Annotated in this window: 120 protein-coding genes and 2 pseudogenes (1 of these 122 running past the window's edge); 93 read left to right on the top strand and 29 right to left on the bottom strand. The window is 50.1% G+C overall.

What is annotated here, in order from left to right:
• Window positions 1-26 precede the first annotated feature (26 nt).
• The 26 genes from glyA to QRD89_RS16880 all read left to right on the top strand — a co-directional run bounded on the left by glyA (window position 27) and on the right by QRD89_RS16880 (window position 24568).
• Window positions 27-1283, top strand: a complete 1257-nt coding sequence (glyA, locus tag QRD89_RS17005) for a serine hydroxymethyltransferase (RefSeq protein WP_008632329.1) — start codon at window positions 27-29, stop codon at window positions 1281-1283.
• 266 nt (window positions 1284-1549) lie between these two features.
• Window positions 1550-2182 carry a uracil phosphoribosyltransferase gene (gene upp / locus QRD89_RS17000; RefSeq protein ID WP_008632331.1) on the top strand — a complete coding sequence of 211 codons (633 nt, stop codon included), beginning with the start codon at window positions 1550-1552 and terminating at the stop codon, window positions 2180-2182.
• A 32-nt stretch (window positions 2183-2214) separates the two neighbouring features.
• On the top strand, window positions 2215-3363 hold the full coding sequence (gene wecB / locus QRD89_RS16995; RefSeq protein ID WP_026577871.1) for a non-hydrolyzing UDP-N-acetylglucosamine 2-epimerase: 1149 nt from the start codon (window positions 2215-2217) through the stop codon (window positions 3361-3363).
• Between the two features lie 108 nt (window positions 3364-3471).
• Window positions 3472-5622, top strand: coding sequence for a S8 family serine peptidase (locus tag QRD89_RS16990; protein WP_286095870.1), 2151 nt, complete (start codon window positions 3472-3474; stop codon window positions 5620-5622).
• A 320-nt stretch (window positions 5623-5942) separates the two neighbouring features.
• Window positions 5943-6161, top strand: a complete 219-nt coding sequence (locus QRD89_RS16985) for an AtpZ/AtpI family protein (RefSeq protein ID WP_286095869.1) — start codon at window positions 5943-5945, stop codon at window positions 6159-6161.
• A gap of 1 nt (window position 6162) precedes the next feature.
• Window positions 6163-6531 carry an ATP synthase subunit I gene (locus QRD89_RS16980; protein WP_286095868.1) on the top strand — a complete coding sequence of 123 codons (369 nt, stop codon included), beginning with the start codon at window positions 6163-6165 and terminating at the stop codon, window positions 6529-6531.
• 24 nt (window positions 6532-6555) lie between these two features.
• Window positions 6556-7278, top strand: coding sequence for a F0F1 ATP synthase subunit A (atpB, locus tag QRD89_RS16975; RefSeq protein WP_008632352.1), 723 nt, complete (start codon window positions 6556-6558; stop codon window positions 7276-7278).
• 50 nt (window positions 7279-7328) lie between these two features.
• Window positions 7329-7541, top strand: a complete 213-nt coding sequence (gene atpE, locus QRD89_RS16970; RefSeq protein WP_008632354.1) for a F0F1 ATP synthase subunit C — start codon at window positions 7329-7331, stop codon at window positions 7539-7541.
• A gap of 229 nt (window positions 7542-7770) precedes the next feature.
• A complete protein-coding gene (gene atpF, locus QRD89_RS16965) occupies window positions 7771-8295 on the top strand; it encodes a F0F1 ATP synthase subunit B (protein ID WP_026577873.1) in 525 nt (174 codons plus the stop codon).
• A complete protein-coding gene (locus tag QRD89_RS16960) occupies window positions 8292-8837 on the top strand; it encodes a F0F1 ATP synthase subunit delta (RefSeq protein WP_026577874.1) in 546 nt (181 codons plus the stop codon). Before atpF ends, QRD89_RS16960 begins: the two co-directional genes overlap by 4 nt.
• A gap of 18 nt (window positions 8838-8855) precedes the next feature.
• Window positions 8856-10364: a F0F1 ATP synthase subunit alpha gene (gene atpA, locus QRD89_RS16955; RefSeq protein WP_008632357.1), complete on the top strand. Its 1509-nt coding sequence runs from the start codon at window positions 8856-8858 to the stop codon at window positions 10362-10364.
• A 33-nt stretch (window positions 10365-10397) separates the two neighbouring features.
• A complete protein-coding gene (locus QRD89_RS16950; RefSeq protein ID WP_008632358.1) occupies window positions 10398-11261 on the top strand; it encodes a F0F1 ATP synthase subunit gamma in 864 nt (287 codons plus the stop codon).
• 42 nt (window positions 11262-11303) lie between these two features.
• Window positions 11304-12716, top strand: coding sequence for a F0F1 ATP synthase subunit beta (gene atpD / locus QRD89_RS16945; protein ID WP_008632359.1), 1413 nt, complete (start codon window positions 11304-11306; stop codon window positions 12714-12716).
• A gap of 75 nt (window positions 12717-12791) precedes the next feature.
• Window positions 12792-13196 (top strand): F0F1 ATP synthase subunit epsilon, encoded by a 405-nt coding sequence (locus QRD89_RS16940; protein ID WP_008632360.1) that lies wholly within the window; start codon window positions 12792-12794, stop codon window positions 13194-13196.
• Window positions 13197-13417: 221 nt separating this feature from the next.
• Entirely contained in the window at window positions 13418-13651 is a 234-nt protein-coding gene (locus QRD89_RS16935; protein WP_008632363.1) for a DUF1146 family protein, read from the top strand.
• A gap of 98 nt (window positions 13652-13749) precedes the next feature.
• On the top strand, window positions 13750-14460 hold the full coding sequence (locus tag QRD89_RS16930) for a YwmB family TATA-box binding protein (RefSeq protein WP_286095866.1): 711 nt from the start codon (window positions 13750-13752) through the stop codon (window positions 14458-14460).
• A gap of 34 nt (window positions 14461-14494) precedes the next feature.
• The gene (gene murA, locus QRD89_RS16925) at window positions 14495-15805 is read left to right on the top strand and encodes a UDP-N-acetylglucosamine 1-carboxyvinyltransferase (RefSeq protein WP_008632366.1); all 1311 of its coding nucleotides are present in this window, start codon (window positions 14495-14497) and stop codon (window positions 15803-15805) included.
• 125 nt (window positions 15806-15930) lie between these two features.
• The gene (gene spoIID / locus QRD89_RS16920; RefSeq protein WP_008632367.1) at window positions 15931-16977 is read left to right on the top strand and encodes a stage II sporulation protein D; all 1047 of its coding nucleotides are present in this window, start codon (window positions 15931-15933) and stop codon (window positions 16975-16977) included.
• A gap of 125 nt (window positions 16978-17102) precedes the next feature.
• Window positions 17103-18095, top strand: a complete 993-nt coding sequence (gene spoIIQ / locus QRD89_RS16915) for a stage II sporulation protein SpoIIQ (protein WP_502875607.1) — start codon at window positions 17103-17105, stop codon at window positions 18093-18095.
• A 373-nt stretch (window positions 18096-18468) separates the two neighbouring features.
• On the top strand, window positions 18469-18750 hold the full coding sequence (spoIIID, locus tag QRD89_RS16910) for a sporulation transcriptional regulator SpoIIID (RefSeq protein ID WP_008632369.1): 282 nt from the start codon (window positions 18469-18471) through the stop codon (window positions 18748-18750).
• A 261-nt stretch (window positions 18751-19011) separates the two neighbouring features.
• A complete protein-coding gene (locus QRD89_RS16905) occupies window positions 19012-20010 on the top strand; it encodes a rod shape-determining protein (RefSeq protein WP_008632370.1) in 999 nt (332 codons plus the stop codon).
• 31 nt (window positions 20011-20041) lie between these two features.
• Entirely contained in the window at window positions 20042-20857 is an 816-nt protein-coding gene (locus QRD89_RS16900; protein WP_039870306.1) for a flagellar hook-basal body protein, read from the top strand.
• Between the two features lie 14 nt (window positions 20858-20871).
• A complete protein-coding gene (locus QRD89_RS16895; RefSeq protein ID WP_008632374.1) occupies window positions 20872-21696 on the top strand; it encodes a flagellar hook-basal body protein in 825 nt (274 codons plus the stop codon).
• Between the two features lie 20 nt (window positions 21697-21716).
• Window positions 21717-22007, top strand: a complete 291-nt coding sequence (locus tag QRD89_RS16890) for a DNA-directed RNA polymerase subunit beta (RefSeq protein ID WP_286095865.1) — start codon at window positions 21717-21719, stop codon at window positions 22005-22007.
• Window positions 22008-22157: 150 nt separating this feature from the next.
• Window positions 22158-23489 (top strand): FAD-dependent oxidoreductase, encoded by a 1332-nt coding sequence (locus QRD89_RS16885; RefSeq protein ID WP_286095864.1) that lies wholly within the window; start codon window positions 22158-22160, stop codon window positions 23487-23489.
• A complete protein-coding gene (locus QRD89_RS16880; RefSeq protein ID WP_286095863.1) occupies window positions 23486-24568 on the top strand; it encodes a class I SAM-dependent methyltransferase in 1083 nt (360 codons plus the stop codon). Before QRD89_RS16885 ends, QRD89_RS16880 begins: the two co-directional genes overlap by 4 nt.
• A gap of 42 nt (window positions 24569-24610) precedes the next feature.
• On the opposite strand, the gene QRD89_RS16875 is transcribed toward QRD89_RS16880, so the two are convergent.
• Window positions 24611-24754 carry a lmo0937 family membrane protein gene (locus tag QRD89_RS16875; RefSeq protein ID WP_008632381.1) on the bottom strand — a complete coding sequence of 48 codons (144 nt, stop codon included), beginning with the start codon at window positions 24752-24754 and terminating at the stop codon, window positions 24611-24613.
• A gap of 148 nt (window positions 24755-24902) precedes the next feature.
• On the opposite strand from QRD89_RS16875, the gene fabZ reads away from it, so the two are divergent.
• A complete protein-coding gene (gene fabZ, locus QRD89_RS16870; RefSeq protein ID WP_008632383.1) occupies window positions 24903-25325 on the top strand; it encodes a 3-hydroxyacyl-ACP dehydratase FabZ in 423 nt (140 codons plus the stop codon).
• Between the two features lie 114 nt (window positions 25326-25439).
• Complete coding sequence (locus QRD89_RS16865) at window positions 25440-25733, top strand: hypothetical protein (protein ID WP_152413287.1); 294 nt, start codon at window positions 25440-25442, stop codon at window positions 25731-25733.
• Between the two features lie 21 nt (window positions 25734-25754).
• On the opposite strand, the gene QRD89_RS16860 is transcribed toward QRD89_RS16865, so the two are convergent.
• Both QRD89_RS16860 and QRD89_RS16855 read right to left on the bottom strand, forming a co-directional pair.
• The gene (locus QRD89_RS16860) at window positions 25755-25922 is read right to left on the bottom strand and encodes a hypothetical protein (RefSeq protein ID WP_286095861.1); all 168 of its coding nucleotides are present in this window, start codon (window positions 25920-25922) and stop codon (window positions 25755-25757) included.
• 46 nt (window positions 25923-25968) lie between these two features.
• Entirely contained in the window at window positions 25969-26148 is a 180-nt protein-coding gene (locus tag QRD89_RS16855; RefSeq protein ID WP_008632402.1) for a YjfB family protein, read from the bottom strand.
• A 195-nt stretch (window positions 26149-26343) separates the two neighbouring features.
• Here QRD89_RS16855 and QRD89_RS16850 point away from each other — a divergent pair, with 195 nt between their 5' ends.
• The 4 genes from QRD89_RS16850 (at window position 26344) to QRD89_RS16835 (ending at window position 32757) form a co-directional block, all read left to right on the top strand.
• Complete coding sequence (locus QRD89_RS16850) at window positions 26344-26964, top strand: hypothetical protein (RefSeq protein ID WP_026577878.1); 621 nt, start codon at window positions 26344-26346, stop codon at window positions 26962-26964.
• Window positions 26965-27254: 290 nt separating this feature from the next.
• Entirely contained in the window at window positions 27255-28604 is a 1350-nt protein-coding gene (locus tag QRD89_RS16845) for an efflux RND transporter periplasmic adaptor subunit (RefSeq protein WP_286096893.1), read from the top strand.
• On the top strand, window positions 28591-31665 hold the full coding sequence (locus QRD89_RS16840; protein ID WP_286095860.1) for an efflux RND transporter permease subunit: 3075 nt from the start codon (window positions 28591-28593) through the stop codon (window positions 31663-31665). Before QRD89_RS16845 ends, QRD89_RS16840 begins: the two co-directional genes overlap by 14 nt.
• 138 nt (window positions 31666-31803) lie before the next feature.
• On the top strand, window positions 31804-32757 hold the full coding sequence (locus QRD89_RS16835; RefSeq protein WP_286095859.1) for a class F sortase: 954 nt from the start codon (window positions 31804-31806) through the stop codon (window positions 32755-32757).
• 64 nt (window positions 32758-32821) lie between these two features.
• On the opposite strand, the gene QRD89_RS16830 is transcribed toward QRD89_RS16835, so the two are convergent.
• Together QRD89_RS16830 and QRD89_RS16825 are read right to left on the bottom strand one after the other, a co-directional pair.
• Window positions 32822-33181 carry a PilZ domain-containing protein gene (locus QRD89_RS16830; protein ID WP_152413288.1) on the bottom strand — a complete coding sequence of 120 codons (360 nt, stop codon included), beginning with the start codon at window positions 33179-33181 and terminating at the stop codon, window positions 32822-32824.
• 81 nt (window positions 33182-33262) lie between these two features.
• Window positions 33263-33979, bottom strand: coding sequence for a CBS domain-containing protein (locus QRD89_RS16825; RefSeq protein WP_008632413.1), 717 nt, complete (start codon window positions 33977-33979; stop codon window positions 33263-33265).
• 251 nt (window positions 33980-34230) lie between these two features.
• Here QRD89_RS16825 and QRD89_RS16820 point away from each other — a divergent pair, with 251 nt between their 5' ends.
• The 3 genes from QRD89_RS16820 (at window position 34231) to QRD89_RS16810 (ending at window position 35372) form a co-directional block, all read left to right on the top strand.
• Window positions 34231-34560: a helix-turn-helix domain-containing protein gene (locus QRD89_RS16820; RefSeq protein ID WP_008632415.1), complete on the top strand. Its 330-nt coding sequence runs from the start codon at window positions 34231-34233 to the stop codon at window positions 34558-34560.
• A 339-nt stretch (window positions 34561-34899) separates the two neighbouring features.
• Window positions 34900-35070 (top strand): hypothetical protein, encoded by a 171-nt coding sequence (locus QRD89_RS16815; RefSeq protein ID WP_161484927.1) that lies wholly within the window; start codon window positions 34900-34902, stop codon window positions 35068-35070.
• Between the two features lie 56 nt (window positions 35071-35126).
• A complete protein-coding gene (locus tag QRD89_RS16810; protein ID WP_008632417.1) occupies window positions 35127-35372 on the top strand; it encodes a hypothetical protein in 246 nt (81 codons plus the stop codon).
• A gap of 257 nt (window positions 35373-35629) precedes the next feature.
• Here QRD89_RS16810 and QRD89_RS16805 read toward each other — a convergent pair whose 3' ends face one another.
• Genes QRD89_RS16805 through QRD89_RS16795 form a run of 3 tightly spaced genes read right to left on the bottom strand, consistent with a single transcriptional unit; the run spans window position 35630 to window position 36444 of the window.
• Complete coding sequence (locus QRD89_RS16805; RefSeq protein ID WP_008632418.1) at window positions 35630-35923, bottom strand: hypothetical protein; 294 nt, start codon at window positions 35921-35923, stop codon at window positions 35630-35632.
• 1 nt (window position 35924) lies between these two features.
• Window positions 35925-36245, bottom strand: coding sequence for a hypothetical protein (locus QRD89_RS16800; protein ID WP_008632419.1), 321 nt, complete (start codon window positions 36243-36245; stop codon window positions 35925-35927).
• Between the two features lie 4 nt (window positions 36246-36249).
• Window positions 36250-36444 (bottom strand): hypothetical protein, encoded by a 195-nt coding sequence (locus QRD89_RS16795; RefSeq protein ID WP_008632420.1) that lies wholly within the window; start codon window positions 36442-36444, stop codon window positions 36250-36252.
• Window positions 36445-36487: 43 nt separating this feature from the next.
• On the opposite strand from QRD89_RS16795, the gene QRD89_RS16790 reads away from it, so the two are divergent.
• Window positions 36488-36946, top strand: coding sequence for an Hsp20/alpha crystallin family protein (locus tag QRD89_RS16790; protein ID WP_008632421.1), 459 nt, complete (start codon window positions 36488-36490; stop codon window positions 36944-36946).
• Here QRD89_RS16790 and QRD89_RS16785 read toward each other — a convergent pair.
• Entirely contained in the window at window positions 36940-37374 is a 435-nt protein-coding gene (locus QRD89_RS16785; protein WP_286095858.1) for an Hsp20/alpha crystallin family protein, read from the bottom strand. The two genes, QRD89_RS16790 and QRD89_RS16785, sit on opposite strands and share 7 nt — an antisense overlap.
• 359 nt (window positions 37375-37733) lie before the next feature.
• On the opposite strand from QRD89_RS16785, the gene QRD89_RS16780 reads away from it, so the two are divergent.
• The 16 genes from QRD89_RS16780 to QRD89_RS16705 all read left to right on the top strand — a co-directional run bounded on the left by QRD89_RS16780 (window position 37734) and on the right by QRD89_RS16705 (window position 53600).
• Window positions 37734-39041: an ABC transporter substrate-binding protein gene (locus QRD89_RS16780; RefSeq protein ID WP_008632423.1), complete on the top strand. Its 1308-nt coding sequence runs from the start codon at window positions 37734-37736 to the stop codon at window positions 39039-39041.
• Between the two features lie 163 nt (window positions 39042-39204).
• A complete protein-coding gene (locus QRD89_RS16775) occupies window positions 39205-40065 on the top strand; it encodes a carbohydrate ABC transporter permease (protein ID WP_008632424.1) in 861 nt (286 codons plus the stop codon).
• Entirely contained in the window at window positions 40065-40889 is an 825-nt protein-coding gene (locus QRD89_RS16770) for a carbohydrate ABC transporter permease (RefSeq protein ID WP_026577881.1), read from the top strand. The genes QRD89_RS16775 and QRD89_RS16770 overlap by 1 nt, the downstream gene beginning before the upstream one ends.
• A gap of 21 nt (window positions 40890-40910) precedes the next feature.
• Complete coding sequence (locus QRD89_RS16765; RefSeq protein WP_286095857.1) at window positions 40911-41948, top strand: LacI family DNA-binding transcriptional regulator; 1038 nt, start codon at window positions 40911-40913, stop codon at window positions 41946-41948.
• A gap of 25 nt (window positions 41949-41973) precedes the next feature.
• Window positions 41974-42693, top strand: coding sequence for a ThuA domain-containing protein (locus QRD89_RS16760; RefSeq protein ID WP_008632434.1), 720 nt, complete (start codon window positions 41974-41976; stop codon window positions 42691-42693).
• 21 nt (window positions 42694-42714) lie between these two features.
• Window positions 42715-43755, top strand: a complete 1041-nt coding sequence (locus QRD89_RS16755; RefSeq protein WP_008632441.1) for a Gfo/Idh/MocA family protein — start codon at window positions 42715-42717, stop codon at window positions 43753-43755.
• Complete coding sequence (locus QRD89_RS16750; RefSeq protein WP_286095856.1) at window positions 43752-44795, top strand: Gfo/Idh/MocA family protein; 1044 nt, start codon at window positions 43752-43754, stop codon at window positions 44793-44795. The genes QRD89_RS16755 and QRD89_RS16750 overlap by 4 nt, the downstream gene beginning before the upstream one ends.
• A 14-nt stretch (window positions 44796-44809) precedes the next feature.
• The gene (locus QRD89_RS16745) at window positions 44810-45778 is read left to right on the top strand and encodes a sugar phosphate isomerase/epimerase family protein (RefSeq protein WP_062514844.1); all 969 of its coding nucleotides are present in this window, start codon (window positions 44810-44812) and stop codon (window positions 45776-45778) included.
• Window positions 45779-45819: 41 nt separating this feature from the next.
• Window positions 45820-46515, top strand: coding sequence for a YesL family protein (locus QRD89_RS16740; RefSeq protein WP_286095855.1), 696 nt, complete (start codon window positions 45820-45822; stop codon window positions 46513-46515).
• A gap of 383 nt (window positions 46516-46898) precedes the next feature.
• Window positions 46899-48461, top strand: coding sequence for a histidine ammonia-lyase (gene hutH / locus QRD89_RS16735; RefSeq protein WP_286095854.1), 1563 nt, complete (start codon window positions 46899-46901; stop codon window positions 48459-48461).
• On the top strand, window positions 48415-50079 hold the full coding sequence (gene hutU / locus QRD89_RS16730) for a urocanate hydratase (RefSeq protein ID WP_026577884.1): 1665 nt from the start codon (window positions 48415-48417) through the stop codon (window positions 50077-50079). The genes hutH and hutU overlap by 47 nt, the downstream gene beginning before the upstream one ends.
• On the top strand, window positions 50079-51329 hold the full coding sequence (hutI, locus tag QRD89_RS16725) for an imidazolonepropionase (protein WP_286095853.1): 1251 nt from the start codon (window positions 50079-50081) through the stop codon (window positions 51327-51329). The genes hutU and hutI overlap by 1 nt, the downstream gene beginning before the upstream one ends.
• Window positions 51310-52245, top strand: coding sequence for a formimidoylglutamase (gene hutG, locus QRD89_RS16720; RefSeq protein WP_286095852.1), 936 nt, complete (start codon window positions 51310-51312; stop codon window positions 52243-52245). The genes hutI and hutG overlap by 20 nt, the downstream gene beginning before the upstream one ends.
• A 67-nt stretch (window positions 52246-52312) precedes the next feature.
• Complete coding sequence (locus QRD89_RS16715) at window positions 52313-52723, top strand: hypothetical protein (protein WP_008632457.1); 411 nt, start codon at window positions 52313-52315, stop codon at window positions 52721-52723.
• Window positions 52724-52816: 93 nt separating this feature from the next.
• On the top strand, window positions 52817-53281 hold the full coding sequence (locus QRD89_RS16710; RefSeq protein ID WP_502875602.1) for a GNAT family N-acetyltransferase: 465 nt from the start codon (window positions 52817-52819) through the stop codon (window positions 53279-53281).
• Window positions 53282-53324: 43 nt separating this feature from the next.
• Window positions 53325-53600, top strand: a complete 276-nt coding sequence (locus QRD89_RS16705; protein WP_286095851.1) for a hypothetical protein — start codon at window positions 53325-53327, stop codon at window positions 53598-53600.
• A 49-nt stretch (window positions 53601-53649) separates the two neighbouring features.
• Here the strand turns inward: QRD89_RS16705 and QRD89_RS16700 are convergent, their stop codons facing one another.
• The 3 genes and pseudogenes from QRD89_RS16700 to QRD89_RS16690 form a co-directional block, all read right to left on the bottom strand.
• Window positions 53650-53799 (bottom strand): hypothetical protein, encoded by a 150-nt coding sequence (locus QRD89_RS16700; RefSeq protein WP_286095850.1) that lies wholly within the window; start codon window positions 53797-53799, stop codon window positions 53650-53652.
• A 16-nt stretch (window positions 53800-53815) separates the two neighbouring features.
• Window positions 53816-54181: pseudogene (locus QRD89_RS16695) on the bottom strand (ArsI/CadI family heavy metal resistance metalloenzyme); the annotation flags it as partial.
• A 48-nt stretch (window positions 54182-54229) separates the two neighbouring features.
• A complete protein-coding gene (locus tag QRD89_RS16690; protein ID WP_008632465.1) occupies window positions 54230-54550 on the bottom strand; it encodes an ArsR/SmtB family transcription factor in 321 nt (106 codons plus the stop codon).
• Window positions 54551-54697: 147 nt separating this feature from the next.
• Between QRD89_RS16690 and QRD89_RS16685 the strand changes: the two genes are divergently transcribed.
• The 5 genes from QRD89_RS16685 (at window position 54698) to QRD89_RS16665 (ending at window position 57754) form a co-directional block, all read left to right on the top strand.
• The gene (locus tag QRD89_RS16685; protein WP_286095848.1) at window positions 54698-55045 is read left to right on the top strand and encodes an ArsR/SmtB family transcription factor; all 348 of its coding nucleotides are present in this window, start codon (window positions 54698-54700) and stop codon (window positions 55043-55045) included.
• Window positions 55046-55049: 4 nt separating this feature from the next.
• A complete protein-coding gene (locus QRD89_RS16680; RefSeq protein WP_201029315.1) occupies window positions 55050-56351 on the top strand; it encodes an arsenic transporter in 1302 nt (433 codons plus the stop codon).
• A gap of 24 nt (window positions 56352-56375) precedes the next feature.
• Complete coding sequence (gene arsC / locus QRD89_RS16675; protein ID WP_026577893.1) at window positions 56376-56798, top strand: arsenate reductase (thioredoxin); 423 nt, start codon at window positions 56376-56378, stop codon at window positions 56796-56798.
• Between the two features lie 71 nt (window positions 56799-56869).
• Window positions 56870-57373: a GNAT family N-acetyltransferase gene (locus QRD89_RS16670; protein WP_039870339.1), complete on the top strand. Its 504-nt coding sequence runs from the start codon at window positions 56870-56872 to the stop codon at window positions 57371-57373.
• Window positions 57374-57556: 183 nt separating this feature from the next.
• The gene (locus tag QRD89_RS16665) at window positions 57557-57754 is read left to right on the top strand and encodes a hypothetical protein (protein WP_008632474.1); all 198 of its coding nucleotides are present in this window, start codon (window positions 57557-57559) and stop codon (window positions 57752-57754) included.
• A 52-nt stretch (window positions 57755-57806) separates the two neighbouring features.
• Here QRD89_RS16665 and QRD89_RS16660 read toward each other — a convergent pair.
• Together QRD89_RS16660 and QRD89_RS16655 are read right to left on the bottom strand one after the other, a co-directional pair.
• Window positions 57807-58235 (bottom strand): annotated as a pseudogene (locus QRD89_RS16660) (ferritin-like domain-containing protein); the annotation flags it as partial.
• Between the two features lie 197 nt (window positions 58236-58432).
• The gene (locus QRD89_RS16655; RefSeq protein ID WP_008632478.1) at window positions 58433-59365 is read right to left on the bottom strand and encodes an LCP family glycopolymer transferase; all 933 of its coding nucleotides are present in this window, start codon (window positions 59363-59365) and stop codon (window positions 58433-58435) included.
• A gap of 126 nt (window positions 59366-59491) precedes the next feature.
• Between QRD89_RS16655 and QRD89_RS16650 the strand changes: the two genes are divergently transcribed.
• Window positions 59492-60391 carry an ROK family protein gene (locus QRD89_RS16650; protein ID WP_286095847.1) on the top strand — a complete coding sequence of 300 codons (900 nt, stop codon included), beginning with the start codon at window positions 59492-59494 and terminating at the stop codon, window positions 60389-60391.
• 74 nt (window positions 60392-60465) lie between these two features.
• Window positions 60466-60837 carry a hypothetical protein gene (locus QRD89_RS16645; RefSeq protein WP_286095846.1) on the top strand — a complete coding sequence of 124 codons (372 nt, stop codon included), beginning with the start codon at window positions 60466-60468 and terminating at the stop codon, window positions 60835-60837.
• A 145-nt stretch (window positions 60838-60982) separates the two neighbouring features.
• On the opposite strand, the gene QRD89_RS16640 is transcribed toward QRD89_RS16645, so the two are convergent.
• Entirely contained in the window at window positions 60983-62194 is a 1212-nt protein-coding gene (locus tag QRD89_RS16640) for an ROK family transcriptional regulator (protein WP_286095845.1), read from the bottom strand.
• Between the two features lie 309 nt (window positions 62195-62503).
• Between QRD89_RS16640 and QRD89_RS16635 the strand changes: the two genes are divergently transcribed.
• The 6 genes from QRD89_RS16635 to QRD89_RS16610 are packed head-to-tail and all read left to right on the top strand — an operon-like array spanning window position 62504 to window position 71349.
• Window positions 62504-64729 carry an alpha-galactosidase gene (locus QRD89_RS16635; RefSeq protein WP_286095844.1) on the top strand — a complete coding sequence of 742 codons (2226 nt, stop codon included), beginning with the start codon at window positions 62504-62506 and terminating at the stop codon, window positions 64727-64729.
• An 18-nt stretch (window positions 64730-64747) separates the two neighbouring features.
• Window positions 64748-65920, top strand: coding sequence for a galactokinase (locus QRD89_RS16630; protein ID WP_286095843.1), 1173 nt, complete (start codon window positions 64748-64750; stop codon window positions 65918-65920).
• Entirely contained in the window at window positions 65917-66912 is a 996-nt protein-coding gene (gene galE, locus QRD89_RS16625) for a UDP-glucose 4-epimerase GalE (protein WP_286095842.1), read from the top strand. Before QRD89_RS16630 ends, galE begins: the two co-directional genes overlap by 4 nt.
• A 5-nt stretch (window positions 66913-66917) precedes the next feature.
• The gene (galT, locus tag QRD89_RS16620; protein ID WP_062514822.1) at window positions 66918-68429 is read left to right on the top strand and encodes a UDP-glucose--hexose-1-phosphate uridylyltransferase; all 1512 of its coding nucleotides are present in this window, start codon (window positions 66918-66920) and stop codon (window positions 68427-68429) included.
• A gap of 13 nt (window positions 68430-68442) precedes the next feature.
• Entirely contained in the window at window positions 68443-69393 is a 951-nt protein-coding gene (locus QRD89_RS16615; protein WP_286095841.1) for an aldose epimerase family protein, read from the top strand.
• The gene (locus QRD89_RS16610; protein WP_286095840.1) at window positions 69394-71349 is read left to right on the top strand and encodes a beta-galactosidase; all 1956 of its coding nucleotides are present in this window, start codon (window positions 69394-69396) and stop codon (window positions 71347-71349) included.
• A gap of 127 nt (window positions 71350-71476) precedes the next feature.
• Here the strand turns inward: QRD89_RS16610 and QRD89_RS16605 are convergent, their stop codons facing one another.
• Entirely contained in the window at window positions 71477-72892 is a 1416-nt protein-coding gene (locus QRD89_RS16605) for a hypothetical protein (protein WP_502875723.1), read from the bottom strand.
• A 250-nt stretch (window positions 72893-73142) separates the two neighbouring features.
• Between QRD89_RS16605 and QRD89_RS16600 the strand changes: the two genes are divergently transcribed.
• On the top strand, window positions 73143-73952 hold the full coding sequence (locus QRD89_RS16600; RefSeq protein WP_008632501.1) for a DUF3100 domain-containing protein: 810 nt from the start codon (window positions 73143-73145) through the stop codon (window positions 73950-73952).
• A gap of 2 nt (window positions 73953-73954) precedes the next feature.
• Entirely contained in the window at window positions 73955-74407 is a 453-nt protein-coding gene (locus QRD89_RS16595) for a hypothetical protein (RefSeq protein ID WP_026577901.1), read from the top strand.
• A 283-nt stretch (window positions 74408-74690) separates the two neighbouring features.
• Here QRD89_RS16595 and QRD89_RS16590 read toward each other — a convergent pair whose 3' ends face one another.
• Window positions 74691-75404: a DsbA family oxidoreductase gene (locus tag QRD89_RS16590; protein ID WP_062514816.1), complete on the bottom strand. Its 714-nt coding sequence runs from the start codon at window positions 75402-75404 to the stop codon at window positions 74691-74693.
• Window positions 75405-75528: 124 nt separating this feature from the next.
• Between QRD89_RS16590 and QRD89_RS16585 the strand changes: the two genes are divergently transcribed.
• From QRD89_RS16585 to QRD89_RS16565, 5 genes are all read left to right on the top strand, one after another.
• Window positions 75529-76377, top strand: coding sequence for a peptidoglycan-binding protein (locus QRD89_RS16585; RefSeq protein ID WP_286095838.1), 849 nt, complete (start codon window positions 75529-75531; stop codon window positions 76375-76377).
• Window positions 76378-76577: 200 nt separating this feature from the next.
• The gene (locus tag QRD89_RS16580; protein WP_008632508.1) at window positions 76578-76763 is read left to right on the top strand and encodes a hypothetical protein; all 186 of its coding nucleotides are present in this window, start codon (window positions 76578-76580) and stop codon (window positions 76761-76763) included.
• Between the two features lie 29 nt (window positions 76764-76792).
• Window positions 76793-77080, top strand: a complete 288-nt coding sequence (locus tag QRD89_RS16575) for a DUF4212 domain-containing protein (protein WP_502875722.1) — start codon at window positions 76793-76795, stop codon at window positions 77078-77080.
• Window positions 77081-77095: 15 nt separating this feature from the next.
• Window positions 77096-78754 carry a sodium:solute symporter family protein gene (locus QRD89_RS16570; protein ID WP_026577904.1) on the top strand — a complete coding sequence of 553 codons (1659 nt, stop codon included), beginning with the start codon at window positions 77096-77098 and terminating at the stop codon, window positions 78752-78754.
• A gap of 459 nt (window positions 78755-79213) precedes the next feature.
• Window positions 79214-80110: a DNA/RNA non-specific endonuclease gene (locus QRD89_RS16565; protein WP_286095836.1), complete on the top strand. Its 897-nt coding sequence runs from the start codon at window positions 79214-79216 to the stop codon at window positions 80108-80110.
• A gap of 94 nt (window positions 80111-80204) precedes the next feature.
• Here the strand turns inward: QRD89_RS16565 and QRD89_RS16560 are convergent, their stop codons facing one another.
• From QRD89_RS16560 to QRD89_RS16550, 3 genes are all read right to left on the bottom strand, one after another.
• Window positions 80205-80423 carry a hypothetical protein gene (locus QRD89_RS16560; RefSeq protein ID WP_008632935.1) on the bottom strand — a complete coding sequence of 73 codons (219 nt, stop codon included), beginning with the start codon at window positions 80421-80423 and terminating at the stop codon, window positions 80205-80207.
• Between the two features lie 13 nt (window positions 80424-80436).
• Window positions 80437-81054, bottom strand: coding sequence for a hypothetical protein (locus tag QRD89_RS16555; RefSeq protein ID WP_286095835.1), 618 nt, complete (start codon window positions 81052-81054; stop codon window positions 80437-80439).
• A gap of 307 nt (window positions 81055-81361) precedes the next feature.
• Window positions 81362-82849, bottom strand: coding sequence for a gluconokinase (locus QRD89_RS16550; protein ID WP_008632932.1), 1488 nt, complete (start codon window positions 82847-82849; stop codon window positions 81362-81364).
• Window positions 82850-83023: 174 nt separating this feature from the next.
• On the opposite strand from QRD89_RS16550, the gene QRD89_RS16545 reads away from it, so the two are divergent.
• The gene (locus tag QRD89_RS16545; protein WP_286095834.1) at window positions 83024-83920 is read left to right on the top strand and encodes an AEC family transporter; all 897 of its coding nucleotides are present in this window, start codon (window positions 83024-83026) and stop codon (window positions 83918-83920) included.
• A 286-nt stretch (window positions 83921-84206) separates the two neighbouring features.
• On the opposite strand, the gene QRD89_RS16540 is transcribed toward QRD89_RS16545, so the two are convergent.
• From QRD89_RS16540 to QRD89_RS16530, 3 genes are read right to left on the bottom strand one after another with little or no spacing between them, the layout of a single operon-like run.
• Window positions 84207-84413 (bottom strand): hypothetical protein, encoded by a 207-nt coding sequence (locus QRD89_RS16540; protein ID WP_008632930.1) that lies wholly within the window; start codon window positions 84411-84413, stop codon window positions 84207-84209.
• A 17-nt stretch (window positions 84414-84430) separates the two neighbouring features.
• Complete coding sequence (locus tag QRD89_RS16535) at window positions 84431-84715, bottom strand: hypothetical protein (protein WP_008632929.1); 285 nt, start codon at window positions 84713-84715, stop codon at window positions 84431-84433.
• Between the two features lie 36 nt (window positions 84716-84751).
• The gene (locus QRD89_RS16530) at window positions 84752-85246 is read right to left on the bottom strand and encodes a sigma factor (RefSeq protein WP_193743853.1); all 495 of its coding nucleotides are present in this window, start codon (window positions 85244-85246) and stop codon (window positions 84752-84754) included.
• Between the two features lie 174 nt (window positions 85247-85420).
• On the opposite strand from QRD89_RS16530, the gene QRD89_RS16525 reads away from it, so the two are divergent.
• Window positions 85421-85912 (top strand): sigma-70 family RNA polymerase sigma factor, encoded by a 492-nt coding sequence (locus QRD89_RS16525; RefSeq protein ID WP_008632927.1) that lies wholly within the window; start codon window positions 85421-85423, stop codon window positions 85910-85912.
• 39 nt (window positions 85913-85951) lie between these two features.
• On the opposite strand, the gene QRD89_RS16520 is transcribed toward QRD89_RS16525, so the two are convergent.
• Entirely contained in the window at window positions 85952-86329 is a 378-nt protein-coding gene (locus tag QRD89_RS16520) for a hypothetical protein (RefSeq protein WP_008632926.1), read from the bottom strand.
• 169 nt (window positions 86330-86498) lie between these two features.
• Between QRD89_RS16520 and QRD89_RS16515 the strand changes: the two genes are divergently transcribed.
• Window positions 86499-86990, top strand: coding sequence for a VanZ family protein (locus tag QRD89_RS16515; protein ID WP_286095833.1), 492 nt, complete (start codon window positions 86499-86501; stop codon window positions 86988-86990).
• 303 nt (window positions 86991-87293) lie between these two features.
• On the opposite strand, the gene thrB is transcribed toward QRD89_RS16515, so the two are convergent.
• The 3 genes from thrB to QRD89_RS16500 are packed head-to-tail and all read right to left on the bottom strand — an operon-like array spanning window position 87294 to window position 90557.
• Complete coding sequence (gene thrB, locus QRD89_RS16510) at window positions 87294-88211, bottom strand: homoserine kinase (RefSeq protein ID WP_286095832.1); 918 nt, start codon at window positions 88209-88211, stop codon at window positions 87294-87296.
• On the bottom strand, window positions 88208-89263 hold the full coding sequence (gene thrC / locus QRD89_RS16505) for a threonine synthase (protein ID WP_062514802.1): 1056 nt from the start codon (window positions 89261-89263) through the stop codon (window positions 88208-88210). The genes thrB and thrC overlap by 4 nt, the downstream gene beginning before the upstream one ends.
• 1 nt (window position 89264) lies before the next feature.
• Window positions 89265-90557: a homoserine dehydrogenase gene (locus QRD89_RS16500; protein ID WP_008632919.1), complete on the bottom strand. Its 1293-nt coding sequence runs from the start codon at window positions 90555-90557 to the stop codon at window positions 89265-89267.
• 398 nt (window positions 90558-90955) lie between these two features.
• Here QRD89_RS16500 and QRD89_RS16495 point away from each other — a divergent pair, with 398 nt between their 5' ends.
• From QRD89_RS16495 to QRD89_RS16445, 11 genes are all read left to right on the top strand, one after another.
• Window positions 90956-91195 carry a hypothetical protein gene (locus tag QRD89_RS16495; RefSeq protein WP_286095831.1) on the top strand — a complete coding sequence of 80 codons (240 nt, stop codon included), beginning with the start codon at window positions 90956-90958 and terminating at the stop codon, window positions 91193-91195.
• Window positions 91196-91349: 154 nt separating this feature from the next.
• Window positions 91350-92339 (top strand): LacI family DNA-binding transcriptional regulator, encoded by a 990-nt coding sequence (locus tag QRD89_RS16490; RefSeq protein WP_026577914.1) that lies wholly within the window; start codon window positions 91350-91352, stop codon window positions 92337-92339.
• Window positions 92340-92492: 153 nt separating this feature from the next.
• Complete coding sequence (locus QRD89_RS16485; RefSeq protein WP_026577915.1) at window positions 92493-93890, top strand: sucrose-specific PTS transporter subunit IIBC; 1398 nt, start codon at window positions 92493-92495, stop codon at window positions 93888-93890.
• A 155-nt stretch (window positions 93891-94045) separates the two neighbouring features.
• On the top strand, window positions 94046-95002 hold the full coding sequence (gene manA, locus QRD89_RS16480) for a mannose-6-phosphate isomerase, class I (protein ID WP_286095830.1): 957 nt from the start codon (window positions 94046-94048) through the stop codon (window positions 95000-95002).
• A 21-nt stretch (window positions 95003-95023) separates the two neighbouring features.
• Window positions 95024-96730: a phospho-sugar mutase gene (locus QRD89_RS16475; RefSeq protein WP_286095829.1), complete on the top strand. Its 1707-nt coding sequence runs from the start codon at window positions 95024-95026 to the stop codon at window positions 96728-96730.
• A gap of 471 nt (window positions 96731-97201) precedes the next feature.
• Window positions 97202-97657 carry an IDEAL domain-containing protein gene (locus tag QRD89_RS16470; RefSeq protein WP_008639974.1) on the top strand — a complete coding sequence of 152 codons (456 nt, stop codon included), beginning with the start codon at window positions 97202-97204 and terminating at the stop codon, window positions 97655-97657.
• 299 nt (window positions 97658-97956) lie between these two features.
• A complete protein-coding gene (locus QRD89_RS16465) occupies window positions 97957-98097 on the top strand; it encodes an anti-repressor SinI family protein (RefSeq protein ID WP_008639976.1) in 141 nt (46 codons plus the stop codon).
• Window positions 98098-98189: 92 nt separating this feature from the next.
• On the top strand, window positions 98190-99386 hold the full coding sequence (locus QRD89_RS16460) for a helix-turn-helix domain-containing protein (RefSeq protein ID WP_286095828.1): 1197 nt from the start codon (window positions 98190-98192) through the stop codon (window positions 99384-99386).
• A gap of 232 nt (window positions 99387-99618) precedes the next feature.
• Complete coding sequence (locus QRD89_RS16455; protein WP_008639979.1) at window positions 99619-99855, top strand: helix-turn-helix domain-containing protein; 237 nt, start codon at window positions 99619-99621, stop codon at window positions 99853-99855.
• 39 nt (window positions 99856-99894) lie between these two features.
• Window positions 99895-100461 (top strand): hypothetical protein, encoded by a 567-nt coding sequence (locus tag QRD89_RS16450; protein WP_062514795.1) that lies wholly within the window; start codon window positions 99895-99897, stop codon window positions 100459-100461.
• A 991-nt stretch (window positions 100462-101452) separates the two neighbouring features.
• Window positions 101453-102538 carry a glycosyltransferase family 4 protein gene (locus tag QRD89_RS16445; protein WP_008640240.1) on the top strand — a complete coding sequence of 362 codons (1086 nt, stop codon included), beginning with the start codon at window positions 101453-101455 and terminating at the stop codon, window positions 102536-102538.
• 77 nt (window positions 102539-102615) lie between these two features.
• Here QRD89_RS16445 and QRD89_RS16440 read toward each other — a convergent pair whose 3' ends face one another.
• Window positions 102616-102759 (bottom strand): hypothetical protein, encoded by a 144-nt coding sequence (locus QRD89_RS16440; RefSeq protein WP_286095827.1) that lies wholly within the window; start codon window positions 102757-102759, stop codon window positions 102616-102618.
• A gap of 411 nt (window positions 102760-103170) precedes the next feature.
• A complete protein-coding gene (locus QRD89_RS16435) occupies window positions 103171-104187 on the bottom strand; it encodes a GNAT family N-acetyltransferase (RefSeq protein WP_286095826.1) in 1017 nt (338 codons plus the stop codon).
• A gap of 464 nt (window positions 104188-104651) precedes the next feature.
• Here QRD89_RS16435 and QRD89_RS16430 point away from each other — a divergent pair, with 464 nt between their 5' ends.
• The 7 genes from QRD89_RS16430 to QRD89_RS16395 all read left to right on the top strand — a co-directional run.
• Window positions 104652-105929, top strand: a complete 1278-nt coding sequence (locus QRD89_RS16430; protein WP_062514790.1) for a nucleotide sugar dehydrogenase — start codon at window positions 104652-104654, stop codon at window positions 105927-105929.
• Between the two features lie 14 nt (window positions 105930-105943).
• Window positions 105944-106657, top strand: a complete 714-nt coding sequence (locus QRD89_RS16425) for a WecB/TagA/CpsF family glycosyltransferase (protein ID WP_062514789.1) — start codon at window positions 105944-105946, stop codon at window positions 106655-106657.
• Between the two features lie 537 nt (window positions 106658-107194).
• Window positions 107195-109414, top strand: a complete 2220-nt coding sequence (locus tag QRD89_RS16420; RefSeq protein WP_286095825.1) for a cell wall-binding repeat-containing protein — start codon at window positions 107195-107197, stop codon at window positions 109412-109414.
• Between the two features lie 16 nt (window positions 109415-109430).
• Window positions 109431-110312, top strand: coding sequence for a hypothetical protein (locus tag QRD89_RS16415; protein ID WP_286095824.1), 882 nt, complete (start codon window positions 109431-109433; stop codon window positions 110310-110312).
• 27 nt (window positions 110313-110339) lie between these two features.
• Complete coding sequence (locus tag QRD89_RS16410; RefSeq protein ID WP_286095823.1) at window positions 110340-112706, top strand: cell wall-binding repeat-containing protein; 2367 nt, start codon at window positions 110340-110342, stop codon at window positions 112704-112706.
• A gap of 712 nt (window positions 112707-113418) precedes the next feature.
• Window positions 113419-114948, top strand: coding sequence for a murein biosynthesis integral membrane protein MurJ (murJ, locus tag QRD89_RS16400; RefSeq protein ID WP_286095822.1), 1530 nt, complete (start codon window positions 113419-113421; stop codon window positions 114946-114948).
• A protein-coding gene (locus tag QRD89_RS16395; RefSeq protein ID WP_286095821.1) for a PIG-L deacetylase family protein crosses the window boundary here: on the top strand, window positions 114941-114975 show its start. 853 nt of this gene lie beyond the right edge of the window; only the first 35 of its 888 coding nucleotides appear in the window; it begins with the start codon at window positions 114941-114943; its stop codon lies beyond the right edge, outside the window. Before murJ ends, QRD89_RS16395 begins: the two co-directional genes overlap by 8 nt.

The following is a 114975-nucleotide window of genomic DNA, read 5'->3' as shown; positions in this document are numbered from 1 at the left end:
GGAATGGAAAGGGGAAAGTTTTGACAATGAATCATGTTAAATCAGTAGACGCAGAGGTTTTTTCAGCTATTCAGGATGAAAAAGGGCGCCAACAGGACAATATTGAATTGATTGCATCAGAAAACTTTGTTTCCGAAGCCGTTATGGAGGCTATGGGATCTGTTCTTACCAACAAGTACGCGGAAGGGTATCCTGGACGTCGTTATTACGGCGGTTGTGAACACGTGGATGTTGTGGAGAACCTTGCCCGTGATCGTGTGAAAGAGTTGTTCGGTGCCGAGCACGTTAACGTACAGCCGCACTCCGGTGCACAGGCGAACATGGCTGTTTACTTCACTATATTGGAGCCTGGTGATACGGTTCTTGGTATGAACCTGAACCACGGCGGTCACCTGACACACGGCAGCCCTGTCAACTTCAGTGGGAAGTTGTACAACTTTGAAGAGTACGGGGTAGATGAAGAAGGTCAACGTATCGATTATGATGCTGTCCTTGCTAAAGCAAAAGAAGTGAAACCGAAGCTGATTGTAGCTGGTGCGAGTGCTTACCCTCGTGAGATCGACTTTGCCAAGTTCCGTGAAATTGCTGATGAAGTCGGTGCCTACTTGATGGTCGACATGGCTCACATCGCCGGTCTTGTAGCTTCCGGTCTTCACCCGAACCCGGTACCTCACGCTCATTTCGTAACGACGACAACACACAAAACTCTTCGTGGTCCGCGAGGCGGCATGGTTCTGTGTATCGAAGAGTTCGCCAAACAAATCGATAAGAACGTTTTCCCTGGTATGCAGGGCGGTCCTTTGATGCATGTCATCGCAGCCAAAGCTGTATCCTTTAAAGAAGCCCTGCAGCCGGAATTCAAAGAGTATTCCCGTCAAGTCATCGCCAATGCGAAACAGCTTGCTGCGTCCCTTACGGAAAAAGGAGTCGATCTCGTTTCCGGCGGTACGGATAACCATTTACTGCTTCTTGATCTTCGCAGTAAGAATCTGACCGGTAAAGTTGTCGAGAAGGCTCTTGATGAGATCGGAATCACAACGAACAAGAACGGCATTCCTTTCGATCCGGAAAGCCCGTTCGTTACCAGCGGTATCCGCGTAGGTACGGCAGCGGTAACAAGCAGAGGCTTCAGGGAAGAAGAGATGAAAGAGATCGCTGACTTGATCGCTTTCACTCTGGATCACCATGAAGATACGGAGAAGATGAAGGAAGCGGAAACGCGTGTCCGTGAACTTACTTCCCGTTTCCCTTTGTATCAAACCCTTAACTATTCCTCTTTATAATTTTAAAAGGAAGCCCTCCCGGCCTTGCCGGGAGGGCTTTTTAGTATGTCGCAGAGATATTCTTCACAGGGGGAGGGACTCTTGCTCTTGCGGTTGTTTATGTTCATGTAATTATTTCCTTATCTTTGAGACTTCGGAACCGTCAATCCTTTTATGGCGTCGGTCTTTGTCTGGATAAATGACAAGATGTCGATTCCCGGGTTGCAGGGACACTACTTTTTCAGTACAATTTAAAGGATGTAAACACTGAGAAGGAGTGATTGGCAATGGCGAACGTTTATGTACTGGATCATCCATTAATTCAGCATAAGTTGACGTACATACGCAAAAAAGAGACAGGAACGAAAGATTTCCGTGAATTAGTTGATGAAGTAGCGGCACTGATGGCATTCGAAATTACCCGTGACCTGCCCCTCGAGGAAGTAGAAATCGATACACCAGTGGTGGAGAACGCCAAAGCGAAAGTGCTGACTGGTAAGAAGATCGGTCTTGTGCCGATTCTACGTGCCGGTCTCGGCATGGTAGACGGTATCGTTCAATTGATTCCTGCTGCGAAGATCGGGCATGTCGGCCTTTATCGTGACCCAGAGACGTTAAAGCCAGTCGAATACTATGTCAAACTTCCAAGTGATATTGAAGAACGTGAACTGATCGTTATCGATCCGATGCTTGCGACAGGTGGATCCGCAAATGAAGCCATTCACTCACTGAAGAAACGCGGTGCACGTCAAATCCGTTTGATGTGTCTCGTTGCAGCACCGGAGGGTGTGGAAGCTGTACAAGAAGAGCACCCGGACGTAGATATATATCTTGCGGCGCTTGATGAGAAGCTTAATGAGAAAGGTTACATCGTACCAGGCCTCGGAGATGCTGGGGACCGTTTGTACGGCACAAAATAAGAGGTACATTTCTTCATTAAAGGAGAATGATGATGGCAGATCGTATTAAAGTGATGACAATCTTTGGGACAAGACCGGAAGCAATTAAGATGGCTCCGCTTGTTCTTGAATTGAAGAAGCGGGCGGATCAGTTCGAACCGATTGTTACCGTTACGGCTCAGCACAGGGAAATGTTGGATCAGGTACTGGCAATTTTCGATATTCAACCCGATTTTGATTTGGATATTATGAAATCCCGTCAGACGCTTGCTCAAATTACGACCCGCGCGTTGGAAGGTCTCGATGAAGTAATGAAAGAAACCAAACCGGACATGGTTCTTGTGCATGGCGATACCACGACGACATTCGCCGCATCCCTTGCCGCCTATTATAATCAAATTCCAGTCGGCCACGTCGAAGCCGGTTTACGGACATGGAACAAATATTCTCCATTCCCGGAAGAGATGAATCGCCAGTTGACGGGGGTTATGGCGGACCTGCATTTCTCTCCGACCAACAAATCGCGTGATAACCTCTTGGCGGAAGGGAAGCCGGAGGAGCATATCTTCGTAACGGGTAACACAGCGATTGATGCGTTGAAGACGACGGTAGATGAAGGGTATTCTTCAGAAATCCTTAAAGAAATAGGGGATAAACGACTTGTTCTCATGACTGCCCACCGTCGGGAAAACCTTGGGAACAACATGCGGCAGATGTTCCGTGCGATCAAGCGTCTCGTGGAAGAGCATGATGAAATCCAGGTCATTTATCCCGTGCATTTGAATCCTGTTGTTAAAGAGACGGCGGATGATATTCTTGGGAATGATGATCGAATCAAGCTGATCGATCCGCTGGACGTCATCGATTTCCATAACTTCGCTTCCAGGGCACACTTGATTTTAACCGATTCCGGTGGAGTCCAGGAAGAGGCACCGTCTCTTGGTGTGCCTGTCCTGGTGCTTCGTGATACGACGGAACGCCCGGAAGGGATCGAAGCAGGTACATTAAAGCTTGCAGGTACGGAAGAAGATCATATTTTCCACCTTGCTCATGAACTGCTTTCAGATGAAGAGAAGCATCAAGCGATGGCTCAGGCTTCCAATCCTTATGGGGATGGAAAGGCGTCTGCGCGTATTGCGGAAGCGATCCGCTATTTCTTCAAACAGCGTGAAGATAAACCTGCCCCGTTTGAAATTGAATAGTCACACAACGACCGAACCCACTCCGGGGTTCGGTTTTTCTTTTGCCGGATGTACGTATAAATGAAAGGTTGAGACAGAAGCTAAAGGTAAAAAAGGGGTCGCCGTCCTATGCGATTATGGTTGCTTGCCGTTATGGCTTTTGCTTTGTTGACTGGTTTTGACCCACCTGATCCTCCCGAACCATCAGAAGAAGTAACCATCATTGTGGAAGTAGAAGAGAAACCTTCTGATTTCCAGGAGATGTTGGAAGCCCGCCTTCCCCGGTTGGAAGTAGTCGCCGTCTATGATCGTTTGTTCAACGGCTTGGCGGTTCGGGGGAAAGCGGAGGAATTGGAGAAGCTTGCCCGGATGGATATGGTGACCAATCAATATCCGGTTCAAACGTATCGAGCACTTGGAGATGATGAAATGACGTTCTCGACGGAAAAACTGAGAGAAAATCTTTCCTCATCCTATACGGGCAAAGGTGTCAAAGTCGGCGTCATCGATACAGGCGTGGATTACACGCATCCGGACCTTAGGAAGAATTACATTGGAGGATTTGATACTGTTGATTTCGATAATGATCCGATGGAAACGAAAGGGGAAGGAGCGACCGCGCACGGATCTCACGTTGCTGGAGTAATCGCGGCAGACGGCAAGATGAAAGGGATTGCCCCTGACGCCAGGATTTATGCGTATCGAGCGCTCGGCCCTGGTGGTGTCGGTTCTTCCGTCCAGGTGATTGCAGCTTTGGAGGAAGCAGTGAAGGAAGGGATGGATGTCATTAATCTTTCTCTCGGGAATGATGTCAACGGCCCGGATTGGCCGACGACCCATGCCGTCAACAAAGCGGTCGAACTCGGGACCGTTGTCGTCGTTGCCGCCGGAAATTCGGGTCCTGATGCCTGGACGGTCGGTTCCCCAGCCACTTCCTCGGAGGCGATTACCGTGGGGGCATCGGCTTTATCGATGAAAATACCGGTTTTAAAAGTGCCGGGCGTACGTGCTAAAGTGCCGCTGCAATTGTTCGCCGGGTCGAAGCAGTGGCAGTTAAGCAGAAAGTATCCCGTTGTTTATGCTGGGAAGGGGGAGGGACATCTCGGAGACTTGCGCGGAAAGATAGCGTTAGTGGAACGTGGGACCATTCCTTTCGTGGAGAAAGCGATAAAAGCGTATCAAGCCGGTGCTGTTGCTGTTTTGATTTATAACAATGAAGAGGGGGCATTCCAAGGTTCCTTGGACGGTCAGAAGCTCCCGGTACCCGTCGCTTCTCTTTCCAAAGAGGCCGGTGAATTTTTGGTGGAGGAAGCGGTGGCACAGAATCAGTGGGTGGCGACGGAATGGGATACATTGAATGATCGTATCGCACCATTTAGTTCCCGGGGACTCGTTACAACCAACTGGGAAATCAAACCGGATATCGTCGCCCCTGGTGTGAACATTTGGAGCACGGTTCCGGGTGGATATCAGCCGATGCAGGGGACAAGCATGGCTGCCCCTCATGTCGCTGGTGCTGCTGCCTTATTGAAAGAAGCCCATCCGGAGTGGACCCCTGCCCAAGTAAAGACGGCCTTGGCTAGTACAGCAATTCCGATTAACGGAGAAGACTCTCTTCCTATGGAACAAGGGGCAGGAGCCATGGACATTGGGAAAGCGCTCCATCCGGATCTGATGATTGACCATGGAGCGCTTGCTTTTGGAAAAGTAGAAGGTGCTTTTTATAAGAAGAAGATCCGCTTCCGTGTAACCAACCCGACACATGAGGTGGTCCGGTTGGAAATGGATCAGCCCAGTATGAAGCATGGAGAATCCTGGTCCGTTCCGTTGTCGTTTGATTTATTGCCGGCAGAGGAGAAAGAGGTGGAAGTGGAGCTCAGGTTGACGACCTCCTTGCTTGACCCCGGTGTCCACCAAGGATATTTGACAATGAGAGGAAACGGTAAAGAGTACCTACTTCCTTATGCATACGTAAATGAGAAAGCATCCTATCAACAAATATCAGGATTTGAGCTCGTGGATGAAGGAAAAGGAAAGGAAGCCTCCTACCGCTTTCATCTGGCAGAAGAAGTAGAGCGGATCACTGTCGATTTGTACAGGGCCGGGAGCTTCTTCTATGCCGGAGAGCTGCTTGATATCGATAATCCTGACGCAGGTATGAAAGAAGGAACGGCGAAGCTTGCTGCGGACAGTCTGGCCGGCAGTTACATCGCTGTCGCATTAGTAGAGACGAAAGATGGTATCGAACACTATGCGTTTCCTGTTTATATGGAAGGGTGAAATATTAAAAAAGGACAATCTGCTGCCATGGCAGATTGTCCTTTTTATTTCTACTGCCATGCTTCGACAGCGTCTGTTATAATTGATAACAGAAGTACCTATTAAAGGAAGAATTTGGTGGTTAATAAGGAATATTTTGTATTGTCAGAAATGTGACGAAAATGTGAGCAAAGCATGTCGTGCATTTGTATTTTTAATCACAAACGCATTGACATGGACCTACCCCTATTGTATTCTTACATAGGGTAGAATGATAAGGTTTTCATCAGTGACACCATAGGTTTTCAACAGATCATTCCATTGTCGGGAAAGGTAGAACTATGAACCAATCAAAACCCCCTTTTCATGCGATGGCTTTGACAAGCAGCATCCTTTCCCAGCTCGCAGGCGGACCACTTGCCGGCGCATTTCTCGGGAACTGGCTTGACAGTCATCTTTCCACAGGACCCACATTTCTGATCATAGGACTTCTCTTAGGATTAGGAGCAGGTACATACGGAACCATTCATTTAGTACGAACGTACACGGGAGACGATTAATATGCAGACATATCAGCACATGATAGCCCGTCAAAGAAAATGGATGTTCTATCTTCTGGCTCTTTTCGTACTTGGATGGGGCGTAACCCCATGGCCGTCAATTTTCCTCGGACTTCTACTTGGAAGTGCATTGAGCTTCTACAACCTCTGGCTTATGCAGCGTAAGATTCGCATGCTCGGCGAAGCTTCTGCGGAAAACCGCAAAGTAGGAGGAATTGGCACCTTTACGCGATTGGCTTCCGGCGCACTGGCCGTAGTCATAGCCCTTCAGTTTGAAGAAAATTTCCATTTAATTTCAGTAGTATTGGGCTTAATGGCAGCCTATATTGTCATTTTAATAGATTATCTGTTCCATAAATCAACAGTTTAGCAAGATGGAAGGTAGGTGAACAGTTTGAATCACGAATCACCGATATTAGAGGATGCGTTTGGGATCTCTTGGCTGGATTTCAACTTATCTAACGTATTGATGATGTTTGTTGCTTCCTTGATTGTATTTATCCTCGGCGTAGCGGCGACAAGGAATATGAAGCGATATCCGAAAGGGTACCAGAATTTCATGGAATGGCTGATTGATTTCATTAAAGGAATCATTGGATCAAACATGGACTGGAAGACGGGAAGGCTATTCTTGCCACTCGGCCTTACTTTATTCGCCTACATTTTCGTTGCCAACATGCTCGGGGTCGTAACCAATGGTGTCGTAGGGCATACGCTTTGGTGGAAATCACCGACGGCGGATCCCGGAATCACGTTGACGCTTGCAACCTTGGTCGTTGTGCTGACTCATTATTACGGTGTCAAGTTACGGGGCGGCAGAGAATATGCTAAAGGATTTATTCGTCCTTTGCCACTATTGCTTCCTTTCAAGATCATCGAGGAATTTTCCAATACGCTGACACTCGGTCTGCGTCTTTACGGTAACATTTATGCAGGAGAGATCCTTTTAAGCCTGCTCGTTACAATGGCAGCGGGTGGTATAGGAGGATTTATCGGGGCAACCCTTCCGATGATTGCATGGATGGGCTTCAGTACATTCATCGGCTTTATCCAGGCGTTCATTTTCGTTATGTTAACGATGGTTTATATGTCTCACAAAGTGAGCGAAGACCATTAATATAAAGTAATATAATCAACTTTTTTAAAATATTAAGGAGGATTTTCATTATGGGTCTATTAGCAGCTGCAATCGCAGTAGGTTTAGCGGCACTTGGTGCTGGTATTGGTAACGGTCTAATCGTAAGTCGTACAGTAGAAGGGATTGCGCGTCAACCAGAATTGCGCAGTGCTCTTCAAACAACAATGTTCATCGGTGTCGCACTAGTAGAGGCGATTCCTATCATCGGCGTTGTTATTGCATTCATCGTAATGGGTAGATAAAGCGGACGAGTATATACGCTTATGGCGAAGTTCAACTCCATCGATCTTCGCCTTTCCTTTATACTTTACGAAAACTATATACCCGCAAGTCATGGTAAGAAAACTTCGACGGAAGCTGTTTAACAGCGGAAGCCGGGTTTTTCGCTTGTAAGGCACCGCCATCGAGGTGGGATGAGCAGTGCCTCAGGCAAAAACCTGTTACGAGATGGTGTGGAGAGGAGTGAAAACTGTGCAAGGATTCACAAATAGTCTGGTCCTCGGTGCTGAAGGAGGACTACATGTTGGTGACATGATCATTCAGCTCATTTTCTTCCTATTGCTGCTTGCTCTTTTGGGTAAGTTTGCTTGGGGACCATTGATGAATATGATGAAAGAACGTGAAGATTACGTAGCTAATGAAATCAATACGGCGGAGAAAAGCCGTGAAGAAGCGCAGCGCATGCAGAAGGAAGCTTCTGATGAGCTGAAGGCGACTCGCCAGGATGCACAGAATATCATTGAGGATGCCCGTAAGACGGCTGTCCAACAGGAAAAAGATATTCTGGAATCGGCCCGTGCCGAAGCAGAGCGCATGAAAGAATCGGCTCGACAGGAAATCGAACAGGAGAAGGAGAAAGCTGTCCAGGCTCTTAAAGATCAAGTTGCATCCATGTCTGTCATGATTGCATCGAAAGTGATCGAGAAGGAACTCTCCGAGAAGGATCAGGATACATTGATCAATCAATATATCGATGAGGCAGGTAAAGAGCGATGAGCGAAATGATCATTGCAAAACGCTATGCGGAAGCTCTTTTTCAACTTGGAAAAGAGAGATCTAAACTAGAGCAGTTCGAAACGGAATTATTGACATTGCGTGAAGTATATAAGGGCGATGCCCAATGGTTGGCCTTCCTTAAGCATCCACGTGTGACTATCGATCAGAAGAAAGAAGCGGTGCGCCAGTCGCTCCAGTCTTTCTCAGTTGAAATCGTAAATACGGTTCAGCTCCTCGTCGAGCGTCACCGGGAGGATATCATCGTGGAGATGATCGGGCAGTTCATCACTATGATGAATGATGCCAAAGGAACGGCGGATGCGGATGTTTACTCTGTGCGCGAGCTCTCTGAAGAAGAGAAGCAGCGTGTATCAGCGGCCTTCGCGCCAAAAGTCGGTAAACAGTCTTTGAACCTTAGAAATATTGTAGACCCTTCCATTCTCGGCGGTCTACGTGTAAGAATCGGCAATCGGATCTTCGATGGATCGGTCAGCGGGAAGCTGCGCCGCATCGAACGTAAGCTGATATCTACGAACAAATGATGATAGGGGTGAAATGGCATGAGCATCAAAGCTGAAGAAATCAGTGCGCTGATTAAGCAGCAGATTGAAAACTATGAATCAGATATAGAAGTCAATGATGTGGGGACCGTAATCGAGGTCGGTGACGGGATCGCACGTGCTCATGGTCTTGATAACGTCATGGCCGGTGAGCTGGTTGAGTTCTCCAATGGTGTTATGGGCTTGGCACAGAACTTGGAAGAAAGTAACGTTGGTCTTGTCATTCTTGGACCATATACAGATATTAAAGAAGGCGATGAAGTTCGTCGTACAGGACGTATCATGCAGGTGCCTGTAGGAGAGGAAATGCTTGGACGTGTCGTAAACCCTCTAGGCCAGCCGGTCGACGGACTCGGACCGATTGAAACGACGAAATCCCGTCCAATCGAATCTCCGGCACCAGGGGTTATGGATCGTAAATCCGTACACGAACCTCTTCAAACCGGCATTAAAGCGATCGATGCACTTGTTCCAATTGGACGTGGGCAGCGTGAATTGATCATTGGTGACCGTCAAACCGGTAAAACATCTGTCGCTATCGATGCGATTTTGAACCAGCACGATCAAGACATGATATGTATCTATGTAGCGATCGGGCAGAAAGAATCTACTGTCCGTGGTACGGTGGAAACATTGCGCCGTCACGGGGCTTTGGATTACACGATCGTCGTAACTGCAAGTGCTTCCCAACCTGCACCACTTCTTTACCTGGCACCATATGCCGGCGTTGCAATGGGAGAAGACTTCATGTACAACGGAAAGCACGTACTTGTCGTTTATGATGACTTGTCCAAGCAGGCAGCTGCTTATCGTGAACTTTCCTTGCTGCTTCGTCGTCCACCAGGCCGTGAAGCATTCCCGGGAGACGTATTCTATCTTCACTCCCGTTTGCTGGAGCGTGCCGCGAAGCTTAGTGATGCGAAAGGCGGAGGATCTTTGACTGCTCTTCCATTCGTAGAAACACAGGCGGGCGACATCTCTGCCTATATTCCAACGAACGTTATCTCCATTACAGACGGACAGATCTTCCTTCAGTCCGACTTGTTCTTCTCCGGTGTACGTCCGGCGATCAACGCAGGTCTTTCTGTATCACGTGTAGGGGGATCCGCACAAATTAAAGCGATGAAGAAGGTTGCAGGTACCCTTCGTTTGGATCTGGCTTCTTATCGTGAACTGGAAGCATTCGCTCAGTTCGGTTCCGACTTGGATAAATCGACACAGGCGAAACTGAATCGTGGTGCCCGTACAGTAGAAGTACTGAAACAAGGCCTGCATCAGCCGCTTGCTGTTGAAAAACAGGTCATGATCATTTATGCACTGACGAAAGGTTTCCTTGATGATATTCCAGTACAGGATATCACTCGTTTCGAATCCGAGTTCCACCTGTGGTTGGACAACAACCGCAAAGAGCTGCTTTCCCAAATCCGTGAGACAGGTAAACTTGGTGAAGACAGCGATATGAGCGAAGCTGTCAAAGCGTTCAAGAAAACGTTTGTCGTTTCGGAGTAAATGAATGATAGCTGGAAAGGGTGGTGAAACAGCGTGGCATCCCTTAGAGATATAAAAGGTCGGATTACGTCTACGAAGAAGACGAAACAAATTACGAAGGCAATGGAAATGGTGTCGGCTTCCAAGCTGAACCGTGCCGAGCAGAATGCCAAAAAATTCGTTCCTTATAGTGAAAAAATCCAGGATGTCGTTGCGAGTATCGCAAACGGCGGTGGTGATGCAAGTCACCCGATGCTGGAGGCACGGGATGTGAAGAAGACGGGATATCTCGTCATTACATCAGACCGTGGGCTTGCGGGAGCATTTAACAGCAGCATTCTGCGTAAGGTTTACAACCAGATCCGTGATCACCATACATCTGCAGAGGAATATACCCTGATTACGATGGGACGTATCGGGCGTGATTTCTTCCGTAAGCGGAACATGCCTGTAGATATGGATATCACCGGTATCTCGGATCAGCCTGAATTCGCTGATATCAAGGATATTGCTTCTGATACAATTCAATTATATACAGATGAAAGAATTGATCAGCTGTATATTTACTATAACCACTATGTCAGTGCGATCACTCAGGAAGTGACGGAGAAGAAAATTCTTCCACTGACAGATTTGAGTCAAAGCGGCAAAGCCAGCCGAAGTTCTTATGAGTATGAGCCGAACCAAGAAGAGATTCTCGAAGTACTGCTTCCTCAATACGCAGAGAGCTTAATATATGGTGCCCTGCTTGACAGTAAAGCAAGTGAACACGCGGCACGGATGACGGCAATGAAGAGTGCGACAGATAATGCTGATGATTTAATCGGAGATCTGACGCTATCTTACAACCGTGCACGTCAAGCTGCCATTACCCAGGAGATTACCGAAATCGTCGGCGGTGCAGCCGCTCTCGAATAGGGAAAACCGTTTTTTGTTCAAAGTAAGTTAGGAGGGAAATCGATGAGTAAAGGACGCGTGACTCAGATCATGGGACCGGTTGTGGACGTTACATTTGACGAAGGCAGCCTCCCGGATCTTAATAACGCATTGCATGTCAGCTATGATGCGCAATCTGAAAATGAAACAAACGTCGACCTTACATTGGAAGTCGCTCTTCACCTTGGTGACAATACCGTCCGTACGGTAGCGATGTCATCTACCGAAGGTGTTATGCGCGGCACACCCGTTACAGACACAGGGAAACCGATCTCTGTACCTGTCGGAGACGTGACGCTTGGACGTGTATTCAATGTACTTGGTCAAAATATCGACCTGGATGAGCCACTGGGGGAAGACGTCCGCCGCGACCCTATCCACCGCAGTGCTCCTACGTTTGAAAACCTGGCGACAGAGACAGAAATCCTTGAAACAGGAATTAAAGTCGTCGACCTGCTTGCCCCTTATGTTAAAGGTGGTAAAATCGGACTCTTTGGTGGAGCCGGAGTAGGGAAAACCGTATTGATCCAGGAGCTTATCAATAACATCGCCCAGGAACACGGTGGTATTTCCGTATTCGCGGGCGTCGGAGAACGTACTCGTGAAGGAAATGACCTTTACTGGGAAATGACGGATTCCGGAGTTATTAAGAAGACGGCGATGGTCTTCGGTCAGATGAACGAGCCGCCTGGAGCACGTATGCGTGTCGCTCTTTCCGGACTTACCATGGCGGAATACTTCCGTGATGAGCAAGGTCAGGACGTTCTGTTCTTCATCGATAACATCTTCCGTTTCACACAAGGTGGTCTGGAAGTATCCGCCCTACTCGGACGTATGCCGTCAGCTGTAGGTTACCAGCCGACATTGGCAACAGAGATGGGTCAACTTCAGGAACGAATCACGTCCACGGATAAAGGATCTGTTACGTCGATCCAGGCGATTTATGTCCCTGCCGATGACTACACGGACCCTGCTCCAGCGACAACGTTCGCTCACTTGGATGCGACGACAAACCTTGAGCGTAAGCTTTCTGAGCAAGGGATCTACCCTGCCGTAGACCCGCTTGCCTCTACATCCCGTGCCCTTGATCCGGATATCGTCGGAGAAGAGCACTACGAGGTGGCGCGTGAAGTTCAGCGGACGCTTCAACGTTACAAAGAACTGCAGGACATTATCGCGATTCTCGGTATGGACGAGCTTTCCGATGAAGATAAGATGACGGTTGCACGTGCGCGCCGTGTTCAGTTCTTCCTGTCCCAAAACTTCCACGTTGCCGAACAGTTCACTGGTCAGCCGGGTTCTTATGTTCCCGTTGCGGAAACAGTGCAAGGCTTCAAGGAAATTCTTGAAGGTAAATATGACGATCTTCCGGAAGATGCTTTCCGCCTTGTCGGTCGCATCGAAGAAGTGGTTGAGAAATCAAAACAAATGCAATAAACGATTCGTGAAAGCGGAGGGGCTCTCCGGTAGAGTTCCTTCCTTCTTCACGATCACTGCCGAGGAGGAATACGTATGAGTACACTGACGGTGAGTGTCGTCACTCCTGATGGCCCGGTGTTGGAAGATGCATTTGAAATGGTGAGTTGTAAGGCGGAGAGCGGGGAACTCGGAATTCTTCCGGGGCACATTCCTATGGTGGCTCCGTTGACGATCAGTGCTGTGCGCCTGAAGGGCGGAGAGCGGTCGGAACGGATTGCTGTAAGCGGAGGATTTCTTGAAGTCCGTCCGGATAAAGTGACCATCCTTGCACAATCTGCTGAAAGGCCGTCGGATATTGATGCCGATCGTGCACAAATGGCAAAAGAACGTGCGGAACGCCGACTCCAAGATAAACAAGCCGATATCGATTTCCAACGGGCTGAAATGGCGCTCAAACGAGCCATCAATCGTTTGGATGTTTACGATAACACTTTCTGACTGCTTTCACATGAGAGCAGTTTGTTTTTTTGTAGAAAGTCCGAGTTTTGTTTCTATTTATTTCTAATTGTGGCTTAAAAAGTAAAATTCGCCAGAACAAACGGTTATTCCCCGGGAAATGAATCGTTTTATTTCCTCTTTTGTCGCTCGTTTTCCTATTCACAGCAACCGTTTGATAGTATGATGGGAAAGTCGACATTATTTAAGAAGGAGTGTTTGTTTTGGAACAGTATTTTGCTGAAGAAGCCATTCTCAGTATGACGTCCCATTTAATCTTCATCATCATTACGTGGCGTGTGCTTCAATCAGTGAATTTCGATTCGTTGTTCAGAAGAAACAAAGTTTTCGAAGCACGGATTCTCGTCATCCTGATCACGATCGCCATCGGCACGACGGTCAGTAATTTCTTTCTTGATTTCATTAAATGGTCGAACAGCCTGGTCTATTTGTTTTAAGGATTCATTTGTCTAATGTTGTTAGCAAATGTCCTGTATGAATCCCGCCTGCCAAGGTCAAACTTATAGTAAGTTGATGCTTGGGGAGGCATATAAAAATGAAGAGTGTTTTAACTGGAATTATTGCATTGCTTATCATCGGTACAGGTGCTTATCCACAGGAAATGATAGAAGGCCATGAAGAGCTCATGGACATTGCGTCATTTGCTGAGGATAAGCAGCTAGAAGTGAATGAGTGGACAATTACAATAAAAGAAACGATCGATGCTTCATCATTCGAGAAGATGCAGAAGGAAATCCTCTCTCTTACGGACCACAGGGAAATGAAGCGGGAAGATTTGAAGAATGCTGTAAAATATTCGGTGAAAAACCGACATAAACATTCAGATATCGTCGAATCTTATATATTGATTGTTCCCAAAAAAATGAAGAGCAGTGTGGAAATGGTTTATGCCATCGGAGGACAGGGAACACCCTCTTTAGAACAAGCGCAATCATCATCTTTACTGAAGGAAGTAAAAAGTCGACTTTTCTCGAAAACTGCTACCATTTTCTCTTGTCTTAAGGCGAATTATAATGGTATTATTAACGATGTTTTAGTATATCAAGAATTCAAAGAAGCTTTCAACGTTACAACAATAGATGAAGTCGACGAAGAAGGCTGGACTAGCAGATCCGGCCATACAACCGAATGGGGTCAGTCAATACCTACGGGGGATCAACCGATGAATGTTCAATTCGCATCAAGAACTTTGGGCGGGGAGACAAACATCACTATTGGCACACCCATTATTACTGCTGAATATTAATAATAGTGAATATGGACGCGGAGGAGAATGAACCTTGGAAAAAATCATCGTCCGTGGTGGGAGGCAGCTGAATGGTACCGTCAAAGTAGAAGGTGCCAAGAATGCCGTACTGCCTGTCATCGCAGCAAGTATAATTGCAAGTGAAGGAAAAAGCGTACTCCACGAAGTACCTGCTTTAGCCGATGTACACACAATTAACGAAGTAATCAGACATATGAACGCAGACGTCAATATGGTTGGAAATACAGTTACAGTGGATGCTTCTGGCAGGTTGGAAACAGAAGCACCAATCGAATATGTGAGAAAGATGCGCGCTTCTGTTCTTGTACTGGGACCACTTTTGGCCCGCTATGGCCATGCTAAGGTTGCCCTCCCTGGTGGTTGCGCAATCGGTTCCCGTCCTATCGATCAACACCTGAAAGGGTTTGAAGCGATGGGAGCAGAAGTAACCGTTGGTAACGGTTATGTCGAGGCGGAAGTAAACGGACGCCTGCAGGGCGCCAAAATCTACTTCGATGTTCCGAGTGTAGGGGCAACGGAGAACGTGATGATGGCTGCAGCATTGGCGGAAGGGAAAACCGTACTTGAGAACTGTGCCAAAGAGCCGGAAATTGTTGACCTTGCCAACTATTTAAACAAGATGGGTGCCAAGATTGTCGGTGCCGGAACAGAAACAATCCGCATCGAAGGTGTGGAGAAGCTTACAGGAGCTGTACACACGATCATTCCTGACCGCATTGAAGCGGGTACCTTCATGGTGGCTGCGGCTATCACCGGCGGTAACGTCCTTGTAAAAGGAGCGCTGCATGAGCATCTACGTTCTCTTGTATCCAAGATGGAAGAGATGGGTGTCATCATCGAAGAAGAGGGCGATGGATTACGTGTTATTGGTCCTGATATCCTGAAAGCGACGGATATTAAGACGATGCCTCACCCGGGATTCCCGACAGATATGCAGTCACAAATGATGGCTTTGATGCTGAATGCCCCTGGGACCAGCGTCATTACAGAGACCGTTTTTGAGAATCGTTTCATGCACGTCGAAGAGTTCCGTCGCATGAACGCTAACCTTAAAATCGAAGGACGCAGTGTAATCGTCGAAGGTCCTTCCACCCTTCAAGGTGCAGAAGTACAGGCGACAGACCTGCGTGCAGGTGCGGCACTTATTCTGGCCGGCCTCGTCGCAGATGGCTACACGCGCGTAACAGAACTGAAACACTTGGATCGCGGTTATGTTGATTTTGCAGGTAAACTTGCCGGAATTGGTGCGGATATTGAACGCATCCATGAAGATGAGCATTATGCAGAAGAACATGAGCCGAGCGAATCTGTATCGACATTATAATATATACATCCTCATTGCTTGTCTGTTTCAATATTTTTGAAACGGGCAAGCTTTTTTGGTTCTATCATCTCCCATTTCTGGATACATTTTAGTAGAGATCTACTTTTGGAACCAGGAGGATGCGGATGAAGAAGAAAAGCAATGGAGTCGGACTACTCGCATTAGGGAGTTTGTTTATCGTGATACTAATCATTCCAACCTTGATCGTCGTACCTTTCACCAATTCCAACAAGACAGAAACCGTTCAGGAGCACCCTGAGGAACAAAAAGCTGCCAAATCGGCTTCAGCAGAAAGTTCTTCCCTCGCTGTCAAGGTTCTGCGCAGCAACAGTCAGGAAGTGGAGCAGGTACCGATCGAAACGTATGTTGCAAGGGTGGTAGCTTCGGAAATGCCTGTTAACTTCGAATTGGAAGCATTGAAGGCGCAGGCACTCGCAGCAAGGACGTATATCACTAGATATTTAGTCGAAGGCAGCAAAGTATCGGAACAGGCGGATGTCACAGATACCGTTAATCATCAAGTGTATAAAGATGAAGATGAGTTGAGAAATTTGTGGAAAGATGATTATGATGCAAATATGGCGAAAATCACCGAAGCTGTGGAAGCGACGGCTGGTGAGATCATCACGTACGACCATGAGCCCATCACGGCATCCTTTTTCTCTACGAGTAACGGCTATACGGAAAATGCCGGCGATTACTGGGAGAATGATATCCCCTATCTGCAAAGTGTAGAGAGCCCATGGGATGCTGATTCACCGAAGTTTACGGATCAAAAGGTTGTATCTGTATCTGAGCTTCAACAGACGCTCGGCGTTACCGTGGATGGTCTGAGTCAAACGTCCATTACGAAGACAGAAGGAAACCGGGTGGATGAAGTCCATTTCGGCAATCAAGTGTTTACAGGAAGAGAAGTGAGAGAAAAGCTCGGTCTTCCTTCCAGTGATTTCACGATCCAGCAGAAGGACGATCACATCATCTTCACGACGAAAGGCTATGGGCACGGTGTCGGCATGAGCCAATACGGAGCGAATGGAATGGCCAAATCGGGAAAAACATATAAAGATATCATCCAGCATTACTATCACAACACAGAAATTTCCCCATTAAGCACTCAGACGGCAGCCCTTGCTTCTGCTGAGGGTACATCGGAGGATCCATCGTCTGACTAAAGAGCGGCTCTTCGGAGCGGCTCTTTCTCTTATATTCGCATTCTTGAGCGTGTGTGCCTGGATTCCTTATTCGTTCATCATAAATTTTTCCTGTTCATGTATATATTGGCTCATAACTGTTCAGAATGGTTTTTGAGGTGATGAACATGAAAGAGGAAGGTAAAAAAAGCGTGACAAAATTAAAGTTTAAACGCTTGATGCGCAAGAAGTGGTTGTATCCAGCTTTGTACTTGTCTGTAGCAGCTCTGGTGCTCGTCGGTGTGTTCTGGTATCAAGGATCAAATGATGGACAAGATCAGGTTGCGGAAACACCGCAGTCCGACGTACAGGATGAATTCCTGACGAAAGACGGAGAAGAAGCAGTACCGGTCATGGACAGCAAAGAGAATCTGAAGATGCCCGTAGCGGACGAACAAGCAGCTTCCATCGTTACAAAATTCTATGATTACAACTCGTCTGAAGAAGAACAGGAAAGTGCACTGGTCCTATACAACAATAAATACTATCAAAGTGAAGGCGTCGACATCACTAGGGAAGATGGGGAAACGTTTGAAGTAACGGCTTCCTTATCAGGGACAGTCACGGAAGTGAAAGAAGATCCATTGTATGGTAACGTTGTAGAAATCAGTCATGAAGATGAAGTCGCAACGGTTTATGCAAGCCTTGAGGATGTAGAAGTGAAAGCGGGATCGGACGTTGCTCAAGGGGACGTTATCGGTTCTGCCGGACGCAACTCCTTCGGCCAGGCAAGCGGTGTACACGTCCACTTTGAAGTTCGTAACGAAGGACAGCCGATCAACCCGGAAAGCTTCTTCGGACAGCCGATGACTCAAATTAAAGAGAAGGCTCAAGAAGCTGAAGAAGCGAAAGAAGAAGCACCTGCAGAAGAGGATGCGCAAGGAACAGAAGAAGCTCCTGCCGATGATCCAGCAGAGGGTGCGGAAGAACAGACTTCCGACGATGCTTCTGAAGAGGCGCCATCTCAAGATCAGGCGGAAACTCCTGAAGATGGAAGCCAGGAAGATGCAGACGTGGAAGAAGATCCAACTCAAACCGAAGAAGGAGAGCAGGCACCGGATGAAGAAAGTGCTTCCTCCATCTCTTCTACACAAGCATAAAAAGAGGGCATCCGCCCTCTTTTTTTTATTGGTCGAATCGTTCCTTGTTTTGGAAGAAGGTCCCATATAATATAAAACGGCGCCTTCCCCGTATGTGGGAATATCCGCTGCCTCTAAGCAGCCCTCCTTTGGTGAAAAGGAGGGCTGCTTATTCCATGAAAAAATGGGCATAATCCGAAAGAACAGCAACACACTTGCATCCTGTGGCATATCCGGCAGGTTTCATTAATACAATGAGGATAACCGAGCACTCGGTAACATCCAGGGTGATACATCAGGATAAACACCTATGAACCTAAACGCCCACTTAATATCGCTGCGCTTTCCAATGAAGCCCACCCCCTTGGATAGTCAATCACAGGAGGCGAGTGGAGTGCATGATTACATCAAAGAGAGGACTATCAAGATCGGGGAGCACATTATCGAAACAAAGAAAACGGTGAGAGTGATTGCTAAAGAATTCGGTGTTTCCAAGAGTACGGTACACAAAGATTTGACGGAACGGCTTCCGGAAGTGAATCCGGAGCTTGCGAAGGAAGTCAAAAAGATCCTTGATTATCATAAAGAAATCCGTCATCTGCGCGGCGGAGAAGCTACGAGGCGCAAATATAAGACCCAAATCATAGAAGATCATCCGGTGCAGCCTCTCGCTTAAATAGATAAGTCCCCTCCCTTTGTCAAAAATCCTCGACATTGGTAACTTTTTTCTTTTCCCATGAGACGAATGTCGTAATTTTGTGATAGAATATAGAATTAGATGTGTAATGTACAAAGCCAAAATATACTCGAATCATTTGGGAAAAACTAAGTCAGCGAGATGACTGAAACGCCAATGTCCCAACGTATATCCGTTTCTCTTGAGCGGATTAGGTTTGGAGAGCGGTTATGCTTATACAATAGGGAGGATCTACAGAACATGTTTGCGAGAGATATAGGAATCGACCTCGGTACAGCGAATGTACTCATTCATGTAAAAGGTAAAGGAATCGTATTGAATGAACCATCCGTCGTAGCGATGGACCGGAATACAGGAAAAGTATTGGAAGTGGGCGAAGAAGCCCGTCGTATGGTAGGACGTACGCCTGGAAACATCGAAGCGATCCGACCACTTAAGGATGGCGTCATTGCGGACTTTGACGTGACGGAAGCGATGCTTAAGCACTTTATCCAAAAGACGAACGTGAAGGGATTCTTCTCTAAGCCGCGCATGCTGATCTGCTGCCCGACAAACATTACGAAAGTGGAGCAGAAGGCGATCAAAGAAGCGGCGGAGAAATCCGGCGGGAAGAAAGTGTACTTGGAAGAAGAACCGAAAGTGGCTGCGATTGGTGCTGGTATGGATATTTTCCAACCGAGCGGTAATATGGTTGTAGACATCGGTGGAGGAACAACGGATGTAGCTGTGCTGTCTATGGGAGATATCGTAACGGCGTCTTCCATTAAAATGGCCGGAGACAAGTTCGACCATGAAATACTTCAATACATCAAGAAACAATACAAACTTCTAATTGGGGAGCGTACGGCGGAAGATATTAAAATCAGTGTCGCTACGGTCTTCCCTGGTTCAAGAAATGAAGAGATCGAAATCCGCGGTCGTGACATGGTGTCAGGGCTTCCGAGGACGATTACGGTCAACTCAGAAGAAATTGAGAAATCACTGCGCGAATCTGTTCAGGCGATTGTTCAGGCAGCCAAGCAGGTACTGGAGCGTACGCCGCCGGAATTATCTGCGGATATCATCGATCGTGGTGTGATCATGACTGGTGGAGGAGCGCTTCTTCACGGAATCGATCAATTGCTTGCCGAGGAGCTGAAAGTTCCGGTTCTGGTTGCAGAAGCACCGATGGATTGTGTGGCGACAGGTACAGGAATTATGCTTGAAAATATCGATAAACGGATTTCGACGAAGTTTTAATTTTTCTTGAGATTCGGAAGGAGCGATCACCTTGTTGAGAGGATTCTACACAGCTGCCTCAGGTATGAAGGCGAATCAGCGGATGCAGGAAACATTATCGAATAACATGGCCAATGCTTATACTCCAGGGTACAAAGCGGATCAAGGGACGATGCGGTCTTTCCCTGAGCTTCTGATTGAACAAATGGGAAGCCGCACACTGCCTACATCACGTGGAACGAAAATACCTGTCAACAGAGAAGTAGGATCCCTTAACACAGGTGTATATGTGCAAGAATCTATCCCTTCCTTCGTCCAGGGAGACGTAAGGGAGACGGGTGTCGGGACGGATCTGGCTCTCGTTCAGCAAGGCGTACCGGATGACGGAGGGATGGTATTCTTCCGTGTCAGCAACGATGATGGGGAAGAACGCTATACGAGAAATGGAAACTTCACGGTGGATGGAGAAGGGTTCCTTACGACCAATCAGGGCGGGTATGTCCTTGATGAAGCCGGGAATCCAATCAATACGTCCGGAATCGATTTTGTTGTAAACACGGATGGTACGCTTCAATTGGACGGGCAGCAGGTGGCTTTAGGCTTTGCCTACAGTGCTGATCCGGCATCCATGGTCAAGGAAGGCAGCGACTTGTTCCGTTCGGAGGAAGACCTGGCGGATGCCGGGGGAAATGAAGCCGTCCGTTTTGATGTGGTGCAAGGACAATTGGAACAGTCCAACGTTGATCCTGCGACCACGATGACGGAAATGATGAATACATATCGTTCGTTTGAAATGAATCAGCGTGTGTTGAAAGCATATGATGAAAGCATGCAGAAAGCTGTAACAGAAATCGGCAGAGTCCGGTAAAGGGAGGAACAGCCATGATCAATCGTTCCATGATTCAATCAGCAGTAACAATGGGCCAGCTGCAGACGAAGCTGGACTTGATCGGTAACAACCTGGCCAATAGTCAAACGACAGGATATAAAAGCCGTAGTGCTGATTTTTCCTCTCTTTTGTATCAGCAGATTGATAATCAGTCAGATAATCTTGCGGAAACGGGACGGCTCACACCGGACGGAATCCGGATCGGTTCCGGTGCCGGGATCGGACATACGAATCTTGATTTGAGTCTTGGAAGCCTTCAGGAGACGGGGCGCACCCTTGATGCGGCTTTTCTTCAGGAAGGGCACATGTTCGAGGTTTTAGTTCCGACAGAAGCAGGTATAGAAACACAGTACACCCGTGCCGGGAACTTTTATCTAAGTCCGTTGAATGACGGTGAAGTCATGCTGACGGATACGAATGGCAATCCAGTTGCAGGGGAAGACGGGGAGCGGATTGTCCTGGAAGACGGCTTTCAATCCATTACACTGAATGCGGACGGATCCGTTGTTGTACGGCGTAATGGAGCAGAAGAAACAGCAGGTAGGCTTGCTGTCGTTGATGCGGTCCGACCACGTATGCTGGAAGCTGTCGGCGGCAATCGATTCCGTATTCCGGACGGTATTGCTGCGGATGGACTGGTTACCGCGGTCCAGCCGGGAGAAACGGTATTAAAAAGTGGGACGCTGGAAACGTCTAATGTAGACGTTTCGAAACAAATGACGGATATGCTGATGGCTCAGCGTGCTTATCAATTCAACGCGAAGTCGATTTCGACAGGAGACCAGATGATGGGGCTTGTCAATCAGCTGAGATCATAATAGTAAGGAGTTAGACGACCATGGCAACAGATCCTAAAGCAAAAGGGATAAAGCAAATGAAAGAGAAGGAAACTGCCGTCAAACCGAAGGCAGGGAAGAATAAACCGAAGAAAGAGAAGACCACAAAGAAACCCCGCAGGCGGATTCTTCCGATATGGCTTCGGATCCTCATCGTTCTCCTCCTCAGTGCTCTTGCCTTACTGATAGGATTGATGGTCGGATATGGTGTGATCGGTGATGGTGATCCTACAGATGCGCTGAAAGTGGAAACGTGGCAGCATATATGGGACATCGTGACGAAAACAGAATAAAAACCGGGCTTGTCTTCATTATATGTGGAAGCCTCCGGAATATGACGACACGGACTCATGAGAGTCCGTGTTTTTTGTGTTCTTCCAATGTTTTCAAATTCCCCTATGGGGTATGAGGTAGATACAGCGAAGTCAGTCGGGAGGGAAACTATGAAAACAGATGTATTCATTGCAGGCGGCGGTGTAGGGGGCCTGATGCTTGCTGCGAAGCTTGCCAGCAGAGGAGTTCATGTCGTCATTGCAGAGCAGATGAACAGGAAATCGCCTGCTTATAAGGGGGAACTCCTTCAGCCGAAGACCATTGCTATATTAGACCGAATCGGCGTTGGAGAACAGGTGGAAGCGTGCGGTCATCCGATCGATCAGCTCCGTTTTCAGGAAGTCCACCGCAGGAAAGGGCGTCCGCCTGAAGAAATCAGTTTGACCGAGCTTGACTACGGCAGAGTAGCGAGCGTATATGATCATGCATTGATGGTCCCTCATGAGAAGACAAAGGATATCCTCAGAAATAAAGGGAAATCGTTTGAGCAATACTTTCACTACCTCCCGGGTGCCCGGTTCCTGGGCTTTGAGAACGGTGTAGCTGTCGTTAAACAGAAGAGGGAGAGAATATCAATCCAGGCGGACGTGTATGTCGGAGCGGAAGGGAGAAGCTCACCGACGCGCGATGCGATGAACGTCCATATGGAACGGAAAGAGTATAATCATCATTTCCTCACGGTCACTATTCCCCGTCCGGAACGTTTCACGAAGGGGAAAATCATTACAACTTCGAATGGTTTCCTTGGTTTATTCCCTTTGCCGGACAAAGAGATCCGTACCGTTTACCTCATTGAAGCAGGGAGTTATAAACAAATCAAAAAACAGGGACTCGAGCGGTTCTATGAAGCATACAGCGAGCTTGCGCCTGAATTAAAGGACGGCGTCCGCGCCATCAGAGACTGGCGCGATATCCAGCTTATGATTCCCTATACCTATCATGTCGATCGGTACTATGCCGGTAACCTTGTATTGATCGGCGACGCTGCCCACACGGTACATCCCATGGCGGGAGAAGGTATGAACTTAGCGGTGCAGGATGCCGACGTGCTCGGGGAACTGCTGGCCTGGTGTAAAGAAGAGGGAAAAAGCTATCATGAATACCTTCACTATTATGAAGAAGTAAGAAAGCCTCGTGTCTCCTTTCTCCTTACCTTGAGTCATATGTCCGCCCTCGTTTATTCTTTCCGGTACGAGTGGTGGAGAAAGCTGAGATGCAGGGCTGTGGAGCGGATGTATGAAGATGATAAGCTGCACGTTAAGCAGATGCTGAACATATCCGGATTAGGAAAATGGGATTTCACATTAACCGACAGGGCGGTTCAGGGAAACATGCTTCCGGCAAGAAAGAGGCGGGTGAAGGATACGGAACAGTACCGGCGCTTATTCTCGAAAGCGGAAGATTACCCTTGGATAAAAAATGAGAAAGGAAGGATCAGATGAATGAATGGATCACCGTGATGCAGGCGAGGAAGTGGATGAAGAAGAATGAATCCTTTTTACCGATTTGGCATGCATATGTCGGATCGGAGCTCGACTTGTTTGATGAATTCGAAACGGCACGAACCATTGATGTAATTAGTGAGAAGACGGGGTATCCGATGGACCTGCTCTCTTCCTGGGTCAAAGTCGGTGTTGCTGTGAAGCATCTGAAGAAACGGCCTGGCGGGCGCTACCGCACTTCGAAGAAACATTGCGCAAGCCTCATGGGTGAACGATCGTCTCCAGGGGTGAAGGCGCTGCTTAAAGAAATGATGGAACTTCATATCCCTACTTTGTTGCAGTATCCGGATATAATGCGGTCGTTGGAGCGGGCGGAGTTCGATCATGACAGGCATGGAGAAGTCGTTGCCGAAACGTCTGCTCTGCTTGAGCATTTTGCCATGAAGAAAATAATGAAGACACTACGTGATAAAGACATCGACACGGTCATTGATCTTGGATGCGGAAACGGTTGTTATTTACGAAAACTGGCTGCAACTTATCCTTCCGTCCGGATGATCGGGGTCGATATCAACCAGAAGGTGATTGAGAGCGCCCGCGCGGCATCGGAGGGATACCCGAATATCGAATTTGTCGTCGGGGACGTCCATGACTGGAACCCGGAGGATAGGAAGGCGGATGTGGTGCTGCTGCACAATCTCTTTCATTATATTCACCCGGATGAGCGGTCGGGTCTGCTCGAGCAGATGCATGGATATGTGAAGCCGGACGGTCTTATTTCCGTCATTACTCCGATGAATGAAACGATGTACGGAGAAGCCTTTTCCTCTGCGTTCAATAGTTTCTTCGTTGCCCATTCCAATTTATTTGCTCTTCCAGACAAAGCAGAGCTCGAACGTGTAACGAATAAAAGCAACTATGACCTGTTTGATCTGGACCCTATCGTTAAAGAGGGATCCTGGTACACGTGCTGGCTGAGTCCGTCCTCTCTGGTTCAGGAAGCCAGACAGACTGGTACAGACAGCAGGGAGCAGGTGCCGGCTTCTGCCGGGGAAAGTGCCTGGACAAGGAGTTCATGAAAAAAAGGCTGCCGCAGTAGTTATGCAGGCAGCCTTTTAAAGCTATAATCGTTTTCCTTGGACGAGGCGGATGATGAGTACAACCAGTGCGACCACTAAGAGAATGTGGACGAGGTTCCCTGCAATACCACCGATGACGCCAAGCAGCCATAATACCAATATGATAATAAAGATAGTCCAAAGCATGATTGTTCATCCTCCTTCCTTTAGATGTGTCATCTAGAAATTAGCATTCCCTAATTTCGGTATGTCAAACGAAATTGCGGAAAACGATTTGTTCCACGTGGAATCTACGCTTATAATGGAGAACAGGACTGATGAAAGGAGCAAGATGATGCTGGATATTGAACAAATCAAAGAAATTATTCCCCACCGTTACCCGTTTCTATTAATCGACCAGGTAGAGGAGATTGTCGAAGGCGAGCGTGCGGTTGGATACAAGAATGTAACGATAAACGAACCCTTCTTTCAGGGCCATTTTCCGGATTATCCGGTGATGCCCGGCGTACTTATTACAGAAGCCTTAGCGCAGATGGGCGCGGTTGCGATGCTTAAGAAAGAAGAAAACCAAGGGAAATTGGCGTTCTTCACAGGTATCGATAAGTGCCGCTTTAAGCGTCAGGTTAAACCGGGCGATCGGTTGAAGCTGGAAGTGGAAATTGTCCGTTTGAAAGGACCGATCGGCAAAGGGAAAGCGAAAGCCACCGTCGACGGGCAGCTTGCCTGTGAAGCGGAAATCATGTTTGCATTGAAATAATGGAGAGACCCGGCAGCTGCTGCCGGGTTTTTTTATTTTCTTGGTGGAATATGGATGGATTCTCTTCTTCTGGACATACTAGAGCACGTAATCATCAAAAAGGAGGAAATGTCCATGAAAGCTTTGTTACTTAAATTGTTGGTCGCTTTGTTCGCTGTTTCTCTTTTAGGTGCGTGTGCTTCGGAAGAGGAGCCCGCGGAGGACGATAACAACACAGAAGAGAATATGCAGGAAGAAGAAGATAACATGGAAGAGGATATGCAGGAAGACGAGAACAAGATGGAAGAAGATATGCAGGACGATGAGAACAAGATGGAAGACGATATGAATGAAGAAGAGAAGCAGAACGAAGAAGACATGACGAACGAAGATACGATGGAAAACGATGAAAACAAAGACAACGAATAATAAGTCTTAAAAAGCCGCTGTTCAGCGGCTTTTTTTCATGGACAGAAATAAGGCGATAATCAGTAGACAGAGACCACCGATGGTAAAGATCGGTACGAAGACCGGCTGAGCTTTGGGCGGGGACAGGAGAAATAAAGCGATGCCTGCTAAGAAAAGGGAGTAACCAGTACATGCCATTCTTTTGTCCATTCGCTCAGCTCCTTTATCATCACGCCCGCCGGTGGCAATCTTTTGATTACGCCTTTATATCAAGGCTGTTTCCGAGATCCGGGTGGGGGATGGAGTTCTCCATCATCTCCACCATCCGGGCCCCTTTTGTATCGGCGTCCCCCATCACTTTATCCATCAATGCCAGGTTCGTCTGCTGTTTCAACTGTGTTGTGCTCAGCGCCATTGATAAGGCTGCAATATCCATTTGATCCCTCCTTCCTTTCTTGTATCGGAATACGAGAGAGGAGGATGAAGGGATATTTTGACCAGAGATTGTCTATATCCTTTGGAAAATAGGCGTCGGTTCGGTAGAATGAAGATAGAACAATTCATAAAAACTTTACAATTATAAGTTTCCAGTTTTTAGATGCGTGGAATAAGCGAATAGAGGTGATTATTGATGAAGTACAGAACGGCACAAGATTTAAAAGAATTATTGTTAGAAGAGCGAGAGAGAGTGGTCAACAACATTCCGCAGGAAAAACTGGATGTTTACCTTTACCTGCATACGGTGTTTGAAGATACGTATGTCCCGGATGACAAGCTCTATCAATTTATCTTCCGGCATTTCTTCCGATTGGATAATCCGAGTTTGACGAAGGAGTTTGAGAGCTGTTACTTCAAACTGATGGAAGAACAGCGGGACCATGAACGACCGAATATCGTCCAGATAACGAAACGTCTGTACGAAGTAAAGAACCACAAAGGGAATCCTACGATGCAGTTTCCACTTGCTGCCTCTATGCTGCATACCCTGAACCCCAGCTTCCCCTCGTATGACAGCGATATTGTTAAAGCGTTCGATTTCTCATCCACGTATCATCTGTCCGGTTTTGATAAGAAAATGAAACGCTACATCGCCCAGTACCAGCATACTTTCCATACGTTCGGTGAAATGATGGAGGATGAAGCACTGGAGCCGCTTTTTACTCATTTTGATCAGCGTTTCCCGGAATATGAGCTTCCCAAGATTAAGAAACTCGATCTGCTCGTGGCACAGCTCGGAAACAGCCTCCAATAGGCATCACGGCCGAACCGATCCGGTTTGGCTTTTTTTGTGCCCTCGTCGCATAACGTCTGTTATTTATTACCACAATAAGGGGCAGATGAAACGAAAGTACAGCATATTCCGACACGGGAAGCAGACACAATTTTGTCATTTTCCCCGGAATGCTGCAAGTTGCAATACATAGGGGAGTTTAGTAACATTAATCGTAATTATGACTACATGGTCAGCGGTTTGTATTCGGCGTACATAAAAGGTTCAGGGGAAACACATCGAAGAGAGTCTTTGAAGGAGAGGAAGTCTTGATGAAACAGCTGGTAATGGTGTTGTCGCTGGTAGTATTGGCGGCGTGTATGCAGGAAGAGACGGGTTCAGAAAAAGCGGAGGAGCGTGTGACCCCTGTTCAGGTGGATACAGTCCAAAAGGATGATTTCGTCATCGAACGGGAAATTTCGGGATCCGCAACGGCCGGAGAGCAGGCGCCTGTGACAGCCAAGACGCCTGGAGAACTGGTTACCTTGAATGTGGAGAAAGGCGACAGAGTGGAGAAGGGAGAGACGATCGGTGTCGTCGATCCTGGTAACGGAGAAAGTCAGGTGGAGCTGCAGGAATTGGCGGTCCGTCAAGCGGAGCAGCAGCTTGAGAATGCCCGGTTGTCCAAAGAACAAGCAGCAGCCGGCGTCGAGAATGCGGAAGATCAGGTGACGCTTGCCAAGCAGGCTTCTCAATCAGAAAAGAGTCAGACGGCCCAGGCGGCGGAAGCGGCTGAACAGCAGTACGAACAGGCAAAACAGCTGGCTGATGAGACACAGAAGCTGTTTAAAGAGGAGAAGATTCCTGAAGCGCTGTATGAGCAGGCGGCAAATCGTGCGGAGCAGGCACAGGCACAGATGAAGCAGTTGAGTGGGCAGGCGCCTGCATCTGCTTCCGCTGTCGCCCAGGCAGAAGCTCAAGTCGATCAGGCCGAGCAGCAGATCGAGCAGGCGGATATGGCCGTAGAACAGGCAGAGCTTCAAGTCGAGCAGGCGAATGTCCAATTGGAACAGGCGAAGGAGCAGGCGGCGAACGAAGCAGTGACTGCGCCGGTTTCCGGAGAAGTGGCTTCCCTGAATGCATCAGAGGGGGACCTCGTTACGAACCAACAGCCGTTTGCTACCGTTGTCAGTTTGAATCCGATGACGATTACTGCTTCCGTGACTGCTGAACAATTGGATTTGTTTAACAAAGAGGAAGAACTGAAGGTCAATATTGGGGCTCTTGAAGACGAAGTCACTGCGACCGTCACGTATGTTTCATCTGTCCCGGACGACACCGGATTGTATCCTGTTGAAGCACGCGTAGATAATGGAGAAGAGACGATCAAACCCGGCATGATGGCAACTTTCCTTTTACCGGAAAAGGTGGTCGAGGATACGTTAATCATTCCGACAGACAGTTTAGTAGAAGAAAATGAAGAGACATTTGTTTATCAGATCGTGGACGAAAAAGCGGTGCAGGTTGCTGTGGAAGTCGTGGAAAGACAAACGGATCAGGTTGCTGTTACCTCGGAAGATCTCCCTTCAGATGCAGATGTCATCACTTCCGGGCAGTTGACCCTTACGGACGGGGATCTTGTACGTGTCATGAAGGAGGATTCTCCGGATGAAGCTCGTTAATCTTTCCGTCAAGAGACCTGTCGGGGTCATTATGGTCGTTGCCGCCATTCTTGCCCTCGGCTTCGTTTCTCTGCGTAATTTAACGATCGATCTCTATCCGGAAATTGAGCTCCCTATCGCTGTTGTTTCGACGTCCTATGAAGGGGCGGCACCTCAGGAAGTGGAGAAGCTTGTAAGCAGGCCGGTGGAGTCGGCAGTAAGCAGTATTGAAGGGCTGGAAGTTCTTCAATCCAGGTCTCAGGCAGGCTCTTCCCTCGTGCTGCTTCAATTCAATACAGGAGTAAATCTTGACAGTACGCTGCTTGAGGTGAGGGAAAGCGTCGATCAGGTAACGGGCGTCCTTCCCGAAGAAGCTTCCGATCCAAGTGTGCTGCGCTTCGATCCGCAGCAGCTGCCGATCATGACGATCGGCTTATCCGGCGGATCTCCGGCAGAGTTACAGCAGGTTGCCGAAAGTCGGATCGTCCCTTTTCTTGAGCGACAGGATGGTGTCGCCTCTGTCAGCGTGGAAGGTGGACAAGTAAGTGAGGTGCAGGTCCTTATCGACCGTGCACAGATGGCTCAGTATGGACTGGATTCGCAGACAGTCATTCAAGCGTTGAATGCCGCTAATCAATCCGCATCGGCCGGGAATATCGAGTCCGGTCAGAAAGATTTGCAGCTTAGACTGGAAGGGGAGTTTTCCGCGGTGGATGATGTGCGTGAGACCATCATTCAGTCTCCATCGGGTGCGAAAGTGACGCTCGATCAAATCGCGGATGTCGAGGAAACGCTTGTCGATGCCAATTCGATCAGCAAGGTCGATGGAGAGTCTTCGGTCGTGCTGTCCATCTTGAAGAAAACCGATGCCAACAGTGTAGAAACGGCGGATAATGTAAGAGCGGCACTTGGAGATTTGGATGAGGATCTACCGGAAGGGGTCGGGACGAGCATCGTCCTGGACACGTCCGACTTTATCAAAACATCCATAAACAGTGTCGTCTTGAATATTATTATCGGGGGAATCATATCTGTTCTGGTGTTACTCTTGTTCTTAAAGAGCTTCCGGGCAACACTGGTCATCGGTCTTTCGATTCCGATCGCCATCATTTCGACGTTCACGTTGATGTATTTCACTGGAGAGACGTTGAATGTCCTGACGATGGGTGGACTGGCGCTTGGAATTGGAATGATGGTGGACAGTTCCATTGTCATCCTGGAGAATATCGTCCGCTACCGGCAGCAGGGGTATTCTATGGTGGAAGCGGCAAAAGTGGGGGCATCGGAACTCGCGCCTGCCGTCGTTGCTTCCGCTACCACAACCTTGGTTGTTTTCCTGCCGATCATCTTTGTAGAAGGAATTGCATCAGAATTATTCACACCGCTTGCCTTGACGATCATGTTCGCACTGATTGCATCGCTTGCTGTATCGGTCACACTCATTCCGATGCTGTCTTCGAAATTGTTAACGAAGTCGTTGAAGGAAAACGGCCGGCGTTATTGGTTTGACCGCTTCCTTGATAAGGTGAATGACGTGTACCGTTCTGTACTGCGCTGGGTGTTGAAGTTCAGAAAAACGACGCTGGCGATTACGACGGCCTTGATTGCTGCAGCGATAGCGGTCATTCCATTGATCGGAACCGAATTCATTCCTCCTTCCGATCAAGGGCAGGTGGAAATCCAAGTCGAAATGCCTGCAGGTACATCGCTTTCCGAAACGGAGTCCGTCACAAATCAAGTTGATGAACAAATTGCAAAGTTCAAAGATATCGTTGACGTCAGTTATTTATCCATTGGCAGCGGTGGTATGGGAAGCTTTGGTAACGGTTCTACCGATTCGGCATCCTATACGATTCAGCTCATTGATCCTGAATCCAGGGAGAAGACAACCCAGGAAGTGATGGGGGAGCTCGATGAAGCCGTTGCTGGAATCGCAGGAGCGGAAATCGAGGTGAGTGAACTCGATGCCGGCCTTGGAACCGGAGCACCTCTTCAGGTCCAGTTGAACGGGGAAGAATATGACGTCCTTGATGAGCTTGGAGAACAGGTTGCTTACGTAATGAACGAAGTCGACGGTGTAAATAACGCCACTTCTTCCACAGAGGAAGGACGACCGGAAATGCAAATCAACGTCGATTCCCAGAAAGCGGCCCAATATGGATTGACGGATCAACAGGTCATCAGTCAAGTCCAGCTTGCCTTCAATGGTCAAATTGCGACAAGGTACCGGAACGGCACGGACGAAGTCGACGTCCGATTCATCTTCCCTGAGGAGGACCGGCAGACGATTGCCGATCTCGAAAGTATGCCGGTTCAATCTCCGGGCGGGGGGATTGTTCCTCTTGCGACGATCGCAGAACTGGAACAGGTCCAGGGGCCTGTCTCTCTGTTACGGGAAAATCAGCAGCCCCAGGTGAATGTAGAAGCGGAAGTCAGCGGTATTGATCTAGGAACAGCGACCGAACAAGTAAGAGCGGAACTGGAACAGCTGAATTTCCCGGATGGATATTCCTACACCATCGGCGGTCAGGCGCAGGATATGCAGGATGCGTTCGGCGATTTAGCTATCGCCCTTGTATTCTCTATTTTCCTTGTTTACGCCGTCATGGCGATCCAGTTCGAGAACTTCCTGTTCCCGTTCATCATCATGTTCTCGCTGCCGGCAACGATTGTCGGTATATCGGGTGGTCTTCTGTTGACTGGTCTCCCGTTCAGTCTTCCGGCTTTTGTGGGTATCATTATGCTCGCAGGGATAGTCGTTAACAACGCAATTGTTCTCGTGGATTACATCAATATTCTGCGTAGGAAATTGTATGACCGGTTGGAAGCGATTCTCGAGGCAGGACCGAACCGCCTGCGTCCGATTCTCATGACGACGCTGACGACGATCCTCGGCATGGTGCCGCTTGCCCTCGGCATCGGTGAGGGGTCCGAAGCCCAGCAGCCGCTGGCGGTGACAATCATCTTCGGGTTATCCGTTTCCAGCTTGTTTACACTCGTGCTCATTCCGGTCGTGTACACGTATTTCGATGATATATCGAGAAAAGTGACTGGTTTCTTTCAGAGGCGGGTAGAGAAATAGTAGTGATTCCAAAACCCAAGCTTGTAAACACAGGCTTGGGTTTTTATTAAATCATTTTTTTATGAAAAAGGTGATCCAAATAGAACGTTGAAACGATAGCTGTTTAAGTACACGTCCAGGAAAAAGGAGGGGCAGACAGTGGAAAGAAAGTGGAAAATTTACTTTTCTATCGTGGGCACGATCGCCCTGTTGATGTTCTTATATCAGTCCAACGTGTTTGCCATGTGGGCATCTGATGAGCCGGTGAGCAAGGGGAGCCGTAACGTCGTGAATACCGATATCTACCCATCGGGAGAGCAGGCGGACGAGCAGACGGTAACAGAAGAATTCCGAGTCTTGAATGAAGAGAATAAAGAGCGGGCGGAAGAGGCGGAAGCAGGAATAGTCCCGGTAAATATTAAAATTCCTGCCATCGACGTCGATGCCGCTGTAGAAAATGTCGGTGTCCTTGAGAACGGGGAGATGGGAGTGCCGGAAGACCCGTCAAAAGCGGGCTGGTTCGAGCCTGGGACTCAGCCGGGAAAAACAGGGAACGCAGTCATTGCGGGCCATGTAGACAGTCATACCGGTCCTGCTGTCTTCTACGATCTGGAGAAGCTGGAGCCGGGGGATGAGATAACGGTTACGGATGACGAAGAAAAAGAGAGAACTTATGTAGTGGAACGGATGGAGAGCTATCCGTGGGATGAATCTCCGATTGAAGAAATTTTCGGTCCGACGAGTGAAAAGAGGCTGAATGTAATTACCTGTACCGGTGAATTCATCCGGGATAAAGGAGGTCATCAAGACCGGCTCGTAGTCTACACTACTCTGAAGGAAGAAGTGGAAGATGAAACAGAACTTCCTTCTCCGACAGCCGTGGAAGTGAGTGGTTCCTTTGTAAACTGGCATGCCGTCCGTAAAGACGATGTTGTCGGATACCGGGTGTACCGCAGCGCAGATGGCGAAGACTTCGAACAAGTGGCCAGCATCTCTGCGCATGAAAGAAAGACATATGTCGACCCTGAGGCGGGAAGCCATATCTATTACGTTACGGCGGTTGATGCGGAAGGGAATGAATCCGCGCCATCCGTGAAATCGAATGAGAATTGATTAAAAAAACTGGTGTTCCAACCGCATGCTGATCAGTAGGCGGTGGTCCTCCAGTTTTTTTGTTTTAAGGATGATGGATAATTGCTTCTGACATCGATTCCCCAAGTGTATGGATTATCTGTTTCAACGGTTCGGGATAGTCGAAGACGTGGACTCCGCAGGACATCTTCTTTTCTTCTTTCTGCAGCCAGATGACGCGCCCTTCGGCAATAAACGTGCGGTTTTGAATCATCATTGTCACAAGCAGTTCGTCTTTCATCATCAAATCAGGATGAAGGGCGCTCGTGAAGCGTAAACCGTTAAGACTTATGTCATTCACTTCTAAAGGACCTGAAACTTGGCGGTTCCACTTCTTGTTATAAAAGCCTGGCAGAGGTGATTGGAAGGTGTAACGAAAGGGCTCGCTCCTACGTTCATGCATCATACCCCATCCCCTTTATGCTCCTTATTTATATAATCATATAATGTGGAGGGAAGAGGTTCAACGTTTTTGCAACATAATTTTTTAACCTTCCCCGCGCCGGTCCACCTTTATCAAGTCCCACGTTGTAACGATGCCCATCGGTAATTCGTTGGAGGACCCGGTTTCTGTGACAAGCACCGCTTTCAGTTTCCTGTCTTGATCGAGACTGTTCTCAAACCTCTCTTCCAAATCGAAAACAGTCCGGTCGGCTGCCAGGAATTCGACGTTCGCTTCTTTTTCATGCTGGAGGATGTCTGCGGCAGTCACCCCTTTCAGTGACAGGTGCTCATCGGCAGTGGCAGAAGCCATCCAGTGGAGAATCCCTTCATTGGTCAGCAGGCCGAGAAAGGAACGGTCTTTTGTATAGATAGGAAATTGGGAGATTCGGTGTTCGTCGAACGCTTCGACCAAGTGAATGAGCGTCGTATCTTCCTTGAAGTAGAGGACGGGACGAGTGGCGAACTGCAGCGCTTCCGGTGGTTGATCAAGCGTTCGTTTAATTTCCTGCAGCTTCCGTACGACGTCTTCGTGGGGACTGGCTATATAATAATCCCCGCTGATCCGTTCATGGACGATGGCGTTCCTCAACTTGGCATACTGCTTCAGCTGATCAAAATGGATACGGATGACGCTGTGTTTCAGCTTGGATCGCTGCAGCAGTTCGACGAAGTTGTCGTTTTTCGGGTAGCCGTTCAGCTCTTTTAAATGCTGATGAATCTGATTGAATGTGATTTCGAACTGTTCCACGGTATCATTCATGTCGCTCACCTTTCTCATCATTTAATCCTAGTATTGCATTTCTCGCTTCACTCATACTCATTTAAAGAACGTTTATAAAAAATTGCTTTATCATTTTTGTCATTTTCCGATATAAATAAATGGGGAATTCTATGTATACATAGAAATGAAAACCCTTTTTGAATTAGGCCGGGATATTTATTTTTCGTGCTTTAAATAGAACGGCCTGTCGTGTTGTGTTATACTCAAATTACATAGAAAGAGGTGAGAGTATGATCGGTGAGCGGATTAAGAAAATACGTAAAGACCGTCATATGTCGCTGTCTGAATTAGCCGAAAGAGCAGGGGTGGCGAAGTCGTACCTAAGTTCCATCGAGCGGAATATCCAAACGAATCCTTCCGTTCAGTTTCTGACAAAAATATCTCAGGAGTTGGGCGTAACCATTAATTTTCTTCTCCATGGGGAAGCGGAACCTCAGGATGAGAATCTGGATGAAGAATGGATGAACCTCGTTCAAGAAGCAATGAATTCAGGGATATCGAAAGATCAATTCAGGGAATACTTGGAGTTCAATAAGTGGAGGATCCACCAAAGTAAATAAATGCAGACTGTGTAGTCATGCCTTTCTTGAAGGGTCTAAAAAGTGCGCCGGGGTTCCGGCGCAGAAGGGTTTTTCTAAAAAGCTGCCGATCCCTTCCACACGTGGAAGCCTCATCTGACATGTTCGAATGCCATCCGGTTACGGGTGGCATTTTTTCGTGTATTAGAAAAAGGGGGATAATTGTCCTTTTATGTCTTGGTATACCTCTCTTTTTCTGAATCCGGCTGATGAAAAGCGAGAATACAGCGATTCAGGATTGTTAAACAGGGAAATGGCGTACTCGTGTTCAGGAGGCGAGAAGGGTAAAGTAGAGACACACAGGAAAAAGGAGGAAGGGCCATGTTGATGGAAGACAGATTAAAAGCGCTCCAGGAAGCAAGTCGTATTTGCTGGAAGTGTAAGGCGGAACTGCGGGAAGAGGAGGTGATGACGGTCACGGACGGTCACTCGATCTCCATTGACTTCTGTTATCGCTGTTATGAACAACATAGGGGGAAGCGACATAGGTAAAGGCACATATCCCGGACGTGCGAATAGGATATCGGTATAAGGTGAGGTGAATTGAGATGCCAGTATCCGTTGTGTTCAATCAGATTGCCGTCAATGCGCTCAATGAGAACGGTACGATAACGACAGGTCAGAATAACCAGCCGGACTGGACGTGGCAGGGGAAGAATAACAATGCCGCGGGAATAACGGTCGGATTCTTTATTGCAGCAAACAATGTCAATACAATCTTTGATAACGATGTCACAGATAGTCCATTCTTCGTCCCTACAGCCAACAACCCTCAACCGAACGTTCAATATTAAGGGGGAGATTCCATCGATATTCGTTTCGATTCCATCTATGTTAATCAGATCGAAGGGAATTCCGGGATTTTCGTCGGTCCCAACACTCAGAACGGCTGGAGTACCTATCGCAAGGAGAATGTCGGGCTGGGATCTGTGATCGGGGAAGGCAATATGATTACGCATAACATCAATGTCGTGCACGATGATGACCTCGTTGATATGCCGGTCTACAGTCCGTCCACGTCTTCCTCTCATAAACAAAACAAGGCAGGAGATCAACCCGAAGGCTGATTCTCCTCCATTTTATGTTTGATGAGGTCTGTGAGCCATTCAGGCATCTCTTGTTCTTTATCAGCCATCATCATGTCGAGGAGAGCGGAATCACTTAGAATGGAACGCAGCCCTTCCAGCGTATTTTCATCACCATGAACGGTTCCGAACCCCTGATTAAGCTTCTGATGATTCTCAAATCCGTTCGGGACGTTGTTGCCCATGTTCAAGCACGAGGCATTCTCAATCGCTCCGATCCGGATGTTTTGGATGAAGAAGTTTGGGGACAAAAAGGCCATGTCAGTCCTCCTTCGGTTTAAACGTTATTTTCATGCCGTCTTTCGTCGGCTTCGCTTCCGGTTTAGGGTCCTTTTTGACGTGGACACCAAAATTATTGCCCATGTTCAAAGCTCCGCTCAACTCTTTAATATCCAAGTTGTCCAGTTGAAAGGTCAGTTGCTCAAGCTTTGGATCGTGAATATCGACATGATCAATATGAAGGTGGTACTCCACGTGTTTCTCCTGAAGATGCTCGACGGTCTGGCGCAGACGCTGAAGCTCTTGCAGCAATTCCTTCAAATCGTTGGTGGGAGGAGGCGTTCGTTTACGAAAGAAAAACATAGCCTCAATCTCCCTGCGGCTTTTTGATGACAAGGTGTTTGTTGGATTGGAGGATGTTCCTGTCACCGACCACCTTGCCGTTTCCTTCCCATTTCTTCTGAGTGGAGCGGAATCCGGAAGGGATGTTCGTACCGGAATATATACCAGAGGCGTTGGAGATTTGATGGACGGATAATTGATCGAAAATGATGCGGCACATGTCGTCACCTCCTATCACTAATGTATGAAAGGAATAGTCAAGCATGAAAGACTTTATGAATTGGTTCCCGTCTTTTGGAAAACAAGGAGAAGGAAATCCATCGAATTCCCCTTTTGGGAACGGATTTCCGAATCAAATGATGGATATGTTCAAAATGAATGAATTCGTTCAAAAGCAGATGGAAGAAGCATTATCCCCCAATCCATTTATGCAGCAGCCAGCCGCCAAAGAAAAAGAGAAGGTCCCATACAAAGTGATTGAATTAGTCAATGAAGTTGTCGTCACGATCACCGTTCCTCTGGAAGTAGCTGTCGAGGAACTTCGGCTGACTGTAGGGAACGGCAAATTGTTTGTAGATGGAGTCGGTCAGGAACGCCTTGCAATTGCACTTCCCGCTCAGACGAGTCGGCGTAATATCCATGCCCAGTACCACGAGGGAATTGTCGAAGTGAGGCTGCCAAAACGTCACTCCGATGAAAAGGAAATATTCCTGCGCTATTGAGGGTCGAAATGGATGCGTACTTCGTTACTGTCCGCATGTTTGCGCAAGGTTATCACCATCAGGCCGTCGCTGTAGGCCGTTGTAATATCGTCAATGGAAAAGGGGAACGGAATCGGAATGATGCGCTTGAAACTGCCTTTCATCCGCTCGTCATGAATCAATTCCTCGACCGGAACAGGATAGGGAGGCGTGACGGTTCCTTTTACAATCAGGCGGGTGCCTTCCTGTGTCATCTGCACATGATCGTTCTTGGTCATACCGGGAAGTTCGATGACGAGCACCCCTTGATCTTTTGTTTGAAAAAAGTCATAGGAAGGACCTTTCTTCGGAATGACATGATGCATGTCGTCCCAAAAATCCTCTCCAAGTACTTTCTCCACATTTTCAGAAAACGCATCCCAATTGAGCTGCCCTTTTTTCTTTGTCATGAAACTCACCTCTTTCCATCAATTTATGAAGGATAAGGGACATTCATGCGAAGGAAGGATAAGGTATGCGTGAAAGCGTTACCTATTTGGAGAATTATTTGAAAAATGTTGTTGTATTTGTTTTTTTTGCATGTTATGATTTACTCAACTTCATTAATCAATGAATTTATGCAAACGTATTCACATGCGCCATAGCAATATTTTTTACTCATTTTGTACAAGCTGATGAGTTTTTTACATGCCATTTGTGCAAACGTATGCACGGTTTGTTGCACGAAGGCATACCACGAAAGCTCTTTTTTTACATGTGATATGTAAGCGGATTCAAAGGTTAATAGGATGAATAAGGAGTGGATGAGATGAAAAGAAACAAATGGTCCGCGGGGATTGCTACAGCAGTACTCGCTTCGACGGTTGCCCTGGCTGGTTGTTCCTTCGGTTCCGGTGATGGAGATTCAGAATCAAGTGGAAACTCCGGAGATGCTGTTACAGTAGATGTTTTCCAATTCAAAGTGGAATTTAAAGATCAGTTTGAAGAATTGGTATCCATGTATGAGGAAGAGAATCCGGACGTCGATATCAATGTCAAGACAGTCGGTGGAGGAAACGATTATGGGGCCTCTCTGAAAACGTCCTTCTCCTCTGGTGAAGAACCGGACATCTTCAACGTCGGTGGTCCGACAGATGTCGATCAATATGAAAAATACTTAGCAGATCTATCTGATACGGAAGCTGCCAAAGCGGCGCTTGATGGAACGCTTTCCGGCGTATCCAGAAACGATCAGGTCCTCGGTCTTCCTTTCAACCAGGAAGGTTACGGCCTGCTTTACAACAAACAGGTGTTTGAAGATGCTGGGATCAAAGCAGAAGATATCAAGACACTGGATGACTTGGAAGAAGCAGTGAAGACGCTTGACTCCAAGAAAGGCGACCTTGGTATCGACGCACCATTCGCTTTCCCTGCGAAAGAGAAGTGGGTAATGGGTAACCACCTGGCGAACGCTTATCTTGCAGACGAATTCAATCATGATGTCATGGAAGCATATGAAGCTGATACGGTCGAATTCCAAATGGGCGATCAGATGAAGCGTTTCACAGACATTCAGAACGAGTATTCCATTCAGCCTACATTGAGCCTCGACTATTCTCAACAGGTAGAAGAGAACTTCTCACTGGGTAAAGTAGCGATGATCCAGCAAGGTAACTGGGTGTACAACACCATCGAGTCCATGGATCCGGAGTTCGCGGAAAACAATGTCGGTCTTCTTCCGATTCCTGTAGAAGGATATGAAGGAAGCATCCCTGTCGGCGTTCCTAACTACTGGGTTGTAAACAAAGAATCCGATGACGAAGTCGTGCAGGCGAGTAAAGACTTCCTTGATTGGATGTACACATCTGATGCAGGCAAGAAGTTCGTAACAGAAGAGTTCAAGTTCATCCCGGCATATGAAGGGTATGAAGATCAGAATATCGCTGATCCGATTTCTCAGGAAATCTACAACTATGCTAATGAAGGCAACACGCTTGGATGGGTCTTCCTTGGTGCTCCTACGAGCTGGACAGAAAACGCACTTGGTGTAGCGATGCAGGAATATATCGCAGGCGACATCGAGTGGGAAGAGGTAGAAGAGAAAGCTACGAAAGCTTGGGAAGACGCCCGCCAATAACGGTCGTACCTTATAGGGTCGGCAGGAGCAGCTCGCTCCTGCCGGCATTATAAAATATCCCCTCTATTAGGATATTTATAAGGTAAGTATGTTAATAGACGGGATGTTTTATTTAAAGGCAGATATGAAATCGTTATCATAATAAGCATTGGAGGAGTTCTACATGCAGAACCGCAGTTTGTCCTTCTGGCTGTTCCTCACCCCCGTCATCCTCGGGTTGGGAATCGTCGTCGTCATTCCTTTCATCTATGGTCTTTTCTACTCGTTCACCGATTGGGACGGAATATCAGCGACCCAGTTCCTCGGTCTTGAAAACTATATAAATCTATTCCAGGAGCAGGAATTCGTAGATTCCATCTGGTTTACAGTACAATTCGCAGTCGTCACCGTCATTTTATTAAACGTGATGGGTCTCGGGCTTGCGCTTCTTGTCACAAGAAAAATCCGGTCCGGAAACCTGCTTCGTACGGTTTTCTTCATGCCTAACTTGATCGGCGGATTGATTCTCGGGTTCATCTGGCAGTTCATATTCATCAGCGTGTTCGGAGATGTCGCCAATCTGACCGGTATCGAAGGCCTGAACGGCTGGCTTTCCACGAAGGGCACCGGTTTCTGGGGGCTTGTCATTTTAACAGCCTGGCAGATGGCCGGCTATATCATGATCATCTATATCGCATACTTAGAAAACATTCCGAAAGAACTGATCGAAGCAGCGAAGATCGACGGTGCGAGCAGCTTCCAGCGCTTCAAGAACATCACGTTCCCACTTGTCGCACCAGCTTTCACGGTCAGTATGTTCCTGACATTGTCGATGGCATTCAAAATTTATGACCAGAACTTGTCGTTGACGAACGGCGGACCGTTCAACTCGACACAGATGGTAGCAATGGAAATCGTCAACACAGCATTCCAGGATAACGATATGGCCTACGCACAGGCGAAAGCCGTCATCTTCTTCCTGATTGTCGCGGTTATTGCGTTGAGCCAAGTGTATTACAACAAGAAGCGGGAGGTGGAGATGTAATGAAGCGAAATAAAGAAAGAAGAAATTTAATTTCCATTGAAGTCCTCGGCCTTCTGCTCGGCTTGATTTGGATTGCACCGTTTTACTTGATGATCGTCAATGCGTTTAAAACAAAACGGGGCATCTTTGAAGGTGTCCTCGGTCTTCCTGACGAATTCGTTTTCTCAAACTTTGTGGAAGCGTTCATCGATCTGGAATTTCTAAAGTCGTTGTTCAACTCGCTGATGATCACGGGCTTAAGCATCGCGATCATCATCCTGTTCTCTTCCATGGCCGGCTACGCGCTGGCCCGGAATAAAAGCAAGCTCAGCGGCATCATCTTCTTCGTGTTCGTAGCGGCAATGCTGATTCCGTTCCAGTCTGTCATGATCCCGCTTGTTTCGATTTTCGGACAGGCAGACATGCTGAACGCCGGCGGTTTGATCTTTATGTATCTCGGATTCGGATGCAGCCTGTCGATCTTCTTGTATCACGGAGCGATGACGGGTGTATCTACATCCATGGATGAAGCAGCCATCATCGATGGAGCGAACCGCTTCCAGCTATTCTGGCACATCATCTTCCCGCTGCTTAAACCGATTTCCGTAACAGTCGCGATCTTGAACGTCATCTGGATTTGGAACGATTACCTCCTTCCATCTCTTGTCTTGAATGAGTCGAATGCGACGATCCCGTTGAAGATGTTCTATTTCTTCGGACAATATACGAAGCAGTGGCACCTGGCGCTTGCAGGATTGACAATTGCCATCCTGCCGGTCATCATCGGCTACTTCTTCGCTCAGAAGCAAATCATTGCCGGTGTTTCAGAAGGTGCCGTCAAATAATCAGCAGGGGAGTAGATGGGTATGTCCGTAACGATAAAAGATGTAGCGAAGAAGGCGAACGTGGCTCCCTCTACTGTTTCCCGCGTTATTTCAGACAGTCCGCGTATCAGTGAGAAGACGAAGCGGAAGGTAAGGAAAGTAATGGAGGAGCTTGGCTATCATTTGAATTACAACGGCCGGGTCCTTGTCAGTCAGTCCACCCAGACAATCGGCATCGTAACGAAGGTATCCTCGATCCACTCCTTCGACAACCCGTTTTTTTCGGAATTGTTGAGAGGGATCAGCGATGCCTGTCATGATAGTGACTACAGTATTTACTTAACGACGGGAAACACAGAAGAAGCTATTTATAAAGAAGTCGTCAAGATGGTCCAGGGAAAGCGTGTCGACGGCTGTATCGTCCTTTATTCCCGCGAGGATGACAAGGTTGTCCCGTATTTAAGGGAATGCGAATTTCCTTTCGTCATGATCGGCAAACCGGTCGATTCTCCGGGAGACACCCTCTATGTCGATAATGACAACGTACAGGCGAGTAAAGATGCGACGAACCATCTGATCAAGCTCGGCCATGAGAAGCTCGGTTTCATCGGCGGCGACGCACAGTACGAAGTAGCCCGGGATCGTCTGCAAGGATTTAAGCAGGCGCTTCAGGCGAACGGACTGGATGAAACGGCGCACATCTGGAAGAACATCCAGGCGGATCAGTCGGGAGCGGAAGAAGTGGCTGCTGCATTGACGGCTCTCTCCGACCCGCCGACGGGACTCGTGATCACGGACGACTACAATGCCATGATGGTCATGCGTGAATTGACGACCAAAGGCTGGAAGCTGCCGGAGCAGATGAGTGTGATCGGATTTAACAACACGATGATCGCCCGGCTCTCCAGCCCTCCGCTGACGACGGTTGATACCCAGTCGTTCCAGCTCGGCCATGAATCGGCACGCAACCTTATTGAATGGTTGAAATATCCGGACAGAATCAAGAAGAGCGTCATTATTCCGACGATCATTATCGAACGCGAATCCTGCAGCAGGAAATCGCCGATCCGTCCGTCTTAACTATAAAAAGAAAAGGGGAATGAACATGAACGTCCTAGTATGGAACGAATACCGTCATGAAAAAGAAAGCGAGATCGTCCGCGATATTTATCCGGAAGGAATCCACGGTGCGATCGCCGAATTTTTAGAAGAGGAAAACGTAACCGTTCGTACAGCAACTCTGGATGAGGAAGAACACGGGTTGACCGACGACGTGCTGGATGGAACCGATGTCCTCGTCTGGTGGGGACACAAGGCGCACGATGAAGTAGAGGATCATATCGCAGAGAAAGTGAAGCAGCGGGTATTGGACGGCATGGGTCTGGTCGTGCTTCATTCCGGTCACTTCTCCAAGCCGTTCAAGAAACTGATGGGAACGTCCTGTGATCTGAAGTGGCGCGAAGCCGATGATAAGGAACGGATCTGGGTCGTCGATCCATCCCACCCGATTACAGAAGGAATCGGAGAGTATATCGAGCTTGAGAGAGAAGAGATGTACGGGGAACACTTCGACATTCCGACCCCGGATGAACTGATTTTCGTCAGCTGGTTTGAAGGCGGAGAGGTATTCCGAAGTGGAGCGACCTTCCGACGCGGCAAAGGGAAAGTCTTCTACTTCCGCCCGGGACATGAAACGTACCCGACTTATCATAATAAAGAGATCCAGCACGTGATCAAGAATGGTGTGAAGTGGGCCCGTCAAACGGAAACGCCGACACCTGTATATGGAAACGCACAGCCACTCGAAAAGATTGCGCCGAAATAAACAATAAAGGAGCCTGATATCATGTCTACATTGAAAATTGCCGTCATCGGCTGTGGAAGCATCGCTCAGCACCGTCACCTTCCGGAATACAACAATAATCCAAATGCAGAAATCACGGCTGTCTGCGATATTGTCGAAGCCCGTGCCGAGGAAATTGCAGCTGAATACGGAGCGAAAGCGTATACGAGCTATGAAGAATTGTTGGAGAAAGAATCCGTAGATGCTGTCAGCGTCTGTCTGCCGAACTACCTCCACGCACCTGTTTCCATCGCAGCACTGAATGCAGGCTGCCACGTCCTATGCGAGAAACCGATGGCGACGTCGAAAGAAGAAGGTGAAGCGATGATTGCCGCTGCTGAAAAAGCAGGGAAGAAATTGATGATCGGCCACAACCAGCGCTTCGTACCTTCTCATGAAAAGGCGAAGGAACTGCTTGCAGCAGGTTCCATCGGCAAAGTGTACAGCTTCCGTACGGCATTCGGTCATGGCGGACCGGAAGGCTGGAGTGCAGAAGGGAAAGACAGCTGGTTCTTCAAGAAAGAAGAGGCGTTCATCGGAGCGATGGGAGACCTTGGTGTACATAAGGCAGACCTGATGCGCTACGTGTTGGGGGAAGAGTTCACGAACGTCGCCGGCTTCATCGAAAGCAGTGCGAAAGAAAACAGCACGGTGGATGATAATGCCGTCTGCATCCTCCGTTCTGAATCAGGTATTGTCGGTACAATGGCTGCGAGCTGGGCATACAACCCGAAGGAAGACAATTCGACGGTCATCTACGGATCAGAAGGAACGCTTCGCTTAGAAGATGATCCGACGTATTCTTTGATTGCCAACTACAACAACGGGGACACCGTCCGTTACGAGCTTGGAAAAATCCAGTCCAACGATGAGGGTGGACAAAGCAATTCTCACGTGATCGACCATTTCCTTGACAGCATTATTAATAAGAAAGATCCGTTGATCACCGGAGAAGAAGGACTGAAGTCACTGGAAGTCATTCTGGGAGCGCTTCGTTCCAGTGAAACAGGTCAAATTGCAAGCTTGGAGAAAGTCACGAAATGACCCGTCTCCGTATAGGTTTGATTGGAGTAGGGGGAATTGCCCAAGGGAGGCATATTCCCTCTTTCCTTGAATTACAGGAGGATGTCATCCTGCATGCTGTCCAGGATGTGAATGAACAAAGAGCGAAGGAAGTAGCAGAAACACACGGCATTCCGCACGTATATGAAGATTATCCTGCGATGTTTCAGGATATCGACGCCGTTATCATCTGTACACCGAATAAATTTCACGCCGAGATTGCGGTTGCGGCATTGGAAGCGGGCGTGCACGTCTTGTGCGAGAAGCCGATGGCGATTACGACAGAAGAATGTGAAAGAATGATCGAAGCAGCAGAGAAAAATGACCGCCTTTTGTCGATTGCGTATCATTATCGTTTCACTCCGGAGGCAAAACTCGCAAAAAACGCCATTCTTGAGAAGGAGATTGGTGATCCGCTTGTGACCCGTGTCCAGGCGATGCGGCGGAGAAAAGTCCCGGGATGGGGCGTCTTTACGAATAAAGAGCTGCAGGGGGGAGGCAGTTTGATTGATTTCGGCTGTCATCTTCTCGACCTTGCTCTCTGGCTGCTGGATGATCCCGAACCTGTAGAAGTGATGGGACGTGCCTATGACCGGCTGAGTAAGACGCCGGGGCAGGTGAATGACTGGGGAACATTTGATCATGAAACGTTCAACGTCGATGATCATGTGACCAGTTATATCACGTTTGCGGATGGTTCTTCCATGCAGTTCGAATGCTCCTGGGCTGCGAATATCAAAGAGGACCATACATCCCTTTCTATTTCAGGAGTCGATGGAGGACTCAGCGTTTATCCGCTGGAGCTTTATCAGGCGAAGTTTGGTGCTCTGGTCGATAGTACGATGAAAATAAACGAAGGATACCCGGAGCCGGGCGTGGCCCAGGCCAGGAACTTCGTGGACAGCTGTCTGGGGCGTACAGAGCTTGTCGTTCAGCCTGAACAGGCGCTTAAAGTGACGAAATTGATGGAAGCGATCTACGAAAGCAGTCGGACCGGTTCCAGTGTGAAAATAAATCGATAATGGAGGAATGAGCGATGAAACTAGGCGTATTTACGGTATTATTCTCTGATAAATCGTTTGAAGAAATGCTTGACCATGCAAAAGAATCCGGATTGAAAGCGGTGGAAATCGGAACAGGCGGTTATCCGGGTAACGCTCACTGTGACGTCGATGTTCTTCTTGAGAGTGAAGAGAAGCGGAAGGAATACTTGGCGAAGGTGGAGGATCGTGGTTTGACCATCAGTGCCTTCAGCTGTCACGGCAACCCGATTTCTCCGGATAAAGCTTTCGCTGATCAATGCCACGAAACGTTCGTCAAGACGGTGAAGCTCGCCGGATTAATGGGAGTTCCGGTCGTCAACACGTTCTCCGGAACCCCTGGTGGAAGTGAACAGGATACGGCGCCGAACTGGCCTGTCACACCTTGGCCGCCGGAATACTCCGATATTCTGGAGTGGCAGTGGACGGAAAAACTGATTCCGTACTGGAAGGAACAAGCGAAGCTTGCCGAGGAGAACGGGGTCAAGATCGGACTCGAGCTTCATGCCGGATTCCTCGTTCATACGCCTTACACGATGCTGAAGCTTCGCGAAGCGGCAGGGGAGGCGATAGGAGCCAATCTCGATCCGAGTCACTTATGGTGGCAGGGCATCGATCCGGTCGCGGCCATTAAGATACTTGGAAAAGAGAATGCCATCCATCACTTCCATGCGAAGGATACGTATATCGACCAGGAAAATGTAAACATGTACGGGTTGACCGACATGCAGAATTACGCAGCCGTCCAGACGCGGGCTTGGAGTTTCCGTTCCGTCGGCTACGGCCACAGTGTCAAGGAATGGTCGGATATTATCAGTGCACTAAGGACGTTCGGATACGATCATGCCGTCAGCATCGAGCATGAGGATCCGATCATGTCGATTGATGAAGGTTTCCGCCAGGCCGTGAAGAATTTGAAGTCCGTCTTGATAGAAGAACAGCCGGCCGATATGTGGTGGGCGTAAACAGCACGTACAGTCTGTAAGGGAAAGAAAGGGGAATGGATATGGATCGGATGAAGGGAATCAGGGGTGGCTTATATGCGGTCAGTGAGTGGATTTCCAAGTTTGCGCTGACGAATCTGCTGTGGACATTGTTCAATTTGCCGGTCGTGTTGATTTTGTTAAGCATCCTCGGCATTGGGGAGAGGGGACAACTCTGGTATCTGCTGCCGCCGCTCGTCTTACTTCTTCCGATCGTCTTCTTCCCGGCGACGACCGCTCTGTTCGCGAAAGCACGGGAATGGGTGCGGAAGGAGGAGAAACACGGCAGGGAAAACAGCTATTGGTACTATTACAAAGAAAACTACGCTGGAAGCGTGAAGGTTGGAGCACTATTGACTTTTCTCTGGGTGGTTGTCGCAGCAGATGTGTATTATTTCTCTGCAGCGAATCCGTTGATGATGAACGCCTTCCTCGTCTCGAGCATCATCCTTTTTGTTTATACCATCAACGTATTTTCGGCCATGGTGCATTACGACCTTAAGGTGGGTGGTGTGCTGAAACAGGCGTTCTTCCTGACGTTCTCGAGTCCGGTGTTGTTCCTCGCCGTTGCAGTGACGGCCGGTTTCATTCTGATGGTCAGTCTTTATATCTTCCCGTTGATTCTTCCAATTTTCACGGGATCGATTCTTTCTTTCCTCGCTTTTTCTGCCTTTTATCGTCTTGTGCTGAAATGGCAGGAGAAAACGGAAGCAGCATAACCGGAAGCCTTTGGTTTCCGGTTTTTTGTTGTTTTCATTTAAGTGGGAGGGACGGGCTGGGGGATATGGGACGCTTTCTGCGCGAAAATATCCTTCCACAATAGCAGCAGGTTAAGACAGAAAAGTTTTTGGGGGAGTGTTCTTCGGAAAGGAAGGTGTTTTTTACGTGGAGCCTCCACATCTTACATTCAAGCCATCTCACTGATTTATCTCTCAGTAGCAAATGATGTTAAGGAAAAGCTGCCTTGGTGGTATGAGCTGTAGAAAGGGCGCATATAGATGAGAGTGAGTGGTCTATGACTCCTATTATGGAGGTGACAGTGGTGTGAGTTCTGCCATTGTCACCTCTTTTTTCGCCGCAGGCACAGGCAGGAGGGGGATCGATGGTCGAATTGAACGGAAGGACGTTGACTATCAGTCAAATACGGTCGATATGTTACCAAAACGCGCCGGTTTCTTTGAATGAGATGAGTCTGGAGAAGGTCCGGGCGAGCCGGCGGGTGGTAGAGGAGATTGTGAAGAAGGGCAGCATCGTATATGGCATTAATACAGGGTTCGGGAAACTGAGTGATGTCCGGGTAGCAGCGGCGGATGTCGATCAACTGCAGCAGCATTTGATCCGATCGCATGCCTGCGGTGTCGGGGATCCTTTTCCGGAAATCGTGAGCAGGGCAATGATCGTGCTGCGTCTCAATGCGCTCTTGAAAGGCGTGTCCGGGGTACGGGAAGAAGTCGTATGCCGGCTGCGCGATTTGATCAATAAGGGCATCCATCCGGTGATTCCATCACAGGGATCGCTCGGGGCGTCCGGTGATTTGGCGCCGCTTGCTCATCTTGCACTTGTTTTGATGGGAGAAGGTTGGGTCAACTATCGGGGGGAAGTACTTCCGGCAGAAGATGTGTATGCGCGACTTGGCATGGAGCCGATCCAATTGAAAGCGAAAGAAGGACTTGCGTTGATCAACGGTACGCAGGCGATGACGGCGGTCGGGGTCATCCAGTTCATCGAATCGGAACGGCTCGCTCTGCAGTGTGACTGGATCAGCAGCATGACGATGCAGGCGTTGGAAGGGGTTCGTGATGCGTTCCATCCGAGCATCCACGCGGCGCGCGGGTATCCGGAACAAGAGGAGGTGGCGGAGCGGATCCGGCACTTGATCCACGGCAGTCAGCTTGTTACGTACCAGGGAGAGAAGCGGGTGCAGGATGCGTATTCAATCCGCTGTATTCCGCAAGTCCACGGAGCGTCCTGGCAGGCTTTACGTTACGTGGAAGACAAGCTGACGATCGAGATGAACGCTGCAACGGATAATCCATTGCTGTTGGAAGACGGAAGGGTTGTCGTCTCCGGGGGGAATTTTCATGGTCAGCCGATTGCGCTGGCGATGGACTTTATGAAAATCGCGATCGCTGAATTTGCAAGCATTTCCGAACGTCGGGTCGAGCGGCTCGTCAATCCGCAGTTGAACGATCTTCCCCCTTTTTTAAGCAGAGACCCCGGGCTTCAGTCAGGTGCCATGATCCTGCAATATGTGGCGGCGTCTCTTGTTTCGGAGAATAAAACGTTTGCCCATCCGGCGAGCGTCGATTCGATCCCGTCCTCTGCGAATCAGGAGGACCATGTCAGTATGGGAACGATCGCCGCCCGCCATGCCGCTGAGATTGTCAGAAATACGTACAAGGTGCTGGCGATCGAGCTGATCTGCAGCATGCAGGCGCTGGAGTACCGGGGAGTGGAGAAGGCCTCTCCGAAGACGGCGGCTTTGTATGAAGCAGGGCGAAAGGTCGTGCCGAGCATGACAGAGGACCGGGTTTTTGCGGAGGATATCGAACGGGCGGCGGCGTGGCTGCAGACGGATGTGTTTGGTTGGAAGAAATGGAGAGAAGGGGGAGATCCCAGTGGCGGAAGCGAGGAAGGTACGCGCCAAGACGGGGAGAGGTCTTGAGTGTAAAGGATGGGAGCAGGAAGCGGTGCTGCGGATGCTCTGCAATAATCTTGATCCGGACGTCGCCGAGCGGCCGGAGGATTTAGTCGTGTACGGCGGCATCGGCAAGGCGGCCAGGAATTGGGAGGCGTTTGATGCCATCGTTTCGACGTTGAAGCGTCTGGAAAAGGATGAAACGATGCTTGTTCAGTCCGGTAAACCGGTCGGAGTTTTCCGGACCCACGAACAGGCGCCGCGTGTGCTGCTTGCCAATTCGGTCCTTGTCCCGAAATGGGCGGATTGGGATACGTTTCATGAGCTTGACCGGAAAGGATTGATGATGTACGGCCAAATGACGGCCGGGAGCTGGATCTATATCGGCTCGCAGGGCATTCTGCAAGGGACATATGAAACGTTCGCGTCGCTTGCTGAACAGCACTTCGGAGGATCGCTTCAAGGAACAATTACGTGGACGGCCGGCCTTGGCGGCATGGGGGGCGCACAGCCGCTCGCAGTGACGATGAACGGCGGAGTCGTCGTCGCGGTCGAAGTGGACGAAACCCGGATCGATAAACGGATTGCGACAGGATACTGTGACCGGAAAACGGCGTCGCTTACAGAGGCGTTAAAATGGGCGGAGGAAGCAAAGCGTGCCGGGCGCCCGCTGTCGATTGCGCTCCTCGCAAATGCTGCAGATGTCTATCCATCTTTGATTAATAGAAAGGAAGAAATCGATATTTTGACAGACCAGACCTCGGCACATGACCCGTTGAACGGATACATACCGAAGGGGTGGAGTCTGGAAAAGGCGGCGGAACTGAGAAAGGAAGACCCGGAGCGCTATGTGGAGCTTTCCTCCCGGTCGATGGCCGATCACGTCACGTCGATGCTTCATTTTCAAAAAGAGGGGACGATCGTGTTCGACTACGGCAACAATATCCGGCAGGTCGCCTATGATCAAGGAGTTAAGGATGCTTTTGCCTTCCCGGGATTCGTCCCTGCCTATATCCGGCCGCTGTTCTGTGAGGGGAAAGGACCGTTCCGCTGGGCGGCGCTCTCCGGGGATCCGGCAGATATCAAACGGACGGATGATCTTTTGAAAGAATTGTTCCCGAACGATGAAAAACTGCTGCGTTGGATCCGGATGGCAGAAGAGAAGGTCCAGTTCCAGGGCCTCCCGTCGAGAATCTGCTGGCTGGGCTACGGAGAGCGGATGAAGATGGGGCTTGCGATCAACGAACTCGTGCGGAAAGGGGAACTGCGCGCACCGGTCGTAATCGGCAGGGATCATTTGGACTGCGGCTCGGTCGCCTCTCCCAACAGGGAAACAGAAGCGATGATCGACGGCAGCGATGCGGTGGGGGACTGGGCGGTACTCAATGCACTCCTTAATACGGCTGCCGGTGCTTCGTGGGTGTCCTTCCACCACGGTGGTGGTGTCGGCATGGGATATTCCCTGCACGCCGGAATGGTCGCCGTCGCTGATGGATCGCAGCTTGCAGAAGAGCGCCTCCGACGGGTGCTTACGACGGACCCCGGCATGGGCATCATCCGGCACGCTGACGCAGGATATGAGAAAGCGGTGGCAGAAGCGAAACGGCACGGCATCGATATTCCGATGAAGAAGGAGGAGACGTAATGTTGGATCTCGTGATCGACCGGATTGGTGAGCTGATCCTACCGGAAAAGGGACCGCTGAAGGGCGAAGCAATGGCTGAGCTGCCCGTTCGGCGGAACGCGGCCCTCGGCATTCAGAACGGCAAGGTCACGTGGATTGGGAATCAGGGCGAAGCGGCCCCGGCACGTACCTATGTCGATGCTCGTCATCAGGTGGTTTCCCCCGGACTTATCGACCCCCACACCCACCTTGTTTTCGGAGGTTCCCGGGAACAGGAACTCCCGTTGAAGCAGGCGGGCATGCCGTATTTGGAAATCTTGAAACGGGGCGGCGGTATCCTTGCGACCGTCGAGAAAACGAGGCTTGCGACTGAGACTGGACTCTATGAAAAAGGGAAAGCGACGCTTGCGAGAATGGCGGCTCACGGGGTGACGGCCGTGGAGGCAAAAAGCGGCTACGGCCTTGATCGGGAAACGGAACGGAAGCAGCTCCGCGTCATCAAACGTCTCGGGGAGGAAGGAATGCTGACAGTGGTTCCGACCTTCCTTGGTCCACATGCGATTCCTGACAGCATGGACCCGGACGTCTTTTTACAGGACATGATCGATCTGCTTTCTGATATCAAGAACGAGGGCCTTGCCCGCTTTACGGATATCTTCTGTGAGACGGGCGTGTTCACGGTCGATCAGTCGCGTCGGTTTATGGAAGCATCGAAGAAACTCGGCTTCCCTGTCAAAATTCACGCCGATGAAATCGACGCGCTTGGCGGTACAGAGCTTGCTGTTGAACTGGAAGCGGTATCTGCGGATCATCTCGTCGCTGCGACGGAGATTGGGATGAAAAAGCTGGCCGCCGGCCGGACGATTGCTGTGCTTCTTCCGGGCACGACCTTCTACTTAGGGAAAGATGCGTATGCCGATGCACGGAGGATGCTCGGGAAAGGGGCCGCCGTTGCCCTTGCGACCGACTTCAACCCTGGAAGCTGTGTGACCGAGAACCTGCAGCTCATCATGTCGCTTGCTGCATTGAAGCTGAAGATGACGGCGGAGGAAATCTGGAATGCGGTGACGACGAACGCGGCCTGCGCCATCGGATTGGAAAACACGGCCGGCCGCATTGAAATCGGAGCAGCCGCTGATCTCGTACTTTGGGACATTCCGAACTACACGTACCTTCCCTATCATTACGGCGTGAACCATGCCCGTTCGGTTTGGAAGGACGGCCGGAACATTTGGGAAAAGAGGGATGCCGATGTCTTTCCGTTACGTTAAACCGGCAGGGGAAGCAGTTTTCAAAGACAGCCTGACGACGAAGATGGAGGACCGCATCGTTCCGTACCGCCAAGGAAAGGGAGCGGAGGCGGGGATCATCGGTCTGCCTTTGTCGAAGTCCTCGATTTCCCCGTCGACGGCATCGGAAGCGCCGGCTGCGATCAGGAAGGCGTTCCGGTCTTTGACGACCTATGCTCCCGGAAAAGGGGATTATGCAGGGACGATTCTTGATTTCGGCGATGTCCTCATGCATCCGACGGATATCGGTGAGAATATTGCCAGGCTGAAAGAAAGCATCCGCGACATGTTGAAACAGGAGGCGTGTCATCGCTACATTATTCTCGGTGGGGACCACGGCATCAGCTACCCTTCGATCGCTGCCTTTCAGGAAAAATACGGCACGATCGGCGTGCTGCAGTGGGACGCCCATCACGATCTGCGTAACCTGGAGGACGGCGGACGAACAAATGGGACACCTTTTCGCAGTTTGCTGGAAGCAGGTATTCTGAAGGGTGAGCATCTAGTACAGATCGGTATCCGGGACTACTGTAACGCAGGAGCGTATGCGGAATATGGCGAAGAGAAAGGTGTACGCGTGTATACGATGGAGGAAGTGGAACGGCAGGGCATCACGACGATTCTTCAGAAGGAAATAGCCCGGTTGAAAACAGTGACGGACGCCGTCTATTTATCTGTCGATATGGATGTGGTCGACCAGGCCTTCGCACCGGGTTGCCCGGCAGCCGGACCGGGGGGAATAACATCGCGGGAGCTTATTTCAAGCATAGCGGCAGCCGCGGCAGATCCTTCGGTTAAAGCGATGGATCTTGTAGAAAACGATCCATCTAAGGATATCCGTGACATGACAAGTCGTTTGGCTGCCTATGCGATGATGACGTTTCTCCATGCGAAATAGATAGGCAGTTGACGGTCGATGTGGTAAAGTATGGATATAAATCAGTTGCAAGGAGACAGAGGTACGGATGAAAGAAGTCATTTTGCTGTTAGCGGAGATCGTCAACATCTGGCATGAGGTGATCGCAGATTTTTCGTCCTCGATGGGGTGGACTCTGACGGATAAGGAACTGCATTTTTGGGTGATCGGGATACTTGGCATTATTGGCCTCGTATTCGTCGATATTCTTTTTCACATTCTCGCCAAGTGGAGCATTACGGCCATCTCGTTTCTATTCACCTTCGCCATGGTGCTGGTGTTCGTTTTCGCCGTCGAAATCCAGCAGAAGATCACAGGCAGCGGGAACATGGAATTCGGAGACGCGGTCGCAAGTGTACTCGGCTTTTTCCTCTTCTGCGGTATCTATATGATCCTGCGTTTGATTTCAAAGGCAGTAAAGCGGTGGATTGACAAGCGGGACGAGAAGTCCGCGGCATAAAGGGACCCCGGCTATTCTATATGGAATAGCCGGGGTTTTTAGTTTTATGGTTCAAAGTGACATAGCTGACGGCAGAGAAAAGGAGAGAAGACGATGGAAATTAGAATAGATGATTTACAGGGACGGGAAGTGGCGGATTTACTGGAGGAACATCTTCAGATGATGAGGAGGCATTCGCCTCCGGAAAGTAAACATGCCCTTGATCTCGAGGCACTGCGCGCATCGGAGGTGACATTTTGGAGTGCCTGGGAAGATGGGGAGTTGGTTGGCTGTGCGGCATGGAAGGTGCTGGACAGAAAACATGTAGAGCTCAAGTCGATGAAAACGAAAGCTGGTCATGAACGGAAGGGCGTCGGCAGAAGTATCCTCGCACACGTGCTGAAAGCAGCGAAGGAAGCGGGATACGAACGGGTCAGTCTGGAAACCGGATCGATGGAATACTTCAAGCCGGCGCGGACGCTGTATGAGCGTTTCGGTTTCCATTACTGCGCCCCGTTTTCGGATTATACGGATGATCCAAACAGTGTCTTTCTGACAAAAGACCTGAAAGAATCATAGGATGTTATCATAAGAGAAGGAAGCTTTAGGGGGTGTAGGATAAGTGAAGCGGTTGTCTATTTTCTTAGGTGGTCTGTTGTTTGTTCTTTCTGCTCTGCCGATTCTTGGCGTATGGAACGGATTCGGCTCCGGTATTTCTGAATTTTTCTTAGGTATCAGCATCTTCCTGCCTGTTGTTTTCGCCATTGCCGGTCTGCTGTTCAGCATCTTCGGATCGAAGGGGACGTGGAAAGTGGTGCTGATCCTTCTCAATACGGCGAGCGTCATCTTCTGGGGGTTCGTCCTCTTCGTAGCCATCTTCGGATTTCAGAACCCTTGATACGTAAACAAAAAGGAACGAGGATTTCCATCCCGTTCCTTTTTTGTGTTTAGCAGCACGGCGCACAGCACGGCTGTTTCTTCTCCCGGAAGAAGCGGGGACTTGGGTTCTTTGGTTCCTTCTTAGCGATCGGAATGCGATACTCGTTATTGCGGCGACCGTACTCTAACTGCTTTTCTATGACATAAAAGGTCTCCATATCAGTTCTCTCCTCCGTTCGTGTCTGCTTTCGTATAGAAGAATTCCCACTCGTTTCCGTCCGGGTCCGTGATCCAGAACTTGTCCTGAAGCGCATAGCAGCAGTTCGTGTCCTTCTCTTCCCGAGTGAAGAAGCCGAGAGCTTCCAACCGGTGTTTCTGCTGATCGATGTCTTCCTGTTGATCGACTTGAATACCGAAGTGGCCGACCTGATTGCCCGCGACTTCCGGTTTCTTATTAAGGGTGAAGTTCAGTCCGAGCCCTTCCGGTAAATATTTCGCATAGTCTTCTTCCTCCTTCACCGGGGTTTCACCGAAAACTTTGTTATAAAAAGCGATCGACTCCTCTAAATTGGTGACGTTCAATCCCACGTGTACATTCATGTACTTTCCTCCATTCATCAACTTTTTTTGATTTATAGGGTAAAAAAATTAACCGCGACGGAACAGGCAGCATAGTTCTTCTGACAAAAGGTGATTGATTTCTTTATGTTGGAGGGTGTAATAGCTCCATGTCCCCCGCGTTTCTTTCTCGATCAGACCGGCATCCATCAAAATCTTCAAATGATAGGACAGCTTGGATTGCGGGAGCTCCAGCTTCTCAGACAAATCGCAGACGCATACTTCTCCGTATTCGGTAATTTCATGGAGGATGTGAAGGCGGCGTTTGTCTGCCAGCGCTTTGAACTTCTTCTCATAGAGCGCGAATGTATTCGTAAGGGATACATCTGTAAAGGGCATGTTCTCTTTCATGGAATCCTCCTTCATCAATTTTTTTTGATGAATTAATCATATGTCAGAAAATTCGGTAAGTCAAGGATTATATTGGCAATAAAAAATAAGTTGCATATATAAGCATACACTTATATAATGGCGGTGGATGAAAGGGAGGGGAAGGGTATGGAGCCGAAGACGATCGATTTGGAAAATGCCGCAAAAACGCTGAAGCTGCTTGGAGACAAAACGCGCTTGACGATCCTCGGGATGATCAAGGGCGGCGAGTGCTGTGTGTGTGAGTTTGTGGAAGTGCTGCAGATGAGTCAGCCGTCCATCAGTCAGCATTTGCGGAAGCTGAGAGACGCCGGGCTGGTGAAGGAGCGCCGCAGGGGGCAGTGGGTTTTTTATTCGTTGAATGAAGCACATGAGACGTATTCGATCATCGAGCAGGTGTTAAACCAAATACCTGATCAAAAAGATAAATTAAGAGCATTGGAAGAAGCAGGACTGCGAATCCAGTGCGACATCTAGGGGGATGCACGTGAGTTCAGCCATTATTGCCATCATTATTTTTCTGATCACCCTGACATTGGTGATCTGGCAGCCGAAGAACTTGGGGATCGGCTGGTCAGCCTGCGGGGGAGCCGTGCTTGCTCTTCTGTTCGGTGTCGTCGATTTCCAGGACGTCGCTGATGTGACAGGCATCGTCTGGAATGCCACTTTAGCGTTTATAGCGATCATCATCATATCCTTGATTCTGGATGAGATCGGATTTTTTGAGTGGGCTGCGTTACATATGGCCCGCATTGCCAAAGGAAACGGAAAGAAAATGTTTATTTACGTCATCCTGCTCGGGGCGCTCGTTTCTGCCCTGTTTGCCAATGATGGGGCGGCTCTGATTCTGACACCGATTGTACTCGCAATGGTCAGGAATCTGAACTTCAAGGAAGCGATGATTCTGCCGTTCATCATGGCGAGCGGCTTCATTGCCGATACCGCTTCCCTGCCGCTTGTCGTCAGTAACCTTGTGAATATTGTATCTGCAGATTTCTTCGGCATTGGTTTCGTAGAATATGCTTCGCGTATGATCGTGCCGAACTTGTTCTCGATTGCGGCGAGCATCCTCGTCCTCTTCCTGTTCTTCCGGAGGAGCATTCCGGGAACGTACGAGGTAAGTCAGCTGCAGGAGCCGAAAAGGGCAATCAAAGATCCTAAAATGTTCCGCCTGTCATGGGGCGTCCTTGCTGTGCTGCTCATCGGGTACTTCGCCAGTGAGCCGCTTGAGATTCCGGTTTCCATCATTGCCGGCATCGTGGCGATTTTCTTCCTGCTGATGGCGAGGAGAAGTGCAGCAGTGGAAACGGCAAAGGTCGTCAAAGGTGCGCCTTGGGCGATCGTGTTCTTCTCGGTCGGCATGTATGTCGTTGTATATGGACTGCGGAACGTCGGGTTGACCGACGTACTGGCAGAGGTCATTCAGTACACAGCGGATCAAGGATTGTTTGCAGCGACTATTTCCATGGGATTCATCGCAGCGATTCTTTCTTCGGTCATGAACAACATGCCGACTGTGATGATCGATGCACTGGCCATTGCAGGAACCGATACATCCGGGACGATCAGGGAAGCGTTGATCTATGCCAACGTCATCGGTTCGGATCTAGGTCCGAAAATCACTCCGATCGGGTCGCTTGCTACATTGCTTTGGCTCCACGTCCTTTCTTTGAAAGGCGTCAAGATTTCATGGGGATACTATTTTAAAGTTGGTGTGATTCTGACGGTACCGACGTTATTCATTACACTGACCGGCCTTTATATCTGGCTGTTACTCTTATAAACCAACACGAAGGAGATGGAAATTATGTCAAACAAACCAGTTATTTATTTTCTATGTACAGGAAACTCCTGCCGAAGTCAGATGGCGGAAGGGTTCGGAAAGAAATACCTTGGGGAGAAATACGATGTGCGTTCAGCGGGAATTGAAGCACACGGATTGAACCCGAATGCCGTGAAAGCGATGAAGGAAGTGGACGTCGATATTACCGATCAAACATCCGACATCATCGATTCTGATATTTTGAACAACGCCGCTTATGCGATTACGCTGTGCGGGGATGCTAACGACAAATGTCCGATGACGCCTCCGCACGTGACACGCTTCCACTGGGGATTCGATGACCCTGCCAAAGCAGAAGGTACCGAAGAAGAGAAGTGGGCTTTCTTCCAGCGCGTCCGTGATGAAATCGAAGCTCGAATTCAGGAGTTTGCTGAGACAGGCAAATAATCAGAAGAAGCCGCCGGGACGGAATCGTTTTGGCGGATTTTTCTATACATAGAAGGAGAGAAGGTGCAGGGATGGGGAGAGAGATTGTTGTGGAACCTATGCTTCCGGAAGATTGGGAGCAGGTGCGGGCCATTTATGAAGCAGGAATAGCGACAGGGAATGCAACCTTCCAGAAGGAGGTCCCATCTTGGGATGACTGGGATGCCGGACATGCTTTGGAGTGCCGGATCGTCGCAAAACGCGACGGCGAAATTATCGGTTGGGCGGCCTTGAGTCCCGTGTCGAGCAGATGTGTGTATGCAGGTGTGGCGGAAGTCAGCGTCTACGTCCGCCCGGAAAGCAAAGGGCAGGGAGTGGGCAGCAAATTATTGGAGCAGCTGATTGAGGCGAGTGAAGCGCATGGCTTTTGGACATTACAGGCTGGGATCTTCCCTGAGAACGGTTCCAGCATAGCGATCCATAAGAAAAACGGGTTTCGGGAAGTCGGACGCCGTGAACGGATCGGCAGGATGGACGGCATCTGGCGTGATACGGTGTTTCTGGAAAGACGAAGTAATAGAATAGGGTTGGATTGAAAACAGTCTGGTGTCCCAGGCTGTTTTTTTATTGAATGAATGGAAAGGTGTTCGTAAGGGAATGTACTTGGCTGGGTCTTTCATAATTAGTACGTGGAAAGTGAGAAATGAAACGTATTGTACTCAATAGGAATTTTTGAAATGATTGGATTGTAACCAGGTAGGAGAGAAAGGAGGATATTTATGTGGAGTGTGGTTTATTATGTACTGGCTGTTCTAATCTTCTCTGCACTTTGGAAAGGGATGGATCTTGTGTGGAATGCCTTCGTCCCGCTGAATTATAAAACCAATTTGATCGCCGTTATTTTTGTGATCCCGCTTATGATCATCATATCCTTATTACTCGCTTCTTTTATAAAAAAAGCTCTGAAGAATGGATGAAATCCCTCCGCTTGAAAGAATTCAAGAAGAGGGAATAAGGATAGTGGTTTGATTAAAGAATTCTGGCAAGTCCCCGCTCAAATGCGGCGAGGTGGTTGACGGAAGCGTTGCGTAAGGAGTTGAAAACGATTCGGATGTCTGGAGGCAGCTGGAAAGTTAGAAATTTTTCGTACATCGCGATATTATCGATTTCTCCTTGAACTCCGGCGGCATAGGCGGCTTTTATTGTCTCCGGAGTGGTGACAAGGGAGGCGGATGTGTCTTCCGGTAAAGGGATTTGGTAACGGTCGAACAGCTGCCATAATGCGTAAATATGTCTCATTTCTGCTTCTTTTATTTGCACAAAAGTACGGATGCTGCCGAATTTATTTATTATATCTGCATACCTCGCCTGAGCCAGGTATTCATCCTGAAGGGCGTAGGTCAACATTTGGGGGATGGTCAATGTCGCTGCATTTAACGCACCAACAGCGCCGTAATCTTGACGGATAGACCGTTTATGGCTGTCGTAGGGAGTGTTATACATGGATCTTCCTCCTTTTTATTAAATTATGTGCAGGACGTTTCGGAGGTTCGTTGTCTATTTTCTTCGGACCCTTTAGAGAGTAGACGGATTCTGCCTATCTTCTCGGTAACCTAAAAAACCCCGCATCCTAATCAAGGATGCGGGGTTTTTTATCATTTACCGAAATTCACAATCATGTCGTGCGCTTTCTGGACTTCTTCGTCGCTCATGTAAATCAGGTACATGCCGTTTGTCATCCGGCCTTCCCCGCTCATCTGATACGTAGAGGATTCCTTGCGGGCACTGCTGTATTTCGTCGCCAGACGGCGCATATCACTGAACTCCATGTTCGTGCTGACATTGCTGCCGAGGACGTCGAGAATGTCGTTGATCTTATTGACGACGTTCAAGCTGGCACCTTTGTTGATGATGCCCTGGATGACCTGCCGCTGGCGTTCGTTCCGGCCGAGGTCGCCTTGAGGGTCTTCTTTACGCATCCGAACATAGGCGAGCGCTTCACGTCCGTCGAGATCAAGCTCCCCTTCTTCAAAGGTGAAGTTGCCGGACTTGAAGGCGCGGTCGTTCTGGACGGTTACACCATTCACCGCATCCACGACCTGGGAGAGTCCTTCCATATTGACGCGGACGTAGTAATCGAGGTCAATATCGAGAAAGTTCTCGACGGTATCGACGGCCATATCGCTGCCACCATAGGCGTAGGCGTGGTTGATCCGCGTAACGCGGCCGTCGCCTGCAATTTCAGTTCTCGTATCCCGCGGGATGCTGACCATCTGCATCTGGTCATTGTTCGGATCGAGGGTCATCACGATCATCGTATCGGAACGTCCGACATCGTTCTCCCGTTCATCGACGCCGAGAAGGAGAATATTCAACGGTTCCTTCTTGTCGACTTTCGCTTTCGTTTCTTCGGTATCGATCGACGATACGTCTTCATGTAGATCCTGGTTAACGGTCGCCCGTACATTATGGAATATCGTATATAAGTAAATGCCTCCGCCTGCCAGCACGAGAGCTAACAGGACTAAGAGGACTTTCCAGCGTTTCTTCTTTTTACGTTTGCTGCGTTTGAGCTCTTTGCGCCCCATTCCTCCACCCCTTCTCTAAAAAAAGCGTACTTCTATATTATACGTTTTTTGTAGAATCATGTAAAAGCATGTTTTTAAGAAAAGTGCTACTATTAACTAAATAGTGCGAATAATGAGGGGGATCTTATGGGAATTCATATCGGTGTAGATCTCGGCGGGACGAACGTCCGCACGGGAATCGTACAGGAAGATGGAACGGTCGAACAACTCATTCAGGAGAAGACGGAAGTGGAAAACGGGGTGGACCGGACGCTTGAAAAAATGATCGACATGATTGAGAGGACCGCCGGCGGCCGAACGATTGCTACCATCGGCATCGGAGCTCCTGGTCCGCTCGACCCGCACCGTGGAGTCATTCTCGATCCGCCGAACCTGCCGGGATGGGAAGAGGTGGCGCTGGTGGAACGAATGGAGGCCCACTTCGGCGTCGATGTCCAGTTGGACAACGATGCCAATGCCGCGGCGCTCGCCGAAGCGAAATTCGGAGCTGGCAGAGACTATACGAGTGTTTTCTACATAACGGTGAGTACCGGTGTCGGCGGGGGATTAGTGATCGACGGCCGGGTGTTCAGCGGGGCGCAGGGCTACGCCGGGGAAATCGGCAACATGATCCTGCAGCCGAACGGCTATCAATACAGCAACCTCAATAAAGGATCCCTTGAAAGTTATGCAAGCGGCACGGCGATCGGAAAGAGAGCGGAAGAGTTATACGGCATCGAAGGCGGAGCGGAGCGTGTCTTTGAACTCGTGAAGGAAGGGAAAGAGGAGGCGCAGCACATTGTCGAGGAAGCGGTTGATTTCCTGGCGATGGCGATTGCGAATCTCACCCACACGATCAATCCGGAAGTATTCGTCCTTGGAGGCGGTGTGATGAATGCAGGGGATTTGATCTGGGTTCCTCTTGAAGAGCGGGTGAAGGAGTACCTTTTTCCCGGTCTGATTCCGGAGATCAAGCTCAAGCGTGCAGAGCTGGATGGACATGCCGGCGTCATCGGTGCCGCCCTGCTCCCGCTTCAGAAAAAGTAATAGACTCGTCCGTGCTAATCCATTCCCGCCCGGCATAAGATGGTATAAGCTATCTTTTCTGGAGGAATGTCTGAGTGAGAACGCGTGTCTGGCTGTTGTTGGGGATCGTTCTGCTTACGGGATGTATGGAAAGCGCGACACAGCGGTCGATTGATGAGTTCAAAATGCCTGTGACCAATGCTTTGCACTTCGTCTACTTCTATGAGGGGGACCCGCCGGAGGAGAAGGTGCGCTCCCGGCTGAACGGGATGACAGTGTTCCTTGCCCGGAAGAGCGTGCAGGCCGAAGTCACCTACCAGCCGTTGACGGAGGACAATGAGTATAAGGAAACGTTGAATGTGGAAGACAAACAAATCGTCGTTTTCGATTACAAGGGGATCCGGTTCCAGGCGAGAAATCTCGACGTCCTGGAGGGCATGGTCCTCCAATTTGCGAATAACGGATAATTAAAAAGGAAACCAGCGTCTGCTGGTTTCCTTTTCAGTTTGTTGAAGGAGTATTTATAAGGAAGGAGCGGACGGACTCCGTAACCGGACATCAAACCCCTGACATTCTTCGTATTTCCTTTATCTCCTGTTAATCGGTCCTGATTTATCGGGAGAAGAATTCTTCTAACACGAGGACACAGGCACCGATGGCGGAGGCGTTGGCTCCGAGCTTCGAGAGCACGATTTCCGTTTCTTTCGCCTTTGTCGTCAAGCCGCGCGACTGGATCGTCTCACGAAGACCCTCTAATAAAAAGTCACCCGATCTCGCAACACCGCCGCCGACGATGATCCGTTTCGGGTTCAGCGTGTGTATCAAATTGGCGAGGCCGATGCCTAAGTAGCGGCCTGTTTGGTTCAACAGCTGGATACTGAAGGCGTCGCCTTGCAGTGCCGCTTTGTGGACGGTCGCACCATCCACTTTTTCGAGGTCATGGTCGACCAGTTCGGTGATCAAGGAAGGCTTGCCTGTTTTCAGTTCCTTCCGTGCCCGGTCAGCGATGGCGGGTCCGGCCGCGAATGTCTGAAGGCAGCCGTAGTTGCCGCACGGGCACTTCGTTCCGGATAGATCAATAGTGACGTGGCCGATTTCTCCTGCCAGGTGGTTTTCCCCGTGGAATAGTTTGCCGTTGATCATGATCCCGGCACCGATTCCGTTTCCTACATTAATGCCGACGAGGTTATCGGCATCGTTTCCGTTTCCGAACCAATACTCCCCGAGCGTCATCGTATGGGCGTCGTTCTCGACTTTGACGATCATGTTGAATTCCTTCTCCAACTCTTCCTTGATCGGGATATCATATAGCTGGAAGGAGGGGGCGAATAGGGATGTCCCCTCTTCCGGATCGACGATTCCGTGCATACCGATGCCGATACCGAGAAACTTGTGTTCATCTCCATCGCCGCAGGTCAACAGCTCACGGATGCCGCTCTTCATCGTCGAGATAATATCTTCCTTGGACGGATTCAGCGGTATCGCGAGTTGGAAATCACGCTTCAGCTCACCGAACAGGTTCGTGACGACGAATTTCATCTGATTCGTACCGACATCGACGCCGAGAATATAGAACTGGTCGGCATTGATAGCGAGCAGCGTCGGTTTGCGCCCGCCTTTGGACTCTCCCTGCGTCGTTTCGATGACGAATTTCGTCTGAATCAGCTCTTTGACGATGTTGCTGACCGTCGGGGGAGTGAGGCGTGTCTGTTTTGCAATATCAGCTCTTGAAATGGGGCCGTGCTCACGGATCATGTTCAAAATGATCGAGCGGTTGATCGATTTCATCAACTGGAAGCTGCCCCTTGTATAGTTGGTATTCATAGGATTCCTCCACTATTCATTCTTCGTTTAGCATACCACAAATTCCACTTTTTTAATTAATTTTATTAAGTTGTGAAGAAAGTCCTGTTTGAGGGATCGGGAAAGATGGACATATTTTAACGTCTTAAACGCCTTGGTGATAGGACATAAGGCCGTTGCATAAGAATATTTAAAAAATTTACGAAAGGATAGCAGACAAAGCTAGGAAGCTGTGTTACTATTTACATAAATTAAATTAATTAACAAAGTCAAAACGCTGAAATGTAAGCGTTTCTATAGACGGAAGACATAGGAAAGGGTTGGTGAACAGTGTTGATTCATATACACGAAGCGGAGAAACAGTTCCATCTGACAAACGGAAAGATCAGCTATATCTTTCATGTCATGCGGAACGGACAGCTTGGACATTTGTATTACGGCAAAGCCATTCGGGATCGATCCGGATTTGCGAGGTTTCAGGATTATGAGACGGTCGCACCGTCCAGTACGCACGTCTATGAAGGAGAGCTCGGATTCTCAATGGAAACGATCCTTCACGAAGCGACAGCTTATGGGAAAGGAGATTTTCGAGAGCCGGCGGTGAAGCTGGAAGCAGCCGACGGCTCGTACGTTTCTGATTTCCGATTTGACCGTTACCACCTGGAAAAAGGCAAAGCGAAGCTGCCGGGACTTCCTGCGACATTCGCGGAGGAGGAAGAAGCGGAGACGCTGACGATCACGCTTAAAGATGAACCATCCGGTGTAGAATGGGACCTTTCCTATACAATCTTCCGGGACCATCCCGTCCTTTCAAGGAGCAGTATCCTCCGAAACGATGGAACAGAGAAGGTGAAGGTGGAGCGGCTGATGTCCCTGACCGTCGATCTTCCGGACAGCGCGTATGACATGGTCCATTTGGCAGGAGCCTGGTCGCGCGAGCGTCATATCGAAGAACGTCCGCTCCGTCCTGGTATCCAGTCGATCGGCACGAGCCGCGGAGCGAGTTCGCATCAGCATAACCCTTTTCTCGCGTTGAAAAGAAAGGGAGCGACCGAGTTTGTCGGCGAAGTACTCGGGTGTCAGTTCGTATACAGCGGCAATTTCCTCGGGGAAGTGGAAGTCGATCATTACGACCGGACGCGGGTGTCGATGGGAATCAACCCGGACACATTCACGTGGCATCTGGAAAGCGGAGCCTCGTTCCAGGCGCCGGAAGCGGTTCTCGTCTATTCAGAAAACGGAATGAACGGGATGAGTCAGGCGCTGCATGCGCTTCATCATGGTCATTTAATCGCACCGAGATGGCTCGAAAAAGAACGTCCGATCCTCATTAACAACTGGGAGGCGACTTACTTCGACTTCGATGAAGCGAAGCTTGACGCTTTTGCAGAGGAAGCGAAAGATCTCGGCATTGAATTGTTTGTCCTCGATGACGGTTGGTTCGGGAAGCGGAACGATGATACGACATCGCTCGGTGATTGGTTCGTTGATGAAGCCAAGCTGCCGAACGGAATCGGTGCATTAGCGAAGCAGGTGAAGGCGAAAGGGCTGCAGTTCGGTTTGTGGTTTGAACCGGAGATGGTCAGCCCTGTCAGTGACTTGATCAAGGAACATCCGGAATGGGTCGTCGGTGTACCTGGACGCCACCAGACGCTGGAACGGAACCAGAAGGTGCTGGATTATGCCAATCCGGAGGTCGTCGACTACTTGTTCAGCAGGATGGACAGCATCATCAAGGAAACGAAGCTCGACTACATCAAATGGGATATGAACCGGAACATCACAGAACCGTTCTCCCCGCATCTCGAGCATCAGGGGGAGTTCTTCCACCGCTATATTCTTGGAGTCTATGATTTGTATGAGCGCTTGACGTCGGCACATCCGGACGTTTTGTTCGAATCATGTGCCGGAGGCGGGGGACGTTTCGATGCCGGCCTTCTGTATTATGCCCCGCAGGCGTGGGCTAGTGATGACACCGATGCTGCCGAGCGTCTGAAGATCCAGTACGGCACCTCCATTGCTTATCCGCTGTCAAGCATCGGATCGCATATATCTGCTGTACCGAACCACCAGACGTCGCGCGAGACACCGATGAAGTTCCGCAACGATGTCGCGGTTTTCGGAACGTTCGGATATGAGCTCGATCCGTCCGGTTTGACCGAAGAAGAGAAGTTGGAAGTCCGCCGCCAGATCAAAGAGTTCCAGAACGTCCGCCGCTTGATTCAGACTGGCACCTTTCACCGGCTGCTCAGCCCGTTTGATGGAGAAGAAACCGCCTGGATCGTCGTGTCGGAGGATGGTACGAAGGCGCTTGCCGGCTGGTATCGCCAGACGTATCACCCGAATCCGAAGCAGGATCAGGTTTTGAAGCTTACCGGACTCGATCCGGACGCAGCTTATAGAGTCACAGGGCAGGATACGGTTTATTACGGGGATGAATGCATGTACCGCGGCCTTCCGCTTCCCGTCGAGTTCAACGGGGCGAATGCACCGCAGGCAGAGCGGGCCGGAGATTTTCAGTCCCAGCTGTTTTTAATCGAAAAGGTAGAAGAATAGAAGGGAGAAGGAGTCAGAATGAAACAATTACGAGATGCGTTCGCAGAGAAGTTCGGCGGGGACCAGGGGGCATTGCTGTTCTTCGCACCGGGCCGGGTCAATTTGATCGGAGAACATACGGATTACAACGGAGGGCACGTCTTTCCATGCGCCCTGAGTGTCGGGACATACGCTGTCGCGAGAAAACGAGAAGATACGAAACTTCGGTTTTATTCGATGAATTTCCCGGAAAAAGGAATCATCGATGCTGATATAGAAGAATTAACATATGAGGAAAAGCACGACTGGGCCAATTATCCGAAGGGAGTCATCGCTGCCTTCAAGAAGCACGGCTATGCGGTTTCTTCCGGCTTTGATATTGCCTTTTTCGGAAATATCCCGAACGGGGCAGGGCTTTCTTCGTCCGCTTCGATCGAGCTTGTCATGGGGACAGTGCTTGAGGAGACGAGCGATTGGTCGGTGGACAGAGTGGAGATGGTGAAGCTTGCGCAGGAGGCGGAGAACGAATTCGTCGGCGTCAACTGCGGCCTCATGGATCAGTTCGCCATCGGTATGGGAAAACGGGACCATGCGGTTCTATTGAATTGTAATACGCTCGACTACCGCTACACTCCGGTAGAGCTTGATTCTCACGCGCTGATTATTGCTAATACGAACAAGCGCCGAGGACTTGCAGACTCCAAATATAATGAACGCCGCTCGCAATGCGAGACAGCTCTTGCAGCCTTGCAGACAGAGCTTAAGATTCACAGCTTAGGAGATTTGACAGAGGAGGCATTCGAAGCGCACAAACATCTGATAGACGATCCCGTCGTACAGAAGCGCGCAAAGCATGCCGTTTATGAAAACCGTCGTACCATCAAGGCGGTCGATCTGCTTGATCAGGGGGACATCGAGGGTTTCGGTGCGCTGATGAATGACTCGCACCGCTCCCTGCGCGATGATTATGAAGTGACGGGTCGCGAGCTCGATGCCCTTGTCGAAGCGGCCTGGGCGGAAGGGGCAGTCGGATCCCGCATGACCGGTGCAGGTTTCGGCGGCTGTACGATCAGTATCGTGAAGAAGGATGACGTTGATTCCTTCCTTACGAATGTCGGAGATCGATACAAAAAGGCGGTCGATCTAGAAGCAGATTTCTACGTGGTGGAAATCGGAGATGGAGCGAAACGTATGGAGGAGGAAAGAATATGACCATTCTCGTATGTGGAGGAGCAGGATATATCGGCAGCCACGCGGTGGCGGAGCTGTTGGACAGGAAAGAAAAGGTGGTTGTCGCAGACAACCTCCAGAAGGGGCATGAGCCGGCCATTCTGGAAGGAGCGGACTTTTACAACGGGGATTTGAGAGATGAAGCATTTCTCGACCGTGTTTTTCAGGAGAATGAGATTGCGGCGGTGATTCATTTTGCCGCTGATTCCCTCGTCGGTGAAAGTGTGGAAGATCCATTGAAGTATTACGATAACAACGTCTACGGAGCCGTCGCTCTCCTGAAGATCATGGCGAAGCACGGCGTCGATAAGATCGTCTTTTCTTCGACGGCTGCCGTCTACGGGGAACCGGAACAGGTGCCGATCCAGGAGACGGACCGGACAGTTCCGACTAATCCATACGGCGAAACGAAGCTCGCCATTGAGAAGATGCTGCGCTGGACGGAAGAAGCACACGGCATCAAGCATGTCGTCCTCCGTTACTTCAATGTTGCCGGTGCGGATCCGGATGGAAGGATCGGGGAAGATCACCGGCCGGAGTCCCATTTGATTCCGATCATTCTGCAGGTCGCCCAAGGGAAGAGGGAGAAAATCATGATGTTCGGGGATGATTATGACACACCGGACGGCACATGTATCCGAGACTACATTCATGTCAACGACCTTGTCGATGCCCACCTGCTGGCACTGGCGAAGCTTGAAAAATCAGGAGAAAGTGCGACCTACAACCTTGGCAACGGGAACGGCTTCAGTGTGAAGGAAGTCGTCGACGCTGCCCGCAGAGTGACGGGGCATCCGATTCCTGCCGAAGTGGCACCGAGAAGAGCGGGTGATCCGGCTCAGCTCGTCGCATCTTCCGAAAAAGCGATGGAAGAGCTCGGCTGGATACCGAAGTATGCCGGTCTTGAAACGATGATCCAAACCGCCTGGAATTGGTTCCAGCAGCATCCAAACGGTTACGGCGGGAAGGAGTGAAGCAAATGGCTGTCTACGAAGATATCGAACGTCTGATTCAGTTCGGTTTGAACAAAAAGATGATTTCTGTCTGGGATGTCGATTACGTCAGGAACCAGCTGTTCCGTGTCATGGAACTTACAGGGAAAGGGCCGGTTCGTATCAACGACGCAGTAGCGTTGGAGAGTCCGGTGCCGGTGCTGGAGCGTCTGTTGGACGATGCAGCGGCACGCGGGGTTCTGGAAGAGGATACGACGACAGACCGTGATCTTTTTGATACGAAGCTGATGGACTGTCTCATGCCGCGGCCGTCGGAGGTCATCCGGGATTTCTATCACAAATTCGAGAAAGAGGGTCCGGAAGCGGCAACGGATTATTTTTATCAGTTGTCTCAGGATGCCCACTATATACGTACGGACCGGATTGCAAAGAACAAACACTGGTACAGCGCGACGGAGTACGGGAACTTGGAAATAACGATCAACCTGTCGAAGCCGGAGAAGGATCCGAAGGCGATTGCGGCGGCAAAAGCTGCACCGCCGTCGGAAGCGTACCCATCCTGTCTGTTGTGTAAGGAGAACGTCGGCTATGCAGGAAGGCTCGATCATCCGGCGCGCGATAACCACCGCATCATTCCGATCGATCTGGAAGGAGAGCATTGGTTCCTGCAGTATTCGCCGTATGTGTATTACAACGAGCATGCCATCGTCCTCTCGCGTGACCACCGGCCGATGAAGATATCGAAGGAGGGCTTCGATCGTCTGCTGGATTTCACGGATCAGCTGCCACATTATTTCGTCGGATCGAATGCGGACCTGCCGATTGTGGGTGGTTCCATTCTGAGCCATGACCACTTCCAGGGCGGGCACCATGAATTCCCGATGGCGAAAGCCGAGGAACAGGAAAGCTATCGCCTGCCACGCTTTTCAGATGTGGAGGTGTCGATCGTACGCTGGCCGATGTCGGTGCTTCGTGTGAAGGGAGCGGACCGGCACCGGGTATCAGAACTCGGGGAAGTGATTTTACAATCGTGGCGTGCTTATTCCGATGAGGAAGCGGGTATTTATGCAGAAACGGCGGGGGAGCCGCACAATACGGTCACGCCGATTGCAAGGTACCGGGATGGTCAGTATGAGCTCGACCTTGTCTTGCGGAACAATCGTACGAGTGAAGAGCACCCGCTGGGTATTTTTCATCCGCATGAAGAGGTGCATCATATTAAGAAGGAGAATATCGGCTTGATCGAAGTGATGGGGCTTGCAGTGCTGCCCGGCCGTCTCGTAGAGGAAATGGAGAAATTGGCAGATGCAATCATGGAGAGCCGTCTGCAGGATGCTGCCAAGGAAGAGGCGACGGCGAAGCATGTCCCGTGGGCACTCGGCATCGATTGGGACAGGTCGTCCAGGGAGGCACTGTGGTCGCAGATCGAGCAGGAAATCGGCAGACGCTTCTCGGAAGTACTTGAGCATGCCGGTGTGTTCAAAAGAGATGAGGCCGGCCAGAAGGCGTTCCGCCGGTTCATCAAACAAATCGTATAAGGAGGAAGAGAACATGATCGATGTATCGACTTATCATAAGAAGAAGTACAAAGGGCTCGAGGCCGTGGTGTTGGAGAATTCCTACGTACGCTGTGCCATCCTGCCGGCTTACGGCGGGAAAATGGTGAGTCTGTATGATAAGGAAATCAATCATGAGTGGCTCTATCAGGCGAAGGATAAGCATTTGACGGTCCCGCCTTATGGAGCGGATTTCTCCAAGTATGACTCCAGCGGATTCGATGAAATGTTTCCGGGAATCGACCGCGGTCCGCATCCGCTGTCGTGGGAAGAAGTGCCGGATCACGGGGAAGTGTGGGCACTTCCCTGGGAGTACAAAGAGAACAACGGCTGTATCGAGATGTATGTAGACAGTCCGGTGTTTCCGTATCGTTTGAAGAAAAAAGTCGGGCTGTATAAGAACGTCGTCGTAACGTCCTATGAAGCGAAAAACTACGGCGATGAGCCGTTTCCGTTCATCTGGACGCCGCATGCGCTGCTTAATTACAACGAGCATACGGAGATCGAAGTTCCGGAGGGCGCCGATAAGGTGATGAATGTGGAGAAAGGTACGAAGCATCTCGGGGATTGGGGGACGGTCCATGATTATCCGGTTACGACATCCTTGTCTACCGGGGAGAAGATCGATCTCTCGAAGCTTGAACCTCTCGAGGAAGGAACGATGGAGAAGTTCTATTTCACTGAACCGCTGCAAAAAGGGTGGTGCACGCTTTCCCAGCCGGAGCTCGGCAGGAAGCTGACGTATGATTTTCCGGAGGAGATGGTGCCTTATCTCGGCATCTGGAAGACACGCGGCGGCTACCGCGGGGAGCATAACGTCGCGCTTGAGCCGTGCACAGGCGTCTACGATGACGTGTACGTGGCGGACAAGATCGGGAAGGCTTCCTACATTCCTCCAAAAGGAACATATAAATGGACATTGACGATAGAAACGGGGGAGCGTTAGATGACATATTTGGGAGTCGATTATTATCCGGAGCATTGGCCGGAGGAAATGATCGATGAAGACATCAATGGAATAAAAGGGCTGGGTGCGAATATCGTCCGGATCGGTGAATTCGCCTGGCATAGGATGGAACCGGAAGAGGGAAGATTCGACTTCTCCTATTTCGACGGGGTTATGAAGAAGTTGAAGGAAGCGGGGCTGTCCGTCATGTTCGGCACGCCGACAGCGACGTTTCCGGCCTGGCTTGCGAAGAAACATCCGTCTATCCTGTCAGAGGATGAACAGGGACAGACGCGTGTCTTCGGAGGCCGCCGGCAGTACTGCTTCAATTCTGATAAATACAAGGAATATGCGGCGAGGATCACAAGGGAACTCGTCGCCCATTACAAGGATGAAGAGGCGATCATCTCCTGGCAGATCGATAATGAGATCGGTCACGAAGGCAGCGACCTCTGCTATTGCGATCAATGCCACCAGGCATTTCAAAAGTATTTGGAAAAGAAATATGCTTCCATTGAGGAATTGAATGAGACGTGGGGGACGATTTTCTGGGGACAGACGTACAACGACTTCTCGGAAATTCCTCATCCAAAGCCGACGATCACCACACATAATCCAAGTTTGAAGCTGGAGTGGGCGCGGTTCCGTTCTTACTCCATCAACAGCTTCACTCATGAGATGACGGAGATTGTAAGAGAGTGTAAAGGCGGGCATCAGACGGTGACGACGAACGTGTCGGGAGGTTTCTTCAATAAATCGTTCGACCATGAAGAAAACGTCGAGCCGATGGACTTCGTTTCTTATGATAACTACCCGGTGTGGGGCGGCCTTGAGAAGCCGGTACCGCGGGAATCCATCGCGATGACCCATGATTTCAACCGGGGGCTGCTCGATCAGAACTATTGGATCGTGGAGGAACTGATGGGCGCGCAGGGGCACGACGTCATCGGCTATCTGCCACGGCCGGACCAGGCGAAGATGTGGTCGTATCAAGCCTTCGCCCACGGCTGTTCCAATATGCTCTACTTCCGCTGGCGCGGGATGACGAAGGGAGCCGAGCAGTTCTGCTTCGGTGTCGTCGATCATGATAACGTTTACGGACGGAAGTATAAGGAAGTCCAATCGCTGTTTTCATCGATCAAAGATCATTCTCGACTGTTGGATGCGAAGATTGAAGCGGACGTAGCGGTTCTGTATGATTACGATAATATTTGGTCGTGGCGTGCGCAGATTCAGAGTAAAGACTTCGATTTCAATGAAGAGCTGCTGCGACTCTATCGTCCGTTCTATCAGTGGAACACGGCGATCGACGTCATTCCTGCCGGTCGGGACTTCAGCGGTTACAAAGTCGTCGTCGTACCTGTTATGCAGATGATGGAACAGGGGCTCGCGGACCGGCTTCATGCATTCGCAGACAGAGGCGGAACGGTCATTTTCTCCTATCGTACGGGACTGAAGGACAAAGACAACAACATCCGTCTTGGAGAAACCCTTCCGGGGCCTGTCAGTAAGCTCGTCGGTGCAAGAGTCGAGGAGATTGAATCACTCACAAAAGAACATCGTCTCGCTATCCGCGGGGAAGAAGAATGGGAAGGTGCCGCCGCTTATGTATCCGTTTGGCGCGACCTGCTCGTTGCGGAAGAAGCGGAAGTCCTGTTCCGTTACACCGACACGTTCTACAAGCAGTTTGCTGCGGTAACGCGGAACCGCTACGGAAGTGGAGATGTCTACTACATCGGCGGCGGTCTCGATGCAGATACGCTGAAAGAGCTTGTCCAGCCGATTATAGAGAAGCACGGAATCTTCCACGTAGAGTCGGAAGAGGATGTAGAAGTATACCGCCGCACAAGCGAAGAGGGAAGCTTCCTGTTCGTCATGAACCACGGCGAAGAAGTCCGCTCCTTCGAGGATGTGGAGCTCGCTCCATACGAAAGTCGGATCATCAAACAAGAGTAGAAGAAAAAGACCGAACGCCTCTGCTGCGTTCGGTCTTTTTTTGTTTATGGTTGGAAGGGGCCTGCACTTAAGGAGAATGGAGCTGTTGTATGGCGGAGGGCGGAGGGAAATGGGGCAGACTATCTCCTTAAAACAGGAAGATGGCCAGGGTAGTGGATGCGATCAGGCCGAGGAGGACGGGGAAGAAGTTCTTCCGGACGAGTTCCATCACGGGCACGCCGCAGAAACCGGCAATCGCAATCAAGGACGACCAGGCGATGATCGTTCCTCCTCCCGTCCAGATCGATCCCATCTGTCCGATGGCAGCAAGCGTTTCGACATCGATCTGACCGTTCGCAAGCGACGCCGATAATGCACCGGTCAGAGGGAGGCCGGAGAATCCGGAACCGTCGAGCCCTGTGATGATCCCGATCAGAAGAATCGAGAATGCAGTCCAAACGGCGCTCTCCGGCAGGAACTGCTGGATCGACTGGACAAGGTCGAACAACAGCGACGGGGCGGAATCGGCGGACAGGACCAGGATATCTTTAGCGAAATCCGCACTTCCGAGAAAGAAGAATCCGGCAATCGGAATGACCGGTCCCATCGCCCGGAAAGCGAAAACGAAGCCTTCGGTCAAGTGTTTGCTGACATCATCAAGCGCCCGCAGTTTTCCGTGGGCGGTCGCAGAAAGCAGAAGAAGCAGGACGGCGACACCCCCGATAAAGGCAGCACCGGTTCCTCCTTCAAACCCGCCCATTCCGTCGGAAGTCACCTTCGTAGTGACCATGTAGATCATGATCGCCAGCATAGCGAGTGGGACGAGAATGGCGAAAAGTCTGCTGAAGAACGGATGCGCGTCTGTCCCATTTATATCGTCTGTCCCCTGCATGGCAGCAAGCTCCCGGCTGTTTTCCGGGTCTCCTTTTGTACGGAACGATTTCCGATGGAGGAGGTAGACGAGACTGATGGCGACGGATCCGGTAATGAGCGAAAGAATCATCGCTTGATCCATGACCGCAGCAGTTTCCACACCGGCGGACTTCGCAGACAGTCCCGGTGCGACCTGGATGATGTAATCCGAGGAAAGTGCCATCCCCTGCCCGGCGATGGCGACGACGACCGCGGCTGTCATCGCCGGCAGTCCGGTGCGGATGGCCGCTGGAACGAGCAGGGCACAGATGAGCGGCACGGCCGGTGTCGGCCAGAAGAACAGGGAGACGATATAGGTGACGGCAAGCAGGACGAAGAAGGAGAGATGGCTGTTGACCATCACCTTTTCTATCGGTTGAATCATTTTCGTATCGGCGCCGAGATCCCGGAGTGACCGAAGCAGGGCGACCATGAAGGTAATGATCAAGAAGATGTTGAACAGTTCTCTGGCCGCGACCAGGTTGGCCTGGAACACGCCGATGAAGCCGCTGACGATGCTGCCGTGGAAGACCCACGCGACGAGGAACGTTCCGAGCAGCGTCGGAAGGACGACTCCTTTTCTGAAAATCATCGTAACGATGATGAGGAAGGTGAACAAACCATAGATCCAATGAGACAGGGTTAGTTCCACCATAGTGCCTCCTTTCTTTCTACGACACGCGTAGACACTATAGGCTATTCACCGGGGTCTGAAGGAGTGACGGGCACGGCGGGAACGATCGGAGAATTTTTTTCTTGGAGGGGTGGTCCGCGTCCAGACGCCACCTGTATCGAATCATGTCAAAATCTGCCCTTGATTTGATTGTTTAGATAATTATAATTATTAGTATTATTCGAGAAAGGAGCAGCCGGAGAGAAAACATCATCTAGGGGGATATGTCTTGGAACAGAAGCTGACTAACATTTGGAAAGACTGGCGCCTTCATGCCATCGTACTGATCATCGTCGTACTTACGGAATTCATCGGAACCCATTCCTTTACGGTCGGGCCGGGCGTCGTCCTGCTCCTGCCTATGCTTTATGCCATTATCATCGGTCTTGCTTTATTCTTCACACCGCTCATTAAGGAAAAACAGGCGAAAAACGCCGAACCGCTTATCATTCTCGGTGTAACGCTCCTCATTGCGAAAATAGGTGTCGTCATCGGTCCGTCGCTGCCGGAGATCATCGCCGCAGGCCCTGCCCTGCTGCTTCAGGAGTTCGGAAATCTCGGCACAATCTTCATCGCACTCCCGGTCGCTGTCCTGCTAGGGTTGAAACGGGAAGCGATCGGTATGACGCACTCGGTCGCGCGGGAGCCGAACGTCGGACTGATCATGGATAAATACGGCTTCCATTCACCGGAAGGACGGGGAGTCATGGCCATTTACATATTCGGTACCGTCTTCGGCGCGGTATTCATGGGATTGATCTCCGGTTTTCTCGCGACCATCACACCACTCAGCCCGCTGTCGTTCGCGATGGCATCTGGAATCGGGAGTGGAAGCATGATGGCTGCGGCCAGCGGCTCTCTCGTCGCCGCCTTTCCGTCTATGGAATCGGACATCCTCGCGTTTGCCGGTGCGAGTAACCTCCTTTCTCTTTCGACAGGCCTTTATATGAGTATCTTCATCGGACTCCCGCTCACAGAGAAGATGTACCAACTGCTCACCCGGGAGAAGAAAACAACGAAGAAAACGGAGGAGGTCTGATTATGTTGAAAACGATTCAAGAGTGGGTGCTCCTGCTCGTAATTTTCGGTATCGTTTCCCTGCTCGGGAACAGGATCGGTTATGATGTCGGTATCGTCGAAGCCCTTCCCGGAATGGTCATTCTCGTCATCATCTGCCTGATCGGTCTGCTTCTGGGGAAAGTACTCCCTGGAAGCATTCCGAGCGTCGCTTATGTTGCCATTGTCGGCGTGTTGTTCTCGATGCCGTGGATGCCGGGATCGGATTACATCGTCGCTGCGACGAATGAAGTCAACCTGCTCGCGTTGACGACACCGATCCTTGCCTATGCCGGGATCGCGATCGGCCGTTCGTGGGCCGACTTCGCGAAGCTCGGCTGGCGCTCGATCGTCGTCGCCGTCTTCGTCATGTTCGGGACGTTCCTCGGCTCAGCGTTAATCGCGGAAATCACGCTCCGCATCCAGGGAATTATTTAATACGATTGGGTACCAGCAGCTTGTAATCCGAGGTCCAATAATCCTATTAGGGGGAGCGGGCTCCGGGAAAGGAGAGGCTTTCCGTGGGGCGGCCGGTGAGCCTCCTCATCGCGTTGCTCTTCGGGTCTCACCTGTTCCGCTGATCCCATCGGAGTCCCTCCTTTCCCTACGCCCTTTGCCGGATAGGAACTCCCTTCAGCCTGGCGCACGCGGATCGAATATTTATTTTATTACATACAAAAAAAGCGCGGGAACCAAACGGGTCCCGCGCTTTTTCTTATTATTATTCCTTATTTCCCGGTACCTCACAGCCGTCGTCGGTGCAGACGGCGCCTTGGTCCTGGGATAGATCCTCGAATACCGGCTTTTCTTCGGCGAACGCTTTCTCCAGCCCCTGGACAAATACTTCCGTCGGCTGGGCGCCGGACACGGCATACTTACGGTTGATGACGAAGAACGGTACGCCTTGGACGCCGATCTGCTGCGCTTCAGCTTCCTGGGCGCGGACGGCTTCCGTATAGCCGTTTCCATTAAGCACACCCTTCACATCTGCTTCATCCAGACCTGCTTCCGTTGCAAGTGCGACGATCGTGTCGTAGTCGCCCACGTCTTTGGACTCCGTGAAGACGGCATGAAGGAAACGCTCGGTATAGGCTTTGCCGACTCCTTTTTCATTAGCGAGCTGAGCGACACGGTGAGCGTCGAACGTGTTCGTCGGTTTCATCGTATCGAAGCGGAAATCGAGACCGACCGTTTTCGCCTGCTCGGTCATGTTGTCGGTCATGCCTTTTGCTTCCTCCAGGCTGCGGCCGTATTTCGCAGCAAGGCCTTCTACAACAGATTTACCGGTGTTCTTCTGTGCATTCGGATCAAGCTCGAAACTCTTATATTCCACGTCTACGTCTTGTCCCGGGAACTGCTCAAGCGCTGCTTCCAGACGGCGTTTGCCGATATAGCAGAACGGACAGACGAAATCGGACCATACTTCTATTTTCATTGTCGTCACCTCTTCATTAGATTACGTTTCTATTCTACGATGATTCCTGCTTCGATTGCGAGCCATCTGTTTAGACACCATGGAAGGGTCTCTTTTCGATTGTAAAAGTGGGAGGGGATTAGCCATGATAAGTGTAGAAACGTTAAAGAAGCGCAGTTTGGAACGAATCGGCGAGGTTCATATGGAAGTAAAGAAGAAAGTGATCGAATTGATTGATGCAGCCTATGAGGAAGGAATAGCTGTCCAAATGTCCTCCGGCTATCGTTCCCATACCCAGCAGGCAGCGATCTACGGGCAGGGGAGGCCGGGGTATCATTGGAACGGCGTTCATTACGGCAGTGCAGGACGAATCGTCACCTACGCCGAGCCGGGGGAAAGCAACCATCATTTCGGAAGGGCGGTCGACTTCTTCCTCGTTTCACCCGAAGGAAACGAAGCGCTCTGGGTCGTCGACAGCCGTTGGAGACGGGTCGCTGCGCTTGCCAAAGGGCTTGGATTCTCGTGGGGTGGGGACTGGAAATCATTCAAGGATTATGCCCATCTGGAATGGATGGAGGCAGAGAAATGGGCAGTAGTGCTTAAGGCCGGAAGCAGTGGACCTGCTGTACGCATACTTCAAAAGCAGCTTGCGGATCTCGGCTATCCGCTTGGTCCCTCAGGGGTGGACGGACGTTTTGGACCTGCCACGATGCAGGCAGTGAAGATGTTTCAGGAAAAAGAGGAGCTTGCCGTGGACGGTAGCTATGGTCCGAAGACCCGCACCCGCTTGAAGATGCGTACGTACACGGGCGTCCTGAAACAGGGGGCACGAGGTTTGGCCGTCGGTGAGGTGCAGAGAAGGATAGGCGTCTCTGTGGACGGTTCCTTCGGTCCGAAAACAAAGGAAGGCGTGAAGACTTATCAGGAGCAGCACGGCCTGGAAGTGGATGGAATGGTCGGCCCTAAGACGTGGCGTCATCTTTTTGGTAAGTAATCGAGAAAAAGCTCCCGGACCCGGGGGCTTTTATCTTTTACAGGGGTAAAATGTCCCGTGTCATTGTCCTTGATTTTACGATATGTTTTTCCATCGGTTGACAATAATTCCAAGGTCTATAATAATGACAGTTGTAATATTCAGTATTTTCTAATTATTTATGTACGCATAATTGGAAGCGTATACAAAGGAGGTGTGCCATGCTCATTCCTATCGTACTCGGTTTGCTGACGATCCTTTCTGTCGTTCTCGCTCTCCGCAGAAAGCGTCCGATATTCCTTTTGCTGCCGCTTGCCGGGGTTCTCGCCACTGCTCTTATCAAAATCATCCAGGTGCCTATGCCGTTTTGGGAAACAATTCAATTCATCTTCGACCTGAGGGGATGAAACCGAAGGGAAGGATTACAGTGAAGAAAATGGATCCAGCACGGGCGAAGGCGTACTTTCGTCTTCGGACGACTTTGATCGGCATCTACCTGGCGGTCGGAGTCCTCGCTTCGTTTGTCATTGTCCTCTTTGCAGAACGTCTCTCGTCGATTGAAATAATGGGGATCCCATTGCCCTACTACATGGGGAGTCAGGGGGCAGTGCTCGTCTTCATCCTCCTGCTTTTCTTCAATGCCGCAATCAGTGATGCCGTAGATAAGAAATTCGGCTTGACCGAGCATCCAGTAGAAGAAAAAGATAAAGCCGCAAACCAATAGGATAGGGGGAAGAACATGGATGCACAATTTCTCGTTTCACTCGCACTGATCGGAGGGACCTTCGCCTTATACATAGGAATCGCCCTCTATAACAAGGCCAGACAGACGTCGGATTTCTATGTAGCGGGAAGAGGGGTGCCGCCTGTTTTCAACGGAATGGCGATCGGCGCAGACTGGATGAGCGCCGCCTCCTTCATCGGTATGGCGGGGACGGTCATGATTCTCGGCTATGACGGACTTGCTTATATCATGGGCTGGACAGGCGGGTATCTGCTGCTCACCTTCCTGCTCGCACCGCAGCTCAGGAAGTACGGGCGTTACACGGTGCCGGAATTCATCGGCGACCGTTATAAAAGCAATGCGGCCCGCCTGATTGCAGCGGTTGCGACGATCATTATCAGCTTTACCTACTCGATCGGCCAGCTGTCCGGGTCCGGTGTCGTCATCGGGCGTCTGCTTGAGGTGAACACGGTCATCGGTACGCTGATCGGGGTCGTGCTTATCGCCTTTTACTCGGCGCTCGGTGGAATGAAAGGCATCACCTGGACCCAGGTCGCTCAATATTTGGTGCTCATTGTTGCCTATTTGATCCCGGTCATCTTCATGTCGCTGCAGCTGACTCAGAATCCGCTGCCGTGGTTGTCTTATGGAGGCGTCATCGAAGAGATGCGGACCCTCGACCAGCAGCTCGGTATCTCGGAATATATCGTGCCGTTTACAGAGGCGACGAAATGGCAGTTCCTCGCTCTCATGTTCACATTGATGGCAGGGACGGCCGGGCTTCCACACGTCATCGTCCGTTTCTATACTGTAGCGACGATGAAGGCTGCCCGCTGGAGCGGGGCGTGGGCGCTGTTGTTCATCGGTCTTCTTTATTTGTCTGCCCCTGCTTATGCGGCTTTCTCCCGGTTCATCCTGATGACCGAGGTCGCCGGCTCTTCCCTTAACAACCTGCCGGCGTGGACACAGCCATGGGTCGATACGGGGAGGTTGTCGCTTGCCGATACGAACGGCGACGGGATTCTGCAATGGTCGGAACTCGTCATCAGCAATGACATCGTCGTCATGGCGACTCCGGAGATCGCCGACCTGGGTATCTTCGTGATCGGTCTCATGGCTGCCGGTGCGATGGCTGCTGCCTTATCGACGGCGGGCGGGCTGATGATCGCGATTTCGGCTGCCTTGTCGCATGACATCTACTATCGTTCCATCAATCCGAAGGCCTCGGAAGCGCGCCGCCTGTTCGTCGGGCGTTTGTCCATCGTGCTTGCTACCGTTGCTGCGGGGCTGATTGCGCTCAATCCGCCTGGTGCGATTACGCAGATTGTCGCCTGGGCGTTTGCACTCGCTTCGGGATCGTTCTTCCCGGCACTGCTGCTCGGTGTCTGGTGGCGGCGTTCGAACGGACCTGGCGTCATCGCGGGTATGCTCGTCGGCTTATCTGTCACACTCGGCTACATCTTTGCTGCTAAGTACGGTGGGTTTACGATTCTCGGGATCATCGATACGGGTGCGGGCGTGTTTGGGGCGATTGCTGCCATCGTTGCCAACATCACGGTATCGCTCCTGACGAAAGCGCCGTCCCAGGAGACGCAGGATGAGGTGACGGACCTTAGGTATCCGGAGCAGATCGAATATAAAGATGGAGAGTTTTGGATGAAAAATGTGAAGTGATCCCTGGAGGTCTTTTGCCGGCCGGTTTCCTGAAAAGGGAACCGGCTTTTTGAGGTGCACGGGCTGCCGGCGAGCCTCCTCAGAGCTCTTCCGGGGTCTCTCCAGTCTCGCTGTTCCGGCAGGAGTCTCCGCCCTGCCCTCCAATCCCCGGCTGGATGAGAGGAGTGCTGTGAATTCGAATGTTCGTGCTTGGAAGTTATCAGCCGGCGCCGTGTTGTTCGTCTGTTTAATGGAACGGGCATCGCTGGCAGGAAAATGGGGAACGTTGCTTTTTCTAATGTTAGGGTTCACTATGTAAAAGGGGCATTCGATTAGTAAGAGGAATACATAATGTAAAAAGAACGGGCACAAGGAAACAGGTCTTATAAGCGCTTGATCTTGTTTTCTAATCTGCAATCAGCTGTTTGTTTAACAAGGACGAGCGTCTATTGCAAAAAAACTTAAATAGGAGGGTCTGAAATGAAAGAGAAAGCAAAGTTTTTTATCATACTTTTCCTGTTTTTCTTTATCACTGGATGTGCAAATGTTGAAGATACATCTATGAAAGAGGAAGGGGCGGATCAGCAGGAAGAAACGGCCTCGGCGGTTGTTGATCAAGATACGTCCGAAACGAGTGATGCACCGTTTGAAGGATACGAACTCCTTGAGGTGGACGGCGGTGATCTAAGCGGGGAAAGGGAATCAAACGTTGTCGTAGACATAGGGTTTGGTGACAGAGAGTACTGGGCATTTACGAATGAGCATGGTCAATTAGTAAGAGTCGTTGCGGACGAAATTATTCTCCAGGATGATGACAAAGAACCTGTCTTATCCAGTGGTAGATACTTTTCGGACGAAGCGAAAGTACCAGGTGTCGAAAGTGATGTGTTAGATGAAGGTCATGTTATTGCTGACTCTTTGGGAGGGGTGTCTAATGCTTATAATATTACCCCTCAGGAAAGTACGCTGAACCGTCATGGCGATCAATCGTACATGGAGAATATGATAAGCAAAGCCGGAGGCGCAACTAACTTTGAAGCCGTGATTTCGTACCCGGATACGGACACGCAGATCCCTTCTGAGTATCAATATACTTACACGATAAACGGCAGCGAGGTTGTAGACACTTTCGAGAATGTCAACCCGGATGAAGTCAATGAGTCGTTGGGTTTAACAGGGGACAGCGAACCTTCGAATGTGGAGGACAGCTCTCGTTCCATGGAAGAAGGGGATGTTTCGAGCATTGATACGAACGGCAATGGTCAAGTAACCATTCAAGAAGCGAAAGACGCCGGTTTCAGCATGCCGATCACGGACGATCATTGGTTGTATCCGTACATGAGAGATAATGATGGGGATGGGATGGTTGGAGAATAATAATTAAATTATAGTAAGTATTTAAAAGCCGGTCCTCTTATATCAAGGGAGCCGGCTTTTTGACTTTGAGAGTCCAATTAAGTAAAGCACTCTTTTAACCAAGCTTGTTTTTGATTTCTCTCAATTCCTTAAGTATTTCATTTTGTAATTCCATTCTTTTTTCATTTTGCTCCATTATTTTAGCGTAATCCTTGTGGGTTTCCTCTTTAAAAGACGAAACGTCCTTGAATTGCTTCCGAATCCTTTTTATAGCTAAAAAAATTAGAAAAGAAGGAATTAGGATAATGGCAGAATAAAAGAGGATGGCTTCCATGACATTCACCTACTTAGAAAGTAATATCCACATCTATATCTTCTCCCAGGGGCTCTTCGTCACTATTTTGGGGAGCTTGGATATGGAGGGTTAATTCATTAATATCATCAACATCTGATTCTTCCAGGAAGAATGTGAAGACTCTAATTAACTCATTTTCACCGAGTACATCTTTGTTTAGACCATCACTCATAAAAGCATTTGGAGAGCTTATTTCCTCTCCTGTATTTGTGGCTAATGATAAATGTTCACGGGTGAATGAAATATCTTCATTGGAAGTAGATACTTTTGTCCCAATGGCGACATATTCCACATCTTCTCTTCCGATGTTTTTGATTACTGTTTCATCTGTGTATGTACCACTTACTAAACTCACATCATTAATTTTAATGGATAGAGGACCAGATTCATATGTACCTAAATCTCTTTTTAATTCAACCATTTCAAATGTACCTTGACTGTTTTCAACTACTTTATTTTGTTGATTGTCTTTTCCATTATCTTTATCATTGGTTTCTTTTTTCTCTGTGTTCTCTTCCACAGTTTGTGAATCGGTGGATCCGGCATCACTGTTACTGCATCCAACTAATAGAAAAGGCAAGAGAATGGTCATAAAGATTATTTTTTTCAAGAAGTTCACCTCCTGTAGTTATTTGGAATTCCACTCTATCAAAAATCTATAGAAGGAACAAATTCTCTGACAAAAGCAGGGACTTAGAGAAATGGTAGAGATAAAGCAAATAATGAGAGATTAGCACTGGCTTATATGCAGGACTATAATGATGCTGTCGGAAGCTATCAAATGTTTATTTTAGCGAGTATATTCTGTAAAGGTATAAAGGGTTTTTTATCCATCTGAGTCAGTTGGACACATAGTCTTGGATTCCTTGAAATACTTAAAAATCCCCGCTCGGGAATCCTGAGCGGGGATTTATCATTTATGACAGCTGGTGAAGACGGAAGAAGTCGTCCTGCAGCTTACCGGAGACCGATTGGTAGACGTCGAAGAGTTTCTTGTATGTCTCATGACGTTCGGGATCGGGCGTATAGTGCTCCTGCATCGGAATGGAATCCTTGATCGCCTCCAAGCTGTCCGTAAGCCCCAGGGCATAGAGAGCGACCCAGGCAGCACCCCAAGCAGAGCTTTGGTGACTGACGGGAATGTCGATTCGTTTGTTGAACATATCGGCGACCATCTGCACCCATAACGGCGAGCGGGCGAATCCTCCGCTTGCAAAGATGCGGTCATGACTGTTTCCAAGGCGCTCGAGGGCGCTTGCGATATGCAGCACCGAGAAGAGTACGCCTTCCATAGCGGCACGGGTCATGTGCTCCTTGCGGTGGTTCGGCGTCAGACCGATGAAGGATCCTTTCGCTTCCGCCTGCCAAAAGGGAGCGCGTTCTCCGTTCAGGTAAGGCAGGAACAGCAGGTTGTCTGCACCCGGGGCGACCGATCCGGCAAGCTCCGTCAGCTCTTCGATCGACATTTCTTCACCTTTGTTTTCGAACAGGCGCTGGACCCATTGAAGAACGAGGCCGCCGTTGTTGGAAGGACCGCCTGTAATCCAAAGGTCATCAGAGAAACGGTAGGAGAAGATCTCCTGTTTTTCGTCAAGAAGCGGCTCCTTCGAGAACTGACGGATCGCACCGCTTGTACCGATTGTGATGGCTGTTTCTCCCGGCTGGATGGCGCCGATACCGAGATTGGCAAGCGGACCGTCGCTTCCGCCGATGACGAACGGGGTGGAGGACTTCAAGCCTGCTTTCTCTGCGATGGCTGCATCCATGCCTTCCATCGTGTAGGTCGGCGGCACGGGGGAGAAGAGCTGTTCTTCGCTGATGCCGGCGATTGCGAGTGTCTCCTCATCCCATTCGTTGCTGTGGATGTTATAAAGGCCTGTCGCGGCGGCGACCGAGTAATCGACGACTTTTTCTCCGAACCAGCGGTAGAGCAGGAATTCCTTCACAGAAATATAATAAGCGGCCTGTCCACACGGTTCATACCCGTTCTCCTTCATCCAAACGAGCTTGGAGAGCGGAGACATCGGGTGAAGCGGCGTGCCTGTCCGCAAATAGACGTCGGGATGTTCTTCCTTCAGGTGTGACGCCTGTTCCGAGCTGCGGGCGTCCGCCCAGATGATGGAAGGCGACAAGGGAGCTCCGCTTTCATCGGTACAGATCAGGGAATGCATAGCCGAGGAGAGGCCGACACCGACGATCTTATCGGCGTCGAGTCCGGCGACGCTGAGACGGATCGATTCCAGCGCTGCCTTTTCGATCACAAGCGGGTCCTGTTCGGCATAGCCGACCTGCGGGTGATGGAGCGGGTATGCAACTTCATGCTCTGCGACGACGTGTCCATTTTCCTCGAACACGACGGATTTGCTGCTTGTCGTACCTAAATCTAGACCTATGACGTAATTCATTTCTGACTTCCTTTCTATATGAGAACGATTTCAATAACTCTATCATCTATTGTAAACGATAACATTTCCAATTCATAGGGAGCAAGAAATTTTCCTCATCCCGAAGCTAACAAAGGCCGATATTTCTGATAAACTAGTAGAGTTCTAATATTTAACAGACAGGGTGGTTATATAATGGCAATTTTCTTTCAGGTAGTACTTCCTGTCGTACTGATCTTCTGTACCGGGTTCGTCCTACAAAAAGTACTGCGCCTCGAAATCAAGTCGATTTCGACGGTCGCTCTCTATATCATGCTTCCGTGTCTCGTCTTCAAGACGTTCTACGAAGCGACATTTGACCGCGATTACTTCCTGATGGTCCTTTTCTCGGTGTTTCTGTTGATCGCCATCCTCGCTGTCAACAAAATCGGGGCAAAGGTGCTCCGCTACGATACACCGACGGAAAGCGGATTGATTTTATCCACGGCCTTTATGAACGCCGGGAATTACGGGGCGCCGATTGTCCTGTTCGCCTTCGGAGAGCAGGGCTTCGTTTATTCCGTCTCGTTCATGGTGCTTCAGCAGATCGTCATGAATTTCTTCGGCGTCTATTACGCAGCAAAGGGAACCGCCGGCATTACGATGGCATTGAAGCAGGTGGCCAAAATGCCGCCGACGCATGCGATCTGGCTCGCACTCGTGTTCAAATATACGCCGCTTTCGATTTCCGATAATATCATGTCGAGCATCGAGCTCGTCGGGAACGCCCAGATTCCGACTGTCATGATCCTGCTCGGGATGCAGCTTGCCAACATCACCGTGAAGAACCTGGCCTGGGACAAAGTCTCCTATGCGGTTTCGGTCCGGCTGCTTGTCTCCCCGCTTATCGCCTGGGCGCTGACGGTGATCCTGCCAATGGGGGATCTGATGGCGAACGTGTTGATCGTATCGGCAGCCATGCCTTCTGCGGCTACGACGACGATGTATGCCGTCCAGTTCGATTCGAAGCCTGAACTTGTCTCAAGCATCACGCTCATGACCACGCTCCTAAGCGTCGTCACTATCCCGATCGTTCTCAATATACTGACGTAAAGGGTATTTTGATAAAATAACGTGGCGAGAGCGGGCTTCAGGAAAGGGGGCGCTTTCCGCGGGGCGGCCGGTGAGCCTCCCGCAGGAGTCTGCCCCTATCCCTCCGCCCTTTGCCTTAAGAGTCTTTCATGCCGAGGTTCACATAAGTGTAGATGGTGTTTTAAAGCTGTATAACTTTTTCGGAAAAGCCCATTGTCTTGAGTTCGATTGGGTTATTATATTTAAACGAAGTTTTTACACAAACGGAAAAAAGCCCCCGTTCCATTCGGACGGGGGCTTTTCGTATTTAAGACGGCGTCTTTTCCTTGTCCTCTTTCCTCGACTTCAAGAACATATAAATATTCGTGAAAAACAGCGCGATCGCAACGATCATGCTGAACGACGACAGCTCAATCATATCGGTGAACCATCCAAGGATGATGAAGATTAGAAAAAACGCTGCAAAGCCTAGATGAAACATAAACTCTTCCTTTCCATCATTCGTCCCTGCCATTATAACATCTTCCGGACTCAGTCCGGCGCATACATGTAGAAACGGTAGACCGTGAATTCATTGCCGACTTCGATGTTGTAGGATTCGATCGGTAATTCGGAATAAAGCAGTCCGTCTGCCTGCTCGACGGATATGTGGGTGACGTACTCCTTCGTTTCCATGATGGGGATGGGGTAGGGATTGACGATTTCGACCATCCATTCATACGCGAGCCGCTCCAGGAAAGCGTGAGTGAACGTAGTCGGTGTATCGTCCAGCCAAATCTTGGTGAGAGGAGATAGAGATCGAGTGGAAGCTTCCAATGCTGATTCCTCCGTTTTCCGTTGGATTTAGTGGATTTATTTTCCCTTTCTATTACAAGTATAAACGAGGATAGAAGCAGAGGATAGTTTCTCGCGCAAACTTTTGCGGAGGCGGAGGACGGTCGATTCGCTTTTGCCGATCTTTCCCGCAATTTCATAGGTCCGGTAGCCTGCCATCGCAAGCAGGCAGGTGCTTTGTTCCAGTGCGGTGAGGTCAGCGTGAAGGGAGAGATCAAGCAGGAACATCCGGTCATGGAGGTCGTTTTTCGGATGAGGGAAAGGGGGATGCTGGGTTGTGGAAATCAGCTGCAGCCGGCGCTTGGACTGGAGATGGCTGAGGAGCTTCCAGGAGAGATGGTGGAAATAGTAGGTGGAGAACTTGCCTCGGGAAGAATCGTAGGTTTCTTCACAGTGTTTGTAGATGAAATAGGCCTCCTGGCAGTAGTCTTCATAAGGCTCGGGAATCTTGTAGCGGTGAAGGATTTGGTAGACGAGGTTTTGACAGCAGAAAAACGAGGGGATGTGGCTCATTTTACACTCCTTTCTACCTATCATTATCTTCCATTTCATAGGAAAAGGAAAGCGAAAATGGAAGTTTAACAGCTTTTTTTAGTTGAAAATCAAGAAATTGATAGGTACATGACACCAAAAATCCATTTTTTAACGATTATAGTATGAACGTTAAAAAATGGAAGGGGTGGCACTGTGATCGATGAGCAATTCAGTCAGTTGGTTGCGGATAGTAAGAAGCTGATTCATTATCACATCCGAAGGCTTCACATCATGGATAGGAACGGGGATTTTTTTGCAGAAGGGATGGTGGCGGTGTGGAACGCCTCCCGGACGTATGATCCGGCTGCGGGTAAGTGGGAGACGTATCTCAGCTGGAAGATCAGGAACGCGCTGATCGATCTCATCCGCAAAGATTCCCGCACACAGGAAAAAGAGACGCTGTGCCGGCGCAGTTTAAGCAGCACGGACGCGTCTCTGTGGGAAGATGTAATAGAAGATGAGTACTTCTGGATTCAAGTGCGGAATCCGCTGACGGACAATCAGTGGAAATGGGTCTATCATCATTTCATTCACGATCGTTCGCTTAAGCAGATCGCCTGTCTGGAAGGAGTGACGATCGATGCGGTGAAGAATTGGGGAAGACATGCAAGAAGGAAGCTGAAGGGGCTGAAGCTTGAGGCATAAAAGCCCTGAAGAACGCGTCCCCAGGACTTTCGTGCGCGTTTATCGATCAATCGTGATGTTAATTTTAGTAAGGCCGAGTGCACGTGCCGCTTTGATCATCTTCGCTGCCTCTTGCTCTGCGTCCTGGATGTGGATATCATTTCTTGAGATGCTTAGTGCTGTCCCGCCAGACAACAGGTTCGTATTCTCTTTCGGTTCTTCCTTGATCGTGAATACAGGTGCCTGATTCAGCTCCGCATTCATTTCCTCTTGACGGATACGGTTGACGCGTCCGCGGATTTTACGACCATGGTAAACGACGCTCGCATAAGGACAGCCTGTCTCCTGAGCGATCTCCCGGTAGTTTTTATCTGTCTCCCCGATCAAACGCTTCACTTCTGCAAGGTCGTAATCGTATTGTTTACTCTTCTTTGCCATGTTGAATCCCCCTTTTCTTTCTCTAGTTACCATTGTATACAAATTCTATCGTCATTAATAGTACTATATATAAATCTTTTGATACAAATTTCATTCTATTGCTTAAATCGGGTTTTATTGTAAAATGTTGATATATCAAATAAATAGAGTGATAGAAAGTGTGAATAAGTTGTCAAAAAATAATAAGTTCTGGGTCATACCCGCGCTCCTCGTCATGGGGGTTATTTTTTACAGTTCGGCGACGCCGTATGGAGATCAGGACCTGCGTCCATCGCTGATGTCCTACCTTCCTCTAGACGCGATGAAGCCTGTTCTTGAGCCGATTGATTTCATGTATCACGGCAAGCCGGTGAACCTGGCCAGTCACGGGCCGGCTGGGCTTGTGGAATTCTTGATCCGAAAAGCGGCACATGTGACGGTGTTTCTTCTGTTGATGGTGACGTCGTTTCTCGCATTACATAAGCTGACGAGTCTGCGGCTTTTGCCGAAGCTTGGAGCAGCGTTTGTGATTACGGTGCTGTACGCTTCGTTTGATGAGTTTCATCAGTCGTTGACACCGGACCGGACGCCTTACATCGGGGATGTGGTGCTGGACAGCTTCGGAGGTTTGGTTGGTGCGCTGCTTATTTTGGTCATTTGGCGGTTTGGGAAGCGAGCTTAGGTTTTTTTCGGCTGCCGCCGGGGGGCTGCGGGCAGGGCTGCGCTTTCCGCCTTGATTAACCCACCTACAATAAAGGATAAAAAAAACCGAACGGCGTCCACCTTTGAATAAAGGGATCGCGTTCGGTTTTTTATTAGCTTTAAGTTTAACCAGCTGATGATTGGAGGGCAGGGCGAAGACTCCTGCGGGAAAAGCGAGACAGGAGAGACCCCGGAAGAGCGGAGCTCTGAGGAGGCTCGCCGGCCGCCTGCGGAAAGCGCAGCCCTGCCCGGAAATCATCAGCGGCGGCTAACAGCTAACCGTTTAACAGTGCTTCGCTTCGGTCTGTTTGTGGACGGTGACGCCTGTCAGGTGAGCTTGGAGCGGCTCGACCTGGAAGTCAGCAAGCTCTTGCTTCAGGCGTGCCGCTTTCGCTTCGTCCCACTCGTCGAAGAGGGCGAGCATCGTCGGGCCTGCGCCGCTGATATAGAAGCCGAGAGCTCCTGCGTCTGTGGTCGCTTTCTCAACGTCAGTGAAGCCCGGAATGAGAGCCTGGCGGTAAGGCTGGTGCCAGCGGTCGCTCTTCATCATCCGGCCTGCAAGCTCCCAGTTCTTCATCGCAAGCGCTGCGACGAGTACGTTGGCACTGCCGCTGTTGTTGACGGCTTCTTTGTAAGGAAGCTCGACAGGCAGAAGACCGCGGGCTTTCTCTGTCTTCAAATGGTAGTTCGGAATGACGGCGAGCCACGTCAAATCGTCCAGTCCATCGGTGAAGTGGACGTAATCAAGAGCGCCGTTATCATAATTCGAGACCATGATACCGCCGTAGATCGCCGGGCCGACATTGTCGGGATGCCCTTCAATCTCACAGGCGATCTTGAATTTATCATAATCGCTCAAACGAAGATCGAGCAGCTGGTTGGCAAGTTCGATGCCGCCGACGACCGCTGTGGAGGAACTTCCGAGCCCGCGGGCGATCGGAACGTCGTTCGTCATCGTCACATGCGTCGGAGGCAGGGAATCGTGTCCATGGACCTTGGCTGTATGGAGCGCCGTTTGATAGACGAGATTCGTTTTGCCGGCCGGGATATAAGGCTGGTCTTCTTCGGGAACAGCAAAGTGCCATTCATCGGCCGGACGGCAGTCGAGCGTGACGAACTTCGTTAAGGCGATGCCGACAGAGTCGAATCCAGGCCCGAGGTTCGCGGATGTCGCGGGAACCTGGATCTGGAAGCGGGTCATGATTGGACTCCTGTGACCGCCGATGCGAAGACTTCATAATCGTTTTCAATAAGGGTCGGTTTGACCGGGCTGTGCTGGATCGCTGTCGTCGGGTCCTTGAGTCCGTTTCCTGTCAGGACGTGGACGATTTTCGAGCCTTGCGGAATCGTGCCGTCTTTCACTTTCTTGATCATGCCGGCGATGGAAGCACAGGAGGCAGGCTCCGCGAAGACGCCTTCCTTCTCGGCCAGCAGCTGATACGCTTCGATGATTTCTTCATCCGTCACTTCATCGATCAGGCCGTTCGATTCATCACGCGCCTCAATCGCTTTGTCCCAACTTGCCGGGTTTCCGATCCGGATGGCTGTCGCAAGCGTCTCCGGATTGTCGATGACCTGGTTGCGGACGATGGCGGCAGAACCGCTCGCTTCAAAGCCCATCATTTTCGGAAGGCCGGTCTGTTTCGTTTCGTTATATTCCTTGAATCCTTTCCAGTAGGCCGTAATGTTACCGGCGTTGCCGACAGGGATGCTCAGAATATCCGGAGCACTGCCGAGGACGTCACAGATTTCGAAAGCGGCTGTCTTCTGGCCTTCGATCCGGTATGGGTTGACCGAGTTTACAAGCGTCACCGGTTCTGTTTCGGCGATTTTCCGTACCATGCGAAGGGCGTCGTCGAAGTTTCCTTTGATGGCAAAAATCTCTGCTCCGTACATAACGGCCTGGGCCAGTTTACCTTCGGCGATTTTCCCGTCCGGGATAACGACGATGCAGCGGAGGCCGGCGCGTGCCGCAAAGGCAGCAGCAGCTGCGGATGTGTTACCGGTCGAGGCACAGATGACCGCCTCGGAGCCTTCTTCGATCGCTTTTGCCATCGCCATCACCATGCCGCGGTCCTTGAACGATCCGGTCGGGTTCAACCCTTCGAATTTCACATAACCTTCAATGCCGAGGTCCTGAGAGATCGTCGGAATCGGAATCAGCGGTGTGTTTCCTTCATACAACGTCAATGCCGGTGTCTTATCTGTAACGGGAAGAAACTCTCCGTATTGTTCAATTAACCCTTTCCACATATCATTCGCCTCCTTCTACGCGGTAGACGCTGTCGATGCCCTGCACCGAATCCAGGTCCTGCAAATCGCGTAGTGCTTTCTCAAAGTCTTCTTCGCTTACCTGATGAGTGACCATCATCAATTCCCGTTGGCCTTCCTCGGCCGCTGCACGCTGGGTGAACTGATCGAAAGAAATATCGTATTCTGCGAAAATGTTCGTCAAATCTCTCAACATGCCTGCTTTGTCATCGACATGAAGACGGATGTATTTCTTCGCAAGCTGTTCTTTCTTCGTTTTCACCTGCTTTGCGAACTGCGGCTGCACGTAAGAGGTGCCGGTCGTACCGAGACGGATGTTCTTCAATACGGAAATCAAATCGGCGACGACTGCCGTAGCCGTCGGCAGCTTGCCTGCGCCCGGTCCGTAGAACATCGTTTCACCGACTGCGTCTCCGTAGACGTAGACGGCGTTGAATTCATCATTTACCGATGCGAGCGGATGCTGAGCCGGCAGAAGGGTCGGCTCGACGCTTACGGATACACCGTTATGATCGCTCTCCGCAATACCGATCAGCTTGATGCGGTAGCCCATTTCCTGGGCGAAGTTGATATCATCAATAGAAATGCCGCGGATTCCTTTGACATGCACATCTTCCAAATGGAACGGCATCGAGAAGCCCAAGATGGAAAGGATCGTCATTTTCCTTGCAGCATCCAGTCCATCGACGTCTGCTGTCGGATCTGCTTCTGCGAACCCAAGCTCCTGCGCTTCCTTCAATACGCTGTCGAAGTCGACGCCTTCATTCGCCATTTTCGTCATAATGAAGTTCGTCGTTCCGTTCACGATCCCCATCATCTTCGTGATCCGGTCGGAGGACAATCCGTCCATGATGCTGCGGATGATCGGAATACCGCCTGCAACACTCGCTTCATAATAAAGGTCGCAGTTATGACGCTGGCAGGCAGCGAACAGCTCCGCACCGTGCTGGGCGACAAGGTCTTTGTTCGCCGTCACGATATGCTTGCCGTGCTCGATCGCTTCCAGCAGTACAGCTAATGTGTGATCGATACCACCCATCACCTCTATGACGACATCAATATCCGGATCTCTCGTAATGTCTTCATAGCGATCCGTGAGCTTCGTTTCGGAAGGCAGCTCGCGCGGTTTATCCAAATCGTGGACGAGTACCGACTTGATGGTGACATCGCACCCTGTCTTATGTTCGATACGTTCTTTATGATCACGCAGGATCTCTATGACACCGCTCCCGACCGTGCCTAATCCCAATAATCCTACGGTAATGGTTTTCTTCATCGTTCACACTCCCCTGTCCATCTGAAATATACATGTTTCTTTATATAAAGGACATTGTAACGGAAAGGCATAGTAAGTACAAGAGTGAATTATCCGACGATTCCGCAGGGTTCGAGCCTGTTTACACCCGTCTTCGGGAACAGATGCGACTGCTTCGACCGTTCCCAAGTTTTTCTCCGTCTTTTTCCTATATAAAAGAAAAAAAAGAATGAAAAGAAAAAGAAGCCTATAACGGGAAATTGATTGCAAAATTCTGACAATATCAACACTTCGACCGCGACATGCCCGCCAAACCCGGGATATAAGGATATCGAAAGGTCTTGACTGGAAACAAAAGGTAGATTATAAAGGAAAGGAAGCGTAAGAAAAAAGAACTAGATAATTAAGGGGGATACGTTATGTCATGGTTTAGTTTGCAATTGCCGGGTCCGCTGCAGAAATACGAGCGGGTCATCCGTTCTGTCATCAAGGAGCTTGGGATTGACGGATGGGAAGAAGAGTATATCGAAGAGGGCGTCGGCGTAGTTATGCGCATGGAAAAGGAACAGGCCGGCACAGAACCGCAGGTACTCCACGAAACGACCGTGTACCACATCCTCAAAGACCATTTCCGCCAAACATTAAATAACCACTCTTAATCACTTCGGTCATCCGTCCCCGGGAAGCTCCTTTCCGGGGGCTTTCCATGCCTTCGCTGTCCGACTTTCCCCCTAAATATTGTCTACCTCTGGACAACAGCTTCATATTTCTCTACGATGATAAATGAAAAGGATTCCATGGAGGATGAAAGTAATGACTACAATCAATGATATAGCACAAATGGCGAACGTTTCCCGGACGACGGTATCGCGCGCACTGAACGACAGCGGATACGTGAGTGAAGAGGCGAGGGAGCGGATTATGAAGATTGTCGAAGAAACCGGTTACATCCCTAGCCAGTCAGCGAAGTCGCTGCGGACGAAGCGTTCCGGCGTCATCGGTGTCATTCTTCCGCGCTTAAGTACAGAAACATCGACCCGAGTCGTGAACGGGATCAATGAAATTTTATCTAAAGAAGGATTCCAAATCCTGCTTACGAATACAGAGCTTGATGAAAAGAAGGAAATCGAATACATCCGCCTTTTGAAAAGTCGTAATGTTGACGGCATCATCCTGCTTGCGACGAACGTCAATGACGCGTTGATCCAGGCGATTCAGGATACAGATGTCCCCTTCCTTGCTATCGGCCAGGAGCTTCCCGGTGTGACGTCGATCGTCTATGACGACTACCATGCTGCAGGGGATGTGACGAACATGCTGATCCAGAAGGGGCATGAACAGATTGCGTTTATCGGCGTGGGAGAAGACGATCCTGCTGTCGGCCGTGTGAGAAAACAGGCGTATAGAGATAGAATGAAAGAAAACGGCCTGACCATTAAAGAAGATTGGGTGACAGAGGGCGATTTCAGTGTGGAATCCGGGTATGAAGCGATGAAGCGGATCCTCCGTGCGAGTAAAGAAACGAAGCCTACGGCTGTGTTCGCAGTGACGGACCGTATGGCGATCGGTGCGATGGAGTATTTGAAGGAACAGGGCTATTCGATCCCGGAAGACATGGCTGTTGCCGGCATCGGGGCATCGATGATGTCGAAGCACGTGACCCCGTCCCTTACTACCGTCGACTATTTCAACAAAGAAGCTGGGAGGAAAGCGGCGAGCGTATTGCTCCAGAAATTAAAAAAAGAAAATTTAAATAAAAAAATGGAGTTAACGTATAGACTAATAGTCCGAGATAGTGTATAGTCCTAATTGAAAACGCAATCATGTAATCGTTCACACACGAGTTACACCTGGTTATAAACATCAATTTCATTAGCAATTATTCACTATCTAAATTTTTTTATGAAATGTGTAATCGATTACACGTGCACACTAAAACCCGAAAGGAGAATTACCATGGCAGATAACGCTCAAATTGCAAGAGACGTCATCAAAGCAGCTGGTGGTCAGGAGAACATCGCCTCTGTCGCCCACTGTGCGACACGGCTGCGGATCATGCTTCATGACAAGGAGAAAGCGGACATTTCTTCCATTGAAGAAATCGATAAAGTGAAAGGTGCTTTCTATAACTCCGGTCAGCTGCAGGTCATCTTCGGTACTGGTACCGTCAACCGTATTTATGAAGAAGTGATGAAACAAGAAGTACAGGGAGCTACGAAGGAAGAAGTGAAGCAGGAAGCGAAGAAACAGGGGAACTCGTTCCAGCGTGCGATCCGTACGTTCGGAGACGTCTTCGTACCGATCATTCCGGCCCTCGTTGCCACTGGTCTGTTCATGGGGCTGCGGGGACTTCTGACTCAAGAAGCGATTCTCGCGCTCTTCGGTCTCACGCCTGAAAGCATTCCGGAGAACTTCATCCTGTTCACCCAGGTCCTTACCGATACGGCCTTTGTATTCCTGCCGGCGCTTGTCGCCTGGTCGACCTTCCGGGTGTTCGGAGGCAGTCCGATACTCGGGATCGTCATCGGACTCATGCTCGTATCACCGGCGCTGCCTAATGCTTGGGCTGTTGCCGACGGAAGTGCAGAACCGCTTGAGTTCTTCGGCTTCATTCCGGTAACCGGCTATCAAGGGTCCGTCCTTCCGGCATTCATCACCGGTATCGTCGGGGCGAAACTGGAGAAAGCCTTGAGAAAAAGGATTCCGGAAGCACTCGATCTTATTCTTACACCATTCTTAGTGCTTTTGATCATGATCACGCTTGCTATGTTCATCATCGGACCTGTGTTCCATATTGTTGAAAACGGTATCTTTGAAGCGACGCTGTGGGTCTTGGAACTTCCGCTTGGTATCAGTGGGCTGATCATCGGTGGACTTCACCAGGTCATCGTTATCACCGGGGTACACCACATCTTCAACCTGCTTGAGATCCAGCTGCTTGACCGCGTCGGTTCAAACGCGTTCAACCCGCTGATCACAGCAGCGATCGCTGCCCAGGGTGGCGCGGCGCTTGCAGTCGGCTTGAAGACGAAGAAGAAGAAAATGAAAGCATTGGCGCTGCCATCCGCTTTGTCCGCGTTCCTCGGTATCACCGAGCCCGCGATCTTCGGTGTCAACCTGCGCTACATGAAGCCGTTCATCATGGGTCTCATCGGTGGAGCCGTCGGTGGTTTCTTCGCCTCCATCACAGGCTTGAAGGCTTCCGGTATGGCGATCACGGTAATCCCGGGATCCCTGCTGTACCTGGACAGCTCATTCATCTTCTACTTGCTGACGAACATCATCGCCATCGGTGTCGCCTTCGGATTGACGTGGGCGTTCGGATTCAATGATAAGATGCTGGAAGATAAATAAGCCCTTTTTATAAGAAGAAAAAAATCCGGACGTCTTCCGCATTCTGAACAGAGTGCCGGACGATGCTCCGGATTTTTTCTTGAGCAGAAAGGCGGCCCTTCTGGATCGGCCGCTATGGTACAATAGTGTTAAAAAACTGGAAAGAGGTGCAGCGAATGTACAACGAACCGATTTATTTAGAGCCGGCGTTCAAGGAACGGCTCTGGGGTGGAACGAAGCTTGAAGAAATCTTCCATTATAAGATCCCGTCCGACTATACCGGAGAAGCGTGGTGTATTTCCGGGCATAAGAACGGACCGAATACGATCAAGAACGGACCTCTGGAAGGGAAGACGCTTCGGGAAGCGTGGGACGGCCACCGTGAGCTGTTCGCCGGAGAAGAAGGCGAGGAATTCCCGCTGCTCGTGAAGATTCTGGATTCGAAGAAGGACCTCTCCGTCCAGGTGCATCCGGACGATACATATGCACGTGAAGTGGAAGGGGAGAACTACGGCAAGACCGAGTGCTGGTATGTGCTCGACTGTGAGGAAGGCTCGGAAATTATTTTCGGACATCATGCCTCGAATAAACAGGAATTTGAAGCAATGGTGGCGAATGGAGAATGGGGGGACTTATTACGAACCATTGAAGTGAAGCCCGGAGACTTCTTTTACGTACCGAGTGGGACGATCCACGCGATCGGAGCGGGGATTCAGATCTTGGAAACCCAGCAGAGCTCGGACATCACGTACCGCGTCTACGACTATGATCGTGTCGGGCAGGACGGCAACAAGCGCGAGCTGCACCTCGATAAGTCGATCGAAGTGACGACGGTTCCGCATGTCGATCCTGAAATCGAGCGCACGCAGTTCTACCAGGAGGATCTGCGGAAAGAGAGACTCGTTGAAGAAAAGTATTTCTCCGTCTATCGCTGGGACCTGGAAGGCGAATGTAAAGGGCTCACCCCGGAACCTTATGTACTATTGAGTGTCATCGACGGGACAGGGGAAGTGATCGTGGAGGGCCGCTCGTATCCATTCAAGAAAGGCGACCACCTGATCATCCCGGCAACCGTCAAGACATTCGATTTAAAAGGAAACGCTTCCTTGATCGTTTCCAACTCAAATAAATAACAAACCAGAGGAGTGTCGCGTATGTGGAAAGAGCAGTACGAACGATGGAAAGAATTCAAAGGACTGGATGCCGAGCTTTCAACGAAGCTTGGAGAATTGTCAGAAGATGAACAGTCCCTGGAGGATGCATTCTACAAAGACTTGGAATTCGGAACGGGAGGCATGCGCGGAAAGCTCGGACCGGGAACGAACCGCATGAACATCTATACCGTCCGTAAAGCGGCTGAAGGCCTTGCTGCTTACGTCAACGATCAAGGCATGTCGAAGAAAGGCGTCGCCATCGCATACGACTCCCGATACATGTCCAAAGAGTTCGCAGTCGAAACGGCACGTGTCCTCGGAGCACACGGCATTCCATCCTACGTATTCACTTCCTTACGACCGACACCGGAATTGTCGTTCGCTGTCCGTCATCTCGGCGCAGCAGCAGGCGTCGTCGTGACGGCAAGCCACAACCCGCCGGAATACAACGGCTTCAAAGCCTACAACGAAGACGGCGGCCAGCTGCCACCGGAACAGGCGGAGATCATGATCGATTTCGTCAACAAAGTCGAGAACGAACTGGAAGTCGACGCAGCCGATCAGAAGGAATTGGAAGAGAACGGCCTTCTGCGCTGGATCGATGAAGAGGTCGATCAAGCCTACTTGAAAGCGTTGGAATCCGTCACCGTCCAGAATGAGATCGATAAGGATCTGTCACTCGTCTTCACACCGCTGCACGGAACGGCCCGCCACCTTGTGGAAAAAGGATTGGCGCAGAGTGGTTTCACATCCGTCCATATCGTGGAAGAACAGGCCAAACCGGATCCGGAATTCTCCACCGTCGCTTCTCCGAACCCGGAAGAGCATCAGGCGTTCGAAATCGCCATCGAACAGGGCAAAGCGATTGGTGCGGATCTCCTGCTTGCGACAGACCCGGATGCCGACCGTCTCGGCGTCGCCGTACCGGATGAGAACGGGGAATACCAGGTGCTGACCGGGAACCAGACCGGTGCCCTCATGCTCGATTACATCCTCGGCCAGTCGGCGGAAATTCCGAAGAACGGCCGCATGATCAAGACGATCGTGACCTCCGAATTCGGCCGCGTCATCGCCGATTCTTACGGCATCAGCTCTCTTGATACACTGACAGGCTTTAAATTCATCGGTGAGAAGATCCGCGAGTACGAGCAGACGAAGGAACACACCTTCCTCTTCGGTTATGAAGAGAGCTACGGCTACCTTGTCAAAGACTTCGCCCGCGACAAAGATGCCGTCCAGTCGGCTGTCTTGATCGCTGAAGTCGGCGCTTACTATAAGAACCAGGGCAAGACGCTTTTGGATGCGTTGAACGATCTGTACGAGAAGCACGGCTTCTTCCTGGAAGGGCTCCAGTCCATGAAGCTCGAAGGAAAAGCAGGTGCGGACACGATCCAGACGATCATGAACGACTTCCGCGAAGCGGATATCACGGAAGCAGGCGGCAAGAAGGTCGTGGCTGTCGAAGACTACAGCACGTCCATCCGCCGCGACGTCGAAAGCGGCAGCGAAGAACACATCGACCTGCCGGCATCGAACGTCGTGAAGTTCATTCTGGAGGACGACTGCTGGTTCTGTCTCCGCCCGTCCGGAACCGAACCGAAAATCAAATTCTACTACGGCGTGAAATCCGGAGCGAAAGCCGACAGCGAAGCACTGCTTGAAGCAGTCAAAGCAACCGTCAACGAACGCCTCCACGCGCTTATCTAATTAAAAACCGACCCCTTTCCATAATGGAAGGGGGTTTTTTGTGGTGTGAAGAAAGGTAGGTTCTTAGCAGATCACTACTACTTCGCTTCACCAAGCCCATGGAAGGGTGTATATGCGAAGGGCGGAGGGAAATGGGGCAGACTCCTACGGGATTAGCGGAACAGGTGAGACCCCGGAAGAGCGCAGCGATGAGGAGGCTCACCGGCCGCCCCGTGGAAAGCGCCCCATTTCCCGCAGCCCGTTCTCGGATAGGAAGGAGACGGAACTTCTGTGGGGAGTGGTGAACAGGTCTAGGGCTTTCCGTCTTCCTATATGTGAAAAGAGGCCTCCGGCAAGTGTCCCGAACACAGTCACCAAGCGGCAAAAACCTGCATACGAATAGGATTAAAAGGGCTTTCAATTTGTTGACAAATAAGCGATAATAGAATAAAATACTGAAAATTCAGATTTAATAACGAAGGGGTGGGCAACGTGTTGAACATAAAAATGTTAAAACCATACTATGTTAAGGAAGACAAACGCTTTATCCGTGTCGTTCTCGCCTACCAGTACTTTTCCTTATTCATCGATAACGAACTATACCAATTCATCCCGATGGAATCCAGAGAAATCATCATCGACCGAAACAAAAAGCGAGTACACAACGTCTTCGATATCTTCGTCTTCCAACGAGGCAAGAAGATGGTCTACGTCTCCGTGACCGACTTGCTTCAGCTTCCGGAATTCATTACACACCTTCACACGATTGTGTCGCCGTATTACGAAGAGGGGATCGAAATCAGCCAGCAATCATCAAGAGAAGTGAAAGAACTCATCCGTGAATTAGAAAAAAATAATCTTCGGCGCCTCATTGACAGGGCGATCGACGAACAAGATGAAGACGCGTTTCATCTTCTGACAGAGAAATGGAATGCGTTGTACACATGAACCAAGCGGGTATGATCGCTCATGCCTGCTTTTTTATTTCCTGAGATTACTTGTCCTTGTCGCATAGTGAACGTTTTCATGATGAAAAATGTAGAAGGATGAAAGTCTCATCATTTTTTTAAAAAATAAAGGAAACTAACTGAAAATAGTTAAAAAATAGTGAATTTAGTTAAAATATTTAACTCATTCATCCATTATAATAAGACTAGATTTACAGGTATAGGAAATTAAGGCACCGAGGGATCATACATAAACGACCCGGGGCCGCAGCGAAACCAAACCAGGGAGGTTGCCGAACAATGAATACAAAACCTGATATGCACGTGCTGGATGAGGAATGGGTGTCCCTGATGAGAGAAGCCAAGGCACAAGGTTTAAGTGTGGAAGACGTCAAGAATTACTTACAACAAGAGCATATAAGATCACGAAAAACCATATAGAAGGAATACACCTCTCCAAACCGGGAGGTGTATTTTTTTCCAAAGTGTTCTAGTATAATAGATAGAAAGTTGGATGGTGGGGGGAGGACCCTATGAGTAATCATGAATGGATTCATCTGTTGAAGGATTGCTCGCTCGCTTTCCAGATGCCGGTGTTCATGGTCAATGATCAGCCGAAGATGATTTATCATTACCCGGATCACCTGATGCGCCCGCCGCAGTTCGTGCGTGATTCCAATGTGCAGTACGTTAAGGAAAGCAAGAAACACCCCTTCCGTCTCCGTATGTATTCGGATGAGTTCATGCAGAGTTATTTTCTCTATACGATCAAAAGGACCGATATAGAAGTTGTACTTGGTATCGGTCCTTTTTTGTCTAATCAGATAGGAAAGAAAAAGGTGAAGGCGCGGGTCGCCGGCCGCGGGCTTGCGCCGGATGTGGAAGAAACCCTTCTGCACTACTTCGATCAGCTGTCCGTCCTCAGCGAAAACAGGATCAAAGCGATCGAGCATCTGCTTGTGCAGATTCTGCCCCGGCCGGAACTTTCTTCTTCCTTTAATGAGCAGGCGCAGATGCGCCGCCAGTTGAATGATTATTCACGGACGGTTCCTGCCTATTCGGAAGCGGTCGCTGCGAAAGAGAAGTTCCAGCAGCTGTTCCTGTCAGGATCGCCTGAGGCGGTGGCTGCTTATGCAAATTATAAGAAACTGCTTCAGCCTACCCATTCGGACAGGGACGAGATCCGTTCGGCGAAGAACCAGTTGATCCGACTGATTACCGAGCTCGGAAACTGGTCCATCGAAGCAGGATCGCAGCCGGATGAGATCATGTCATTAAACGACTTCTATTTGAATTATTTGGAGACGAGAGAGACGCTCGGGGAAGTGGAAGAGCTCGAGCAGAATGTCTTACGGTCCTTTCTGGAACGGATCGGCGGGACGAATGAAATGCTCCGGTCCTCTCCACTTGTCGAGCGGACGAAACGGTACATATTTGAGAACCTCGGCAGGCACTTGACCTTGAAAAAAATCGCCGATGCGATGAACGTGAACCCGAACTACCTTTCCGGCATTTTCGCACGGGAAGTCGGGGTCGCCATCACTCACTTCATCAATCAGCAACGGATCGAAGAGGCGAAGGAACTGCTCTCGATAACGAACTACTCGCTGCTTGAAATCAGCACCCTGCTCGGCTACAACAGCCAAAGCTATTTCACACGGGTGTTCAAGGGTGTCGAAGGCATCGGGCCGAAGGAATTCCGGAAGAAATACCAGACCTATGAAGATTAAACAGCCGGGAGGTACGCCTCCCGGCTGTTTTTTTATGCGAATGTTCTCAAAAAAGAATAATAGAAGAAGAAAATCTACGAAAAAGCGAGAAATTCCTGCACTTTATGTTCTTAATAATGAAATTTATTCTTTTATTTCCGGTAGGTTTCGTATTATAATATTCTTAATAACGAACATCTTGATTCTATGACCGGCCGGCTGTTCGCTGGTTGATGAAAGTGAGGTTGGAAAAGTGACTTCCATTGGTGAGAAAATCCGTGTCCTTAGAGTGAGCAAAGAGTTGTCCGTCAACGAGTTTGCCAAGAAATCAGGGGTTTCCAAGTCTTATATCAGCAACATCGAACGAGGTGTGCAGAAGAACCCGTCCTTGATCATCATGGGGAAGTTGGCGAAGACGCTCGACGTCTCGCTGGAGGAGCTTTTGACACATAAATATGCGAAAGAACTGCAGCTGGAGGAAAAGGAGTAACTCAGCTTCGAAACGCCGATTAATCTGACAGGTGGTGACATGGTGAGAAACAAGACAATCTTCACAAGAGAAGCGGCGCGAAGGAATATCGCAACCATGTATTTGCCGATTCGTCGTCCAGGCAGCCCGGATATTCTTGTATTGGATCCGATCATCGATCAGTACTCCCAGCTTTTACTGAAGCCGGGGTGGCAGCTCCTCTGTTCCAAAGGGAGCGTTTTTGCTCAATCAGAGACAGAAACGCTCCCTGTAAACCGGATGATGGAAGCCGTAACCGGGGATGAATCGCCCCTTTCCTATGTGCAGGCGGCGGTCTGCTTCCATCATCTGCTCGACTACAGCGACCATCCGACGGGTGTCAATGCCTATACCATCATGGATGATGCCTTTGTTCGGGAGCTGGACCTGCTCGGTCAGTGGAAGATGGGCCGTTGGGAAAGAAGCTTCAATCCGATTTTCTTCTATGATTCCCTGCTTCACCCGGCTGTCATCCTGTTTACCTATCACCGGGAAGGGCCGGGGACGATCCAGAAGCATATCCACCGTTTCGCTTATCAATCCTACGCCCTGCAGACGATGCAGCGGACATGGACCTCCCATTCCTGAAACAGGCAGAAGCCTTCCCGGGCTTCTGCCTGTTTTTATGTATTTGTTCAAGATGCATTTTTTTAATGAGAGAGCGGGCTCCGGGAAATAGGACGCTTTCCGCGGGGTGGCCGGTGAGCCTCCTCATCGCATTCATTCTTCCGGGGTCTCACCTGTGCCACAATTCCCGCAGGAGTCTGTCCTTTTTCCCTCCGCCCTATACCAAGCATATGCTCTTTAGTGTTAACACCAGAAACTCTCGTTACCTGCTTGAAGGCATAAACCTGGAATAGTTTGTGCCCAGGTGTACGTTCGCTTTCATCTTAGACAAGATCGTTTAACAACATATTCAGCTAGGGATTAGGCGTCTACCTGTTTTCTTCACGTTTCGACTCTAGTTACATAAAATAAAGAAAAATAGACAAAACACTTTTTAAATATTTACAAATACCTTATGATAGGAGAAATAGTCGAAAAATTGGACACATTTCCCGGGAAATGAAGCGAATGATGAAACTTTTTCGGTTATGTAGCCGTCTAATCTATACAAGATACATAGACTGCCGTCAAAAAAAGTAGTTTTGTCCCGAATGTTTGAGTGAACCGTAGTAGAAAGCTATGTTTGAAAAGGTGGGTAGCATGGATAATTTAAAGGAATTGTTACAGAACATCATTCAGAAGACAGAGAACTCTGAGCTGCTATCATCAAGAGAAGTCATCGACCATATGATTGAAGAATTACAACAACGATAAATAGATAGAAAACAGCGTCCATCCGGACGCTGTTTTCATTTTGCCCTCTTGTTTTTCCGCCATATTTGCTGTACCCCTTCGAGAATGGATGGCCCTGTTTCCTGGAACCCTTCGAGCAGGCTCCCTCGCGTGTAAGTCGATGTAACTATCGAAATTGACGAAAAATAGAGACAACGTTTGACAAAACTCGCCTTCACCTGTGATATAATGTTAGCGTTGTCTCAAAACGAAAGACTAAAAATAGTTAGTGAGGATTTGTATGAACATTTATATAGACTTGACCATTGCTATTCTTTTGTCCATGGCCGTCAGTTATGTGCTGGTTTTTCCGGTCATGAAGCTTGCTGTAAAGTGGAAGATGATGGACTATCCGGAAATGAGAAAAATACATAAAGAAATCACTCCCCGCATGGGAGGGCTGGCGATCTTCGGTGGTACGGCTGCCGGGCTTTTGTACACGCGACCTGATGTACCGTATCTCCTGCCGATCTGTATCGGCGGATTCGTCATCGTCCTGACGGGACTGCTTGACGACCGCTTCCAGATCCGTCCGCTCTATAAGCTGGCCGGTCAGGTGATCGCGGCGCTGATCCTGATTTTCTCGGGACTGCAGATCGACGTACTCAGTATACCGTTCATCGGTATGGTGACGCTCAGTGATCCTGTCAGTATCCTCTTGTCGTTCTTCTGGATCATCGGGATTACGAACGCGATCAACTTGATCGACGGTCTAGACGGCCTCGCTGCCGGTGTGTCGACCATATCGCTGATCAGTATAGCGGTCATGGCACTTGCCATCGAGCCGCAGGTCGCTATCGTTTACCTCTGTGTCGTGCTGATCGGTTCGAACATCGGCTTTCTGTTCCATAACTTCTACCCGGCGTCGATTTATATGGGCGATACAGGGTCCTTGTTCCTCGGGTATTCGATGGCCGTCATCTCGATGGTCGGTCTGTTCAAGAACGTGACGTTGTTCAGCTTCATCATTCCGATCATCGTGCTTGCGATTCCTGTGTTCGATACGTTGTTCTCGATCCTGCGCAGGCTCATCAACAAGCAGAAGATCATGATGCCGGATAACAAGCATATCCACTATCAGATTCTGGCGGCCGGCTTCAGCCACCGGACGACGGTATTGATCATTTATGCGTTCAGTGCGATTTTCGGTTTTCTGGCACTCTTGTTCTCGCTGACTTCGTTCGGCATATCGTTGATCATTACGATCGTGATTTTGTTCCTGCTTCATCTGTTTGCGGAGATGACGGGTGTCGTCTCCGGCGGAAAGCGTCCGGTCATCGGGCTGTTTTCGAGAGGGAAGAAGGAAAAGCGAAAAGAAGAAGGTTAAAAGAGCGGGGATTTCCCCCGCTCTTTTTTTCTGCTTGTCAAAGAAGTAATTTTCATTCCGGCTCACGGGCGACGCTGTTAATCTCCGGGGAAGGCTGCGCTTTCCGCGGGCGGCCGGCGAGCCTCCTCAGAGCTCCGCTCTTCCGGGGTCTCTCCTGTCTCGCTTTTCCCGCAGGAGTCTCCGCCTTCCCCTCCGATCAACAGCTGATGAGTGTCAGGCATGATGGGAGTGCCGTCCTACTTTTCTCCCTTTTATTAGAAGTATAAAACCACCGAATCAATTTCGATTCGGTGGTTTTTGGCTTCTACATTTTTAGAAGTTCTTCCGCGAGGGGTTCTAACGGAAAAAACCACCCGCAGAAGTCCCACTCAGCGTTTGTATCTAAATACGGAACGCTAATTTCAGCAAAGGGCGGAGGGAAATGGGCAGACTCCAACGGGATTAGCGGAATAGGTGAGACCCCGGAAGAGCGAATGCGATGAGGAGGCTCAGCGGCCGCCCCGTGGAAAGCGTCCCATTTCCCGGAGCCCGGTCCTCTCCATATCGATAAGAACCCCCCTTGAATGAACCGAGGGGGTTTTTTATGATGATACCTTCATGCCAAAAGTTATTGGGGGTGGATTACAAACCGATTAATACGAATCGACATCCCCCGGGGTGATGTACCACTTCGTCTGGTCGTTCATTTCTTCCGTCCGCGGGTGGAGGTCTTTTCCTACGAGCGGCATCGGACTGTCTTTATGGACGAAGCCCTTCGCTTTCAGGATGCCGGCGGCGAACGTATGAGGCAGCGCCCAGGATTGGACGACATCCGCATGCTTCAGCTCCAGCAGCGCCTGATCGAGGAGCACCGGCCACACATGTTCATCGACGCCGAGCCAGTCGATCAAGAGACCGTTCGTAAACGACCCTTCGCTTTGGTGTGTGATGACATAGCCCTTCAGCTCGCCTTCCTTATACAGAGCAATCATTTTATACGCTTTCGTCGCATGGTCGAAATAGCGCCAGTTCAAGTAGGCACTGTCCCGGACGACCAGCCCGTCCGCCATGTGCTTCGTCTGTTCCGCGAGTTGGTCGAACGCTTCGTCACAGCGGGTGATTTCTTTTTTCTCATAGCCGTCCAACTGTCCCTTCGGAGAACGGAGCTTCGTATAGAGGCCGTCCAGCGATTTCACGGCCTTCAGCGGCTTGAATTTGGTGGAAAGCAGGTGCAGCGGCTTCTGGACGTACATCCAGCGCGGCATATCGGTCAGATGGGTCGCGCCGGTGTAGCGGAGGAAGAGCTCCTTCGCCTTCGGTGCAGGAAAACCGTACAAGTACTCGATGCCGGCTTTCTTCCCTTCGGTGAGGAGAGCGTCGTTCAGTTTCTTGTAGACGCCTTTCCCGCGGGCGTCGGGGTCGACCATCGTATCGACACGGATCCCGACCGTCGTGACTTCGCCTTTGATATAGGCATCCATCAGCCAGAGACTGATGTGACCGAGAATTTTCCCTTCCTCCTCGAAGACGAGGATGAATGGTTCTTTATGTTTAGGGTTCTGTTTGAATTTCCATTCCCACGCACCGAGCGGGCGCTCCTGATGGAACGTTTTCGTAAACAGGGTCTGTATTTGTGCTTCATCGCCTGGTTGATAGCGTCTGACTGTCATTTCGGATTCTTTCCTTTCTATATGAAGAAAATCATGCATCCAGTATAGCAAAAAAAGCTCCCGCCGCGCATGAACCGTTCGCTTCAGAGGCGGACATTTGTCTGTTTGTGGAAATATCACCGCTGGATGTTGTCGGAACAGGTCGCTTCGAAGTATAATTGATGCATGTGTTTATATGATGAGGATAGAACCGATTACGGAAATAAGCTACAATGGATAATCGGAGATCCTATTTCTTAGAAATGTTTGAACAATGGAGAAAAGAGGAACACAGGCAAGAGTTTGCTTTTTTTTATCCATTATATAAGAAAGATGACAACAAACGTCATAAACGCCGGATGTTGTCGAATGCTATAAGGAGTAGGACTAATTTGTCACTCATCCATCTATATACAAACGAATGCAAATAAACGGTACCACACTGATCACAACGTTCGTGTCAGAAAGAAAGGGAGTATAGTAGTATGAAGAAGTCACTGTGTGTCGTCGGTTTAGGGTATATCGGTCTGCCTACATCTGTCATGTTCGCCATTCATGGCCATCAGGTGCACGGCGTGGACGTCAACCGTAAAGCGGTGGAAATGATCAACAACAAGCAGCTGCATATCGAAGAGAACGGGCTGCAGGAGCGTCTGGAAGAGGCTGTGGATGCAGGCATGTTCAAGGCTTCTCTTGAACCGACGGAGGCAGATGTATTCGTCATCGCTGTTCCATCCCCGATCCGTGAAGATAAAACAGCCAACCTCGATTACGTCCGTAAAGCGACAGAATCGATCGTGCCATTCGTGAAGGAAGGCAACCTCGTCATCCTTGAATCGACGGTACCTCCGCGTACGGTGGAGGATGTCATGCTTCCGGTCCTGGAGCAGACGGGCCTTGAGCTTGGTAAAGAATTGTTCGTCTCCCACTCTCCGGAGCGCGTCATTCCAGGGAAGGTGTTCCAGGAGCTTGTCGACAACGACCGCATCGTCGGCGGAATCGACGACAAGTCTTCCGAAATGACGAAGGAATTGTACGAGTCGTTCGTCAAAGGGACCATCCACTTGACGGATGCGACGACAGCGGAGATGGCGAAGGTCATCGAGAACACATATCGTGACGTGAACATCGCGTTCGCGAACGAGCTTGCCCGCATCAGCGACAAGATCGGCGTCAATGCGTGGGAAGCGATCAAGCTTGCGAACTTCCACCCGCGTGTCAACATCCATACACCAGGTCCCGGCGTCGGTGGACACTGCATCGCGGTCGATCCTTGGTTCTTAGCGGAGATCGAGCCGGAGATTTCGGAAATCATCCAGCTGTCTCGTAATACGAATGATTACATGCCTGTCTATACGGCCGACCAGATCGAGAAGCTGATGAAGGAACAGTTCATCAACGACCCGAAAGTCGCGTTGTTCGGACTATCGTTCAAAGCGAACATCGACGACCAGCGGGAGAGCCCGTCCTTGAAGGTCATCATGGAGCTTGTCCAGCGCGGCATCAGCTTCACGTCTTATGACCCGCATATCAAGGAGAACGTCGTATCCAACCAGACGCAGGATATGGACGAGGCGCTCAAAGATGCGGACATCGTCGTCATTTTAACCGACCACGACGAGTTCAAGAAGCTCGATCCGGAAACGATCAAAGATAAGATGGGCAGCCGTGTCGTCTATGATACGAAGAACGCCCTCAATTTAGATACATGGAAAGCTGCTGGATTCGTCGCCAAGCGTTTGGGCGATTCCAAGAATGGATAAGTTAAGGTGAGAGCATGAAGGAACAGTTTTTAGGTGTCGATGTAAGCAGTCATTCCTATAATGACTTGAAGCGGAATGTGTTGGCAGATATCGAAAACAAGAAGCAGTCGTTCGTCGTCGCGATCAACCCGGAGAAGATTCTGAAAGCCCAGGAAGATGTCGATTTGAAGAACCTGCTCAATAAAGCGACCTATCAGATTCCGGACGGTGTAGGAGTCCTGATCGCTTCCAAGCTCAACAAAGGCAGCATCAAAGAGCGCGTCACAGGTATCGACATGCTGATGACGCTGTGCGGTCTCGCTCAGGAAAACGACAAATCCGTCTTTCTCTACGGTGCGAAGCCGGGCATCGCGGAAGAAGCGAAGGACAAGCTGATCGAAGAATTTCCGGGACTGAACGTCGCCGGTGTCATCGACGGCTACGAGAAGGACGAGCAGAAGATCATCGAAACGATCAACGCGGCAAAGCCGGACATCCTTTTCGTCGCACTAGGCAGCCCGCGTCAGGAATACTGGATCGTCGAGAACATGGATAAGCTCGACGTGAGCATCTTCCAAGGCGTCGGCGGTTCGTTCGACGTGCTGTCCGGCCGGATCAAACGGGCGCCTGCCGTTTTCCAGCGCTTCGGTCTGGAGTGGCTGTATCGTCTGATTTCCGAACCGTGGCGGATCAAACGCCAAATCCGTCTCCCGCTTTTCCTTCTGAAAGTGTGGAAGGCTAAAAAATAACTAGAGTTTTACCATCCGGATGCGTAGAAGAGACGCATCTGGATTTTTTTATGTAAAAAACAGAATATTAGTCCTATTTTTCTATAAAACCCCCATTACTATACTCCTAAATACTTGCAATCTTGCAAATGAACCCCAAGCGCCATTGTTTGTTGTCAGTACCTCCGATATAATGAGGTTCTGTGTAGAATAAGAAACTATTCCCATGGATCTACGTGAAAAATATGGCATTTTGTCGTTTTCTGTTAAACATCCAGACCCCCTCAGCCGATGAAAGAAGGAGAGAGATTTCTCTCCGTTCGGAAAACGATCGAGTGAAGTTTCTTAGCACACGGCTCCTTCTTTTGATAGAAAAGAGTAGGTCAAAAGACGGAGAATCTTTTCATCCTCGCGTTTATTTTTTTCCGATTCTTACAACACGTACCACCTCATTCTCTTATCTATTACTTCAATCCAGCAGAACATCGTGAGAAACCGAACAAGAGGAAGGGAAGCAGCACTGCTTTCGGGCAAACACAGACCAAATAGGAGGTAATCATGAAGAAGATCCACGTGCTCAGTTTCTTTGTTCTATTCAGTTTATTCGCCATCTTCCCTACGGAAGCTGCGGCGGAACGGACCGTCGTCCTCGACCCGGGACACGGAGGAATCTATTCCGGAACCACCGGCTATTCCGGTGCATCGACGGGTTATTATGAGAAGCATTTCAACTTGGAAACAGCCAAGAAAATGAAGGCGGCACTTGAGGCCGAGGGGTATGACGTACATATGACTCGGGAAGGCGATACGCAATTCTCGTCCGTCCTCCGCACAGATCTGAAGATGCGGTCGGACAACGGGAACGACTATGTGAAAGGGAACAATGACAATGCCATTTTCCTTTCCATTCATTCGAACGCGCTTCCATCCAACCCTTATATGAGAGGGTATGAAACGTATTATTTCGATATGGATACGATCAGTTCTACATACCCGCCGGACCCGATGCAGATCGAGTATGCACCGGAGAGTAAGCGGCTGACGAATGCAGTACATAAGAACATTTTGGCGGGAACGCCGCTGAAAGAAGGACGGGGCAAGGTGCCCGGCAACCTGTATGTGACAAGGAATGCCCAGATGCCGTCCGCTCTCCTCGAATTCGGCTACATGTCGAATCCGGAGGAAGAGAAGCTGATCCAAACGGCATCCTTCCAGAATCAGGCGGCAGCGGCTGTCGTGAAGGCAGCGGATGAGTTTTTCCAAGTGTATGAAGTCCGCACCCATGACGATGAGCTGTTGAAGCGTACCGAAGATAAGAGCGAAGCGCTCGATTATGCCGAGTCGAAGGACAACGTCTATGTCTTCGACAAGTATGCCCAGGAGCGAATCTATAACAATATCAATAAACGCTACGGCGTCTATCATTCTTCCAACAGCTCGGCGACAGAGTTGTTCTTGGATCGGGACGAAGCGATTGCCCATGCGAAGAAGTGGAAGAACATGCGCGTCGTCGATAACAAGGAAGGCCGTGTGATCTGGTCCAACTACCTGGATAAGAGCTATAAGGTCGTCCACTCCAACCAAGGCACGCTCTTTGAAGCCTATACGGAAGACGAAGCCGTCGCCTATGCGAAGAAATGGAAGAATACGTCCGTCATCAACGAGAAGAACGACAAGGTCGTCTGGACGAACTATTTGAAAGAAATCTATGACGTAACCCATACAGAGAAAGGCAGTCTTGCTTCCTTCTATAGAGAAGATGAAGCGGTCGCCTATGCGAAACATTGGAAGAACACGAAAGTGACGAACACCCAATCGGGAGATGTCGTCTGGGATAATATCGAATCCGGCTACAGCTATGCGTTCGATACGAAGAAGCTCTCCGGAAAAGACCGGATGAAGACGGCCGTCGAAGTATCGAAAGAGCTGTATCCGAACGGATTCCAGAGCGGAAGCCGCACCGTGGTGCTCGCGACAGCATTCGAATTTGCGGATGCCCTGTCGGCAGGACCGCTTGCTGCAAAATATGACAATGCGCCGATCCTCTTGAACCGGACGGAATCGTTAAGCACCGAAGTGAGTCAGGAACTCGCCCGTCTGAAGGCGGACAAGGTTCTGCTTCTCGGTGGAGAGAATGCCCTGTCCAAAAAAGTGGAGGATCAGTTGAAGAAGAACTACGCCGTCGAGCGTATTTCCGGTAAGACAAGGATCGAATCGAACATTGCGATCAACAAACATCTGACGAATGCAGAAGGTGTCTTCGTCGCTTCCAGCACAAGCTTCCCGGATGCACTGGAAGCATCAGCGATCGCAGCAGCGAACGGCTGGTCGATCATTTTGACAGATAAAGAGGAAATCGGGGACGAAAGCCTCGCTTATCTTGCAGGGAAAGAAGTAGCGATCCTCGGTGGAACAGCCGTCGTTTCTGAAGAAGTCGAGAAATCGATCATCAACAACAACGGGGCAGACCGTGTCGTCCGCCTGTCTGGTGCGACGCGTTATGGAACCGTCGTTGAAGCGATCCGTCACTTTGAGGATGAGCTCCATGCGGATACCGTCCTGACAGCGACAGGAACGAACTATCCGGATGCGCTCACAGCATCCTCCTTATCAGCGAAGACATCTGCACCGCTGATTCTCGTCGGAAAAGATCTTGATCCTGATATGAAAGAGCTGTTACAAACATACGGCCGCGAGAACGTCGTCGATCGTCTGGACGTCATCGGTGGTGTCGTAACCGATCAACTGCGTAATGAAATCGCCGGTTATTTGAAGTAAGAAGGAGTGTAGAGCTATGAGAAAAGGATGGATGCCTGCTTCCGTACTGTTCATCGCTCTGCTGTCGGCCTGTTCCGAAGATGTGGACAAGGCCGATCAGCTGGAGCCTTCCGAAGAGCCGACGGAGGAAGCGGCCGAAGAAGAAACGGACGCTGCGCCGGAATCCGAAACCGAAGCGCCTGAGGAAGAAGCTCAGGAAGATACGGAGAGCGGGGAAGCCGCTGCCGAACCTGCGGAAGAGGATGGAAAGGCCGAAGAAGAAGCACCTGCCGAAGAGGAAGCACAGACGGAGGAAGATGGGACGCCGGAAGAGGAACCTGCCGCTGAGGAAGAAGCAGAAGCAGGGGATGACAGCGTAAACGCCGCCGGTGACAAAGCATCGGAGTCGGAGGAAGAAACGAACGTCGGTCTGAAGGCATACATGCCGGACGGTCCGATGACGAAGACATTCCTTCAGAACGGGGAGTACGAAGCGACTTATGACATCGTTGCGGTGAAAGGGAACTTCGTCCAGCGGGTCATCACCTTCGGGGATATGGTGACGCTGCAGGTATTGGAATGGAAAGAAGGCAGCATCGCTGTCGTTTACGAAGAGTACAACCCGAAGGATACGTCTAATATGCTCGATACATTCGAGCCTGTCGAAACGATCAATGTCCTCGTCGACGCGACGAAAGGCGATACCGATCAGTTCCAGATCGTCGATCAGAAGGCGACGGTCCAATCCGATGTCCAGACGTTCGATAACGTCATCATCGTACGTTCGGTTTCCCAGGGCGGGAACGTCATCACCCTCCAGTCCTACGCGCCTGGTGTCGGGTTGATTGACGAACAAATTGAGGACAACGGAGATAACGGTTATGAAGTCGACTCCAAGCTTACCGCTTTGAAAAAATAAACTATGCATAAGAGAGAGGTAACGATCATGAAAAAACGTCTGCCACTATTGACTGCTGTCTTGTTCGGCTCCCTTGTTGCACCGCTGTCTGCCAACGCGGAATCAGCGAGTGACTGGATCGTTGAGAAACAGAAAGAGTCCTTCACTGTGGAGGAAGGGACGACTGTCGACATCACGAACGGAGAAACGTCTGCTGCGGTCACGATCCGTGACAATGGCAAAGTCGTAGAAGAGAAGAAAATCGACCTGACGAAAGTGACGGAAGTACATAAGCTTTCCGATAACCTCCTGGCTGTCTTTTACCGCGCCGACGGTTCCGGACAGAGCCTGTTCTTCGACGTCTACAACACCGATACGTGGGAGAAAGTCTACGGTTCTGACGCCTACGAGCGAGCGAACTTCAAAGTCGACGGTGGAAAAATCGCCGTTGATTATCCTACCTTCGACGAAGATGCGATCAGCACAGAGCCTTCCGCTATCGTGACAGATACGTTCACGTTGGATGGTGGTGAAGTGAAGAAAGATGCGGCGGAGGATAAGATTTCCGCTCAGAGTGCCACGGTGAAAGCAGCGAGCACGTCGGTGAATGAGAAATACAAAAACCCGAGCTACGCGGAAATCAACCGGATGCTGACCGATGCTGCCGAAGAGTTCGATATGCCGCCGGAAGTCGTGAAAGCGATCGCCTTCCAGGAAAGCGGCTGGCAGCAGTACTGGGACCCGGGCCGTACGCCGGTGTCGCATTATCAGAACAGTTGTACATCCAACAGCACGACAGGAACGAAGTGGGACGGCACGAACGTGAAGCTAGGTTACGACTGTATCGGAATCGGCATCATGCAGGTATCGGACTACCGTTTCATCGAAGATCCGGTCAAGCGTCAAGAGGAAGTGACGAAGCTTTCCACGGATATCAACTACAACATCCGTGAAGGTCTGAAAATCCTCGATCAAAAGTGGAAGTACGCCAACAGCGGCCTGATTCCGACGGTCAACAATGCGGATCGTGACGTCATCGAGAACTGGTACTTCGCCATTCTCGCTTACAACGGCCTGTCTTCCCGTAACCACCCGATCGACAGTGCCTATGTTTCCTACCAGGACAAAGTGTACGACCGGATGCGTTCCTACGGATTGTTCCCTGTCACGCCACTTGCGACACAGGAACTCAATCCGAGAATCGACGGCATCCTGAAGTTTGAGAAAACCAATGTAACGATCGACAACCCGGTCCATACATCGAAGGCTGCCTTCACAAAGGGGCAGAAGGTCTATGTGACGGCAGGATCGCTTAACATGCGCTCCACACCGAACGGCGTCGTCAGAGCGAGCCTGAAGCGCGGCGATGCGCTGACGGTCACAGGTCCGGCGATCGGATCGAACAGCAACACGCAGCACTGGATGTGGTACCCTGTCCGCACGTCAAGCGGAATGACCGGCTATGTCGCTTCCAGCTACCTGTCTGAAAATAAAGAACCACGCTCCGTCGAGCTTGCTGGTAAGCACCGCTATGACACAAGTGCTTCCCTTTCCAACTTCGGATGGCATTGGGACAAGCCGAAAGTCGCTGTCTTAGGACGCGGCGATCTGCCGATTGATTCCCTGACAGGAAGCGTCCTTGCTTCCTATTATGATTCGCCGCTGCTTTTGACACAGCCGGATATTCTTCCCGAGCATGTCGAAAAAGAGCTGCGACGCATGAACCCGGATAAGATCTATCTATTGGGCGGCGAAGGTGGAGCGATCTCCGCTAAGGTCGAAAACCAATTAAAGAGCCAGTTCGGCAACGTCGTCCGCCTTTCCGGCGACACGCGTTACGGCACAGCTTACGAAATTGCGGATGAATTGACGAACCAGATCAATGTCGATGAGATTTTCGTCACGACTGCGGATGCAGAATCTCCGGATGCCTTGTCGATCGCTTCCTATGCAGGACAGGCGCACACGCCGATCTTGTTGACAGGAACGAACGATCTGGATGAAGAGACGAGCCGGTTCATCAAGGAGAACGGCGTCAAGAAGGTGACGATCATCGGCGGAACGAACGCGGTTTCGTCACGGGTCGAATCCCAGCTGAAGAGCCAGGTCGGCACGGTCGAGCGTGTCTCCGGTTCGGATCGTTTCAGTACGAGTGTGAAGATTGCGCAGAAGTACTTCGGTAAGAACATGGAGAATGTTTTCTTCGCCCGCGGCCATATCGTGGTCGATGCTTTGTCTGCATCGCCGCTCGCTGCGAAGATGGAAGCTCCGATCATCCTGACACGGACAGACGCTGTTCCGAGCACGGTATCGGGTTACTTGAAGGGCTTGAACATCGCACCTAAGCTCTACTATCTAGGTGGAGATGCAGCCATCTCCGGTTCCACACGTTCCAAGCTTGAAAGCTATCGTTGATCGAATCCTAAACACTGTTTGGTCGATATAAAAAGCGCGTAGAGTCCAAGTTGACTCTACGTGCTTTTTTCATTTCCGTTAACTTATCGGGTTCCGAATTGCATACTACACGATGAAGTATGAAGTAGGTGCAGGCGTCTGTTTTTTTCTCTCATCCAGCTGGGGATTGGAGGGCAGGGCGGAGACTCCTGCGGGAAAAGCGAGACAGGAGAGACCCCGGAAGAGCGTAGCTCTGAGGAGGCTCGCCGACCGCCCGCGGAAAGCGCAGCCCTGCCCGGAAATCCCCGGCGGCAGCAAGTTGCTGTTGCCCCCCGGGAAATAGACGGGATGGTACTGAGCAAAGCTGTGTTGTGTTTTCTGCACGAATAGGTTAAGCACTATACTCTTTCCTCTCATCGAGCTGGGAGTTGGAGGCAAGGACGTAGAATCCTGCGGAAAAGCGAGACATTAGAGACCCCGGAAGAGCATAGCGCTGAGAAGGCTCGCCGCCCGCCCGCGGAAAGCACAGTTCTGCCCGGAAACCCCCGGCGGGTTGAACCACACAGGGATGAGATGATCCTGCGTCGATCTAACCAACTTTACAAATTAATGGGAATAATTTTACTAGCAAATTACGATTGCCTGGAAGTTATGGTAAAATCACAAGATATGATTTATAGTTGTAATTGTCGTATTTTGTATGAAATACCCAAAAGTGAAAGAGGTAAATATAGTGAAATCTAAATTAGGACTAGCCAGTATTCTGTTCATCGGTGCGACCTTGCTGCTGAAGGTTTCCGGGCTGATCCGCGACATGGTCGTCGCCTATTATTTCGGGGACAGCTACGTGGCGGATGCGTACCTTGCTGCCTTCATCATCCCCAACATGTTGATTCTCTTCATGCAGAACGGGATGAAGAACGCGCTCGTACCAAGCTACATCGACGCCGTGGAAGAGAATCGCGGCAGGAGCCATTTAGGACAGGTCTTCAAGGGGACGCTCGTCCTCGCTTTTGTGCTGTCCTTGATCGGCATGGCGGTGGCGCCGTTCATGATCCGCATCTTCTATCCGGATTTCAGTCCGGAGGCGACGGAGATCGCGACATGGGTTACGGTCATCTTCTTCTCATGTATCGCCATCGTCGGCATGAACGCGGTGCTGGAGGCGTTCTTTGACGCCGAAAGCAAGTTCTCGCTGTCGATCGTCTCGCAGATCATCGTCATCCTGAGCTCGATCCTGTCTGCGTTCCTTTTCGCAAACAAAATCGGGCCGTACTCGCTTGCGCTCGGGTATGTCGTCGGAACGGTGTTGTCGCTTGTCTTCAAGCTGTTCATCACCATTCCGAACAAGTCGATGCGCATCCGCGAGAAGCTGGACTGGATCGAAGTGAAGAAGTTCTACTGGGTGTTCCTGCCCGTCGGACTCACCGTTGCGGTCGGCCAGGTCAACTTGATGGTCGGCTCGATCTTCGCCGGTTTCCAGGGCGAAGGGGCGGTCACCTACATCAACTACGCGAAGAACCTCGTCCACATGCCACAGGCGATCTTCGGCGTGACGATCGCGACGATCATCTTCCCGATGCTCTCAAAAGCGATCACGAACGAGGATAACGACCTGTTCAAGCGCGGCATTGAAAAAGGGCTCACGACGATGTACCTCGTGCTTATGCCGGCGGTCATCGGCATGATGCTTCTGATGCCTAACTTGATCGAGCTCTTTTTCCAGCGCGGAGCGTTCGGAGAAGACGCGACAACGGCCACATCCCAGGTTGCGTACTACTACTTCGGGTCCGTCCTGTTCTTCAGCCTGAACAACGTCATCAACAAAGGCTTCTACACGCTGAAGAAAGGCCACATGATCCTGATGATCAGCATCGGCTCGATCGGCCTGAACGTGTTGTTCAACTTCCTGTTTGCGGAGTGGCTCGGCTACCTTGGTATCCCGCTTGCTGCATCCGTCATGGCCCTGTTCTACACAGGTGCCTGTCTGATCGTCTTCGTGAAGCTCGTGGGCAGCCTCGACTTCAGGGCGATCATCATCGACTATGTGAAAATTACGATCGCAACGGCGATCATGGCAGCCGCCGTCTACGGCCTGCTTCAAGTGATGGACACGATTCCGAACATCATCCAGATCATCACGGCAGCCATTACAGGCGCCATCGTATTCGTCATCGCCGTCTTTGCGATGAGAACGAATGCCTTCCTATTTTTATGGAATAATCTAACCAAACGAAAGAAGAAGGGGAATCGTGATGAGTAGAAAAGAATTAGCTATGAAAGTCGTCCG

The sequence above is a fragment of the Halobacillus sp. ACCC02827 genome, from assembly GCF_030291935.1.
Classification (GTDB): domain Bacteria; phylum Bacillota; class Bacilli; order Bacillales; family Halobacillaceae; genus Halobacillus.
The sequence above is the reverse complement of the archived record's forward strand: the minus strand, read 5'-3'. Positions and strand labels throughout refer to the sequence as shown.

Bases quoted from the DNA above. Each gene is read 5' to 3' on its own strand.
- QRD89_RS16895 (WP_008632374.1), top strand. From the start codon at position 20,872: ATGATCAATCGTTCCATGATTCAATCAGCAGTAACAATGGGCCAGCTG.
- QRD89_RS16790 (WP_008632421.1), top strand. From the start codon at position 36,488: ATGAAAGACTTTATGAATTGGTTCCCGTCTTTTGGAAAACAAGGAGAA.
- QRD89_RS16630 (WP_286095843.1), top strand. From the start codon at position 64,748: ATGAAACAATTACGAGATGCGTTCGCAGAGAAGTTCGGCGGGGACCAG.
- QRD89_RS16765 (WP_286095857.1), top strand. From the start codon at position 40,911: ATGTCCGTAACGATAAAAGATGTAGCGAAGAAGGCGAACGTGGCTCCC.
- QRD89_RS16530 (WP_193743853.1), bottom strand. From the start codon at position 85,246: ATGAGCCACATCCCCTCGTTTTTCTGCTGTCAAAACCTCGTCTACCAA.
- wecB (WP_026577871.1), top strand. From the start codon at position 2,215: ATGGCAGATCGTATTAAAGTGATGACAATCTTTGGGACAAGACCGGAA.
- QRD89_RS16465 (WP_008639976.1), top strand. From the start codon at position 97,957: ATGAATACAAAACCTGATATGCACGTGCTGGATGAGGAATGGGTGTCC.
- QRD89_RS16445 (WP_008640240.1), top strand. From the start codon at position 101,453: ATGAACATTTATATAGACTTGACCATTGCTATTCTTTTGTCCATGGCC.
- QRD89_RS16980 (WP_286095868.1), top strand. From the start codon at position 6,163: ATGCAGACATATCAGCACATGATAGCCCGTCAAAGAAAATGGATGTTC.
- QRD89_RS16815 (WP_161484927.1), top strand. From the start codon at position 34,900: ATGTTGATGGAAGACAGATTAAAAGCGCTCCAGGAAGCAAGTCGTATT.
- arsC (WP_026577893.1), top strand. From the start codon at position 56,376: ATGTCAAACAAACCAGTTATTTATTTTCTATGTACAGGAAACTCCTGC.
- QRD89_RS16810 (WP_008632417.1), top strand. From the start codon at position 35,127: ATGCCAGTATCCGTTGTGTTCAATCAGATTGCCGTCAATGCGCTCAAT.
- hutG (WP_286095852.1), top strand. From the start codon at position 51,310: ATGTCTTTCCGTTACGTTAAACCGGCAGGGGAAGCAGTTTTCAAAGAC.
- atpA (WP_008632357.1), top strand. From the start codon at position 8,856: ATGAGCATCAAAGCTGAAGAAATCAGTGCGCTGATTAAGCAGCAGATT.
- QRD89_RS16615 (WP_286095841.1), top strand. From the start codon at position 68,443: ATGATCGATGTATCGACTTATCATAAGAAGAAGTACAAAGGGCTCGAG.
- galE (WP_286095842.1), top strand. From the start codon at position 65,917: ATGACCATTCTCGTATGTGGAGGAGCAGGATATATCGGCAGCCACGCG.
- QRD89_RS16595 (WP_026577901.1), top strand. From the start codon at position 73,955: ATGTTGAAAACGATTCAAGAGTGGGTGCTCCTGCTCGTAATTTTCGGT.
- QRD89_RS16650 (WP_286095847.1), top strand. From the start codon at position 59,492: ATGGGAATTCATATCGGTGTAGATCTCGGCGGGACGAACGTCCGCACG.
- QRD89_RS16460 (WP_286095828.1), top strand. From the start codon at position 98,190: ATGAGTAATCATGAATGGATTCATCTGTTGAAGGATTGCTCGCTCGCT.
- QRD89_RS16780 (WP_008632423.1), top strand. From the start codon at position 37,734: ATGAAAAGAAACAAATGGTCCGCGGGGATTGCTACAGCAGTACTCGCT.
- QRD89_RS16540 (WP_008632930.1), bottom strand. From the start codon at position 84,413: ATGGCAGGGACGAATGATGGAAAGGAAGAGTTTATGTTTCATCTAGGC.
- upp (WP_008632331.1), top strand. From the start codon at position 1,550: ATGGCGAACGTTTATGTACTGGATCATCCATTAATTCAGCATAAGTTG.
- QRD89_RS16760 (WP_008632434.1), top strand. From the start codon at position 41,974: ATGAACGTCCTAGTATGGAACGAATACCGTCATGAAAAAGAAAGCGAG.
- QRD89_RS16485 (WP_026577915.1), top strand. From the start codon at position 92,493: ATGGCAGATAACGCTCAAATTGCAAGAGACGTCATCAAAGCAGCTGGT.
- QRD89_RS16990 (WP_286095870.1), top strand. From the start codon at position 3,472: ATGCGATTATGGTTGCTTGCCGTTATGGCTTTTGCTTTGTTGACTGGT.
- QRD89_RS16755 (WP_008632441.1), top strand. From the start codon at position 42,715: ATGTCTACATTGAAAATTGCCGTCATCGGCTGTGGAAGCATCGCTCAG.
- QRD89_RS16640 (WP_286095845.1), bottom strand. From the start codon at position 62,194: ATGAATACCAACTATACAAGGGGCAGCTTCCAGTTGATGAAATCGATC.
- QRD89_RS16840 (WP_286095860.1), top strand. From the start codon at position 28,591: ATGAAGCTCGTTAATCTTTCCGTCAAGAGACCTGTCGGGGTCATTATG.
- QRD89_RS16875 (WP_008632381.1), bottom strand. From the start codon at position 24,754: ATGCTTTGGACTATCTTTATTATCATATTGGTATTATGGCTGCTTGGC.
- QRD89_RS16420 (WP_286095825.1), top strand. From the start codon at position 107,195: ATGAAGAAGATCCACGTGCTCAGTTTCTTTGTTCTATTCAGTTTATTC.
- QRD89_RS16665 (WP_008632474.1), top strand. From the start codon at position 57,557: ATGTGGAGTGTGGTTTATTATGTACTGGCTGTTCTAATCTTCTCTGCA.
- QRD89_RS16890 (WP_286095865.1), top strand. From the start codon at position 21,717: ATGGCAACAGATCCTAAAGCAAAAGGGATAAAGCAAATGAAAGAGAAG.
- QRD89_RS16560 (WP_008632935.1), bottom strand. From the start codon at position 80,423: ATGGAAGCCATCCTCTTTTATTCTGCCATTATCCTAATTCCTTCTTTT.
- QRD89_RS16690 (WP_008632465.1), bottom strand. From the start codon at position 54,550: ATGAAAGAGAACATGCCCTTTACAGATGTATCCCTTACGAATACATTC.
- QRD89_RS16740 (WP_286095855.1), top strand. From the start codon at position 45,820: ATGGATCGGATGAAGGGAATCAGGGGTGGCTTATATGCGGTCAGTGAG.
- QRD89_RS16785 (WP_286095858.1), bottom strand. From the start codon at position 37,374: ATGACAAAGAAAAAAGGGCAGCTCAATTGGGATGCGTTTTCTGAAAAT.
- spoIID (WP_008632367.1), top strand. From the start codon at position 15,931: ATGAAGAAGAAAAGCAATGGAGTCGGACTACTCGCATTAGGGAGTTTG.
- QRD89_RS16715 (WP_008632457.1), top strand. From the start codon at position 52,313: ATGAAAGAAGTCATTTTGCTGTTAGCGGAGATCGTCAACATCTGGCAT.
- QRD89_RS16700 (WP_286095850.1), bottom strand. From the start codon at position 53,799: ATGGAGACCTTTTATGTCATAGAAAAGCAGTTAGAGTACGGTCGCCGC.
- thrB (WP_286095832.1), bottom strand. From the start codon at position 88,211: ATGACCCGCTTCCAGATCCAGGTTCCCGCGACATCCGCGAACCTCGGG.
- QRD89_RS16495 (WP_286095831.1), top strand. From the start codon at position 90,956: ATGTCATGGTTTAGTTTGCAATTGCCGGGTCCGCTGCAGAAATACGAG.
- QRD89_RS16680 (WP_201029315.1), top strand. From the start codon at position 55,050: ATGCACGTGAGTTCAGCCATTATTGCCATCATTATTTTTCTGATCACC.
- QRD89_RS16860 (WP_286095861.1), bottom strand. From the start codon at position 25,922: ATGGACAAAAGAATGGCATGTACTGGTTACTCCCTTTTCTTAGCAGGC.
- QRD89_RS16770 (WP_026577881.1), top strand. From the start codon at position 40,065: ATGAAGCGAAATAAAGAAAGAAGAAATTTAATTTCCATTGAAGTCCTC.
- QRD89_RS16550 (WP_008632932.1), bottom strand. From the start codon at position 82,849: ATGAATTACGTCATAGGTCTAGATTTAGGTACGACAAGCAGCAAATCC.
- QRD89_RS16655 (WP_008632478.1), bottom strand. From the start codon at position 59,365: ATGGGGCGCAAAGAGCTCAAACGCAGCAAACGTAAAAAGAAGAAACGC.
- thrC (WP_062514802.1), bottom strand. From the start codon at position 89,263: ATGTGGAAAGGGTTAATTGAACAATACGGAGAGTTTCTTCCCGTTACA.
- QRD89_RS16415 (WP_286095824.1), top strand. From the start codon at position 109,431: ATGAGAAAAGGATGGATGCCTGCTTCCGTACTGTTCATCGCTCTGCTG.
- hutH (WP_286095854.1), top strand. From the start codon at position 46,899: ATGGTCGAATTGAACGGAAGGACGTTGACTATCAGTCAAATACGGTCG.
- QRD89_RS16880 (WP_286095863.1), top strand. From the start codon at position 23,486: ATGAATGAATGGATCACCGTGATGCAGGCGAGGAAGTGGATGAAGAAG.
- QRD89_RS16750 (WP_286095856.1), top strand. From the start codon at position 43,752: ATGACCCGTCTCCGTATAGGTTTGATTGGAGTAGGGGGAATTGCCCAA.
- QRD89_RS16685 (WP_286095848.1), top strand. From the start codon at position 54,698: ATGGAGCCGAAGACGATCGATTTGGAAAATGCCGCAAAAACGCTGAAG.
- QRD89_RS16830 (WP_152413288.1), bottom strand. From the start codon at position 33,181: ATGATGCATGAACGTAGGAGCGAGCCCTTTCGTTACACCTTCCAATCA.
- fabZ (WP_008632383.1), top strand. From the start codon at position 24,903: ATGCTGGATATTGAACAAATCAAAGAAATTATTCCCCACCGTTACCCG.
- manA (WP_286095830.1), top strand. From the start codon at position 94,046: ATGTACAACGAACCGATTTATTTAGAGCCGGCGTTCAAGGAACGGCTC.
- QRD89_RS16585 (WP_286095838.1), top strand. From the start codon at position 75,529: ATGATAAGTGTAGAAACGTTAAAGAAGCGCAGTTTGGAACGAATCGGC.
- QRD89_RS16570 (WP_026577904.1), top strand. From the start codon at position 77,096: ATGGATGCACAATTTCTCGTTTCACTCGCACTGATCGGAGGGACCTTC.
- QRD89_RS16410 (WP_286095823.1), top strand. From the start codon at position 110,340: ATGAAAAAACGTCTGCCACTATTGACTGCTGTCTTGTTCGGCTCCCTT.
- QRD89_RS16795 (WP_008632420.1), bottom strand. From the start codon at position 36,444: ATGTGCCGCATCATTTTCGATCAATTATCCGTCCATCAAATCTCCAAC.
- QRD89_RS16490 (WP_026577914.1), top strand. From the start codon at position 91,350: ATGACTACAATCAATGATATAGCACAAATGGCGAACGTTTCCCGGACG.
- QRD89_RS16590 (WP_062514816.1), bottom strand. From the start codon at position 75,404: ATGAAAATAGAAGTATGGTCCGATTTCGTCTGTCCGTTCTGCTATATC.
- QRD89_RS16610 (WP_286095840.1), top strand. From the start codon at position 69,394: ATGACATATTTGGGAGTCGATTATTATCCGGAGCATTGGCCGGAGGAA.
- QRD89_RS16905 (WP_008632370.1), top strand. From the start codon at position 19,012: ATGTTTGCGAGAGATATAGGAATCGACCTCGGTACAGCGAATGTACTC.
- QRD89_RS16580 (WP_008632508.1), top strand. From the start codon at position 76,578: ATGCTCATTCCTATCGTACTCGGTTTGCTGACGATCCTTTCTGTCGTT.
- QRD89_RS16435 (WP_286095826.1), bottom strand. From the start codon at position 104,187: ATGACAGTCAGACGCTATCAACCAGGCGATGAAGCACAAATACAGACC.
- QRD89_RS16850 (WP_026577878.1), top strand. From the start codon at position 26,344: ATGAAGTACAGAACGGCACAAGATTTAAAAGAATTATTGTTAGAAGAG.
- QRD89_RS16745 (WP_062514844.1), top strand. From the start codon at position 44,810: ATGAAACTAGGCGTATTTACGGTATTATTCTCTGATAAATCGTTTGAA.
- QRD89_RS16430 (WP_062514790.1), top strand. From the start codon at position 104,652: ATGAAGAAGTCACTGTGTGTCGTCGGTTTAGGGTATATCGGTCTGCCT.
- QRD89_RS16565 (WP_286095836.1), top strand. From the start codon at position 79,214: ATGAAAGAGAAAGCAAAGTTTTTTATCATACTTTTCCTGTTTTTCTTT.
- QRD89_RS16500 (WP_008632919.1), bottom strand. From the start codon at position 90,557: ATGAAGAAAACCATTACCGTAGGATTATTGGGATTAGGCACGGTCGGG.
- QRD89_RS16820 (WP_008632415.1), top strand. From the start codon at position 34,231: ATGATCGGTGAGCGGATTAAGAAAATACGTAAAGACCGTCATATGTCG.
- QRD89_RS16775 (WP_008632424.1), top strand. From the start codon at position 39,205: ATGCAGAACCGCAGTTTGTCCTTCTGGCTGTTCCTCACCCCCGTCATC.
- atpD (WP_008632359.1), top strand. From the start codon at position 11,304: ATGAGTAAAGGACGCGTGACTCAGATCATGGGACCGGTTGTGGACGTT.
- hutI (WP_286095853.1), top strand. From the start codon at position 50,079: ATGTTGGATCTCGTGATCGACCGGATTGGTGAGCTGATCCTACCGGAA.
- QRD89_RS16575 (WP_502875722.1), top strand. From the start codon at position 76,793: ATGGATCCAGCACGGGCGAAGGCGTACTTTCGTCTTCGGACGACTTTG.
- QRD89_RS16885 (WP_286095864.1), top strand. From the start codon at position 22,158: ATGAAAACAGATGTATTCATTGCAGGCGGCGGTGTAGGGGGCCTGATG.
- QRD89_RS16985 (WP_286095869.1), top strand. From the start codon at position 5,943: ATGAACCAATCAAAACCCCCTTTTCATGCGATGGCTTTGACAAGCAGC.
- galT (WP_062514822.1), top strand. From the start codon at position 66,918: ATGGCTGTCTACGAAGATATCGAACGTCTGATTCAGTTCGGTTTGAAC.
- glyA (WP_008632329.1), top strand. From the start codon at position 27: ATGAATCATGTTAAATCAGTAGACGCAGAGGTTTTTTCAGCTATTCAG.
- QRD89_RS16855 (WP_008632402.1), bottom strand. From the start codon at position 26,148: ATGGATATTGCAGCCTTATCAATGGCGCTGAGCACAACACAGTTGAAA.
- QRD89_RS16825 (WP_008632413.1), bottom strand. From the start codon at position 33,979: ATGAATGATACCGTGGAACAGTTCGAAATCACATTCAATCAGATTCAT.
- QRD89_RS16805 (WP_008632418.1), bottom strand. From the start codon at position 35,923: ATGGCCTTTTTGTCCCCAAACTTCTTCATCCAAAACATCCGGATCGGA.
- QRD89_RS16520 (WP_008632926.1), bottom strand. From the start codon at position 86,329: ATGGCAAAGAAGAGTAAACAATACGATTACGACCTTGCAGAAGTGAAG.
- QRD89_RS16670 (WP_039870339.1), top strand. From the start codon at position 56,870: ATGGGGAGAGAGATTGTTGTGGAACCTATGCTTCCGGAAGATTGGGAG.
- QRD89_RS16710 (WP_502875602.1), top strand. From the start codon at position 52,817: ATGGAAATTAGAATAGATGATTTACAGGGACGGGAAGTGGCGGATTTA.
- QRD89_RS16930 (WP_286095866.1), top strand. From the start codon at position 13,750: ATGAAGAGTGTTTTAACTGGAATTATTGCATTGCTTATCATCGGTACA.
- QRD89_RS16475 (WP_286095829.1), top strand. From the start codon at position 95,024: ATGTGGAAAGAGCAGTACGAACGATGGAAAGAATTCAAAGGACTGGAT.
- atpE (WP_008632354.1), top strand. From the start codon at position 7,329: ATGGGTCTATTAGCAGCTGCAATCGCAGTAGGTTTAGCGGCACTTGGT.
- QRD89_RS16940 (WP_008632360.1), top strand. From the start codon at position 12,792: ATGAGTACACTGACGGTGAGTGTCGTCACTCCTGATGGCCCGGTGTTG.
- spoIIQ (WP_502875607.1), top strand. From the start codon at position 17,103: ATGGTTTTTGAGGTGATGAACATGAAAGAGGAAGGTAAAAAAAGCGTG.
- QRD89_RS16425 (WP_062514789.1), top strand. From the start codon at position 105,944: ATGAAGGAACAGTTTTTAGGTGTCGATGTAAGCAGTCATTCCTATAAT.
- QRD89_RS16440 (WP_286095827.1), bottom strand. From the start codon at position 102,759: ATGCCTGACACTCATCAGCTGTTGATCGGAGGGGAAGGCGGAGACTCC.
- QRD89_RS16960 (WP_026577874.1), top strand. From the start codon at position 8,292: ATGAGCGAAATGATCATTGCAAAACGCTATGCGGAAGCTCTTTTTCAA.
- QRD89_RS16845 (WP_286096893.1), top strand. From the start codon at position 27,255: ATGAAACAGCTGGTAATGGTGTTGTCGCTGGTAGTATTGGCGGCGTGT.
- QRD89_RS16865 (WP_152413287.1), top strand. From the start codon at position 25,440: ATGAAAGCTTTGTTACTTAAATTGTTGGTCGCTTTGTTCGCTGTTTCT.
- QRD89_RS16450 (WP_062514795.1), top strand. From the start codon at position 99,895: ATGGTGAGAAACAAGACAATCTTCACAAGAGAAGCGGCGCGAAGGAAT.
- QRD89_RS16545 (WP_286095834.1), top strand. From the start codon at position 83,024: ATGGCAATTTTCTTTCAGGTAGTACTTCCTGTCGTACTGATCTTCTGT.
- QRD89_RS16800 (WP_008632419.1), bottom strand. From the start codon at position 36,245: ATGTTTTTCTTTCGTAAACGAACGCCTCCTCCCACCAACGATTTGAAG.